Annotated in this window: 102 protein-coding genes, 3 tRNA genes, 3 rRNA genes and 1 riboswitch (2 of these 109 running past the window's edge); of the genes, 60 read left to right on the top strand and 48 right to left on the bottom strand. The window is 41.6% G+C overall.

Annotated features, from left to right (window positions below; translation table 11 throughout):
• The 3 genes from ABZP26_RS00575 to ABZP26_RS00585 form a co-directional block, all read right to left on the bottom strand.
• A protein-coding gene (locus ABZP26_RS00575; RefSeq protein ID WP_024601991.1) for a tetratricopeptide repeat protein crosses the window boundary here: on the bottom strand, positions 1-264 show its beginning. The gene continues 678 nt to the left of window position 1, outside the view; 264 of the gene's 942 nt are visible here — the first part of the coding sequence; it begins with the start codon at positions 262-264; the stop codon falls past the left edge of the window.
• 86 nt (positions 265-350) lie between these two features.
• Positions 351-1754: a M20/M25/M40 family metallo-hydrolase gene (locus tag ABZP26_RS00580; RefSeq protein WP_368485217.1), complete on the bottom strand. Its 1404-nt coding sequence runs from the start codon at positions 1752-1754 to the stop codon at positions 351-353.
• A gap of 157 nt (positions 1755-1911) precedes the next feature.
• Complete coding sequence (locus ABZP26_RS00585) at positions 1912-3987, bottom strand: TonB-dependent siderophore receptor (RefSeq protein ID WP_368485218.1); 2076 nt, start codon at positions 3985-3987, stop codon at positions 1912-1914.
• 194 nt (positions 3988-4181) lie between these two features.
• On the opposite strand from ABZP26_RS00585, the gene dbpA reads away from it, so the two are divergent.
• Positions 4182-5570 (top strand): ATP-dependent RNA helicase DbpA, encoded by a 1389-nt coding sequence (dbpA, locus tag ABZP26_RS00590; protein WP_024601994.1) that lies wholly within the window; start codon positions 4182-4184, stop codon positions 5568-5570.
• 9 nt (positions 5571-5579) lie between these two features.
• Here the strand turns inward: dbpA and ABZP26_RS00595 are convergent, their stop codons facing one another.
• Positions 5580-6161, bottom strand: coding sequence for a DNA-J related domain-containing protein (locus ABZP26_RS00595; RefSeq protein WP_024601995.1), 582 nt, complete (start codon positions 6159-6161; stop codon positions 5580-5582).
• 170 nt (positions 6162-6331) lie between these two features.
• Between ABZP26_RS00595 and ABZP26_RS00600 the strand changes: the two genes are divergently transcribed.
• Positions 6332-9154: a tetratricopeptide repeat protein gene (locus ABZP26_RS00600; protein ID WP_368485219.1), complete on the top strand. Its 2823-nt coding sequence runs from the start codon at positions 6332-6334 to the stop codon at positions 9152-9154.
• 78 nt (positions 9155-9232) lie between these two features.
• On the opposite strand, the gene rho is transcribed toward ABZP26_RS00600, so the two are convergent.
• Together rho and trxA are read right to left on the bottom strand one after the other, a co-directional pair.
• The gene (gene rho, locus ABZP26_RS00605; protein WP_013463749.1) at positions 9233-10492 is read right to left on the bottom strand and encodes a transcription termination factor Rho; all 1260 of its coding nucleotides are present in this window, start codon (positions 10490-10492) and stop codon (positions 9233-9235) included.
• Positions 10493-10680: 188 nt separating this feature from the next.
• Positions 10681-11007 carry a thioredoxin TrxA gene (trxA, locus tag ABZP26_RS00610; RefSeq protein ID WP_013463750.1) on the bottom strand — a complete coding sequence of 109 codons (327 nt, stop codon included), beginning with the start codon at positions 11005-11007 and terminating at the stop codon, positions 10681-10683.
• 91 nt (positions 11008-11098) lie between these two features.
• Here trxA and rhlB point away from each other — a divergent pair, with 91 nt between their 5' ends.
• The 5 genes from rhlB to rrf all read left to right on the top strand — a co-directional run bounded on the left by rhlB (position 11099) and on the right by rrf (position 19402).
• Complete coding sequence (gene rhlB, locus ABZP26_RS00615; RefSeq protein WP_010392673.1) at positions 11099-12376, top strand: ATP-dependent RNA helicase RhlB; 1278 nt, start codon at positions 11099-11101, stop codon at positions 12374-12376.
• Positions 12377-12421: 45 nt separating this feature from the next.
• The gene (gppA, locus tag ABZP26_RS00620) at positions 12422-13915 is read left to right on the top strand and encodes a guanosine-5'-triphosphate,3'-diphosphate diphosphatase (RefSeq protein ID WP_368485220.1); all 1494 of its coding nucleotides are present in this window, start codon (positions 12422-12424) and stop codon (positions 13913-13915) included.
• A gap of 528 nt (positions 13916-14443) precedes the next feature.
• Positions 14444-15977: ribosomal RNA gene (locus tag ABZP26_RS00625) — 16S ribosomal RNA — on the top strand.
• A gap of 292 nt (positions 15978-16269) precedes the next feature.
• Positions 16270-19156 (top strand): 23S ribosomal RNA (locus tag ABZP26_RS00630).
• 131 nt (positions 19157-19287) lie between these two features.
• Positions 19288-19402, top strand: a 5S ribosomal RNA gene (gene rrf / locus ABZP26_RS00635).
• Together the 16S, 23S and 5S rRNA genes form the textbook arrangement of a ribosomal RNA operon.
• 175 nt (positions 19403-19577) lie before the next feature.
• Here the strand turns inward: rrf and ABZP26_RS00640 are convergent.
• The 4 genes from ABZP26_RS00640 to uvrD are packed head-to-tail and all read right to left on the bottom strand — an operon-like array spanning position 19578 to position 25818.
• Entirely contained in the window at positions 19578-20435 is an 858-nt protein-coding gene (locus tag ABZP26_RS00640) for a chemotaxis protein (protein WP_368485221.1), read from the bottom strand.
• Between the two features lie 56 nt (positions 20436-20491).
• Positions 20492-21616, bottom strand: coding sequence for an ABC transporter substrate-binding protein (locus ABZP26_RS00645; protein WP_016899588.1), 1125 nt, complete (start codon positions 21614-21616; stop codon positions 20492-20494).
• Entirely contained in the window at positions 21585-23675 is a 2091-nt protein-coding gene (locus ABZP26_RS00650; protein ID WP_368485222.1) for a GNAT family N-acetyltransferase, read from the bottom strand. Before ABZP26_RS00650 ends, ABZP26_RS00645 begins: the two co-directional genes overlap by 32 nt.
• Positions 23653-25818 (bottom strand): DNA helicase II, encoded by a 2166-nt coding sequence (gene uvrD, locus ABZP26_RS00655; protein WP_008108265.1) that lies wholly within the window; start codon positions 25816-25818, stop codon positions 23653-23655. Before uvrD ends, ABZP26_RS00650 begins: the two co-directional genes overlap by 23 nt.
• A gap of 315 nt (positions 25819-26133) precedes the next feature.
• On the opposite strand from uvrD, the gene ABZP26_RS00660 reads away from it, so the two are divergent.
• The 3 genes from ABZP26_RS00660 (at position 26134) to ABZP26_RS00670 (ending at position 27529) form a co-directional block, all read left to right on the top strand.
• A complete protein-coding gene (locus ABZP26_RS00660; protein WP_036955616.1) occupies positions 26134-26358 on the top strand; it encodes a hypothetical protein in 225 nt (74 codons plus the stop codon).
• A 123-nt stretch (positions 26359-26481) separates the two neighbouring features.
• Positions 26482-26850 (top strand): YacL family protein, encoded by a 369-nt coding sequence (locus tag ABZP26_RS00665; protein ID WP_013463756.1) that lies wholly within the window; start codon positions 26482-26484, stop codon positions 26848-26850.
• A 52-nt stretch (positions 26851-26902) separates the two neighbouring features.
• Positions 26903-27529, top strand: a complete 627-nt coding sequence (locus tag ABZP26_RS00670; protein WP_024601290.1) for a dUTP diphosphatase — start codon at positions 26903-26905, stop codon at positions 27527-27529.
• A gap of 267 nt (positions 27530-27796) precedes the next feature.
• Here ABZP26_RS00670 and yrfG read toward each other — a convergent pair whose 3' ends face one another.
• Positions 27797-28444, bottom strand: coding sequence for a GMP/IMP nucleotidase (gene yrfG / locus ABZP26_RS00675; protein ID WP_024601289.1), 648 nt, complete (start codon positions 28442-28444; stop codon positions 27797-27799).
• Between the two features lie 286 nt (positions 28445-28730).
• On the opposite strand from yrfG, the gene nudE reads away from it, so the two are divergent.
• The 7 genes from nudE (at position 28731) to ABZP26_RS00710 (ending at position 33239) form a co-directional block, all read left to right on the top strand.
• On the top strand, positions 28731-29303 hold the full coding sequence (nudE, locus tag ABZP26_RS00680; protein WP_024601288.1) for an ADP compounds hydrolase NudE: 573 nt from the start codon (positions 28731-28733) through the stop codon (positions 29301-29303).
• The gene (gene cysQ, locus ABZP26_RS00685; protein WP_028835908.1) at positions 29296-30093 is read left to right on the top strand and encodes a 3'(2'),5'-bisphosphate nucleotidase CysQ; all 798 of its coding nucleotides are present in this window, start codon (positions 29296-29298) and stop codon (positions 30091-30093) included. Before nudE ends, cysQ (ABZP26_RS00685) begins: the two co-directional genes overlap by 8 nt.
• A 141-nt stretch (positions 30094-30234) precedes the next feature.
• A tRNA-Met gene (locus ABZP26_RS00690) sits at positions 30235-30311 on the top strand.
• Between the two features lie 82 nt (positions 30312-30393).
• A tRNA-Met gene (locus ABZP26_RS00695) sits at positions 30394-30470 on the top strand.
• 60 nt (positions 30471-30530) lie between these two features.
• Positions 30531-30607, top strand: a tRNA-Met gene (locus tag ABZP26_RS00700).
• Between the two features lie 471 nt (positions 30608-31078).
• The gene (locus tag ABZP26_RS00705) at positions 31079-31693 is read left to right on the top strand and encodes a trimeric intracellular cation channel family protein (RefSeq protein ID WP_024601286.1); all 615 of its coding nucleotides are present in this window, start codon (positions 31079-31081) and stop codon (positions 31691-31693) included.
• A 34-nt stretch (positions 31694-31727) separates the two neighbouring features.
• Positions 31728-33239: a YifB family Mg chelatase-like AAA ATPase gene (locus ABZP26_RS00710; protein ID WP_368485223.1), complete on the top strand. Its 1512-nt coding sequence runs from the start codon at positions 31728-31730 to the stop codon at positions 33237-33239.
• On the opposite strand, the gene ABZP26_RS00715 is transcribed toward ABZP26_RS00710, so the two are convergent.
• Positions 33236-33940 (bottom strand): response regulator transcription factor, encoded by a 705-nt coding sequence (locus ABZP26_RS00715; protein ID WP_013463763.1) that lies wholly within the window; start codon positions 33938-33940, stop codon positions 33236-33238. The genes ABZP26_RS00710 and ABZP26_RS00715 overlap by 4 nt on opposite strands.
• Positions 33941-34105: 165 nt before the next feature.
• Positions 34106-36598, bottom strand: coding sequence for a S9 family peptidase (locus ABZP26_RS00720; protein WP_096038084.1), 2493 nt, complete (start codon positions 36596-36598; stop codon positions 34106-34108).
• A gap of 84 nt (positions 36599-36682) precedes the next feature.
• Between ABZP26_RS00720 and ABZP26_RS00725 the strand changes: the two genes are divergently transcribed.
• The gene (locus ABZP26_RS00725; RefSeq protein WP_028835911.1) at positions 36683-37750 is read left to right on the top strand and encodes a hemolysin family protein; all 1068 of its coding nucleotides are present in this window, start codon (positions 36683-36685) and stop codon (positions 37748-37750) included.
• On the opposite strand, the gene ABZP26_RS00730 is transcribed toward ABZP26_RS00725, so the two are convergent.
• Positions 37747-38964 (bottom strand): EAL domain-containing protein, encoded by a 1218-nt coding sequence (locus ABZP26_RS00730; RefSeq protein WP_033102921.1) that lies wholly within the window; start codon positions 38962-38964, stop codon positions 37747-37749. The two genes, ABZP26_RS00725 and ABZP26_RS00730, sit on opposite strands and share 4 nt — an antisense overlap.
• 357 nt (positions 38965-39321) lie before the next feature.
• Here ABZP26_RS00730 and ABZP26_RS00735 point away from each other — a divergent pair, with 357 nt between their 5' ends.
• A complete protein-coding gene (locus ABZP26_RS00735; RefSeq protein WP_368485224.1) occupies positions 39322-40338 on the top strand; it encodes a metalloprotease in 1017 nt (338 codons plus the stop codon).
• A gap of 39 nt (positions 40339-40377) precedes the next feature.
• Here the strand turns inward: ABZP26_RS00735 and ABZP26_RS00740 are convergent, their stop codons facing one another.
• Entirely contained in the window at positions 40378-41688 is a 1311-nt protein-coding gene (locus ABZP26_RS00740) for a short-chain fatty acid transporter (RefSeq protein ID WP_368485225.1), read from the bottom strand.
• A gap of 170 nt (positions 41689-41858) precedes the next feature.
• Positions 41859-42806, bottom strand: a complete 948-nt coding sequence (locus ABZP26_RS00745) for a chemotaxis protein CheV (RefSeq protein WP_013463773.1) — start codon at positions 42804-42806, stop codon at positions 41859-41861.
• 166 nt (positions 42807-42972) lie between these two features.
• Between ABZP26_RS00745 and ABZP26_RS00750 the strand changes: the two genes are divergently transcribed.
• Both ABZP26_RS00750 and ABZP26_RS00755 read left to right on the top strand, forming a co-directional pair.
• Complete coding sequence (locus ABZP26_RS00750) at positions 42973-44040, top strand: potassium channel family protein (protein ID WP_368485226.1); 1068 nt, start codon at positions 42973-42975, stop codon at positions 44038-44040.
• A complete protein-coding gene (locus ABZP26_RS00755) occupies positions 44040-44231 on the top strand; it encodes a hypothetical protein (RefSeq protein WP_013463775.1) in 192 nt (63 codons plus the stop codon). The genes ABZP26_RS00750 and ABZP26_RS00755 overlap by 1 nt, the downstream gene beginning before the upstream one ends.
• A gap of 21 nt (positions 44232-44252) precedes the next feature.
• On the opposite strand, the gene ABZP26_RS00760 is transcribed toward ABZP26_RS00755, so the two are convergent.
• Positions 44253-45284 carry a cytosolic protein gene (locus ABZP26_RS00760; RefSeq protein ID WP_368485227.1) on the bottom strand — a complete coding sequence of 344 codons (1032 nt, stop codon included), beginning with the start codon at positions 45282-45284 and terminating at the stop codon, positions 44253-44255.
• Between the two features lie 126 nt (positions 45285-45410).
• Positions 45411-45866 carry an EVE domain-containing protein gene (locus ABZP26_RS00765; protein WP_013463777.1) on the bottom strand — a complete coding sequence of 152 codons (456 nt, stop codon included), beginning with the start codon at positions 45864-45866 and terminating at the stop codon, positions 45411-45413.
• Between the two features lie 83 nt (positions 45867-45949).
• Here ABZP26_RS00765 and tesB point away from each other — a divergent pair, with 83 nt between their 5' ends.
• Positions 45950-46807: an acyl-CoA thioesterase II gene (gene tesB, locus ABZP26_RS00770; RefSeq protein WP_013463778.1), complete on the top strand. Its 858-nt coding sequence runs from the start codon at positions 45950-45952 to the stop codon at positions 46805-46807.
• 52 nt (positions 46808-46859) lie between these two features.
• Here tesB and plsB read toward each other — a convergent pair whose 3' ends face one another.
• Positions 46860-49298, bottom strand: coding sequence for a glycerol-3-phosphate 1-O-acyltransferase PlsB (gene plsB, locus ABZP26_RS00775; RefSeq protein ID WP_024601283.1), 2439 nt, complete (start codon positions 49296-49298; stop codon positions 46860-46862).
• Positions 49299-49725: 427 nt separating this feature from the next.
• On the opposite strand from plsB, the gene rpsJ reads away from it, so the two are divergent.
• The 11 genes from rpsJ to rpsQ are packed head-to-tail and all read left to right on the top strand — an operon-like array spanning position 49726 to position 54692.
• A complete protein-coding gene (gene rpsJ / locus ABZP26_RS00780) occupies positions 49726-50037 on the top strand; it encodes a 30S ribosomal protein S10 (RefSeq protein ID WP_002957900.1) in 312 nt (103 codons plus the stop codon).
• A gap of 27 nt (positions 50038-50064) precedes the next feature.
• Positions 50065-50700 (top strand): 50S ribosomal protein L3, encoded by a 636-nt coding sequence (gene rplC, locus ABZP26_RS00785; RefSeq protein ID WP_008108338.1) that lies wholly within the window; start codon positions 50065-50067, stop codon positions 50698-50700.
• A 17-nt stretch (positions 50701-50717) separates the two neighbouring features.
• Positions 50718-51323, top strand: a complete 606-nt coding sequence (gene rplD / locus ABZP26_RS00790) for a 50S ribosomal protein L4 (protein WP_008108340.1) — start codon at positions 50718-50720, stop codon at positions 51321-51323.
• The gene (rplW, locus tag ABZP26_RS00795) at positions 51320-51622 is read left to right on the top strand and encodes a 50S ribosomal protein L23 (protein WP_008108343.1); all 303 of its coding nucleotides are present in this window, start codon (positions 51320-51322) and stop codon (positions 51620-51622) included. The genes rplD and rplW overlap by 4 nt, the downstream gene beginning before the upstream one ends.
• 17 nt (positions 51623-51639) lie before the next feature.
• A complete protein-coding gene (gene rplB, locus ABZP26_RS00800) occupies positions 51640-52464 on the top strand; it encodes a 50S ribosomal protein L2 (protein WP_007376192.1) in 825 nt (274 codons plus the stop codon).
• A 15-nt stretch (positions 52465-52479) separates the two neighbouring features.
• On the top strand, positions 52480-52758 hold the full coding sequence (rpsS, locus tag ABZP26_RS00805) for a 30S ribosomal protein S19 (RefSeq protein WP_004588689.1): 279 nt from the start codon (positions 52480-52482) through the stop codon (positions 52756-52758).
• Positions 52759-52771: 13 nt separating this feature from the next.
• Positions 52772-53104 (top strand): 50S ribosomal protein L22, encoded by a 333-nt coding sequence (gene rplV, locus ABZP26_RS00810; RefSeq protein ID WP_004588690.1) that lies wholly within the window; start codon positions 52772-52774, stop codon positions 53102-53104.
• 12 nt (positions 53105-53116) lie between these two features.
• Complete coding sequence (gene rpsC, locus ABZP26_RS00815) at positions 53117-53818, top strand: 30S ribosomal protein S3 (protein ID WP_008108350.1); 702 nt, start codon at positions 53117-53119, stop codon at positions 53816-53818.
• Between the two features lie 12 nt (positions 53819-53830).
• Positions 53831-54244, top strand: a complete 414-nt coding sequence (gene rplP / locus ABZP26_RS00820) for a 50S ribosomal protein L16 (RefSeq protein WP_008108352.1) — start codon at positions 53831-53833, stop codon at positions 54242-54244.
• Positions 54244-54435, top strand: a complete 192-nt coding sequence (rpmC, locus tag ABZP26_RS00825) for a 50S ribosomal protein L29 (RefSeq protein ID WP_004588692.1) — start codon at positions 54244-54246, stop codon at positions 54433-54435. The genes rplP and rpmC overlap by 1 nt, the downstream gene beginning before the upstream one ends.
• On the top strand, positions 54435-54692 hold the full coding sequence (gene rpsQ / locus ABZP26_RS00830; RefSeq protein WP_013463780.1) for a 30S ribosomal protein S17: 258 nt from the start codon (positions 54435-54437) through the stop codon (positions 54690-54692). The genes rpmC and rpsQ overlap by 1 nt, the downstream gene beginning before the upstream one ends.
• 332 nt (positions 54693-55024) lie before the next feature.
• On the opposite strand, the gene ABZP26_RS00835 is transcribed toward rpsQ, so the two are convergent.
• Positions 55025-56635 (bottom strand): endonuclease, encoded by a 1611-nt coding sequence (locus ABZP26_RS00835; RefSeq protein WP_013463781.1) that lies wholly within the window; start codon positions 56633-56635, stop codon positions 55025-55027.
• A 298-nt stretch (positions 56636-56933) separates the two neighbouring features.
• Between ABZP26_RS00835 and ABZP26_RS00840 the strand changes: the two genes are divergently transcribed.
• The 4 genes from ABZP26_RS00840 to ABZP26_RS00855 all read left to right on the top strand — a co-directional run bounded on the left by ABZP26_RS00840 (position 56934) and on the right by ABZP26_RS00855 (position 61922).
• Entirely contained in the window at positions 56934-58748 is a 1815-nt protein-coding gene (locus ABZP26_RS00840) for an assimilatory sulfite reductase (NADPH) flavoprotein subunit (RefSeq protein ID WP_368485228.1), read from the top strand.
• Between the two features lie 62 nt (positions 58749-58810).
• A complete protein-coding gene (gene cysI, locus ABZP26_RS00845; protein ID WP_036955679.1) occupies positions 58811-60508 on the top strand; it encodes an assimilatory sulfite reductase (NADPH) hemoprotein subunit in 1698 nt (565 codons plus the stop codon).
• Positions 60509-60550: 42 nt separating this feature from the next.
• Positions 60551-61291 carry a phosphoadenylyl-sulfate reductase gene (locus ABZP26_RS00850; RefSeq protein WP_013463784.1) on the top strand — a complete coding sequence of 247 codons (741 nt, stop codon included), beginning with the start codon at positions 60551-60553 and terminating at the stop codon, positions 61289-61291.
• A 136-nt stretch (positions 61292-61427) separates the two neighbouring features.
• Positions 61428-61922, top strand: coding sequence for a DUF4124 domain-containing protein (locus tag ABZP26_RS00855; protein ID WP_368485229.1), 495 nt, complete (start codon positions 61428-61430; stop codon positions 61920-61922).
• 46 nt (positions 61923-61968) lie between these two features.
• On the opposite strand, the gene ABZP26_RS00860 is transcribed toward ABZP26_RS00855, so the two are convergent.
• The 4 genes from ABZP26_RS00860 to ABZP26_RS00875 all read right to left on the bottom strand — a co-directional run bounded on the left by ABZP26_RS00860 (position 61969) and on the right by ABZP26_RS00875 (position 66217).
• Positions 61969-62205: a hypothetical protein gene (locus tag ABZP26_RS00860; RefSeq protein WP_024601183.1), complete on the bottom strand. Its 237-nt coding sequence runs from the start codon at positions 62203-62205 to the stop codon at positions 61969-61971.
• Between the two features lie 158 nt (positions 62206-62363).
• Entirely contained in the window at positions 62364-65108 is a 2745-nt protein-coding gene (acnA, locus tag ABZP26_RS00865) for an aconitate hydratase AcnA (protein ID WP_128583476.1), read from the bottom strand.
• Positions 65109-65308: 200 nt separating this feature from the next.
• Positions 65309-65737, bottom strand: a complete 429-nt coding sequence (locus tag ABZP26_RS00870; RefSeq protein ID WP_368485230.1) for a hypothetical protein — start codon at positions 65735-65737, stop codon at positions 65309-65311.
• 96 nt (positions 65738-65833) lie between these two features.
• A complete protein-coding gene (locus tag ABZP26_RS00875) occupies positions 65834-66217 on the bottom strand; it encodes an RNA-binding S4 domain-containing protein (protein ID WP_013463789.1) in 384 nt (127 codons plus the stop codon).
• Between the two features lie 244 nt (positions 66218-66461).
• Between ABZP26_RS00875 and ABZP26_RS00880 the strand changes: the two genes are divergently transcribed.
• Both ABZP26_RS00880 and ABZP26_RS00885 read left to right on the top strand, forming a co-directional pair.
• A complete protein-coding gene (locus ABZP26_RS00880) occupies positions 66462-66740 on the top strand; it encodes a hypothetical protein (RefSeq protein ID WP_013463790.1) in 279 nt (92 codons plus the stop codon).
• A 56-nt stretch (positions 66741-66796) separates the two neighbouring features.
• Positions 66797-67462: a hypothetical protein gene (locus ABZP26_RS00885; RefSeq protein ID WP_013463791.1), complete on the top strand. Its 666-nt coding sequence runs from the start codon at positions 66797-66799 to the stop codon at positions 67460-67462.
• A 1-nt stretch (position 67463) separates the two neighbouring features.
• On the opposite strand, the gene ABZP26_RS00890 is transcribed toward ABZP26_RS00885, so the two are convergent.
• The 5 genes from ABZP26_RS00890 to glnA all read right to left on the bottom strand — a co-directional run bounded on the left by ABZP26_RS00890 (position 67464) and on the right by glnA (position 72548).
• A complete protein-coding gene (locus ABZP26_RS00890) occupies positions 67464-67922 on the bottom strand; it encodes a Crp/Fnr family transcriptional regulator (RefSeq protein WP_013463792.1) in 459 nt (152 codons plus the stop codon).
• Positions 67923-67953: 31 nt separating this feature from the next.
• Complete coding sequence (gene ntrC, locus ABZP26_RS00895; protein ID WP_010391999.1) at positions 67954-69339, bottom strand: nitrogen regulation protein NR(I); 1386 nt, start codon at positions 69337-69339, stop codon at positions 67954-67956.
• A gap of 15 nt (positions 69340-69354) precedes the next feature.
• A complete protein-coding gene (gene glnL / locus ABZP26_RS00900) occupies positions 69355-70425 on the bottom strand; it encodes a nitrogen regulation protein NR(II) (protein WP_013463793.1) in 1071 nt (356 codons plus the stop codon).
• 80 nt (positions 70426-70505) lie between these two features.
• Entirely contained in the window at positions 70506-71027 is a 522-nt protein-coding gene (locus ABZP26_RS00905) for a DUF4124 domain-containing protein (RefSeq protein WP_368485231.1), read from the bottom strand.
• Positions 71028-71141: 114 nt separating this feature from the next.
• A complete protein-coding gene (gene glnA, locus ABZP26_RS00910; protein ID WP_013463795.1) occupies positions 71142-72548 on the bottom strand; it encodes a glutamate--ammonia ligase in 1407 nt (468 codons plus the stop codon).
• A 508-nt stretch (positions 72549-73056) separates the two neighbouring features.
• On the opposite strand from glnA, the gene typA reads away from it, so the two are divergent.
• Complete coding sequence (gene typA / locus ABZP26_RS00915) at positions 73057-74880, top strand: translational GTPase TypA (protein ID WP_013463797.1); 1824 nt, start codon at positions 73057-73059, stop codon at positions 74878-74880.
• A 210-nt stretch (positions 74881-75090) separates the two neighbouring features.
• Entirely contained in the window at positions 75091-75408 is a 318-nt protein-coding gene (locus ABZP26_RS00920; protein WP_016900062.1) for a hypothetical protein, read from the top strand.
• Between the two features lie 159 nt (positions 75409-75567).
• Here the strand turns inward: ABZP26_RS00920 and ABZP26_RS00925 are convergent, their stop codons facing one another.
• The 4 genes from ABZP26_RS00925 to ABZP26_RS00940 form a co-directional block, all read right to left on the bottom strand.
• Positions 75568-76299, bottom strand: a complete 732-nt coding sequence (locus tag ABZP26_RS00925) for a CBM9 family sugar-binding protein (RefSeq protein WP_368485232.1) — start codon at positions 76297-76299, stop codon at positions 75568-75570.
• 79 nt (positions 76300-76378) lie between these two features.
• Positions 76379-76804 (bottom strand): BLUF domain-containing protein, encoded by a 426-nt coding sequence (locus tag ABZP26_RS00930; RefSeq protein ID WP_028835927.1) that lies wholly within the window; start codon positions 76802-76804, stop codon positions 76379-76381.
• An 88-nt stretch (positions 76805-76892) separates the two neighbouring features.
• Positions 76893-77984, bottom strand: a complete 1092-nt coding sequence (locus ABZP26_RS00935; RefSeq protein ID WP_013463801.1) for an MBL fold metallo-hydrolase — start codon at positions 77982-77984, stop codon at positions 76893-76895.
• 138 nt (positions 77985-78122) lie between these two features.
• Complete coding sequence (locus ABZP26_RS00940; RefSeq protein ID WP_013463802.1) at positions 78123-78776, bottom strand: DUF2959 domain-containing protein; 654 nt, start codon at positions 78774-78776, stop codon at positions 78123-78125.
• A gap of 86 nt (positions 78777-78862) precedes the next feature.
• Here ABZP26_RS00940 and ABZP26_RS00945 point away from each other — a divergent pair, with 86 nt between their 5' ends.
• The gene (locus tag ABZP26_RS00945) at positions 78863-79744 is read left to right on the top strand and encodes a virulence factor BrkB family protein (protein WP_013463803.1); all 882 of its coding nucleotides are present in this window, start codon (positions 78863-78865) and stop codon (positions 79742-79744) included.
• Entirely contained in the window at positions 79745-80182 is a 438-nt protein-coding gene (gene dtd / locus ABZP26_RS00950) for a D-aminoacyl-tRNA deacylase (RefSeq protein WP_013463804.1), read from the top strand. It abuts the gene before it with no gap.
• Here dtd and ABZP26_RS00955 read toward each other — a convergent pair.
• Positions 80179-80925, bottom strand: coding sequence for a spermidine synthase (locus ABZP26_RS00955; RefSeq protein ID WP_042849260.1), 747 nt, complete (start codon positions 80923-80925; stop codon positions 80179-80181). The two genes, dtd and ABZP26_RS00955, sit on opposite strands and share 4 nt — an antisense overlap.
• A 122-nt stretch (positions 80926-81047) precedes the next feature.
• Here ABZP26_RS00955 and ABZP26_RS00960 point away from each other — a divergent pair, with 122 nt between their 5' ends.
• Positions 81048-81941: a bifunctional GNAT family N-acetyltransferase/hotdog fold thioesterase gene (locus tag ABZP26_RS00960; RefSeq protein WP_028835930.1), complete on the top strand. Its 894-nt coding sequence runs from the start codon at positions 81048-81050 to the stop codon at positions 81939-81941.
• A gap of 54 nt (positions 81942-81995) precedes the next feature.
• On the opposite strand, the gene ABZP26_RS00965 is transcribed toward ABZP26_RS00960, so the two are convergent.
• The 5 genes from ABZP26_RS00965 to dapA all read right to left on the bottom strand — a co-directional run bounded on the left by ABZP26_RS00965 (position 81996) and on the right by dapA (position 87177).
• Positions 81996-83027: a phospholipase A gene (locus ABZP26_RS00965; protein WP_024601191.1), complete on the bottom strand. Its 1032-nt coding sequence runs from the start codon at positions 83025-83027 to the stop codon at positions 81996-81998.
• A 177-nt stretch (positions 83028-83204) separates the two neighbouring features.
• Entirely contained in the window at positions 83205-84326 is a 1122-nt protein-coding gene (locus ABZP26_RS00970; protein ID WP_024601192.1) for a succinylglutamate desuccinylase/aspartoacylase family protein, read from the bottom strand.
• A gap of 5 nt (positions 84327-84331) precedes the next feature.
• On the bottom strand, positions 84332-85537 hold the full coding sequence (locus ABZP26_RS00975; protein ID WP_024601193.1) for a PLP-dependent decarboxylase: 1206 nt from the start codon (positions 85535-85537) through the stop codon (positions 84332-84334).
• Positions 85537-86277: a 2,3,4,5-tetrahydropyridine-2,6-dicarboxylate N-succinyltransferase gene (locus ABZP26_RS00980; RefSeq protein WP_013463810.1), complete on the bottom strand. Its 741-nt coding sequence runs from the start codon at positions 86275-86277 to the stop codon at positions 85537-85539. The genes ABZP26_RS00975 and ABZP26_RS00980 overlap by 1 nt, the downstream gene beginning before the upstream one ends.
• Before the next feature lie 15 nt (positions 86278-86292).
• Positions 86293-87177 carry a 4-hydroxy-tetrahydrodipicolinate synthase gene (dapA, locus tag ABZP26_RS00985; protein WP_013463811.1) on the bottom strand — a complete coding sequence of 295 codons (885 nt, stop codon included), beginning with the start codon at positions 87175-87177 and terminating at the stop codon, positions 86293-86295.
• Between the two features lie 127 nt (positions 87178-87304).
• A riboswitch (Lysine riboswitch) is annotated at positions 87305-87484 on the bottom strand.
• 187 nt (positions 87485-87671) lie between these two features.
• Here dapA and ABZP26_RS00990 point away from each other — a divergent pair.
• The 6 genes from ABZP26_RS00990 (at position 87672) to ABZP26_RS01015 (ending at position 96102) form a co-directional block, all read left to right on the top strand.
• Positions 87672-88370, top strand: a complete 699-nt coding sequence (locus ABZP26_RS00990; RefSeq protein ID WP_013463812.1) for a DNA-3-methyladenine glycosylase I — start codon at positions 87672-87674, stop codon at positions 88368-88370.
• An 8-nt stretch (positions 88371-88378) separates the two neighbouring features.
• Positions 88379-89788, top strand: a complete 1410-nt coding sequence (locus ABZP26_RS00995; protein WP_368485233.1) for a YdiU family protein — start codon at positions 88379-88381, stop codon at positions 89786-89788.
• 319 nt (positions 89789-90107) lie between these two features.
• Positions 90108-91172, top strand: coding sequence for an OmpA family protein (locus tag ABZP26_RS01000; protein ID WP_013463815.1), 1065 nt, complete (start codon positions 90108-90110; stop codon positions 91170-91172).
• 255 nt (positions 91173-91427) lie between these two features.
• Positions 91428-94025 (top strand): bifunctional aconitate hydratase 2/2-methylisocitrate dehydratase, encoded by a 2598-nt coding sequence (gene acnB, locus ABZP26_RS01005; RefSeq protein WP_028835937.1) that lies wholly within the window; start codon positions 91428-91430, stop codon positions 94023-94025.
• A 201-nt stretch (positions 94026-94226) separates the two neighbouring features.
• Positions 94227-94859: a 2OG-Fe dioxygenase family protein gene (locus tag ABZP26_RS01010; protein WP_013463817.1), complete on the top strand. Its 633-nt coding sequence runs from the start codon at positions 94227-94229 to the stop codon at positions 94857-94859.
• A 10-nt stretch (positions 94860-94869) separates the two neighbouring features.
• Complete coding sequence (locus ABZP26_RS01015) at positions 94870-96102, top strand: cysteine desulfurase-like protein (protein ID WP_368485234.1); 1233 nt, start codon at positions 94870-94872, stop codon at positions 96100-96102.
• 151 nt (positions 96103-96253) lie between these two features.
• Here the strand turns inward: ABZP26_RS01015 and ABZP26_RS01020 are convergent, their stop codons facing one another.
• Positions 96254-96958 carry a 2OG-Fe(II) oxygenase gene (locus tag ABZP26_RS01020; RefSeq protein ID WP_368485235.1) on the bottom strand — a complete coding sequence of 235 codons (705 nt, stop codon included), beginning with the start codon at positions 96956-96958 and terminating at the stop codon, positions 96254-96256.
• Positions 96959-96989: 31 nt separating this feature from the next.
• Here ABZP26_RS01020 and ABZP26_RS01025 point away from each other — a divergent pair, with 31 nt between their 5' ends.
• Positions 96990-97388, top strand: coding sequence for a thioesterase family protein (locus tag ABZP26_RS01025; protein WP_024602231.1), 399 nt, complete (start codon positions 96990-96992; stop codon positions 97386-97388).
• A 7-nt stretch (positions 97389-97395) separates the two neighbouring features.
• Here ABZP26_RS01025 and glpD read toward each other — a convergent pair whose 3' ends face one another.
• The 3 genes from glpD to ABZP26_RS01040 all read right to left on the bottom strand — a co-directional run bounded on the left by glpD (position 97396) and on the right by ABZP26_RS01040 (position 100820).
• Positions 97396-98898 (bottom strand): glycerol-3-phosphate dehydrogenase, encoded by a 1503-nt coding sequence (gene glpD / locus ABZP26_RS01030; protein WP_024602230.1) that lies wholly within the window; start codon positions 98896-98898, stop codon positions 97396-97398.
• 5 nt (positions 98899-98903) lie between these two features.
• A complete protein-coding gene (gene glpK / locus ABZP26_RS01035; protein WP_368485236.1) occupies positions 98904-100409 on the bottom strand; it encodes a glycerol kinase GlpK in 1506 nt (501 codons plus the stop codon).
• Between the two features lie 168 nt (positions 100410-100577).
• Complete coding sequence (locus tag ABZP26_RS01040; RefSeq protein ID WP_013463823.1) at positions 100578-100820, bottom strand: YdcH family protein; 243 nt, start codon at positions 100818-100820, stop codon at positions 100578-100580.
• Between the two features lie 231 nt (positions 100821-101051).
• On the opposite strand from ABZP26_RS01040, the gene ABZP26_RS01045 reads away from it, so the two are divergent.
• The 8 genes from ABZP26_RS01045 to speD all read left to right on the top strand — a co-directional run bounded on the left by ABZP26_RS01045 (position 101052) and on the right by speD (position 108884).
• Positions 101052-101633 (top strand): aminodeoxychorismate/anthranilate synthase component II, encoded by a 582-nt coding sequence (locus ABZP26_RS01045; protein ID WP_013463824.1) that lies wholly within the window; start codon positions 101052-101054, stop codon positions 101631-101633.
• 45 nt (positions 101634-101678) lie between these two features.
• Complete coding sequence (locus ABZP26_RS01050) at positions 101679-102839, top strand: HDOD domain-containing protein (protein ID WP_368485237.1); 1161 nt, start codon at positions 101679-101681, stop codon at positions 102837-102839.
• A 370-nt stretch (positions 102840-103209) separates the two neighbouring features.
• Positions 103210-104415 (top strand): aspartate aminotransferase family protein, encoded by a 1206-nt coding sequence (locus ABZP26_RS01055; RefSeq protein WP_024602228.1) that lies wholly within the window; start codon positions 103210-103212, stop codon positions 104413-104415.
• Between the two features lie 84 nt (positions 104416-104499).
• Positions 104500-105516 (top strand): arginine N-succinyltransferase, encoded by a 1017-nt coding sequence (astA, locus tag ABZP26_RS01060; RefSeq protein ID WP_013463827.1) that lies wholly within the window; start codon positions 104500-104502, stop codon positions 105514-105516.
• Positions 105517-105531: 15 nt separating this feature from the next.
• Positions 105532-107001, top strand: coding sequence for a succinylglutamate-semialdehyde dehydrogenase (gene astD / locus ABZP26_RS01065; protein WP_368485238.1), 1470 nt, complete (start codon positions 105532-105534; stop codon positions 106999-107001).
• 136 nt (positions 107002-107137) lie between these two features.
• Positions 107138-107476 carry a DUF3802 family protein gene (locus ABZP26_RS01070; protein WP_013463829.1) on the top strand — a complete coding sequence of 113 codons (339 nt, stop codon included), beginning with the start codon at positions 107138-107140 and terminating at the stop codon, positions 107474-107476.
• Positions 107477-107570: 94 nt separating this feature from the next.
• A complete protein-coding gene (locus ABZP26_RS01075; protein ID WP_013463830.1) occupies positions 107571-107984 on the top strand; it encodes an OsmC family protein in 414 nt (137 codons plus the stop codon).
• A gap of 87 nt (positions 107985-108071) precedes the next feature.
• Positions 108072-108884, top strand: a complete 813-nt coding sequence (speD, locus tag ABZP26_RS01080) for an adenosylmethionine decarboxylase (RefSeq protein ID WP_013463831.1) — start codon at positions 108072-108074, stop codon at positions 108882-108884.
• Between the two features lie 63 nt (positions 108885-108947).
• On the opposite strand, the gene ABZP26_RS01085 is transcribed toward speD, so the two are convergent.
• Together ABZP26_RS01085 and ABZP26_RS01090 are read right to left on the bottom strand one after the other, a co-directional pair.
• Positions 108948-110285, bottom strand: a complete 1338-nt coding sequence (locus tag ABZP26_RS01085) for a M24 family metallopeptidase (RefSeq protein ID WP_368485239.1) — start codon at positions 110283-110285, stop codon at positions 108948-108950.
• A 128-nt stretch (positions 110286-110413) separates the two neighbouring features.
• Positions 110414-111685, bottom strand: coding sequence for an aromatic amino acid transport family protein (locus ABZP26_RS01090; RefSeq protein ID WP_028835945.1), 1272 nt, complete (start codon positions 111683-111685; stop codon positions 110414-110416).
• Positions 111686-112162: 477 nt separating this feature from the next.
• Between ABZP26_RS01090 and ABZP26_RS01095 the strand changes: the two genes are divergently transcribed.
• Positions 112163-112960, top strand: a complete 798-nt coding sequence (locus tag ABZP26_RS01095; protein WP_368485240.1) for an alpha/beta fold hydrolase — start codon at positions 112163-112165, stop codon at positions 112958-112960.
• Positions 112961-113053: 93 nt separating this feature from the next.
• On the opposite strand, the gene cysQ (ABZP26_RS01100) is transcribed toward ABZP26_RS01095, so the two are convergent.
• The 3 genes in view from cysQ (ABZP26_RS01100) to ABZP26_RS01110 are tightly spaced (at most 33 nt apart) and all read right to left on the bottom strand, a layout consistent with a single transcriptional unit that may run on beyond the window.
• On the bottom strand, positions 113054-113824 hold the full coding sequence (gene cysQ, locus ABZP26_RS01100; RefSeq protein ID WP_368485241.1) for a 3'(2'),5'-bisphosphate nucleotidase CysQ: 771 nt from the start codon (positions 113822-113824) through the stop codon (positions 113054-113056).
• A gap of 9 nt (positions 113825-113833) precedes the next feature.
• Entirely contained in the window at positions 113834-114427 is a 594-nt protein-coding gene (gene cysC, locus ABZP26_RS01105) for an adenylyl-sulfate kinase (RefSeq protein ID WP_013463834.1), read from the bottom strand.
• A 33-nt stretch (positions 114428-114460) separates the two neighbouring features.
• Positions 114461-115343, bottom strand: partial view of an SLC13 family permease gene (locus tag ABZP26_RS01110; protein WP_368485242.1) — the 3' portion only. It continues 842 nt past the right edge of the window; 883 of the gene's 1725 nt are visible here — the last part of the coding sequence; its start codon lies beyond the right edge, outside the window; the stop codon is at positions 114461-114463.

Here is a 115343-nt window from a genome sequence, read left to right on the forward strand (position 1 = left end):
CCACAGCAATAAAACTAACCCAATACAGTATTTGGGTAGGCTTAGCTTTTCGAACAGGGGTAACTTTTTAATGCTTGTAGGCTCACAATGTCCACATTGATAGCACTCGCGTTTATAGCTCAACTTTATCGGAACTATAGGAAGAATAGTAAAGCGCAAAAAGCGGCTTTGGTTAACTAAGTGATAGCTGTTACTTTTGCAATTAGGGCAGCACTGTACTTGTGTAAAATGAGGAAAAGACTCACTGGTATTGAAAAGCAGCATGAAAATACGCTCCCTGTTTTAATTCTCTTTAAGTTAAAACAATGAGCGTATTAGTTAAAGCAGCAAACTGTAAGTAATTATGTCAGTTACTCTTTAGTGCGTGCTTTTGGTTCAATGGTCGTTTTAGCGTCGGCGGCCATTAACGCAAATACAGCATAAGCAGCGGTGTTTTGACGAAGTTTAGCGGGTGTTACTTTATCAAGGGTGTCATCCGCTGTATGGTGGTAATCAAAGTAGTCAGTACCATCTTGTGCCAGTTCAAAAATAGGTGCAGAAACTGCATTTTTAAATGGGATGAGATCGGGTCCGCCTTTAGCTTCATTTTGGCCAATGTATTCAATATTTAATGGCGCAAGCTCTTTGGCAATCGCGCGCACTACTGGCAGTGAAGCTGCGTTTACATTTGATTCAAAGCCATAAACTACATCAGCACCAAAGTCAGACTCTGCAGCAGCCACAATGTTATTAAGCTCATTTTTATGCTTTGCAAAATACGCTTTTGCGCCCCAAAGGCCGAGTTCTTCAGCTGCAAAAAGCACAACGCGAATACTGCGCTTAGGACGTTTTACATCACTAATATGCTTTGCTGCTGCCATGGTTAAGGCAACGCCAGCGCCATCATCTAGAGCGCCAGTACCTAAATCCCACGAATCTAAGTGCCCACCAATAAGTACATATTGCTCAGGGTTTTCAGTACCATTAAATTGGCCAATGACGTTATAACCAGTGCCCTCGCCTAGGTTTTCGGTTTGTACATTAATATTAACCGACACGTCTTTGTTTAATGCGACTAATCGTGCTATTTGGTCAGCATCAGGATTGGCAATAGTCACGTTAGGTATTTTAGTTACCCCTTCTTTATAATAGCTACCGCCGGTATGTGCAAAGCGATGGTGGCCAGTGCTAACTGAGCGCATCATATAGGCAACGGCGCCTTTTTTAGCTGCTTCAATTGCTCCAGTAGCACGGGCTTTTACCGCGGGGCCATAACCATTGCCGTCAATATCACGGTTCATACGGTAATTAATATAAGCAATTTTACCTTTTAAGCTATTCGCCGGTGCAGCTTTTAATTCGTCAAGGGTTTCGAATAAGACGACAGGTGCACTGATCCCCTCTTTGGGTGTACTAATGCTGTTACCCAGTGCTGTTAAATGCAGAGGTTGCTCGCTTGGAGTGAGTATTTTTCCGCTTTCGCTATAGCGACGCCATTCAGGGAAGGTTGCTTCTTCTAACCAGACTTTATCAAAGCCTAATTCATCAAACTTTGCTTTTGCCCAAGCAACGGCTTTCTTATCGTTTTCGGTGCCTGGTAGGCGCGGGCCTATTTCAGTGGTGAGTGATTCTAGTAATTGATAGCTTAAATCACTTTTAAGGGCGGTGGTGCGCACCTCATCTACTTGTTGTAGCTGTTTTGTAGTGAATTCACTGTTGTTGGCGCTTACCGTCATGCTGGTGGTAAATAGGAGTGCTGTGAGCAATTGTTTCATATTCAGAGAGCCTTTGTAATGATTAACACCATTAAAGCATGTAACAAACAGGATAAAAAATAGATGAGATGAGTAGGCTATTCAGTGGGTTCAAAAGTCAGTTCAAAAAAAAGCCCACCTCAAATTGAGGTGGGCTATGGTTTTTTAAAGTTTGTATTTAAAAGCTAAATTGCGCTGCTAAACGCACGTTTGTGCCTTCACCTACCGTCACGTTATTTAATCCACCACCGGCTAGGTAGTTTTTATCGAATAAGTTTTCAATGTTTAAACGCAGGTTAATATCTGTATTACTTACCTTAAGTGCGTAGGTTGCGCCAACATCAACACGCGTATATCCCTGTTTTGTTACTGTATTGGCATTATCGGCAAAACGTTCACCTTCATAAAAAGCGCCGGCATTAAAAGCAATGGCGTCGTTGAGTTCATAACGGGTCCAAAGTGAGGCGGACCACTTTGGCGCATCGGTTGGGCGCTTACCTTCTAATTCTTCATCTCGTTCATAGTTAGCATCTAAATACATGGTTGATGCCATAACAAATAAACGATCGGTAGCAGCACCTTGTGCAGAAAGTTCAAAGCCTTTATGGCGTTGTTCACCTGCTTGCGTGGTTATGCTGGTTATATCACCAATAGGATTAATCAGATTTTCGCTCACTAAGGTGCCTGTTTTACTAATATCAAATAGGGCGCCGCTGAGCATTAATCGATCATCAAACAGTTGCCATTTAACCCCAACTTCTCGTTGCTCAGAAGTAATGGCATCGAGTTTCATGCCATTATTAACATCATTTTCATTTTCTAATGTTTCGTTTTGCGGCTCAAATCCTTCCGAGTAACTTGCGTATACGGTTGCTGATGCATTTGGATGGTAAAGTACGCCGACCTTAGGTACGAACGATTCGTTATTGCTGTTTTCTTTACTTTGTTTATCGTAACGACCACCCAGTGATAGTTGCCATTTAGGCGAGAACGAAATCAAATCTTGGATATAAATCCCGTAGTAGTCGTAGGCAGATGAGCTAACAGTATCATCTGATTTGTAACTTATATTTGGGCGATTAGGCTCATTTTGACCGGCAGAAAAATTAATCGTATCAGCAGATGTGCGTAATTGGCCATAGTAATAATCCAGTGAGTTAACGCCTACAAGTAATTGATGATGCACACCCACGGTTTCAAATTCGCCAATAAAGTCGATAAAAGCAGTTTTAAACTGCCAATCATCAAAGCGATCGTAAGGGCGTGACTGATAACTATCGCCTTCGATAAAGTCACTTGGCTTACGTGGTGCTGACTCAAAACGCTGGCGTTCAAATGTTTGCTCGTTGTAGCCTAAATTTACGTGCCAGTTGTCGGTTAAAAACATCTTAAAATCAATGCCCATGTTTTCAACGGTGATGTCGGTAAAGGCCCAAGACATGTCACGAATTGTTTTATCGTTACCAATGATATTGGCATCATTATCGATCCAAGCACCCGTATCTAGACCTGCTTCGTCATCGGTACGGTCATAGTGAACACGTACTAAGGCATTATCGCTAATATCGTAATCAACCACTAATGCACCTAAAAAACGATCGCGTTCGCGGTTATCACCGTTTTGATACTCACGCCAATATTCAACATCTTGTTTTACTAATACGCCACGGGCACGTAAATCTTCAGCTTCAGTCAATGCGCCGCCAGCATCAAGCATAAAGCGAGTTGAGCCATGTTGATCGACATCGGCACTGGCATTAAATAACGTTTGTGCGGTTGGCTTTTTGGTCACCATATTTACTAAGCCGCCAGGGCCCGATTGGCCGTACAAAATACTCGATGGTCCTTTAATTACTTCAACTTGCTCTAAAATTTCAATGGGTTGTTGATAGTGCGACCAATGCTGGTGGCCATCACGCAGGTAGCCGGTTGATGAACTTAACTCAAAACCCCGTAAGTTAAATACTTCACGATTACGTTGCTTAGATCCTGGCGTTAAACTCGCATCGTTACTTAGTACTTCACCTAAGGTGGTTGCTAGTTGCTCATTTACAATTGTATCTGTAATAACAGTGACTGATTGTGCGGTATCGAGTAATGAGGTTGAGGTTCTCATTGCCCCACTGGCATTATCTACTTTGTAGTCGTTGAAGTAACTGCCTTTTACTTCAATGCGCTCTATATTTGCGGTGTTAGCAAATACATTTGCAGAGGTACTGGCTAAAAGTGCGATAAAAAGTGGGTTAAGTTTCATTAGTAGCTTCCGGCTTAGAGTTATTAGAATAGTAAAACGTCGCAGATCTTAATGAAAATAACTATCATTTGCAATATCTTTATTTGCACTTTTTATCGTGCGTTGTTAATGGTTGCTAATTGTTAAATCTGCTATTATTAGCCGCATATTTATTGAGACTTTTCTCAAGTTATTTTTTTGCTATGGAATTTACTGTGACTGCAACTGCTTTTTCATCGTTGGCCTTACCTTCTGGGTTAGTTGATAATTTATCAACACTCGGCTACACCCAAATGACTCCTGTACAGGCACAAAGCCTGCCTCCTGTTTTAAGTGGTAAAGATATTATTGCCCAAGCGAAAACAGGCTCAGGTAAAACAGCGGCATTTAGTCTGGGCGTTTTAGCCAAGCTGAATGTTAAACGCTTTCGTATCCAGTCGTTAGTGCTGTGCCCAACCCGTGAGCTTGCAGAGCAGGTGGCTGTTGAAATGCGCAAATTAGCACGCGGTATTCATAATATTAAAATTTTAACTTTGTGTGGCGGGGTATCAATTGGTCCTCAAATTGGCTCACTTGAACATGGTGCGCATATTATTGTAGGTACACCAGGGCGAGTTGACGACCATATTCGTAAAGGTACATTGCGCTTAGATGATGTTGAAACGCTGGTACTTGATGAAGCCGACCAAATGCTTGATATGGGTTTTCAAGACACCCTCGATGCCATAATTGAGTGTATTCCAACAAATCGTCAAACATTGTTATTTAGCGCGACTTTTCCAAAATCAATCGAAGCCATTGCAAAGCGTGTTCTGAGCAACCCTGAAATGATTAAAGTAGAAGAGCAGCAAGAAAAAAGCACTATCAAGCAATACTTCTATAAAATGGATAATAATAAGCAACGTTATCCAACCCTTAAATTACTATTACTTAAATTTACCCCACAAAGTTGTGTGGTGTTTTGTAATACCAAGGTAGAAACACAGCAAGTATGTGATGATTTAGCCGATGAAGGCTTCAGCGCCGTTGCATTGCATGGCGATTTAGAGCAGCGTGACCGTGAGCGTACACTGATTCATTTTGCCAATAAGAGTGCGTCTATTTTAGTGGCAACCGATGTAGCAGCACGCGGCTTAGATATTGATGATATGGACATGGTAATTAACTATCACTTAGCGCATGATCCACAAACGCATGTTCACCGTGTAGGGCGTACCGGGCGAGCGGGCAAAAAAGGCATTGCGTGTTCTATTTACGGTGATGCTGAGCAATTTAAAGTAGCGCAAATTGGTGACCACTATGAGCGTGATTTTACCCCTGAGCCAATGCCATCTTATAACCTATTAGATAAGCCTCCTTACAAGCCAGAAATGGTGACATTGATGATAGATGCGGGTAAAAAGCAAAAAGTGCGCGCGGGTGATATCTTAGGGGCATTAACAGGTAAAGATGGTATAGCAGGGCGCCAAGTGGGTAAAATTAATGTACTTGATAACGTGGCTTTTGTCGCGGTAGAGCGTAACTCATCTAAACCCGCGTTACGTAAATTAACCGAAGGCAATATTAAAGGGCGTAAAATCCGTGCTCGTCGCCTGACGCGCTAGTTTTACGTTTTAAGATGAGCAGCTCGCCTTGAGTTGCTCATATTCCATTTTTAATTGTTTAAACACTTCATTATCACCCCCTTGTTTGTCTGGATGATGCTGAACGGCTAGTTGTCGCCAACGCTTTTGTAATGTTTTTAAGGTAATTGGTTGTACTAATTGCCAGCGAGCGATTAATTGCTGATGTTGCTGAGCACTTAAAGGCGCTTCATGTTGTTTAGGCTTACTGAAACGTTGCCAAAAGCTATCTAATAATGCGTTAATTTCTGCTGTTGATGTTTCAAAGTTTTGCCAGTTTAAGTAGTAGTCACGCAGCGGATCGTTTGGGTGAAGTTGGTTTTGGCGAGGGTCGCTTACCAGCTCAATATGTAAACTTTTAATCAGTAGCTGCTGTTTTGGCATAACTTGCTGCTGTAACTGATAAAGTGCATTCATAATTAAAAAATTACGTTTAAATAAATCACGCCCAGGATCAGCTGCTAAGGTATCAAGTAACCCACGTTCTTTTAGTTCCGATGCTAAAGTATGAACCATCCACACTTTATTATTGATTAATAGTTCAAAAATCTCATCTATCAGTGGGTTAAGCATTGTTTACAATCTATTAATTGGTGTATCTTGAACAAATTATCATACACCTAAGTAATATTAAACCCCAAGGAGTGGGCGTGAATGCCTGTTTTATATTGGTCTAAATTAGATGTTTACATATTGTTTGGGTGTCATTTTATTATGGCTAGCAAGGATTAAAGGATATTTTTATGCTGACTCGGTTAAAGCGCATCTGCTTTATTGGTCTTTTGGTTGTACTGAGTGGTGCATCAAACGACGCTTTATCCAATGAGCAGACAAGTTTGTTTGAGCAGTTCGATCTTGAGCAAACATGGACTAAAAAGCACCGCCTTGCAACAGACATATTAGCTAACCCTGACCTTCCAAATTTACAACGCGTGACCATTTACAGTGACTTAGCGGAGCTGGCGTTTACACAGAGTGATTTAGCTAATGCACTAAAGTATTTTAAATCACTAGAGGCGAATAGCACCCTCAAAGAACAGCCAAAACTTTATTTTCGTGCAATTAAAATGCAAGGCGTGGTGCTTTATTATCAAGGGTTAGTGCAACAAGCGGTCGTTGATTATAATCGCGCGTTAAACATTGCCGTTACCCTTAAAAGCCCGATTAAACAGGCTAACTTACTCAGTAATATTGGGCTCGCTTACTTTGATATGTATAACATGGAGCTAGCCCTCGATTATTATCAGCAAGCCAAAGTCATTTATGAAAAAGAGGGGAGCGCACAAGATAAAGCCGATATATTACATAATATTGCCGGTATTTATATTCGTCTCTCTCGGTATGAGTCCGCGCTTGAGATGTATCGTGAGGTTTTAAAAGTTTTTCAAGAGCTTGGTGATGACGATGGGGTTGCACAGGTATACGGTAACATGGGTGTGGCGTACACTGAATCGAGGCAGTACCAGTTAGCGTTGCATTACAACCAATTAGCTTTGCGCTACTATCAAAGTGTTAATAACGCCTTTCAGCTTTCGACTAAGCACACCAACTTAGCCACAATTAATCTTAAATTAAATAAATTTGATGTCGCGTTATATCATGCTAATGCAGGGCAACAGTTTGCACTTGAGGCTGATAATAAGTCGTTACTAGCGGCTGCCTTACACGTGTTATCGACTGTTCAATTTGTGCAAGGCAATACAGAAAATGCCAAAGAAACCTCAGAGCGTTCAATTACGCTTGCCAAAGAGTATAATAATGGCATGCGCATAAAAGACGGTTTGGGGGTTGAAGCGCTGATCCATGCTAGCTTAGGGGATTATGAAAAAGCGTTAAGTTTGCATCAACAGTATGTTGATTATCAGCGCAGTGTTAATACCGAAGAAGCCTCAAAAGCGGTCAGTCAATTTCAAATTCAGTTTGAATCAAATCAGCTAAACCAAGAAATTAAACAATTAAAACAGCAACAATACTTACAAGAATTACAAATAGCTAAACGTTCACAGCTGACGTTCTTATTGGTGATTGTTGCCATATTGATTTTAATTACAGTAATTGCTGTTTATAAACGCCGAACAGAAAAACAAGCGAAGTTAAAGCTGAGTGAGCAAGTTGAACAGCGCACCAAAGAGCTGCAAAGTGTGGCGCAAGAACTGCGTGAAGCTAACGAGGTTAAAAGCCAGTTTTTAGCGAATATAAGCCATGAAATTAGAACGCCATTAACCGCTATTTTGGCGCAAACTGACGATCTTATTAGTGGTCAGTACAAGGCTGAGCAATTACAAGATGAGCTTAGGGTAATACAACGACAAAGTGAGCATTTAAGAAGCCTGATTAATGATGTGCTTGATTTAAGTAAAATCGAAGCAAACAGGCTAGAACTTAACATTAGCTGTTTTGATATGGTGCGATTGATCAACGATGTTCATGCTATGTTTTCTCCACAAACTAAAGCGAAAGGCTTGTCACTGATATTAGAGAGTCAGTTAGGTGATACCTATTTTACGCGGCTAGATTTAACTCGAGTAAAACAAATACTTATTAATTTATGCGCCAATGCCATTAAGTTTACTCATAAGGGGCACGTAACAATTGCTGTTAGCAAAACGGATCAAGGGCTGATCTTTTGTATTCAAGATACCGGAATTGGCATGAGCTCCTCACAGCTTAAGCTTATTTTTGAATGCTTTAGCCAAGCAGATAACAGCATTAGCCGACGTTTTGGCGGTACTGGTTTGGGCTTGAGTTTGTCGCAGCAGTTAGCAGCTATGATGGGTGGCTATATTAGCGTGCAGAGTGAGTTTAAAAAGGGCAGTGAGTTTTCGTTCTATTTGCCTTGTATACAAGTTGAAGAGCAAGTTTGCCACGATGATATGCAGGCTAAATCGGCTGCAGGGCATAGGTTGTTATCCGGTAAGGTGGTGCTTGCTGAGGATCACAGTGATAACCGCAAACTGATCAGTCGTTATTTACACTCCCTAGGACTTGAAGTGATTGCCGTTGAAAATGGTGAGCAAGCCGTAGAGCAAAGTTTAAAACTGTATCCGGATTTGGTGCTTTTAGATATTCAAATGCCCGTTATGGATGGTATTTCTGCGTTTGAACTACTCAAACAATGTGGCTATGAGCAGCCTATTTTAGCGTTAACGGCCAATGCCATGAGCCACGAGATTGACCACTACTTATCACTTGGTTTTAGCGATTATTTAGCAAAACCAATAGACAAAGAATTTTTTTACACTGTTTTAGCTAAATACTTAAGCTCAGCAAATGAGGATTCATCGACAGAAAGTATCCATGTAGATATGAGTGATTTAGTAGCGAGTTTTAAACAAAGCCTGATTACAGAAAGTGAGCTAATTGAACAGCATTTTAAAGTTGGAGATTATAAATCGCTGCAAAAAGATAGCCACCGAGTTTTAGGTGCGGCACAAATGTTTGAGTTTAAAGAAATAGCATTAGTGGCAAAAGCACTAGATGATGAATTACTTCAGTCACAAATTAACACTCAAAAGTTAACAACATTAGTAAATGACTTGCTGGTACTGCTTAAGCAATACGGATAAGCTGATTTACTCTAAAAATAAAAAAGACACCATCTGGTGTCTTTTTATTTAAAAATGTTTACTTAACCAGCGTTCAGATTACTGACGTTTCATCGAATCAAAAAACTCATCGTTGGTTTTACTCATCGATAGTTTATCGATTAAAAATTCCATGGCATCAATTTCTGACATGTCATGGACTATCTTACGTAAAATCCACAGCTTTTGGAGCTCATCAGGCTTAGTAAGTAATTCTTCACGACGCGTACCAGAACGGTTAAAGTCGATAGCTGGGAATACACGTTTTTCCGCAATTTTACGGTTAAGGTGTAGTTCCATGTTGCCCGTACCCTTAAACTCTTCGTAGATAACTTCATCCATTTTAGAGCCGGTATCAATAAGCGCAGTCGCAATAATTGTTAAGCTACCGCCTTCTTCAACGTTACGTGCAGCACCAAAGAAACGTTTAGGCTTATGTAATGCATTAGCATCTACACCACCGGTCAATACTTTACCTGATGATGGAATAACGGTGTTGTAAGCACGTGCTAAACGTGTGATTGAATCAAGTAAAATCACCACGTCTTTTTTGTGCTCAACTAAGCGCTTTGCTTTTTCGATAACCATTTCAGCAACCTGTACATGGCGAGATGCTGGTTCATCGAATGTTGATGCAATAACTTCACCTTTTACTAGGCGTTGCATCTCAGTCACTTCTTCCGGACGTTCATCAATAAGTAAAACCATTAATGTAACATCAGGGTGGTTATGTGTGATTGATTGCGCAATATTTTGTAGCAACATGGTTTTACCCGCTTTTGGCGGTGCTACTAATAAACCACGTTGGCCGCGGCCAATGGGTGACGCTAAATCAAGAACTCGTGCGGTAATATCTTCTTTACTGCCGTTACCACGTTCCATACGAAAACGTTCGTTTGCATGTAGTGGTGTCAGGTTTTCAAAAAGGATTTTAGTGCGAGAGTTTTCAGGTTTATCAAAATTAACTTCGTTTACTTTAAGTAAAGCAAAGTAACGCTCACCATCTTTTGGCGGACGAATAAGACCTGAAATAGAGTCGCCAGTACGCATACTAAAACGGCGAATTTGGCTTGGAGATACATAAATATCATCTGGGCCAGCTAAGTAAGAAGCTTCTGATGATCTTAAAAAGCCAAAACCATCTTGCAAAATTTCTAATACACCACCGCCGAAGATATTCTCTCCGCCTTTGGCATGGGATTTAAGAATAGCAAAAATAATGTCTTGCTTTCTTAAGCGGGCTACGTTTTCGAGCCCCATGGACTCAGCTAAGTTTACAAGCTCTTTTATAGACTTGTCTTTTAATTCGCGTAAATGCATATTGGTGGGTTCTTTATTACAGTTGTCATACTCAAAATCGCTTTATTAGATCGTTGAGTGAGGTTTGTTGAATATAACTAAGGATTAGTTGGCTTTATAAACTAGCAGGTCATTACTGCAGCGTCCAGTACTTCTGTAAAATAAATAATAAAAAAAGGGCTGAGCGCCCTTTTTTTATAAATTTACACTTAGATGTTGTTTTCTAAAAACTCAACTAATTGTGTTTTTGATAGTGCGCCTACTTTAGTTGCAGCCACTTGACCATCTTTGAAAAGTAGTAGTGTAGGAATACCACGAATACCAAATTTAGGTGGAGTACCTGCGTTTTGGTCAATGTTTAATTTAGTAATCGTTACACGGCCATCAAATTCCTCAGCAACTTCGCTTAGAATTGGGGCGATCATTTTACACGGTCCGCACCATTCAGCCCAAAAGTCTACTAGTACAGGTTTGTCTGATTGTAATACGTCAGCTTCAAAGCTATCGTCGGTAATTTGGATTATTTTCTCGCTCATTGCGCTCTCCGGTTTAGTTAGGCGAAATATTTAGTGCGTATTTAAACACTCTTGTTTCTTATTGCAAGTTTAAACGTTATGCTTAAACGCTATGACTAAGACACATTTGACCGATAAAAAGTTTTCAGACTTTGCTATTGCACCGGAAGTGGTTGCCGGGTTAACCGAAAGTGGGTTTGAATATTGCACACCTATTCAAGCTAAATGCCTACCGTTTATTTGTGAAGGGCGCGATATTGCGGGCCAAGCACAAACAGGTACAGGCAAAACGTTGGCGTTTTTAACCGCCACATGCCACCGGTTATTACAATCTAGCAAAGCACCTAGTAAACATCCAAGAGCCCTGATCATGGCCCCAACTCGGGAGCTTGCGATTCAGATACACAAAGATGCAAAAATTTTAGCGCCGCACTGTAATCTTAACTTAGGTTTAGTATATGGTGGCGAAGATTACGAAAAACAACGTGCACAACTAGAAAAAGGCGTTGATATTTTAATTGGTACTACAGGTCGCCTAATAGATCTGTACAAGCAAGGCTGTTACACCCTTAATGAAATTGAGGTAGTCGTGCTAGATGAAGCCGATCGTATGTTCGATTTAGGCTTTATTAAAGATATCCGTTATATGTTCCGTCGTATGCCGGATACATCAGAACGTTTAAACTTATTATTCTCTGCCACACTGTCGTATCGTGTACAAGAGCTTGCATTTGAACACATGACAAACCCAGAGCATGTGCAAATAGAACCCGATGTAAAAACGGGTAAGCGTATTCAAGAAGAGCTATTTCATCCTTCACAAGAAGATAAAATTAAGCTGTTGTTAACCTTGATTGAAGAAGAATGGCCTGAGAAAGCAATTGTTTTTGCAAATACCAAACACAGCTGTGAAACTGTGTATGCATGGTTAAAAGCAGATGGACATCGAGTGGGTATGCTCACCGGTGATGTAAACCAAAAGAAACGTCAATCAATACTCGCGCAATTTAGTAAAGGCGAGCTAGACTTTTTAGTGGCTACCGATGTTGCTGCGCGTGGTTTACATATTCCAGAAGTAAGTCATGTATTTAACTTTGACTTACCTGATGATTGCGAAGATTACGTTCACCGTATTGGTCGTACAGCTCGTGCAGGCGCTTCGGGTCATGCAATTAGCTTTGCGTGTGAGCAGTATGCTTATAACCTTCATGAAATTGAAGAGTACATCGAGCACAGCATCCCTTTATCGCATTACGATAAAAGTGCATTGCTAGATGATTTGACTAAGCCGACTATTCACAGAAAACGTAATTTTTCTACCGGTCCACGTAATCGTAGTAATAACAACGGACGTCGCCCAAATAATGGTTACCAAAAAGGACGGTCTTAACCGACCGTTAGTTTGATAGTATTCGTAACTAGAGGTTTTTGAACGGTGGGGCAACTTAAACCGCAAAAAAATGTATATGCAGTCATTGATTTGGGCTCAAATAGCTTTCATATGCTTATTGCCAAATCAGTGGCGGGTGGCTTGCAAACAATAGGTCGCGTCAAACGCAAAGTAAGACTCGCCGCTGGGCTTGATGATAATAATCTATTGAGCTTAGAGGCTATGCAACGAGGCTGGGAGTGTTTGGCCTTGTTTGCGGAACGTTTGCAAGATATTCCCAAGAAAAACATCACCATTGTTGCCACTGCAACACTTCGTTTAGCAACCAACGCCGACGACTTTAAATTACGTGCTGAAAAAATATTAGGCCATAAAGTTAATGTTATTAGTGGTGAGCTAGAAGCGCGAACTATTTACAAAGGAGTTGCGCACACTTCTTCATGTGCGGGCAAACAGCTAGTTATTGATATTGGTGGTGCGAGTACTGAAGTGGTGATCGGCCAAGGCTTTGAAGCACGTCACTATAAAAGTCTTAATATAGGGTGTGTTACTTACCTTGAACGCTACTTTAAAGATTGCCAGTTAAATGAAGCAAACTTTAATACTGCTATTAAAGCCGCGCGTAATGTTATTGATGAAATAGCGCCTGAGTATAAAACGGCTGGTTGGCAACTTGCCTCTGGTGCGTCAGGGACCGTACAAGCTATTCAAGAAATCATGGTGGCACAAAATTTAAATGAAATGCTCACCCTTGAAAAGCTATACACCATTAAGCAACAATCTATTGCTTATGAGACTATAGCTGAACTCGACTTGCCAGGGTTAAGTGAAGAGCGACGTTTAGTGTTTGTATCTGGGCTGGCTATCTTAATTGCACTGTTTGAGTCACTAGAAATAGAACAAATGGGATTGGCTGGTGGCGCGCTTCGTGAAGGTGTTTTATATAGCATGCTACCGGAACTGCATAATAACGACATTCGTAAACGTACTATTGATGGTTTTATGAATCGTTATCATGTGGATCAAAAGCAAGCATCGCGAGTATCCGGCTTAGCTTTACAATTAGCTAGCGAGGTTAATCACTATTGGCCGATAGAAGCATTAAGTGGATTACCGCTTTTAAATGCGGTGGCGCAACTTCATGAGATTGGTTTATTAATAGAGTACAAGCAATACCACAAACATACCGCTTACATTTTAGAAAATACCGATATGCCAGGTTTTTCGCAATCAGAACACAAAGTGATCGTTGCGATTGCCAATAGCCATCGTTCAGACCTTCAAAAAGGATGTTTAGATCATTTAGGTGCGCACAGTAACGTTGCAACGTATATCGTTCGACTATTACGTGTTGCCGTTATTTTATCTATGCGCCGCCAAGATGATGTCTTGCCTAACTTTAAGATAACAGCTGAAAATGAAGAGTTAGCTATTCAATTTGAAAACGATTGGTTAAAAAACCACCCATTAATGGCAAGTGAGCTAAATCAAGAGATTAAGTATCAGAAAAAATGTGGTTGGAAACTTAAAGTAAACTAGTTAAACCGCTCTTTACCACAGTTTTTAGTGGTTAAAATGAGCGTTTAGTTGTAATTTTGTTCGAACAGTCATTTATTTCAAGTTTTCTTCAAAAAAGGGTTGATCTGTTTTCGGATCTCCCTATAATGCGACCCCACTGAGACGGCAGACAGCAACGCATAGCGAGGCACGAGCTACTCAGTGAGTCGAGTAAAACTTAGTTTCGAAAACTTTCAAGTTTAACAAAATTAAGTATTGACAAAAAAATAGGAAAGCGTAATATGCGCAGCCCTAGCGAGATAAAGTTAAACGCTTTAATCGCAACGTTCTTTAACAATATAAAGCAATCATCTGTGTGGGCACTCGTACAGATTGAGTTCTAACAGCCAAGCTACTTAGGTAGTGAGGCAAACAAATTTAGAGTCTCAATCGAAACTGAGTGACCAACAGAATAATTACTTAGGTAGTTATTCAGCACAGTCAATTCAATATCGAAAGATATTAAATAAATTCAGAATTCATTGAGCTGTCGAAAGACATAAAACTTTTTAATTGAAGAGTTTGATCATGGCTCAGATTGAACGCTGGCGGCAGGCCTAACACATGCAAGTCGAGCGGTAACATTTCTAGCTTGCTAGAAGATGACGAGCGGCGGACGGGTGAGTAATGCTTGGGAACATGCCTTGAGGTGGGGGACAACAGTTGGAAACGACTGCTAATACCGCATAATGTCTACGGACCAAAGGGGGCTTCGGCTCTCGCCTTTAGATTGGCCCAAGTGGGATTAGCTAGTTGGTGAGGTAATGGCTCACCAAGGCGACGATCCCTAGCTGGTTTGAGAGGATGATCAGCCACACTGGGACTGAGACACGGCCCAGACTCCTACGGGAGGCAGCAGTGGGGAATATTGCACAATGGGCGCAAGCCTGATGCAGCCATGCCGCGTGTGTGAAGAAGGCCTTCGGGTTGTAAAGCACTTTCAGTCAGGAGGAAAGGTTAGTAGTTAATACCTGCTAGCTGTGACGTTACTGACAGAAGAAGCACCGGCTAACTCCGTGCCAGCAGCCGCGGTAATACGGAGGGTGCGAGCGTTAATCGGAATTACTGGGCGTAAAGCGTACGCAGGCGGTTTGTTAAGCGAGATGTGAAAGCCCCGGGCTCAACCTGGGAACTGCATTTCGAACTGGCAAACTAGAGTGTGATAGAGGGTGGTAGAATTTCAGGTGTAGCGGTGAAATGCGTAGAGATCTGAAGGAATACCGATGGCGAAGGCAGCCACCTGGGTCAACACTGACGCTCATGTACGAAAGCGTGGGGAGCAAACAGGATTAGATACCCTGGTAGTCCACGCCGTAAACGATGTCTACTAGAAGCTCGGAACCTCGGTTCTGTTTTTCAAAGCTAACGCATTAAGTAGACCGCCTGGGGAGTACGGCCGCAAGGTTAAAACTCAAATGAATTGACGGGGGCCCGCACAAGCGGTGGAGCATGTGGTTTAATTCGATGCAACGCGAAGAACCTTACCTACACTTGACATACAGAGAACTTACTAGAGATAGTTTGGTGCCTTCGGGAACTCTGATACAGGTGCTGCATGGCTGTCGTCAGCTCGTGTTGTGAGATGTTGGGTTAAGTCCCGCAACGAGCGCAACCCCTATCCTTAGTTGCTAGCAGGTAATGCTGAGAACTCTAAGGAGACTGCCGGTGATAAACCGGAGGAAGGTGGGGACGACGTCAAGTCATCATGGCCCTTACGTGTAGGGCTACACACGTGCTACAATGGCGCATACAGAGTGCTGCGAACTCGCGAGAGTAAGCGAATCACTTAAAGTGCGTCGTAGTCCGGATTGGAGTCTGCAACTCGACTCCATGAAGTCGGAATCGCTAGTAATCGCGTATCAGAATGACGCGGTGAATACGTTCCCGGGCCTTGTACACACCGCCCGTCACACCATGGGAGTGGGTTGCTCCAGAAGTAGATAGTCTAACCCTCGGGAGGACGTTTACCACGGAGTGATTCATGACTGGGGTGAAGTCGTAACAAGGTAGCCCTAGGGGAACCTGGGGCTGGATCACCTCCTTATACGATTTAGAACTTATTTGTTCGTAGTGTCCACACAGATGATTGTTAGTTAGTTTGCTCTTTGAGTTGACTAATTAATATGCTCTTTAAAAATTTGGAAAAGCTGATAATAAAATTCGTATGAATACAGTGTATTTGTACAGAGTTTTCAAAAGTAAAAAAGAATGATAGCAGTATCATTCAGTGCCATTTAATGAACGTTTCGTTTGTTGATTGGTATCTACTTTAGTATTCAATATTAACTTCTGGCGAAGTTAAACTGTCACAAAACAAAGACCCGTTTGGGTTGTATGGTTAAGTGACTAAGCGTACACGGTGGATGCCTTGGCAGTTGGAGGCGATGAAGGACGTATTAACTTGCGATAAGCCTAGTCAAGCTAGTAAAAAGCACTTGAGACTAGGATTTCCGAATGGGGAAACCCACCTGCTTGCAGGTATCGTTAACTGAATACATAGGTTAACGAGGCGAACGCGGAGAACTGAAACATCTAAGTACCCGTAGGAAAAGAAATCAACCGAGATTCCGATAGTAGCGGCGAGCGAAATCGGAACAGCCCTTAAGCTTATTATGTGTTAATGGAAGGCTCTGGAAAGTGCCACGATACAGGGTGATAGTCCCGTACATGAAAACGCATTTTAAGTGAAATCGAGTAGGTCGGAGCACGTGAAACTTTGACTGAATATAGGTGGACCATCATCTAAGGCTAAATACTCCCAACTGACCGATAGTGAACCAGTACCGTGAGGGAAAGGCGAAAAGAACCCCTGTGAGGGGAGTGAAATAGAACCTGAAACCGTGTACGTACAAGCAGTAGGAGCCCACTTGTTGGGTGACTGCGTACCTTTTGTATAATGGGTCAGCGACTTATATTTTGTAGCGAGGTTAACCGATTAGGGTAGCCGTAGGGAAACCGAGTCTTAACTGGGCGAATAGTTGCAAGGTATAGACCCGAAACCCGGTGATCTAGCCATGGGCAGGTTGAAGGTTGAGTAACATCAACTGGAGGACCGAACCCACTAACGTTGAAAAGTTAGGGGATGACCTGTGGTTAGGAGTGAAAGGCTAATCAAACCGGGAGATAGCTGGTTCTCCCCGAAATCTATTTAGGTAGAGCCTCGGACGAATACTTACGGGGGTAGAGCACTGTTAAGGCTAGGGGGTCATCCCGACTTACCAACCCTTTGCAAACTCCGAATACCGTAAAGTAATATCCGGGAGACACACGGCGGGTGCTAACGTCCGTCGTGAAGAGGGAAACAACCCAGACCGCCAGCTAAGGTCCCAAAGTCATAGTTAAGTGGGAAACGATGTGGAAAGGCCCAGACAGCCAGGAGGTTGGCTTAGAAGCAGCCATCCTTTAAAGAAAGCGTAATAGCTCACTGGTCGAGTCGGTCTGCGCGGAAGATGTAACGGGGCTAAACTATGCACCGAAGCTGCGGATTCAAAATTTATTTTGAGTGGTAGGGGAGCGTTCTGTAAGCGGTTGAAGGTGTACCGGGAGGTATGCTGGACGTATCAGAAGTGCGAATGCTGACATGAGTAACGATAATGCGGGTGAAAAACCCGCACGCCGGAAGACCAAGGGTTCCTATCCCATGTTAATCAGGGTAGGGTAAGTCGACCCCTAAGGCGAGGCCGAAAGGCGTAGTCGATGGGAAACGGATTAATATTTCCGTACTTGGTATAATTGCGATGGGGGGACGGAGCAGGCTAAGCAAGCATGGCGATGGTAGTCCATGTGAAAGTGTGTAGGCTAGCGACTTAGGTAAATCCGGGTTGCTGTTAGGCTGAGACACGAGACGAGTCACCAAGGTGATGAAGTTGCTGATGCCATACTTCCAGGAAAAGCCTCTAAGCTTCAGATTATACCGAATCGTACCCCAAACCGACACAGGTGGTCAGGTAGAGAATACTAAGGCGCTTGAGAGAACTCGGGTGAAGGAACTAGGCAAAATCGTACCGTAACTTCGGGAGAAGGTACGCTCCGATTGGTGATGAGACTTGCTCTTTAAGCTGATTGGAGCCGCAGTGACCAGGTGGCTGGGACTGTTTATTAAAAACACAGCACTGTGCAAAATCGCAAGATGACGTATACGGTGTGACACCTGCCCGGTGCCGGAAGGTTAATTGATGGGGTTATCTTCGGAGAAGCTCTTGATCGAAGCCCCGGTAAACGGCGGCCGTAACTATAACGGTCCTAAGGTAGCGAAATTCCTTGTCGGGTAAGTTCCGACCTGCACGAATGGTGTAACCATGGCCACGCTGTCTCCACCCGAGACTCAGTGAAATTGAAATCGCAGTGAAGATGCTGTGTACCCGCGGCTAGACGGAAAGACCCCGTGAACCTTTACTACAGCTTGGCACTGAACATTGAACCTACATGTGTAGGATAGGTGGGAGACTTAGAAGCAGAGACGCTAGTTTTTGTGGAGTCGTCCTTGAAATACCACCCTTGTAGTTTTGATGTTCTAACGTTGGCCCCTGAATCGGGGTTACGGACAGTGCCTGGTGGGTAGTTTGACTGGGGCGGTCTCCTCCCAAAGAGTAACGGAGGAGCACGAAGGTTGGCTAAGTACGGTCGGACATCGTACGGTTAGTGTAATGGTAGAAGCCAGCTTAACTGCGAGACAGACACGTCGAGCAGGTACGAAAGTAGGTCATAGTGATCCGGTGGTTCTGAATGGAAGGGCCATCGCTCAACGGATAAAAGGTACTCCGGGGATAACAGGCTGATACCGCCCAAGAGTTCATATCGACGGCGGTGTTTGGCACCTCGATGTCGGCTCATCACATCCTGGGGCTGAAGTCGGTCCCAAGGGTATGGCTGTTCGCCATTTAAAGTGGTACGCGAGCTGGGTTTAGAACGTCGTGAGACAGTTCGGTCCCTATCTGCCGTGGGCGTTTGAGAATTGAGAGGGGTTGCTCCTAGTACGAGAGGACCGGAGTGAACGAACCGCTGGTGTTCGGGTTGTCATGCCAATGGCATTGCCCGGTAGCTACGTTCGGAACTGATAAGCGCTGAAAGCATCTAAGCGCGAAGCAGGCCTCGAGATGAGTTCTCACTAGACTTTTAAAGTCTCTGAAGGGCCGTTGAAGACTACAACGTTGATAGGCAAGATGTGGAAGTGGTGTGAGCCATTAAGCTAACTTGTACTAATTACCCGTGAGGCTTAACCATACAACGCCAAACGCGTTTTATGCGACAGTTTAAGCAAGAAGTTAATAGACTAAAGTAGATACTTGAAGACTTTTATTATCAGAATTCCAAATTTTAGTAAGCTTGATTAAATCGAACTTACACCAAATTTGCTTGGTGACAATAGCGTTTTGGACCCACCTGACCCCATGCCGAACTCAGTAGTGAAACGAAACAGCGCCGATGATAGTGTAGCATTTGCTATGTGAAAGTAGGACATTACCAGGCTCCAAATTGAGAAAGCCCGACTAGCAATAGTCGGGCTTTTTTACGTCTGTAGGAAAGTGAAAATGCAGGTTCGAGGTGAAAGGTAAAAGGCATCAGGTAAAAGTAAAAGAATAAGCGCCTAAAGCCTACTAACCGAACTTTTGTTATTAAGTGTTGTTTATAACAAATAATTAGCTTAGAACAGTCCATAGGCTTCGGTTTCTTGCTCTTGTGTGTTGTTAGAAGCTTGAAGTTCTCTGGGTTTAAATAAAGCGCTTGGATCAATAAGTACGCTGTGTTTATTGGCTAGCTTAATTAATCCATGCATCATATTTCTTGTTTGTGGATCAATATCAAAGCCTATTTCAGTCAACTTATCGAGAGGTTTTATATCTTCTTGTCTATATTCAATATTATCTTCTACTTTATCAACTAATAAGCCAACATGCGGGGTCATTCCATCTTTTGTTGTAAAAACAATAATCGGTTTATAGTCTAAGGTTATTTGCTCTTTGGCTGATTCAAATAAGCGCTCTAATTGGATCAGCTCATGGCGCTTTACAATTTCAAGCTGTATGAGGACTTGTTTACTATTTTTTTGTTTATGTACTTTAATAGTGTCTTCTACTTTTTGTAAAAGTGATTTAAACGGCTCATTAAAGCGTGACATCGTACTTTTTAATTCGTCGTTATCGGTTTTAAATTCCATATAAAATTGTTCAAAGTCAGCAAGCTCACATTGACTCGTATTTAACGAATTTTGCGAACTTAGTAACGCTTGTTCTAATTGATTAAACCACGTATTGAGTTGTTTTTGCCAAGATTTAAGTTGCTTTAACGCATCTCGGTTACTGTGCTCTGTAGACACGCCATTTAAAATTATTCCTAAGTCAAATACTGGGGTTGGGATCCCCATATAATCTTTAACGCCTAGGAAGCTCTTGTTATCGTTAGGCAGCACCGTGAGGTTATTATGAAATTGTTCCGTTAATAAGATATCAAGAATCTTAAGTGAAATGGTTTTATAACCCACTTTAAAATTAATTAAGTCCATGGCTTCCTCACATACTAAGTTTGTATACTAAGGATAGAACAATATTTGCAAGGTATTTATTTATTCACATAATAAGAGCGATAAACATTACGTTTATTGTTGTTTTCAGTATTTATGAATAACTTTTGGATAAGTGTATCGGTTACTAATAAAGAATTAAGCTCATTCATCAGGCAGGATTGCTGAAGGGGGAATTGACAGTTTTTCGCTGCTTTGCTAAATGCCATAGCGTTAATATAACCCTCAAAATGAAGACGACTCGGTTTTTTAATGTTGCTCGCTTGCATATCGGCTAAAAACTCAGTACAAAAATTATCGTTACAATTTAGTGGGTTTGGAACAATCTCCGTTACCATAATATGTGAGGGTGAGTTTACTTCATCAAATAAGTCAAAGCTGGGTACAAACGAAACGCTAGTATATTCAGGATTAAACCCTTGCTTTTGGGCGCTATTAATAAACTCAGAGAGTGGTTCATAAGTGCCGACTAAACAGATTGCCGTAACTCCGCTTAATTTTAAGGTATTAAGTGCTGACTCCACATCTTGGCTATTGCGTTTGTAGCGAGCAACTATTACCGGTGTAAGGTTATATTTAGCGAGTGCTTCTCTTAGTCCTGATTCTACATATAAGCCAAATTCGTCAGCCTGTATAAACAGCCCTATTTTAGTATGTTTATGCTCTTCAACGAGGTATTTGATTTGTTCTTGTGCTTCGTCGTTATAGCTTGCTCTTAAGTTAAATGCTTTAACTGACGGTTTTTCACGTAGAAAGCTCGCCCCGCTAAAAGGCATTAAGAACGGAATTTTTGATTGTTCTAGTAAAGGTATAATTGCATGGCTGGTTGGGGTACCCATGGCACCAAACAGGGCATCAACTTTATTTGTGTAAATAAACTCACGAGTATTATTAACGGTTTGTTTGGGTTCATAGTGATCGTCAGCAACTAAAAGTAGCACCTTAGCGCCATTAATGCCGCCAGCGTTATTAACTTTGTCAAAATAAACGCTGCTACCTTTATGTAACTGTTGGCCAATATTTTTAGCAGGGCCAGTCAGTGCAGTAGACATGCCCAGTTTAATTACTTTGTTGTTGGTTTGCTCGGCATGCGCGAAAGTTTGCCCAAGCACTAATGCTATAAGGACAATGTTAAGGTTTGCTATTATGCGAAATGCGCTCATACCAATTATTTACAGCCTTTTTAAATAATGTATTAAATGACTTTGTGCCATTCAAACCTAACTGACTTTGGATATTTTTAGGTTTCCAATTTTGTAATACTAGCCTAATAAAAACATATTGGAAATTATCGTCATCGGTTGGCAAGCTATACGGCAATGCCCAAAAACGTCGCCAGAGCAATGGTTTTATATTAAAAAGCTGGTAGTCACTTGTTAACATAGACTTTAATCTTAATTGCTCAGTGATACTGCCGGTATGAGTATTAAAATGAGAGATAATTTTCGCGACCAGTTGATAATCAAGCTGACTATAGTGATCGAGTAGTTGCAAAGGGAAATCGGCTTCAAACTGTGCTACTAATTGCTCTACTAGTTGGTCACTTTTAGTTAAGCTTTTAACAACTAATGCACTGTGCTCGCCCGTTGCCTTATCTTTTTGAAAACCGAGTTTAACTAAATCAAAGCCATTACTTTGCCAAAAACTGAGTAATTGCGCATTGCCACCAAAGCTGGCACCAAACCAATGACACTCGCTCTGCAATTGCTGTTCACAGTATTTAAGTAACTGTGTGCCTATTTTTTTGTTGTGATGCTGTGGATCAATGGCAATACGCACCACGCGGGCGCAGTGTTGTTTTAAAACATCAGCATTAAAACTCAATTGTGCTAACGTTTGTGCCATTAAGTGACCTTGAGGCCTGCGCTTTCCTTGTGCTATTTCATTGCTCATGGCGGCATTAAACCCACCTTCAATCGCAATTAAACAGACACCGAGAATATTATCACCTTGTTGGCAAACAAATACATGTTGTTTAGTGGCGTCTAGTAAGTGGCGTAAATCATTCACACTGGTTTGATAATGTGCCAGCGTTAGCAACCCAATCACTTGATAAAGTAGTGACTCGTTACTAGCAAGTTGATGTGCCTGTAACTGCTTAAATTGCAGAGGGGTAGAGTGTAAGGTGAGGCTGTGATGTTCAGCATCTAAGGCTAATAACGTGCGAATGTGCTGCTCTAATGGGTCCTGCTTTGCAAAGCGAATAGGCTGCTCAAGAGTCATACTGCGCATATTTTTAAAATGCGTTTTAATGTAGCGAGTAAACTTTAGAATATAGCCGCGACCATTGCCTTCATAGCCAACCATGGTGCTTGAAAATACCACGCGAGGATAAAGGTGGAGTAGTTTTATGAGCATTGGAACAGGGATTGCTGCCGCTTCATCAATTAATAGCAAGTCACACTCAGGCTGTTCGTTAAGTAGCTGATCAGGTGCAATATATTGCATGTTTGCAATACATTTATTGCCTGCTTGATACTCCAAATTAAGTGCGTTTGCTAAATGTTTAAAGCTGCTGTGCAATGCGCGAAATTGCATAGAGCTGATGAGAATTTTTTTATCGCTGAGCTCGCTTGCGGCAATCCCTAATGCCGCTGATTTCCCCCGTCCTCGATCAGCATTAATCAATAATGGTCTATTTGCCCGTCCGTGCGCGGTTTTTTTTATTAATTCAACACATTGTTGTTGCTCGGTAAAATCTATTGTACCTGCTGATGAATCAATGTCGGCAAGAGTAACCCAGCCATCTTGTTGATTAAAATGTAACAAAGAGGCGCTGCTCAGTAAGTGCTTTAAACGTTGATTAAAAAAGCTGTATTGATGCGCTTGTCCAAATGATTGAAATAATGGCAGCGCAGGATCGCACCAATGTTCAAGTGATTCGAGTGGTGGAAGTAATACAATTAAAAAGCCACCCGCTTGAACTACGCCCGCTAAGGCTGCTAGTTTATCTGGCACCAGTCCACTGTAGCCATCATAAACAGAATGGGCGCACTCTTGCCCTAAAATTTGATGGGTATGCTCTGGCCAATGTGCATTAACTAAATTTGTGTTTTTAGAAAGAACAAAAGAGGGTTGCTGTAATTGAGCAAGTAGCTGAGTGCATTGCTCATAACACCAATTTTTATCGCCTGTAAGCAACAGTAACTGACGATGTTTAGCATTCGTTAGCTGCTGTTGCAGATGCTCTATAACGCGGTTAAACGGCTTGTAGTCTTGCATAAGCTGTTACTAACCACTTACTACCTAAGTCGTCAAAGTTAACTTGTACTCGCGATTGTGCGCCACTGCCTTCGTAATTAAGCACCGTACCAATGCCAAATTTTGCATGTAGCACCCGTTGACCTAAATTAAACCCGCTTTCTTCAAAGGCGGCATGGCTAACCGATGCACTAAAGCGACCAGCTGCTGGCGGGCGAGAAACCTGGGTTTTAATGCGAATTTCTTCTACGCAGTCTTCGGGTATTTCACGTAAAAAACGCGATGGGCTGTGGTATTTTTCTTGACCATATAAACGGCGGCTTTCTGCGTGGCTTATATACAGTTTATCCATAGCACGGGTCATACCTACATAACAAAGGCGGCGTTCTTCTTCTAAACGGCCCGTTTCTTCATTACTTTGTTGTGATGGGAACATGCCCTCTTCAACACCGACCATAAATACCAGCGGAAACTCTAAGCCTTTAGCTGAGTGAAGCGTCATCATTTGTACCGCATCTTCATGTTCATCAGCTTGCCCTTCACCTGATTCAAGCGAGGTGTAGGCTAAAAAGCCTTGTAGTGGTGAACTGAATTCTTCCTCTTCAGGGAGTTCATATTGATCGCAGGCGCTAATTAATTCTTCTAAGTTTTCAACCCGAGCACGGCCTTTTTCACCTTTTTCAGCCTGATACATTGCCATTAACCCTGAGGTTTGAATGGCATATTTAGCCTGCTCGTGCAGCGTTAAGTCACTAATCTTATCTTCAATATGTTCAATTAACTCAACAAACTTGGCAACAGCTCCAGAAGCGCGACCCGATAAATGCTGTTGCTCTACAATGGCTTTAGCAGCATACCAAAGCGGCAAAGATTCAGCGCGAGCGCAGTCACGTATATGGCTTAATGTTTTATCGCCAATGCCGCGGGCGGGCGTATTAATAACACGCTCAAATGCCGCATCATCTTGGCGGTTACCCACTAAGCGTAAGTATGAAAGAGCATCTTTAATTTCTTGCCGTTCGAAGAATCGCATACCGCCATAAATTCGGTATTTTAAACCTTCTTGTAGCATTGCTTCTTCAAGTACCCGCGATTGCGCATTACTACGATATAAAATAGCCGCATCTTGAAGTGCATTACCCGCATTAAGCCAGCTACGTAATTTGCTACTCACAAAGCGCGCTTCATCTAGCTCATTAAAAGCAGCATAAATAGAAATAGGTTCACCGTCGTTACCGTCGGTCCATAAACTTTTACCCATTCGCTCGGAGTTATTTTGAATTAACGCGTTTGAGGCTTTAAGAATAGTGGCAGTCGAGCGGTAATTTTGCTCAAGGCGAATCGTCTCTGCGTCGAAATCGGTTAAAAAGCGTTTAATGTTTTCTATTTTTGCGCCGCGCCAACCATAAATACTTTGGTCATCATCGCCTACAATCATGATGCTGCTGGTATCGCCCGCAAGTAGTTTTAACCACGCATACTGAATAGTATTGGTATCTTGAAACTCGTCTACAAGCATGTGCGCAAAGCGCTGCTGATAATGACGCAGCAAGGTTGGGTTATTTTTAAGAACCTCATAGCTACGTAGTAATATTTCTGCAAAATCAACTAGGCCCGCTCTATCACAAGCTTCTTGATAGGCCGCGTAAACACGCAGCATCATTTGCTCGTTAATATCGTATGCCTGAATATCTTTAGGGCGCAGAGCTTCATCTTTTTTAGCGCTTATGTACCAACCAAACTGCTTTGCCGGCCATTTTTTATCATCAATATTCATCGATTTTAATAAGCGCTTGATCATACGAAGCTGATCGTCAGAGTCTAAAATTTGAAAGGCTTCTGGTAAGTTTGCTTCACGATGATGTGCACGCAAAATTCGGTGCGATAAACCATGGAAAGTACCAATCCACATGCCGCCTACAGGTGCTTTTAATGTCTCTTCAACTCGTGAGCGCATTTCTTTAGCGGCTTTATTAGTAAAGGTTACCGCAAAAATACTATAGGCAGAGGCTTGTTCTACTTGCATTAACCAGGCAATACGATGAACCAATACTCGAGTTTTACCTGAACCTGCTCCTGCTAATACCAGCATGTTTTGTAATGGCGCTGCAACGGCATCGCGTTGTTTATCATTTAAGCCATCGAGTAATTCTGAAACGTCCATCGTTACGCCTTTTTAATCAATAATGAGAGCAGTATAACAGGTGTTTTTGTTAGGCTAAATAAAATACTGTTTTTATAAACAGCTATTTATAAAATACGTATTTAAGTTGTTGAATAGTTAACAGTATAAACTGAGCAAGTAACTAAAATAGCTATTTAAAATTGCTAATTTGACTTATTTTTGGCAAAAAATACTAAACTGATAAATTCGTAATAATTTAACTGTATGATTTGTAAGCCTTAATAAATTGGCATAAAGTGTGTAAGTATAAATAATAAGTACAAATACAAAATTAATTAAACTACAGAGGTTAGTATGTCTCAACAAGGTTCTGGCGGAAATGTAATCGCCGCTCTATGTAATATTTTTTTCCCAGGTTTAGGGCAGTTGGTTCAGGGTCGTATTTTAGCGGCGCTGGTGTTTGCCATTTTGGTTTTTGGCGGCTACGCGTTATGGTTTTTAGTTGTTCCAGCCATTGTTGGAGCCGTATTCCATTTATGGGCAATTATTGATGCTGCCCGCTATCGCTCAGGCGGTTAGCTATAGTTAGCTATAGTGAGCATACTTTAATAGCGCCTTATGGCGCTATTTTTGTATCTGGCTTTCATTATTCATAGCTGATTAGGTTATAATCTGTTGTATTAGCAGTACTGGAATAAAGTTATGGAATACCAATTCATTCGCGATCCTATTAGTGGGTTAAGAATTAAAATTAGCAGCGAGCACGCGATTATAGGCCGCTGGTTAAATGAAGAAATAGGCAAAGATAAAGTGGCGATGGTGCAGGCACTTATTAGCTCGGTGAGTTCAAGCTTTGAGCCGGTAACACTTAAAGGCCAAGAAATTGATCTGATCCTTTCTAAAGATGAAGCATTATTCGAAGCACATGCGCTGCATCAAGATAACGAAGATATATTAGCCTACCAAGATGACGAACTCATGCTGGAAGAGAATGATTTAAGCAGTGGTTGTGGTTTTGAAGACTTTGTTGATCTGATCAACTCGTGGCATGAGTTTTCGGCTGGTCGTTAAGTTATATTATCTGTATTATTACCCTAATTATAAATCCAACAGTGGAACCAATATGTCTGCGAATTTAAACAAACTAGTTGTTATGCTAGAAATGCAAAATGCCATGAATACCAAAGTACATGAGCAATGGTTTAGTCAAGGCTTTGAATGGTATAGAGCTATTTGGGTTGAATGTGCAGAAATGCTGGATCATTACGGTTGGAAATGGTGGAAAAAACAAACGCCAGATACTGAACAAGTAATTTTAGAGCTGGTTGATATTTTTCATTTTGGTTTATCGCTACGTATCGACGGTGAGACCAGCTACGAGCAAATAGCAACACAGCTACAAACTCAAATGAGCGCCCCACAGCAAGGTGATGATTTTAAACAAACGCTTGAATTATTAGCAGCCAGTGCGGTTGCCAATAAAACCTTTAACGCGGCTGCTTTTGCCGGTTGTATGGCACAAATCGGTATGGATATTGATGATTTATATCGTGGCTATGTGGGTAAAAATACGCTGAACTTCTTCCGTCAGGATCATGGTTACAAAGAGGGTAGCTACATTAAAGTGTGGCATGGCAAAGAAGATAACGAACACTTAGTTGAAGTAGTTAAAAGCCTTGATACTGAGCATGTAGATTTTGCAAAACAGGTATATCAAGGCTTAGTAGCGCGTTACCCTCAGGGCGAATAAGCCAGGGTCTGTTGACCTTTGCGGATTACAATTTGTTCAAATTAGGGGCGGTTTAATCGCGACGCGAGGTTTGTAACCTAGTGGGCTAAGTAAAAACCGAGCAACAAAGAGTAAATCGCCCCTAGGCAGAACCCTTCGGGCAGCGCCTGTTTGGCATTGATGCTGCGTTATCGCCTATTTATGGGGAATAACCACACCACATAGGCTCTGCCTTGCCTAAATACCAAACAGACTGCTGCAAATTTAACCTTGAAAGATCAACAGACCCTAAATAAGCTTACGGTAATCGGTGACACTTAAGTAATCGGTTATATCGTTATGTGGTTGCTGGCTATTCGGGTTAGCAACCGCAAGTAAATGCTCAATGCCGTATTCTCGTGCGGCATTTAATACCGGTAAGCTGTCATCTACAAATAATGTGCGGCGTTTATCAAACCCTAAATCCCCTTGAACCTTGTGCCATAAACTTTGTTGCTCTTTACTTACCCCATATTCATGCGTTGATACCACCCCGTCTAAGTAGTTATCAATGGCGGTATGTTCAAATTTAAGCATTACGCATTCTGGATGAGCATTGGTAAGTAAAATGAGTTCTTTACCTGCACGTCGAAGTTCAGTTAAAAAATGCGGAACGTCTTCACGAATTTTGATTAAGTGAGCAGACTGGCGCTTTAGTTCGAGAATAGGTAAGTTTAGCTGTGCTTCCCAATAGTCAGAGCAGTACCACTGAATTTTGCCACTCACAGCCTGATAGCGTTTTAAGATATCTGCGCGGGCTGCCTCAAAACTGATATTTTGAGCCAGAGCATGTTGTTGTGGAACAACATTGAGCCAAAAGTCAGTGTCGTAATGTAAATCAAGTAAAGTCCCGTCCATGTCGAGTAATACAGTATCGATTTTTGACCAATTGAGCATGATATATCCTTGTGGAAATTGAGGCGTTAAATGACTACGTTGCGATGAAATGCTTGCAAGCGAAATATAATGGGCTCTGTTAATTGAACTTTAAAAACATATACCCAATGATGAAATATTAAGGGCGAATTCAATAACGCCAGATAAATATTTAACCTTAACTACGGGTAAGATATTTTATGATTAATTCTGCATTTAAATTGCTTTTAATTCAAACTGAAACTCGCATCTTATACTCATTTGGGTATATGATTAGTATAACTGCAATGATAGCAAATTGATGCCCATGACACAGAAAAAGCACCCAACACCACCACAAATTCTCAGTAATAATGTTGTCGCTAAAAGTCGCTTATTTACTGTGGAGTCTTTAGAACTAAAATTTTCAAATGACGAAGAGCGTCAGTATGAACGAATTCGCGGCGGTGGCCGTGGAGCCGTTATGATTGTACCCATCACAGCTGAAAACGAACTACTACTCGTTCGAGAGTATTGCGCCGGCACCAATGATTATCAGTTAGGTTTCCCTAAAGGATTAATTGACCCCGGTGAAACACCTGAGCAAGCGGCAAACCGAGAGCTCAAAGAAGAAATTGGCTTTGGTGCTGAATACTTTGAAGCACTTAAAACGGTCACTATGGCGCCTAGTTATTTCAATGCCACTATGCATATTCTCTTTGCTAAAGATTTATACCCTGAAACCCTATTAGGTGATGAGCCAGAGCCATTAGTGCTTGTTAAATGGCCACTTGCGCAGTGGCAGTCGCTATTAGAACAACCTGACTTTACTGAAGCACGTAGTGTTGCCGCTCTGCTATTATTAGATAAGTACTTAGCCTCAGGAGCGACTAATGGATAAATTACTTGAACCATGCATAACACTTGCCCAAAGTGCAGGTGATGCAATTATGGCTATTTATAAAAAAGATGATATTGGTCAACAAGAAAAATCAGACAATACGCCAGTTACTAAAGCAGATTTAGCCGCAAACGATGTACTTGTTGCTGGCTTAAAAGCGCTAGCTCCCGATATTCCTATTATGTCCGAAGAGACGCCGATCCCAGCATTGGAAGACAGGCAGCACTGGCAACGCTATTGGCTGCTTGATCCGATGGATGGCACCGGTGAATTTATATTAGAAAGCGGCGACTTTGCCGTTAATATTGCGCTGATAGAAAATAATCATCCTGTATTGGGAGTGATTCATTGGCCAGCAAAAGGCGTGACCTATTTTGCTACCGCTAATAATGGGGCGTTTAAGCGTAAAGGCGAGCATGATAAACAAATATTTGTAGCGCCTCCCGAAAGTTTAACTTTGGCTGTAAGTCGCCGCCAAAAAATAGAAGCCGTGAGTCAGTATTTAAATGCGCAATTTGCAACGGTGGCTTTAGGCTCATGTTCGCTTAAAGCTTGTATTGTTGCTGAAGGTAAAGCTGACTGCTTTTTAAGAATTGGTCCCACTGGTGAATGGGACACTGGCGCATCACAAGTAATAGTTGAAGAGGCGGGGGGGTGTATTACCGATGCTGAGTTTAACCCTCTGACCTATAACCAAAGGGAAAGCACAGAAAACCCAGACTTTATTGTTATGGGTCATCCCGATTGGGAGTGGCAAAAAATGATAAACCCACATCAGCGATTAGTGTAATAATAGCCGTTTGATGGGTTTTTGTTCACTTAAACGTTTTTAATTAGTAAAACCTTGCATTATAGGTTTATTCCTATATTATAGCGCTCTCTTCGAAACAGGCTTGTGAATAACACGATACTGTTACAAAGAAATTACAGGCGCGGGATGGAGCAGCCTGGTAGCTCGTCGGGCTCATAACCCGAAGGTCGTCGGTTCAAATCCGGCTCCCGCAACCAATTTCCTTTAGAGGTTTTAGGTTACTGTAAACTCTAACTTAAGAGATTAAATTAAGTAGTCGATAGACTTAAAATATACAGGCGCGGGATGGAGCAGCCTGGTAGCTCGTCGGGCTCATAACCCGAAGGTCGTCGGTTCAAATCCGGCTCCCGCAACCAATTTTTCATTGCAAGCCAAGTTGTAATGTAAGCAACTATAAATAAATCTGCAATTTCAGGCGCGGGATGGAGCAGTCTGGTAGCTCGTCGGGCTCATAACCCGAAGGTCGTCGGTTCAAATCCGGCTCCCGCAACCACTGAAATAAACAGTTATAGTAAAGCAACACGCCTAAAGCGTGTTTTTTTATGCCTAAAATTCAGTGAAATGGGTAGCTCGTCGGTCTCAGCTCTCCATTAGCCAGCAAAGGTTGTCGGTTCAAATCCGGCTCCCGCAACCACTGAAATAACATGTTTTATTAAATCGACACGCTAAAGCGTGTTTTTTTATGCCTGAAATTCAGTGCGCCTAAAAGCGCGTCGGACCCAGCTCTCCATTAGCCAGCAAAGGTCGTTGGTTCAAATCCGGCTCCCGCAACCACTGAAATAACATGTTTTATTAAATCGACACGCTAAAGCGTGTTTTTTTATGCCTAAAATTCATATTCCCTCATGCTATTTTTAACACGTATTTCTGCTGTTCTTTTCTAATTCTACTTTTTGAAAGTGTTATTGCTGAATATTTAGTATGCTATGCGTTAAACTCTTTAAAACTTTTTGTAATCAAAATTATGACTGAACTCTATCACTGGTTTGATTTAATTGGCGTAGCGGTATTTGCTATATCGGGCACCTTGGTTGCCTATGAAAAGAAAATGGATGGCTTTGGTGTGGTTGTGCTTGCAACCGTTACGGCTATTGGTGGCGGTACTGTTCGCGATGTGATACTCGATCAACCCGTATTTTGGTTACACGACCAAAGCTACTTCTATGCTATTTTAGCCGCAGTGCTTGTTACAACACGACTGATCAATAAACAAAAATCGATTCCTTATTATGTTTTACAAACAGCCGATGCATTTGGTTTAGCCTTTTTTGCGGTAATGGGAGCACAAAAAGCGCAATTGGCCGGTATGCCTGATATGACGGTTATTATTATGGCGGTGATCACCCCCTGTTTTGGTGGATTGATTCGCGATGTGCTTGCCCGCGATATTCCTATGCTCCTCAAAGGTGAGCTCTATGCTATTACCTGTATTGCTGGTGGTATTGTATATACCTTAGCTATAAACCTATCTTTAACGGTGGAAGTGGCGATGATCTTGAGTATGTTAATGACCTTATTGCTGCGCTTTTCGGCCATTAAATGGAAGATTATATTACATGTTTTTAAATATCCTGACTAAACTGGTTTAATACAGCAGTTAACTAGGATAAGGAATGTCGTTAGCCCGTATATTTTCTCGCGCACAAGTAGGAATTAATGCCCCCGAGGTTATGGTTGAAGTGCATTTAGGGAATGGTTTACCTGCATTTCATATTGTCGGCTTACCCGAAGCATCGGTTAAAGAGGCCAAGGATAGAGTACGCAGCGCTCTTGAAAACTCTCAATTTGGATTTCCCGATCAACGTATTACCGTTAATTTAGCACCTGCCGATTTACCAAAAGACGGCGGGCGGTTTGACCTTGCGATTGCGGTAGGCATTTTGGTCGCATCGGGGCAAATAGTCTGCCCTGATATTCATAAGTATGAGTTTTATGGTGAGCTTGCACTTAATGGTGAAATACGTGCAGTGAATGCTATTTTACCCTCAGTGCTCGGTGCTAAAGAGCAAAACCGTTGTTGCTTTCTTCCTCTTGAAAACGATAGTTTGGCCAGCCTTGTCAGCGGTGTAAAACGAAAAGCGGTAAGCTCTATACAAGAGGTGTGGGGAGACTTACTCAACCAACAACCTTTACCATTGAATATTGCCTACCCTGACTGTACCCAAGCGCCAGACTTTTTACTCGATTTAAGTGATGTAAAAGGCCAACCCGGTGCTAAACGAGTACTAGAAATTGCTGCCGCAGGTGGACATAACCTACTATTTTTAGGGCCACCAGGAACCGGCAAATCAATGCTTGCGCAACGAATGTCTACAATAATGCCAACCATGTCAGATGATGAAGCCATTGATACCGCTGCTTTGTATTCCATTATTGGCCACTCAATCGATTTAACCAACTGGCGTCAGCGACCATTTCGAAATCCTCATCACACTTGCTCTGCAGTTGCGCTGGTAGGCGGTTCGTCTAACCCTAAACCCGGTGAAATATCGTTAGCGCACAATGGCGTATTATTTTTAGATGAGCTGCCTGAATTTGAGCGCAAAGTACTGGACTCGTTACGAGAACCAATGGAAACCGGAACCGTGACGATTTCGCGCGCGGCAAGACAAATGGAATTTCCGGCACAGTTTCAGCTTATTGCAGCACTTAATCCCAGCCCGACAGGGTGCCATCATGATAAACGGGCGACCCCTGATCAAGTGATGCGTTATTTATCGCGGGTATCAGGACCGTTTATCGATAGAATTGATTTGCAAATTGAGCTCCCTAGACTAAGCAGCGTGGAGCTACAAAGTACGACTGCAGAAGAAACCAGTGCTGAAGTGAGAGCGCGAGTAGAAGCGGCTTATGCAATACAATTAAAACGCCAAGATAAAGTGAATGCGCGGCTAAATAACAAAGAAATGAGCTTATACTGTGAGTTACCCGCTGCGGAGCTACAGTTTTTAGCTAGAGCCAGTGAAAAGCTGGCGTTATCGCCGCGCTCTTATCATAGAGTGATAAAAGTAGCGCGTACCATTAGTGATTTAAAAGGCGCGCCACAAATTAGTTTAAATGAACTTAAAGAAGCGCTTAATTATCGGGCATTTGAGCGTTTATTATCGCAGTTAACCCAATACTAAATAGATAGCATATAGCCTTTACCACGCACGGTGACGATGCGTTTTTGATCTTTCTCATCGTTCAGCTTTTTACGTAAACGACCCACTAACACGTCTACGGTACGATCGTTGGGGCTCCAATCAGGCTGGCCAATTTCTTCTGATATTTTTTCACGTGAAGTGGCTTTACCGGCATTGCCGATTAAACAAATAAGCACTTTATGCTCTGCTTCGGTGAGCCGTGATTCAATCCCACTGGCTGTAATGAGTGTGCGGTTATCTGGATGGAGTTTAAAATCAGCGTATTCGATAAACTCTTCACTGTCATCGTCGTGTTGATTGTTTGCAATACGTTTGTATAAAGCGCGCATTCTCAACTCAAGCTCGAGTAAATCGACAGGCTTGCAAATATAGTCATCGGCACCTTGAGCAAGACCAGCAATACGATCAGCTTGTGAGTCACGGCTCGATAACAAAATAACACCAATATCGGTGAGCGTATTTAACTCTTTGGCAAGTTGTAAACCATTGCGCTTTGGCAGCACAATATCAATAATTGCCAAGGAAATAGCACTGCGCTGATTTACACGGCTTTTGACCATGCTTAAAGCATCGGCACCCGTTGCGTCAACGTCAATAGAGAACTCGGTATTTATAAAATGATTTTGGATGCGCTTTACTAGCAGCTCGTCATCTTCAACCAATAAAACATTAATTGCCATAGTCTGTTATTTTTTTAATAGTAGCCTTGCATGTTAGCATTATTCGTTACATGCATAACACAGAGTTTAATTTTTTTCGGTAACTTTATATTACAAAAAAGAATAATGAAATTACCTTTGTATTGCGCACTTTTTATAAATTATTTTAAGTGCGCATTTAAATGACTACTGGCCGTACATTGAATCCCACCATTGTGGTTCATTTTTTAACTTTTTATCAAAGTAAGCCAACATAGTGTTCCACCAATTAAAGCGCTTATCGCGAGCAAATATTTGATGATCGGCTCCTTTGTACTCAATCATTTCAACATCTTTATTTAGCAGTTTTAGCGCGGTGTACATAGTTAAGCTTTCACCTACTGGCACATTCGTATCGCTGTCACCATGAATAAGCAGTAATGGCGTGGTCACTTTATCGGCATGAAACACTGGGCTATGTTGGCTATAAAGTTCAGAGTTATTCCACGGGAAACTATTTTTAGAGGCTTCGCCTGAGTATAAATATCCCCACCATCCTTCACCCCAGTAAGAAGTTAAGTTTGAAATTCCCGCATGAGCAATAGACGCGCTGAACATATCGGTTTTAGTAGCAAGCAGCATCGTCATAAACCCACCGTAAGATGCCCCTAAATTACCGACTTTACTTCTGTCTACAAAATCATATTTAGCTAAAAATGCCTCTGTGCCTTGCATAATGTCATCGGCGGTATAATCGCCCCACGCATTGACATGTTGCGCTGAAAAAGTTTGTCCAAAGCCCGTTGCACCAGTTGGCTGTACCACATAAACCACATAGCCGTTTGCTGCCCATAAATTAAAAGGGTAACGCCCTGTAAATCCACGAGTCACAGGTGAGGTGCCACCATAGTAATAGACCAGAGCAGGGTGCTTTTTAGTTTTATCAATATTACTTGGCAAGTAAACACGACCAGATATTTCTACGCCACGCTTATTGGTAAAGCTAAATTCTTCAAGCTTAGGAATCGTGGTATTGGCATATGCAATCGGGTTTGAATCCCAGATTAACTCCACCTTATTTTTGCTTACGTCAAAGCGCTTGAGTTGTTGGGCGCTTGAAGCATTACTGCCAGAGAGCAGTAGCTGGGTATTGCGAGTATTTGAAAAACTAAACTGTTCTACAATATCAAACCCTGTATCTAACTTTTTAAAGCGTTGTTTACTCAGATCATATAAATACAGTGGTTGGGTGTCTTTTTCTGTCACTTTGATTAACGCATCGCCATTGCTTAGTACTTCCAATGTGCCAATCGCAGGGTCAAACTGTTTACTTAACGCCGTTACTTTTTTAGCGTTATCGGTTAGTAAATACAGCTGGCCATCATAATTATTCGCCAGCATGGTTTGCGGTAGTACTCTGCCTGCGCCATTTTTAAAATCAGGGCCTGCAACAACATAAATATTGTTTGCGGTATATTTCGCTTGATTAAAGGTTTTAAACTTACCTAACGATTTTATGCTGTTGGATTTTAATGTAAGTTCAACCAGCTCAGTCTCTGGATGGGTTGAGGCTTGCATGGCCATTACTGGACGACTTATTAATAGTTTTCCACGGTTGCTATTAGCATCTTCAAGTTGATGGCTTAATACGCCTTCGGTCAGGGCTTTGGTTAAACCACTGTGGGTATCGAGTAAATATAATTGGCTAACCGTACGGGCGTAAGACCAACGGTCTTGCAAGCCTTTATGATGTTTAGTGAGGCTATTGGTTTCTTCAGGTGATTTGGACCAGCTAAAAAGAATACTATTATCGTTGTAATAGCTAAAGTTGCTTGCCCCCTCAAGGCCTGAGGCTAAGGTTTTTATAGCGAAAGTTTTACGGTTTAACTGCTTTAATTCGCCGTTGAGTAAATAGACTAAAAATTGATTATCAGGACTCCAAGTGAATTGGCTAGGCTGCGCTTCTTCAAATCGGTATACCGTTTGGTTATTAGTATTTTTAAGCTCGGTTGTGGTAATGGCGTCGTTGCCTGTTTTATCGCTGTAACGCTTTGTTGTACTTAAGTAATGCTTAGCATCAGGTGACAAAGACAAGCCGCTAATAGTTGGGGCGTCAAACAATTGCTTAGCCGATAAGCGCTTGGTCTTATTTGTCGTTAGGGTCACGGCGTCAGTTTCTGCTTTTGGCACAAACTCTAAGGTGACATCATTCCAATTAGCAACCTGTTGAGCAATGACAATAACGGTGTGTGAGCCGTTATTTAAAGCAAGCTGATAGCGTTGGTTTTCACCACTTTGTTTCTCACCGTTAATAAAAACCTGGCCTTGCTCTATTCCTTTAATGTTTAAGGAGCCTTGAGTAAATCGGTTAGTTTCAATATTAAATTTAAGTGCTTGTAAACCGCCTAAAGTAAGCGCGTTAATTTTATCAAGTGGTTGCCACTTATGCTTTTTACCAAACACAACAAAGCTTTCTTTATTTGATTCAAGTTGTGCAAGCAGATTATTGATAATCACGTCGCCATGCGGTGTTTGAAATGGCTTTGCTTGCATGTCTTCTGCAAGAGGCCCGATAAACTGAATTTTTGATTGATCGAGTGGGGCAGCTAATGCCGTTAAACTCAAACTACTTAATGTGAGTAGGGCTGCCAAGTGAGTAAAACGTTTTGCGTAACGATGCCAAGGTGCGCTTAAATTCATTACTATGCCTATTATTATTGGAGATTTGGCCAAATATAGCATGTATTGTTATGATGCTCATATATCCAATTTAGAGGAAAAAAAGTGACACTATTAATCGTTTACATGGTTACAGCGATTGTGATTTCGTTTCTATGTTCTGTCATGGAAGCGGTGCTATTGAGCATTTCACCTAGTTATGTTGCGCTGCTTCGTAAAGAGCGGCCAGTACTGGCTAAGCAACTAGAGAAGCTAAAAAGTAATATCGATCAGCCATTAGCGGCTATTTTAACACTTAATACTGTTGCACATACTGCTGGTGCTGCGGGCGTGGGCGCACAGGCTGCCGTGGTGTTTTCAGATGCGGCTGTGGGGATTGCGTCTGCGATTATGACTTTATTGGTACTGGTGTTATCTGAAATTATTCCTAAAACGCTGGGGGCTAATTATTGGCGTGCTTTAACGCCTAGTGTGACTTATGGTTTACGTATTTTGGTACTAGTCCTTAAGCCTTTTGTTTGGGCAGCACAAAAGCTAACTAATTTGATGGGTCAAAAGCATAATGAGGCCTATTATATTCGCCAAGAAATAGAAGCAATGGCCGACATTGGTAGTGAGTCTGGGGCGCTTCATGCTGATGAATCAGAAATCATTCGTAACTTGCTGCACTTTAGGCATGCAAAACTAACCGATTTAATGACACCGCGTACGGTCATTTTTAAAATCCATAAAGATCTTACCGTTAATCAATACTTGAGTGAACACGGTTCGTCGTCATTCTCTCGAGTGCTAATTTATGACAAAGACGCTGACGATATCATAGGCTTTGTACATAAAAACGATATTATGTTGGCATATCATCGGTTAGGCACAGATTACAAAATTAGTAAGTTAGTTAAACCTATCTATACGGTACCGAGCACCCAAAATGTATCGTCGCTATTACAAACATTGCTCACCCAACGTACCCACATTTGCTTAGTGATTGACGAATACGGTGATGTGCAAGGAATTGTAACGCTCGAGGATATGATAGAAGCGTTAATGGGCTTAGAAATTGTGGATGAGCGAGATCAATCAACCAATATGCGCGCCGTAGCAAAGCAGCGTTGGCACCAGCGTTTAGCTGATAGTGAGCATATCGTCAGCGCCGACGATAATGAATCTCGTTAGCTGTTTTTTGTTTTAGCAGCTGTTTTTATCCAGTGTTGGGCCCACGAGATAAATTCAGCTTTTGCTTTTGGGCAACTAAATAAAAAGCCCTGTATAGCTAAATTTGTTTGATAATGCTTGAGGTAGGCCAGCTCTTCGGGGCGCTCAACCCCTTCGGCCACTAATTCAAGCTGCTCTTGGGTTGTCATATTAATTAGTGAACTGACTACCACTTGAGAAAACTTATCGGTTTCTATGTGGCTAATAAAAGAGCGATCTATTTTTACTTCTGTAAATGGCAGCTGTTTCAGTTGGTTAATATTAGTAAAACCAGTGCCAAAGTCATCGAGTGAAATACCAAAGCCGAATATTCTTAATCTATTTAAGGTTTCGAGTTGAGTGTAGCTTGAAAGGGCATGCTGCTCGGTTATTTCAAGCACCACATCACTAGGTAAAACATCATGTTTTTGTAGAAGCTGTAATAACTTATTGGGGCTGTTTAAATCATCTAACTGACACGGCGATAAGTTAAATGACAATTTCAAATTTGTACCCAGCTGCTCTTTTAGTTGCTTGATGTCACCACAGGCTTTTTCAAATAGCGTAAACGTAATGTCATTGATTAAATCGCATTGCTCAGCCAGGCTGATAAAACGGCTTGGTAAAATAACTCGCTCGTCTTTACTTGATACAATGCGAGCCAGCACTTCAACACTTTGTATTTGATTGGTGTTTATATTTATTTTAGGTTGATAGTAAGGTGTTATTTCATTATTTTTTAATGCGTTAATTAGTTTTTCTTTAGTGATTGGGCGCTCTTTTACAAGTGTGTGGCTGTTTAACTGCGCTATTTTGGTAAGTAACGTATTTACCTGATTGAGTTGCACAGGCTTAGATAGGTTGCCAATTAAATGCACATTGTGCTGTTTAGCGAGGTCAGCGGCTAGGCTGATTATTTTAGGGTCCATTTCAGAAATAATAACAATTGCACCGCAATAGCCTATTTCACCTAAATTACGGATCAGCTCCATGCCATCCATTTCTGGCATATTAAGATCGGTAAATATGGCATCAAAATAGTTTATATCAGCTTTTACTTTTTCAAGTGCTTTAACAGGGTTTAAACAGGTGGTTGTGGATTGCGACATTTCGAGTTCATTAAAAATAGCTTTCATGACAATCAAAATGGCTTTTGAGTCATCGACAACGAGTATGTTTGGTAATTTTGTGTGCATTGTTGTCCTTAACTTAACGGTCGTAATTTATATCCCTCTGTTTTAAAAATAGTCGCTTGAATTGTTTTTGTCAGTATTTATTGCTGTTTTAAATTTTAAATATCAGCAAAATCCAATCGACAAATTATTCTATCTTGCTCGTGTTTTTTAGGTGGGTAGGTATACTAGCGCCATAATTTATAATGGTTATAATACCAATCCGCAATAATACTTAATCATTTTGAGGGGGCAAGTCAGACGCGAGCTGCGTTAAAAAATTCTCCTTTAGAGCAACTAAATAACGAAGTTTTTGCCTTGCTATCGACAGGATTTTTCTGCCTCAAAATAGCGCCCCTAATTAAGCGAACTGATATAACAATGATAAAAATCGATCTGAATCTAGCCGAACAACCGTTTACGCTTATGCTAGATAAGCAACAAATTGTAAAAATACTTCATGATCAGCAAGCGATTGCATTTGAAAATCCACGTGAAAACTATGTTGAGTTTATGCTTGATGAGCAGCTAATTGGTATTGATAGCAGTGACGTTAACCAACAGAGTATTGCGCTATTTGTAGATAATCAGTTTGCCACTCAGTTAGCTTTGCCTGTGGCGGCGCAAGGCGAATCTAAAAAAGGGTTTTTGGGACTTGCGGCGCTAGGTTTTAAGTTATTTAAAAGCGCTAAGGTGGTTAAAGTGGCGCTAGCGAGCGCATCGGTGGCCGGTTATGCTTGGCTGTTTACCATTGAATTTGCGTTAATGCTGATTGCTTGCCTGGTGGTACATGAATATGGCCACGTACGAGCTATGAAGTATTTTGGGATAAAAACCAAAGGCATTTATTTAATTCCTTTTGTAGGCGGGTTAGCCGTTAGCGACGATAAAATAACTACGCGCTGGCAAGATGTGGTGATCTCACTAATGGGCCCTGCCTTTGGTTTGTTTACCTCAGTGTTAGGCGTGGTGCTTTATTACGCCACAGAAATGGAAATATTTGCAGGCGTTGCGGTACTTAGTGCACTGCTTAACTTATTTAACTTACTGCCTATTTTACCGCTTGATGGCGGACATGTTTTAAAAAGTATTAGCTTTTCAATGCGTTCATGGGTGGGGCTGAGTGTATGTTTATTGGGTGTGTTATTTGGCTTATGGCTTAGCTATACGTTTGGCTTAATGTTGCTGGTGTTCTTTTTGTTTGTTGGCGCACTGGAAATTGTATTTGAATGGCGCGGCCGTCATTACTCGCATTTATTGCCGCTTGATAAATATGGCCAAGGCTTTTCAGCGGTCATGTATGCGCTGGTGGTTGCTGGCCATGTAGCAGTGATGATGCACTTTGCTGACTCTGAAAACGCGATATTAAGCTTGCCAATGAAGATTTTATCGAGCTAAATAAGTGCGGGCTGTAATATGAGTTACAGCCCGATTATATTAGTAAAAGCTTAATACCAACGAAATAAACACCCCAGTAATAATCAGCTGTACCACGCAAAAGCCCATAATGTCTTTAGCTTTTAATCCTGCAATGGCTAATACCGGTAATGCCCAAAAGGGTTGAATTAAATTAGTCCACGCATCTCCCCACGCCACAGCCATAGCAACCCGCGCCATATCTGCACCAAGCTCTTGTGCTGCCGGGATAACAATTGGCGCTTGTACCGCCCATTGTCCGCCACCTGAGGGTACAAACATATTAACGAGTCCTGCACTAATAAAGCTGTAAAATGGCAAGCTATCGGCATCCGCTATGGCAATAAAGCCCTGTGATATTTGTTGCGCCAGTCCAGTATCTACCATGACCGCCATAATGCCAGCATAAAAAGGGAACTGAATTACAATTCCTGCGCCACTTGGAATCGCTTGTTGTAGGCTATTTAGTAAATTGTGGGGGGTCTGATGTAGTGTGATAGCTAAAAATAAGAAAAGCGCTATCACACTGTTGAGATTTAAGCCGCCACCTGCGATAAAAAAGTAATAGCCTAAGTAGGCAAGTCCGAGTAAGCCAATGCCCATACTTAGCAGTTTGCTTTGTTCTAAATGTTGAGCAGGGCGTGTTATTGCGACTTTATCAGGTGGTGTGTTTTCAAGCAGTGATGGGTCAACATAAACACTGTCTTTTTCACTCGGTAGCATGTAGCGGTTAACCAGTGGCATAATGATAAATAAGCCAATCAGAATTGCAACATTAAAGCCTGCGAATAAGGTTTGCTGTGTGCCAATAATACCCATAGTCGCCTGTGAAAAATGCCCTTCGCTGGCAATGGTGAGTGGTACGGAGCCTGCCAATCCGCCGTGCCATACTACAAAACCTGAATAGGCACTTGCCACTAATAGCCGATAATCCACTCGAGTCTGTTTAGCAATGGCTTTAGCAAATAAAGCACCAATCACTAAGCCAAACCCCCAATTAAGCCAGCTTGCTAAAAGCGAAATAAATGTCACTAAAATAATGGCTTTTGGGGCCGTATTAGCAAGCGTTGCTAATTTTGTTAGTAACTTACTTATTAAAGAGGTACTGGCAAGCATATAGCCTGTTACTAATACCAACAGCATTTGCATGGCAAAGCTTAGTAAGTTCCAAAACCCGCTCCCCCATGATGTTATTACCTCAAGTGTGGTTGCAGGGGTCGCTAAATTCGCAATGACTAAAGTAATAATGGTGAGCAAAATAACAAATATAAATGGGTCGGGTAAGTAGCGCTCGACGAGCTTGGTAAATGGACTGGCAACTTTATTAAGCATAATTAATAACGAGTTAGTGAAAACTTATTTGTTAATTAATCATGAAATCTTAGGATTAGCAAACACCGCTTTGAATAAATGCTCAGCAAGGCAGACTTTTTAAAGGTTGTTGATGAGGGGGTGTCGCTAGCAAATACTTACCTTGGTCGGTATTTGCTAGTTATGCTCAATTAAGAATCACCAAGCACTTGCTTTAAGCGATTTTGTACTTCTTGAACGAGTAAGTCGGGCTGAAATTTTGATAAAAATGCATTACAGCCTACTTTTTCCACCATGGCTTGGTTGAAGCTACCACTCAGGGACGTGTTAAGCACCACATGTAAGTTTTTTAAACGGTTGTCGTTACGTATTTCATAGGTTAAGCGATAGCCATCCATCGAAGGCATTTCGGCATCGGTAATCACCATTAGCAGCTCTTTTTCAACATCGCGTCCTTCATCAGCCCAGCTTTTGAGCATTTGTAGGGCTTCTAGACCGTTACTGGCAGGAATAATTTCGATACCAAGCTGCGATAACGTATCGCTAACTTGTTTACGTGCTGTTGGCGAATCATCGGCGTGCAATATTTTGCGTCCTGCAAATTCGTTTACGATGGTTTCATCCAACACCCCATCAGTAATATTGACCTCGTACTCAACTATTTCAGCGAGTACTTTTTCTACATCAATAATTTCAACTAATTGCTCTTGGCCATCACGCTGTACTTTAGTTAGTGCCGTAATATAATGATTTTTACCCACAGAGCTGGGGGGCGGCATAATGTCAGACCAGGTCATATTCATGATTTGATCAACCTTGCCAATTAAAAAACCTTGTGTGGTACGGTTATATTCAGTTATGACCAGATTACAATCTTCACCATATTCTTTTTTAGCCATAGAAATGGCTTGGCGAAGGTCAATCACTGGGATAGATTCACCGCGTATATTGGCTACACCGGTTACCTTAGGGTGAGAGTGCGGTATTTTGCTTAAACGGGGAAGCTTTACCACTTCTTTTATTTTAAATACATTGAGTGCAAATAAATGGCGGCTATGCAAATAAAAAAGTAGCAACTCTAAACGATTTTCGCCTACAAGCTGAGTACGCTGATCAACTGACGCTAAAACACCTGACATAATAGACCCATATTTTTCCTCATAACTTAATAACTATAGTTTACTCTTATTTTTCTTCATAACGAACCGTGAATATTTCGATTACAGTAAAACGTTGCTTAAGTGTTATCATGTGCAGTATCGTGTTACTAAATGATTTAAATAATCAATCGATTAACAAAAAATTATGCATCATATTTTTAAACGTATTGTTGTGCTGTTGCGCAGCCATATTGATCAGGTAAGTTGGCAGTCTGTTGTAATAGCAACATCCTTACATATGCTGCTTACTTGGTGCTTATTGTTAGTGGCAAATGAGCAGGTACTGCTTTCACCGGGTACTTTTTTTTACTACTACACGGTAACCACTTCAACGGTAGGGTATGGGGATTTAAGTCCATCAACTGACTTAGGTCGATGGATTGTCGCATTAATACAAATACCTTTTGGTTTGGCTTTATTTGGTGTCTTGTTGGGTAAAACAGGACAAACAGTAACTTACTTAATTAGGCGCGCTATGACTGGTGATAAAAACTTTGCTCACAGTAGCAATCATATTATTATTTTTGGTTGGCATAATGCTCGTACCAAAAAAATGATCGACTACATTTTGGCTGATACTAAGCGGACAGATCGCCGTATCTTATTAGCGGTTACTGAACAAATAGAGCATCCGTTTTTAAGTAATGAGAATGTTGATTTTGCTCGCCTAACCAGTTTCACCGATTTGGATGAATTAGAACGCGTTGCCATTCGCCACGCCGATAAAGTGATTATTGATGGCCAAGATGACGACCAAACATTTACCACCGCACTGCGTATTAGCCGTTTAGTCAAAGAAGATTGTCACATAAGTGCGCACTTTTTTGATGAAACGAAAGTGGAAATGTTATTAGAGCATTGCCACAACGTAGAGTGTAGCAGTACTAAATCGGCAGAGATTTTAGTGCGCTCAATGCAAGACCCAGGCTCAAGTCGTGTACAAGAGGAACTATTATCAACCTTGCATGGTGATACGCAGTTTAGTTTACAAATCCCTAGTAATGTAAAAACCATGGAGTTTGGCAAATTATTTCATCACTTTAAGTACGATCATGATGCAATATTGTTAGGTGTGGCTCATAATTTAAGTGCAAAAAATATGGATTTAAATCCGCCTTTAGATTATGCAGTAAACGCCGGAGATATTTTGCATTACATTGCGCAAGAGCGAGTATTGAGTAATGAAGTTGACTGGCCTAGCTTGGAAAAATAATGACTGAAATTGCGTTTTTAATTATCGTTTTATGTGCTTACATTTTCCCTATTATGATAATTCTTAACAGTAAGCGTAGCCAAGGCCATGAAAAAAATGGCTGGCTAGTCGGCGCTATCTTCTTTTCGTGGATAGCGCTGATTCTTTACTTTTCGATTGTGCCCAAGCAAGGGCACGCCAAGAAAAAGTAATGAATGAGTACCTTTTGTTACTTATTCTAATTGTCTCAGCTTATGCTCAACCAGCGGGTCGTCTGGCGCTAGCTGTTGAGCCACTTCTAATAGTTTAATGGCATCATTTGGATTTTCATCTTGATGCTTAATGGCTACGTCTATTAAAGGTTGAATATCAATTTTTTCTTGGTGTTCTTGCACGTGCGCTGCTTTTTCGTCGATTAAAATAGTGTGAGCGGTACTTAATAACGCTTGACGATGCGGCGAATTAGCATTGACTTTATTAAGTTTTTTATAATAATCCTCTTTTAAACGCAGTGTTTTTGTTTGTAGCCTAAATTGTGCAATGTCGATTTGTTGATTAGCAATAAAATCAACAGCCACTTGTTTATAAAAGCCAAACTTATTTAAATAAGTGGCATGAGTGCCGTGCCCCATCCCAAATACGCGTAAGTGAGTGAGCTGCTGGTAGCGTTTAGCGTGTTGGCGGTCAATGCGGTTGGTTGGGTCGTAAATAATGTAGCCCTCTGCATCCCCTAAATCTAAATCATGGTAGTCACCTTGCCAGTCATATTGTTGGGCAATGTCGGTACTTGAGCGGTCATCCCAAGGGGCGATAAGTTTGTTTTTAGTGCTAACAGGATGGAAAAGCAGTACTTTGTCGAGTTTGAGTAATTTAGCAAATGCACCCACAGCAAAGCCGCCACGACTAAGTCCATAACCTAGCTTGGTTTCAAAAGGAGAGAGTAGGGTTGATAGTTGCTCAATAAAAAAGATTAAATTGCGGTTACGAAACCAATTACTTTTACCCAAATGCTGAAACGCAATAATATTAACGTTTTGCTTTTGTGCTAAATGATAGCCCCAAGGTGCAAAGTCTTCGTTCAAATCACGCTCTTGTACATCAGTACCGGCAGGTGAAAAAGTAAAAAGTAAGGGTTTGTTGAGATCAACAAAGTGATATTTTACATACACATCACCGAGTAAATCCCCACCAGAGGTAGGTAGTTTTGCTTGCTTCTTATTATCGCTGAGAGTTAACCATTCATCTAACCAGTATAGTAATTTCATTTTTCCTCCAGTGCGCACAAGCCGCAGATCATAGCAAATCTGAGGGCATAAGAGAAATTGAGCCAAGCTATACTGCGCTGGTGGACTGGCTTTTTAATGGCAAAATGTATGTTACCTTTGCGACTATTAAGCCATGTTCAAAATTTCATTCCAGTCATTTTCGGTCACTGGCATGACCGATAAACGTCCCCCTTTTTTAAGTGCAATGTCTGTCACTGACTCATTTGCCTTAATTGCTTGCAAGCTCACTATGCTACTGAGATGAGAATGGTAGGTTACTTCCACCACAAACCAACGGGGGGTCTCAACGGTTGCTTTGGCATCATAATAATCGCTACTTAAGTCAAACTGAGTCGGATCAGGGTAAGCGGCTTTAGTGACAATTCCTATTCCCGCAACGCCAACCTGTTTACAGCTAGAATGATAAATCATCACTAAATCACCTTGTTTAACATCATCGCGGATAAAGTTACGCGCTTGGTAGTTTCGCACGCCTTCCCATAACGTGGTTTGTTCAGGGGCATACTTTAAGTCATCAATTGAAAAGGCGTCGGGTTCGGTTTTAAATAGCCAAAAAGCCATATTAGTTTTCCTCACTCAGTGTGTTGGTATTTTTCCAGTATTGTATAGTATCATTTAGAAATTAGGGGATTGAGGAAGAAATAATGAGCCAAGTATTAGATGATTTATTGTCGTTGTTATCACTTGAAGAAATTGAACAAGGTTTATACCGAGGACAAAGCCAAGACTTAGGTTTTAGAGCGGTGTTTGGCGGTCAAGTTATGGGGCAAGCGCTTTCAGCAGCCAAAGAAACACTGCCAGCGGGGCGAATTGTTCACTCATTACATTCTTACTTTTTACGCCCAGGCGATGCTGCAAAGCCGATAGTGTATGACGTTGAAACGATTCGCGATGGTAAAAGTTTTAGTACGCGTCGTGTTAGCGCGATTCAGTACGGTAAGCCTATTTTTTACATGACGGCGTCGTTTCAAGGTGATGAACAAGGGTTATCGCATCAAGCGACCATGCCAGATGTTCCTGCCCCTGAAGAGCTACGTTCTTCATTAGAGTTTTATCAAGAAAATGCACAGCATATTCCAGAAGCTATCCGTAATAAATTTATTCGTGAAATGCCGATTGAAATGCGCCCAGTGAATTTTCATAACCCCTTTAAACCAGAAGCCATCGAACCAGTAAAACATATTTGGTTTAAAGCCAATGGCGATATGCCTGACGATCAACGTATTCATAACTATTTATTAGCGTATGCGTCCGACTTTGAATTTTTACCAACCGCATTACAACCACATGGCGTGTCGTTTATGCAGCCGAATATGCAAGTGGCGACGATTGACCATGCTATGTGGTTTCATCGTCCGTTTAGAATGGATGATTGGATTTTATATACTATTGATAGCCCAAGCGCGAGCTCAGGAAGAGGGCTGGTACGTGGGCAGTTTTTTGACCGCCAAGGAAACTTGGTAGCCTCTACTATTCAAGAAGGGGTAATGCGTCAGCGCTAATCCTAATACCCACTATATTGAATATCTTCAATATAGTGGGTATGGCTTTATTTTACTTGCATTGAGCGTGCACAATATCTGTTATTGACTGCCAAATACGTGCCGGTAATAGCGTTTGTAGTTGTTTGTAAGTCTCGCACAACGCTGGACTGCCTTGTAAGCCATTATCTGACTCACTAATTAGCTTTTGTTCGCGTAGGTTTGAAATAAAGCTACTGAGTACCTTTTTGTCAAAAAACTCCGGCGTTTTAATGCCATGTAACGTACCCAAGCGCTGCGCCAGCACATAGCTTTCACGTTCAAGCTCTGCTTTTTCAATCCCTTGGCTGGTTTGAATAAAGCCAATCACAATCGCATAACGTTGCAAAGTAAAGCTCAATGCACGACCGAGCATTTCGAGTTTGGCAAAGCTATCGTTATTTTGAGTCACTTTAATGTTATCACCATCAAGCGCAATTAAGCCTTGATCACTAAAGTTAGTTAAAATACGAGTAACGTAGCTCTCATCTAACTCTTGCAAGTACCACTCTTTAGCAAACAATGGATAAAAAGATTTCACCAGCTGATGGCACTGAGTTACGGTGCTTTGATGTTGCTTAAATAAATGCAGCGCCACTAAACTAGGCACCGCAAAAATATGTAAAATGTTATTACGGTAGTAGTTGAATAAGGTTTTTTCTTTATCGCTTATCGCAATTATTTCGCCAAACTCATCACTGATCACATCAAACTTATTAAGCTTTAAGGCATGTTCAAGTAGCTGCTCTGGTGTTTCATCGGGTGCGGTTATTTTACTGCTATAGCTGGCTTCACGTTGCAATCGTAAGTAAAACTCAAGCTGAGCTAACAGCTTTGGCTTACTCAATGCCTGCTTATCGTTTACCAGCAGTATCATCGCCAGTAAGTTAACTGAGTTAAGTGCGGCGGCATTGTTAATTTTAACCATAACCTGATCAGCAAGGTTAGCCACCTGCGGCCCTAACCATTGTGGTTTTTGCACATCGGTTGCATGAATTGATTCACGCCAGTCAGGCTGGTTATCATTTAAATACTGATTGATAGAAATAGGGTCGCCAAAGTTTAAATAACCACGACCATAGTTTTTTAAATTCTTAATCGCTTTAAAAATACCTAATATCGACTCGCCTTTTTTATCATTACCCGCAAGTTCTTTTAAGTAGGTATTGATTTCCATGACGTGCTCGTAACCAATATATACCGGCACAATAGATATAGGTCTGTCTATACCGCGCAACATGGCTTGCATTGTCATTGCGAGCATGCCGGTTTTAGGGGGTAGTAAACGTCCCGTTCTGCTGCGCCCACCCTCGGTATAAAACTTTACCGAGTAACCTTTGATAAATAACTGGCTTAAGTATTCTTTAAATACCGCTGAGTAAAGTTTGTTACCAGCAAACGAGCGGCGAATAAAAAACGCGCCACTGCGGCGGAATATGCCACCGGCTGGGAAAAAGTTTAAGTTAATACCCGCTGCAATATGCGGTGGAACAAGCCCTTGATGGTAAATAGAGTAGGTCAGTAGCAAGTAATCCATATGGCTACGATGACACGGCATGTAGATTATTTCATGGCCCTTGTTGGTTAGGTCATGGATTTGCTCGGTGTACTTTATATCAATCCCATTATACAGCTTGTTCCAAAGCCAGGTTAATATGCGATCGGCAACGCGAATGGTGGCGTCGCTGTAATTAGCAGCAATTTCATCAAGAAGCTTTAATGCGTTTTGTCGCGCTTGGGCTTGGCTAATATTTTTTTCAGACGCTTCAGTTTGAATCGCTTTTTTTATCGTTGGGGATGCCAGTAGTGAGCTAAATAACTGATCACGAGATGGGATTTTAGGCCCTGTGGCAGCCAGCTTCTGGCGCTTAAAGTGTACTCTAGCTACGCGAAGTAGTTTATGAGGAAGTTCATTTACATCGGCTTTTTCGTTCACCAGTAGTGATAAATCAAGTGGTTGGCTAAAACGAATAAAGTTGTCTCTACCTGAAAAAAGTACAACAAATATTTTTCTAAACCAGCTGGGCGTAAGTGAGTGCGAAAGTAAAGTACTCAGTCCTGGCTTCTCTTTACCCGGCGCTCTGCCCCATAAAATAGTCACAGGCACAACCTGCACATTTTTTTGGCCACTATTTAATAAGTGTTCAATGATTTGCTTGCCCTGATCTAATGCGTTGGTAGGCTTTTCTTTATTACCAAATAACGGTGGTGGGTTTTTAATGCCAATAAAACGATCTAACGCTTGGTCACCTAACACTTGCTGCTCGGTAGGGTCGGGCAAGCCATTTCGTTTACATACGCGCGCGAGTGCCGCTAAATCAAAGCGTGAATTTAAACGCACTATATAAAAGGTCGGGTTTTTAGGGTTTAACTCAAATTGCTCTAACGGCTTCTCAGGCAGTACTTTGCTTTTAACAAACAAGCGGCTAATACCACCAGAGATAAGATTTAAACCATAATTTAAAATACGCATTGACTCACCATAAGAGAGTAGTTACCCAAATCAATATGGGTATATAACAGCAAAATTAGCGCATAGGATAACATATTATCTAAAAAATCCTCTGCAGATTAATCGACAAGCTATGACATTATAGTGACATCATCACTTCCATTACGTTCACTATTAATAAACTTAGCTATTTTTTAAACGACAATTGCAAAGCAATTATGTCTAAATAGTTGTTGCATTTATCACCAGTATCATTATAATACGCAGGCTTTCAAAATTCCCTCGGGAACAAGAAAGAATAAATTAAGCTTGGATTTCAAGCTAATAAACAGGAGTTCCGATTTGGAACTCAACGTAGATATAATCTAACAACCGGCATCTTAATTATTAAGATTGTTTCGGTCGTTTTTTTATGCTCTTTAAATGCTCTTTATATTGAGGTTTAAGAATGTCAAATCAACGCATTCGTATTCGCCTAAAAGCTTTTGACCACCGTTTGATTGACCAATCAACGGCGGAAATCGTGGAAACTGCGAAACGCACTGGCGCACAAGTACGTGGTCCAATTCCACTACCTACACGCTTTGAACGTTTTACTGTACTTACATCACCGCACGTTAATAAAGACGCGCGTGATCAGTACGAGATCCGCACCCATAAACGTCTGATCGACATCGTAGAACCAACTGACAAGACTGTAGACGCACTTATGCGTTTAGACCTTGCTGCTGGTGTTGATGTTCAAATCAGCCTGGGTTAATCGGAAGATTAGAGAGGTTTTAGGAAAATGGCATTAGGTCTAGTCGGTCGTAAAGTGGGTATGACACGTATCTTCACTGAAGATGGTGTATCTATCCCTGTGACAGTTATTGAAGCGACTCCTAACCGCATTGCTCAGATCAAATCTGACGCAACAGACGGTTATAACGCGCTTCAAGTAACCGCAGGCACTAAAAAAGCAAGCCGTGTAAACAAAGCAACAGCGGGTCACTTCGCTAAAGCTGGTGTTGAAGCGGGTCGCGGTCTGTGGGAATTCCGCCTAAATGGTGGTGAAGGCGATTTTGAAGTAGGCGCAGAGCTTACGGTTGAATTATTCAACGAAATCAACAAAGTTGACGTAACCGGTACTTCTAAAGGTAAAGGTTTCCAAGGTGGTGTTAAGCGCTGGAATTTCAGCATGCAAGACGCTACACATGGTAACTCTCTATCTCACCGTGCTCCTGGTTCAATCGGTCAAAACCAATCACCTGGTAAGGTGTTTAAAGGTAAGAAAATGGCCGGTCAAATGGGTAATGAGCAAGTAACAACTCAGAACCTTGAACTAGTTCGCGTTGACGCTGAGCGTAACCTGCTTTTAGTTAAAGGTGCAGTACCTGGCGCTATCGGCGGTGACGTTATCGTTAAACCAGCTGTTAAAGCATAAGTCCTGGAGATTTAGTGATGGAATTAGCAATTAAAGACGCTTCTGGCGCTCTTGAAGTTTCTGAAGCTACTTTTGGACGTGAGTTTAACGAAGCATTAGTACACCAAGTAGTTGTTGCATACGCAGCAGGTGCTCGTCAAGGTACTCGTGCTCAGAAGACACGTTCTGAAGTAAGCGGTGGTGGTAAAAAACCATGGGCTCAAAAAGGTACTGGCCGTGCACGTGCTGGTACAATCCGTAGTCCAATTTGGCGTTCAGGTGGCGTTAGCTTCGCAGCTAAACCACAAGACCACAGCCAAAAAGTAAACCGTAAAATGTACCGCGGTGCGATCAAAAGCATCTTATCTGAATTAGTTCGTCAAGAGCGTTTAATCGTTGTTGAGAGTTTTGGTCTTGAAGCACCAAAAACTAAAGAACTAGTTGCTAAGCTTAAAGAACTTGAGCTTAAAGATGTTCTTATCGTGACTGAAGAAGTAGATGAAAATCTTTTCTTATCGGCACGTAACCTGTACAAGGTTGACACACGTGATGTAGCTGGTATCGATCCTGTAAGCTTAATTGCTTTCGACAAGGTACTAATTACAGCTGCTGCTGTTAAGCAACTTGAGGAGGCGCTAGCATGATCCGTGAAGAACGTCTTTTAAAAGTGATCCTTGCTCCACACATCTCTGAAAAAAGCACAATCGCTGCTGAAGAAAACAACACGATTGTTTTCAAAGTAGCAAATGACGCAACTAAAGCTGAAGTTAAAGCGGCAGTTGAGAAGCTTTTTGAAGTAGAAGTAACTGGTGTTCGCACACTTAACGTTAAGGGTAAAACAAAACGTACTGGCATGCGTTTCGGTCGTCGTAGCGACTGGAAGAAAGCTTACGTTACTCTTAAAGAAGGTAGCGAGCTGGACTTTGTCGGCGGCGCCGAGTAATAAGGGGAGTTAGAATTATGGCACTTCAAAAGTGTAAGCCAACTTCTGCGGGTCGTCGTCACCTAGTTAAAGTGGTTAACCCAGATTTACATAAGGGTAAACCTTACGCACCACTATTAGAGAAAAACTCTAAATCAGGTGGTCGTAATAACAATGGTCGTATTACGGTTCGTCATATCGGTGGTGGTCATAAGCAGCATTACCGTTTAATCGATTTTAAACGTACTAAAGATGGCATTCCAGCCACTGTTGAGCGTTTAGAATATGATCCAAATCGTAGCGCAAACATCGCTCTTGTATTATATGCAGACGGTGAGCGTCGTTACATTATCGCACCAAAAGGCTTAAAAGCTGGCGATGCAATCCAGTCTGGTGTTGATGCACCAATCAAACCTGGTAATGCATTACCAATGCGTAATATGCCTGTAGGTTCGACTGTTCACAACGTAGAACTTAAACCAGGTAAAGGTGCTCAAATTGCACGTTCTGCTGGTGCATACGTTCAAATCCTTGCACGTGATGGTCAATATGTAACATTACGTCTTCGTTCAGGCGAAGTTCGTAAAGTTGAATCTGATTGTCGTGCGACACTAGGTGAAGTAGGCAATGCTGAGCATATGCTTCGTTCACTTGGTAAAGCAGGTGCAAATCGCTGGCGTGGTATTCGTCCGACAGTTCGTGGTGTTGCCATGAACCCGGTTGATCACCCACACGGTGGTGGTGAAGGTCGTACATCTGGTGGTCGTCATCCTGTGTCTCCATGGGGTAAGCCGACTAAAGGTGCTAAGACGCGTAAGAACAAGCGTACGGATAAATTTATAGTACGTCGTCGTACTAAGTAATATTGAGGAATAGCCATGCCACGCTCTCTCAAGAAGGGTCCTTTTATAGACCTACACTTGCTGAAGAAGGTAGAGAAAGCTTTGGAAAGCGGTGAAAAGAAGCCAATTAAAACTTGGAGCCGTCGTTCAATGATCATACCTAACATGATCGGATTGACCATTGCTGTCCATAATGGTCGCCAGCATGTACCAGTTTTCGTTTCTGACGAAATGATCGGTCACAAACTAGGTGAATTTGCACCAACTCGCACTTACCGTGGCCATGCTGCGGATAAGAAAGCGAAGAAACGTTAAGAGGGGAAGATAAATGCAAGCATTAGCTAAACATAAATTCGCCTCTGGTTCGGCGCAAAAAGCACGTCTAGTTGCAGATCAGATCCGCGGGTTACCTGTCGATCGCGCACTAGAAATCCTGGCGTACAGCCCGAAAAAAGCGGCTGTATTAGTTAAGAAAGTACTTGAGTCTGCTATTGCTAACGCAGAGCATAACGAAGGTGCTGACATTGATGAGCTACGTGTAACAACGATTTTTGTGGACGATGGTCCAACAATGAAACGTATTATGCCACGTGCTAAAGGACGCGCAGACCGCATCCTTAAGCGTACAAGCCACATCACTGTTGTGGTTTCAGATAGCTAGGAGATATAAGTAATGGGACAAAAAGTTCATCCTACTGGTATTCGCCTAGGTATATCTAAACCTTGGGTTTCTACCTGGTACGCGAATTCAAAAGATTTCTCTGCACAGCTTTTTGGCGATCACAAAGTACGTACATTCCTTACTAAGGAATTAAAAGCGGCTTCTGTGTCTAAAATCGTTATTGAGCGTCCAGCAAAATCTATCCGAGTAACTATTCACACGGCTCGTCCGGGTGTTGTTATCGGTAAAAAAGGCGAAGACGTAGAAAAATTACGTCAAGCGGTAACTAAAATCGCTGGTGTACCTGCTCAGATTAATATTTCTGAAGTACGTAAACCAGAACTAGATGCACAACTAGTAGCAGACGGCATTGCCTCTCAGCTAGAGCGTCGTGTTATGTTCCGTCGCGCTATGAAGCGTTCGGTACAAAATGCAATGCGCATCGGTTCTAAAGGGATTAAAGTTGAAGTTAGCGGTCGTCTTGGCGGCGCAGAAATCGCACGTTCAGAATGGTATCGTGAAGGTCGTGTACCTCTACATACTCTTCGTGCTGATATCGACTACGCAACTTCTGAAGCCTTAACCACTTACGGTATCATTGGTGTTAAAGTTTGGATCTTCAAAGGCGAAGTTATTGGTGGTTTACCACTAGTACAAGAGCAAGAGAAGCCAGCTAAACGCGCACCAAAGAAAGCCAAAAAAAGTGCTAAGTAGAGGTAGCGAGTAATGTTACAGCCAAAACGTACAAAATTCCGTAAAATGCATAAAGGCCGCAACCGTGGTCTAGCGCAAAACGGTAACAAAGTAAGCTTCGGTACTTTCGGTTTGAAAGCTACTGGTCGTGGCCGCATGACTGCTCGTCAAATCGAAGCAGCTCGTCGTGCTATGACGCGTCACGTGAAACGTCAAGGTAAAATCTGGATCCGTGTCTTCCCTGACAAGCCGATCACAGAAAAACCTCTTGAAGTTCGTATGGGTAAAGGTAAAGGTTCTGTTGAATATTGGGTTGCTGAAATTCAGCCTGGTAAAGTACTTTACGAAATGGAAGGTGTTTCAGAAGAGCTTGCTCGTGAAGCGTTTAACCTTGCTGCTCGTAAACTGCCATTCAAAACAACTTTCGTAACTCGGACGGTAATGTGATGAAAGCAAGCGAACTAAAAGATAAAAGCGTAGAAGAGCTAAATGCTGAACTTCTAGGTCTTCTTCGTGAGCAGTTTAACCTGCGCATGCAAGCAAGCACTGGTCAGTTAGCTCAGACACACACGCTAAGAACAGTACGTCGCGATATCGCGCGTGTAAAAACAATTATTAACCAGAAGGCAGGTCAATAATGAGCGATAAAATTCGTACTCTTCAAGGCCGTGTAATCAGCGACAAGATGGAAAAATCTTTCACTGTTGCTATCGCACGTTACGTGAAGCACCCAATCTATGGGAAATTCATCAAACGTACGACTAAGTTACACGTACATGACGAAAATAACACTGCAAAAGCGGGTGACGTAGTTACTATCCGTGAATGCGCTCCAATCTCTAAGAACAAATCTTGGACTTTGGTAGATGTTGTTGAACGTCCAAAACAAGCTTAATTTTTAATTAAGTCTGTTTTATGAAAAGCCCCGGCATTAGCTGGGGCTTTTTACGTTTAGAGCAGTTTTTAGCGGTAAGCTTTCAGCCTTTAGCTGGCAGAAGTAAATTATAGCGCCGTAGTTTGGGTTGAGTGTTACGAACCTAAGTGCAATAAAATATTATTATAAAATAGGCGTAAGAAAAGCCTTTGCAAGTGCAAAGGCATATGCTTTTCTGCGAAGCCCGAAGCCCGAAGCCCGAAGCCCGAAGCCCGAAGCCCGAAGCCCGAAGCCCGAAGCCCGAAGCCCGAAGCCCGAAGCCCGAAGCCCGAAGCCCGAAGCCCGGAGCCCTTTTACCAAATCATTTCTACAAATTCAGGGTGGTCGATATACGGGTTACGATTTCCCTGAAATTCAAACGCTGCTTGATTGCGGTCTAATTCCATTTGGCTAACGGGGTCGTTGTTATGCCATTTTAATAACATAGCCACGACCCAATTTTCAAATACTTGGTTACTAGAGCCGTTAAGTACGGCATTACTAGCCGTGGTGTTATTTTGCCAAGAGCCGATTACGTTTTGGTAGCGTGTAGCCATGTAAAAATAAGCACGAGCAAAGTCACCTTTAAATTCATCAATAGGCTCAAATACAGTACCAGTATAATTAATCGCACTACTTGCAGAACCTAATTGACTGCCATTGGTTGAAGTAAACGTAGCGCTGGCCACTTCACCGAACGGGAAGTTGCTACGCTTTGAATTTACATAGCCGTCAGTGGCGTAAATATGATGAACATCAGAGTTCATTGGTTCTATGGTGCCGCCAAACCAGCTTTTAGGAAATGAATGTTCACGGTTATAACAATCGGCTTCGCTATTGTAGGTACCGCACTGATCGCTTACAGCAGTATAAGTGTAGCTATCAACTCCATTTGGCTTTTCACTGTACATATCTAAAATACTATTATCATTTTCAAAGTATTTATCGCGTGCTGATGCGTCGTAAAAACTCCAAATAGCAGAATACCCTTGAGCGTTATGGTTATTAATAATGTTATAAAGCTCAGTTTTTAGCGTGTAGCCAGTTAAGCCTTGAGTTGTAACATAGTAGCCTGTTGGCGTCGGTGTTGGCTGGGTAGCACCTAATGAGAATGCGGTAGACTCACTTGCTTGAAAGCTTGATCCACTGGCAAGCAAATTGGCTTCATTATTCAAGGCGTAGCTGCCACTGCCAAATGAGCAACAAATACCATCGCCGTAGCTGTCGTTAATAGTAAATGTATAGTCGCCATTGGTTAAACATAATTGTTCGGTGTATTGAGTATTTGCGGCATAACCACTGCCGCTTGCAACCATACCAGCTTGGTTGTGTGTTATTTGCCAACTGGTTTCTTCGCCGTAGTTATCTGTAGTTAGGTTAAAAGTAAGGCTGTTATCTGCGCAGCTTGGAGAATCACTGCTGTCATTATTAGGTAAGAAGTTATCAACATAAACTAACTCACTACCATCAAAGCCGCTTGTATCGTAAAAGCGTAAACCGACATCAATCGTTTTACTACTATCAGCGGTATAGCTGTAAGTTATGGTTTGCCATTGATTGGTTTGTGCTGGATTTGAATAGCCTTTATAACCATCTATGAACAAACGGGCCTTAAGATGACCTTCGGTATGATACACATCCACTGAAAATTCATAAGTTTCACCCATTTCCACCGCGACTTGCTGTAAAAAGTCAGTGTTACTTTGTGTGCCAGTATTTACGCTAATCGCTGCTGCTTGTAAGCCTGTACTCACGACTGCGCTGTTGGCAGATACGTTAATACCGCTATCAATCACCGTCCATGCTTGTGGGGTGTTGCCTGTCCATTGTTCAAAGTTGCCATTAACCACATTAGCCATCGCAGGCAAAGAGCTCAATAACAACGCGCTCAAAAGTAATTTGTTTTTATATATGCCGTGTAACATAGGTGTTCCTATTTTATAGTTTTAAGCAATATACATTAGATCATAAAGGTTACAAAACTGTTAAATTAGAATTTCATAAAAGGCAATAAAAACCCTTTAGGTTAATTTCACTGGTTTTTAACTAGATTAATAACTAAATGGAATATCAAAGCAGATTCTATTCTTTTTTTATCTATGCTTAGACGGCTATCCTGCATACTCAATTAACCTCAACAGAACCTTCTGAATGAGGTGGCACTCATTTTAAACAATGTGAACAAGCATTGTGTTTAACGTTCAGGGTTATGAGGAAAAATTCATGTTGTTAGGTCAACTCAATGCGCTAGCAAGTCCGCTTTCGCAAGAGCAAGTACAAAAGCTACAAGGTTTAGTGGCTGAGCTTAATCCAATTCAGCAAGCGTGGGTTAGCGGCTATTTGGCTGCTAATGCTAATTCAGCAGCGCTAGGTGCGCCAATTGCAGGTACACCAGCAACCTCTGAGGCAGCAGTACTTACTATTTTGTATGGTTCACAAACAGGTAACGCTAAAGCGGTGGCGACTAAGCTTAAAGAGCAAGCTGAATCTCGTGGGTTAGCTGCAAAGCTGGTTAGCATGTCAGATTACAAGCCAACCGCATTGAAAAAAGAAAAGTTTTTAACCGTTGTTGTATCAACTTATGGTGAAGGTGAGCCACCTGAAGATGCCGAAACACTGTACGAATTTTTAATTACCAAAAAAGCGCCAAAGCTTGATGGCGTTAAAGTCGCGGTATTAGGTTTAGGTGATTCTAGCTATGAATTTTTCTGTCAAACCGCTAAAGACTTTGAAGAGCGTTTAACTAAACTCGGTGCAGAGGTTATTTATCAACGTGCCGACCTAGACGTTGATTACGATGATGAAGCCGCCACTTGGATTGAGGGCGCGTTAAATGCGTTTGAACCAGATTTAAAAGCTCAGCAAGATGCCACAGGCGGCCAAGTTGTATCAATGCCATTTGGCACGCCCACGACAGCGGCTAGCCAATACACTAAGCAAAACCCGTTTGCGGCAGAGCTAAGCTTAGTGCAAAAAATTACCGGTCGTGACTCAACCAAAGATGTACGCCATGTTGAAATTTCACTTGAAGGCTCTGACATTACCTATACGCCGGGTGACTCGTTAGGCATTTACTTTTTAAATGATGAAGCCCGTGTAGATGAGCTACTAGCGCAAACGCAAATTGATCCAACTAGCCGCGTTAAACTTGGCGATGAAGAACTTAGCGTGCGTGATGCCTTAATTGAAAAACTAGAGCTGACACAATCGTACCCTGGTTTTGTCGAAAAATATGCCACGGCTACAGGCACGCCTGAACTTCTTAAGCTTGTGGAAGATAAAGCCGCAATGCGTGAATATATTGAGCCTCGCCAAATTTTTGATGTGGTTGCACAAAACCCAGCTAAATTAGAAGCACAAACACTGGTTGATTGCCTACGTAAATTGCAAGCGCGTTTATATTCAATTGCTTCTAGCCAAAGCGAGGTTGAGGACGAAGTGCATTTAACTATTGCATTGGTTGAGTTTGAAGTGTTTGGCACAGAGCATTTAGGTGGCTGTTCAGGCTATTTAGCACGCCGTGCGCAAGAAGGCTGTAAAGTAAAAGTATTTACTGAACATAACGACAACTTCCGCTTACCAGTAAATGATGACACACCGATCATCATGGTAGGGCCAGGTACAGGTATTGCACCGTTCCGTGCCTTTTTACAAGAGCGTGATACGCGAGAGGCTACGGGTAAAAACTGGTTATTCTTTGGTAACCCACACTTTACCCAAGACTTTTTATACCAAGTAGAAATTCAAGGTTACTTAAAATCAGGCTTATTGAGTAAAGTAGATGTGGCGTTTAGCCGTGACCAAGCAGAAAAAGTTTACGTGCAAGACAAGTTACGTAAAAACTCAAAAGAAGTGTTTGACTGGCTAGAAGCGGGTGCTCATTTTTATGTGTGTGGCGATGCAAACCGTATGGCCAAAGATGTACACAATGCCTTAATTGATATCATCACAGAAAATACCGGCAAAAGTAATGAAGAGGCCGATCAATACTTAAAAGATTTGCGTAGCGCAAATCGCTATCAGAAAGACGTGTATTAAGTGCACGTTGTTTATTTTATTAAAAGCTAACAGCCGTCACTGTAACAAATTTAGGATTTAAAATGAGCGAACAAGATAAAACCGTAAAGCTTTCTGATAACGAACGTTTAAAAAGAGAAAGTAACTTTTTACGCGGCACTATAGCGCAAGATTTAAAAGATGAAATTACCGGTGGTTTTACTGCCGATAATTTCCAGTTAATTCGTTTTCATGGCATGTACCAGCAAGATGACCGCGATATTCGTCCCGAGCGTGCTAAGCAAAAGCTAGAACCACTACATAATGTCATGCTGCGTGCACGTATGCCTGGCGGTATTATTAAGCCCGAGCAATGGTTAGCAATTGATAAGTTTGCTGGGGAGAAAACCAGCTATGGCAGTATTCGTTTAACTACGCGCCAAACATTTCAGTTCCATGGTGTATTAAAACCTGAAATTAAAGGTATGCACCAGCTACTTAATAGCGTGGGTATTGATTCTATTGCAACCGCCGGTGATGTTAACCGTAATGTGTTATGTACTACCAATCCGGTTGAGTCTGAGTTACATCAAGAGGCCTACGAGTGGGCAGCAAAAATTTCTGAACACTTATTACCTAAAACGAAGGCATACGCTGAAATTTGGCTCAATGGTGAAAAATCTGAAACTACAGAAGAGCCAATTTTAGGCTCAACTTATTTACCGCGTAAGTTTAAAACCACAGTGACGATACCACCTAATAATGAGGTGGACGTACATGCTAACGATTTAAACTTTGTGGCGATTGCTGATAACGGTAAATTAGTTGGTTTTAACGTGCTAGTAGGGGGTGGCCTTGCCATGACCCATGGCGATACAGCAACCTACCCGCGTAAAGCGGACGACTTTGGCTTTATTAGCCTAGAAGATACGTTAAAAATTGCTGAGCACGTGGTATCTGTTCAGCGTGATTGGGGTAACCGCTCAAATCGTAAAAATGCAAAAACTAAATACACACTTGACCGTGTTGGGTCTGATGTATTTAAAGCAGAAGTTGAAAAACGTGCAGGCGTGAGCTTTGCACCAAGCCGCCCTTATGAGTTTACTCATCGAGGGGATCGTATTGGTTGGGTTGAAGGCATTGACGGTAAACATCACTTAACGCTCTTTATCCAAAGTGGTCGTATTTTAGATTACCCCAATAAGCCACTGAAAACAGGGTGTCGTAAGATTGCAGAAATTCATCAAGGTGATTTTCGCATGACCGCCAATCAAAACTTAATTATTGCCGGTGTACCTGCAGGTCAAAAAGCAATCATTGAAAAAATAGCGCGTGAACACGGTTTGATTGATGACAAAGACACTGAGCAACGTAAAAACTCAATGGCGTGTGTATCACTGCCGACTTGTCCTTTAGCGATGGCCGAAGCCGAGCGTTACTTACCGAGTTTAATTGAAAAAATAGAAGGCTTATTGGCCAAGCATGGAGTACCTAATGACAGCATTATTATGCGTGTGGTTGGTTGCCCTAACGGCTGTGGTCGTGCCATGCTAGCTGAAGCTGGATTAGTAGGTAAAGGCCCAGGTAAGTACAACGTTTACCTTGGCGGGAATACGGAGGGTACGCGTATCCCTAAGCTTTATCTTGAAAATGTGGGCGAAGAAGTTTACCTAGAGGCATTTGATAAGCTGATTGGGCAATGGGTTAGTGAGCGCAATGAAGGCGAATGCTTTGGTGATTTTGTTATTCGCAAGGGTATTGTTGCAGAAGTAAAAGTATCTGTTACCGATTTTTACGCATAATTTAAAAGCAGCGCACCGCGCTGGTGAGGTTTAAAATTGACCATGAGTGAATTTAAAAACATATTACAGCTAGATAAGCAAAGCCAACAGGCTATGTTAGCTGATGCGAACGGTTTGCTGGCTAACATGAGTGCTGAGCAGCGCGTTGCATGGGCGCTAGAGCACTTGCCTGACACCGCGTTTTTATCATCGAGTTTTGGTATTCAAGCAGCGGTAATGTTGCATTTAATGACATCACAGCGCCCCGATATACCAGTTGTACTAACAGACACGGGTTATCTATTTCCAGAGACCTATCAGTTTATCGATCAGATGAGCGAGCGTTTATCACTTAATTTAAAAGTGTATAAAGCGCAGTTGAGCCCTGCTTGGCAAGAGGCTAAATTTGGAAAACTATGGGAGCTTGGTGAAGAAGGTATTAAGCAATACAACCAGCTCAATAAAGTAGAGCCAATGACGCGTGCTTTAAAAGAGCTTAACGCGAGCACTTGGTTTAGTGGCTTGCGTCGAGATCAATCGTCGAGCCGTGCTGAAAAACAAGTTTTAGAAATAAGCCGGGGTACAGTAAAAGTGTACCCTATTATTGAGTGGAATAATCGTGATGTGTACCAATACCTCACTAAACATGATCTGCCATACCACCCATTATGGGAGCAAGGTTATGTGTCTATGGGTGATGTACACACTACGCGTAAATTAGAGCCAGGAATGAGCGAAGAAGAAACCCGCTTTTTTGGGCTGAACCGTGAGTGTGGCTTGCATATTGATGGTGATGGAATTTAATTACCTTATTATTCAAAGCTATAAATTTAAAAACGCAGCTAAAGCTGCGTTTTTATTTTGTGGAAAATAATTGCCTGACTGCTGTTTTTTTATTATATTAATGATAATAAAGGATTAAATTTACAGCAGGAACGCTATGAAATACTTTACCTACTTAGCAATATCAGTAATGGTCATTGCTCTTATCTCTTTGTTTTATCTTAAAAAGCCAAATGGGCAACCTTGGCTAACCAGCTCATTGATTAAAAATGAATCTTTTTCTATTAAAGATAAAGTGGTAGCGCTTTCATCTAATACATTCGAACAGCTCACACTTGAGCTTAAAAAAGTAGGAGATAAAATCACATCGTCACCGTTAGCATCTGACTCTCAAAGTAAAATTTATAAGTGGCAAGATGAGCAAGGGCAGTGGCATTTCTCCGATGTGCCAAATAAAAATGGCAAGAGTATTGAAGTGCACCTTGACCCTGCAGATATTAATGTTGTGGTAGCCGAAGATACAGCTATATTAAGTGGCAGTGCTAAATCTGCTGCAAAACCTTTTCCTCAGCGAGCGCCTGAAATATACAACAGTGAGTCAATTAATAAGTTGTTTGAAGATGCTGAAAAAGCCAAAAAGAGAATTGAGTAACGCAGTAAAGAAGTCGAAAGTTTCAGCGGCTTTTAGCCCTAGGTGGTTACTGCGATTTCAAGTAGCGCTTTTCTGCTTCCATTAATAATATGGTTAAATAAATTTTAGTTGGCAGTGATAAAAACACACCAATTGCAATGCACGCTGCTGCAGTAATAATGCCTTTAATACCGTACTGGCTGGTAAAGTAGCTCGATACAATTAATACATGGCCTGTCACAATCAGGCATAACCCAAGCAAAATAGATGTTTTAAGTAGTCTTATCATTACTATTGAAGACATGGCGACCTCTGCGCAGCGTGTCTTCTTAGTGTATGGTATCTTGATAGAGCAACATTGATTTAGCGCAAGGGTGTATCAATATTTACTTCTATAGCGAATGTAAAAAAGCCCAGCTCATTGCTGAGCTAGGCTTTTAAGCTACCTTGTTTAATGCCTAGTTAGTCGAGCATATTGCGTAATACGTACTGCAAAATCCCGCCATGTTTGTAGTAATCCCACTCTTTAGGGGTATCAATACGCACATCGGCACTAAAACTAACTTGTTTACCTTCACTGTTGGTGGCAATGACACTGACTTCGTCGGTTTTGTCGTATAAACCTTGAATATCAAATTGTTCTTGCCCCGTTAAGCCCAATGACTCATGGCTTTCACCCTCTTTAAATTGTAAAGGTAATACGCCCATACCAATCAGGTTCGAGCGGTGAATACGCTCATAGCTTTGTGCTATCACAGCTTTAATACCGAGTAGTAATGAGCCTTTTGCAGCCCAATCTCGTGAGGAGCCGGTACCATATTCTTTACCTGCTAGAACCACTAATGGTGTTCCACTCTCTTGATATGCCATTGCCGCATCATAAATACTCTCTAGCTTATCGTCAGGTTGAGTGCGAGTGACACCGCCCTCAGTACCGGGGGCGAGTAAGTTTTTAAGGCGCACATTAGCAAATGTACCACGCATCATCACTTCGTGATTACCACGGCGAGAACCATAAGAATTAAACTGTGCTTTTTCTACCCCATTTTCTTGTAGATAAAGTCCTGCGGGTGCCTCCGCTTTAATCGCACCTGCTGGTGAAATATGATCGGTAGTCACTGAATCGCCTAGTTTAGCTAGACAGCGCGCACCTTCTATTTTTGGGATCCCCGGCGGTTCAACACTCATACCATCAAAGAATGGCGCTTTTTTGATATAAGTCGAGGCAGCATCCCAATCGTAAAGCTTACCATCAGGTATTTGAATTTTTTGCCAGCGACTGTCGCCATCGTAAACATTGGCGTAGCTTTTTTCGAACATTTCTTTAGTTACCGTATTTTTTACAAGCTCACTCACTTCTTTAACGCTTGGCCAAATATTTTTAAGGTATATATCGTTACCATGCTTATCTTGCGCAAGTGGTTCGTTGTATACATCAATATCGGTTCTACCTGCTATAGCATAAGCTACTACAAGTGGTGGCGACGCGAGGAAGTTCATTTTAACGTCTTGGTGAATACGCCCTTCAAAGTTACGGTTACCCGACAAAACAGAGCTTACAATTAGTTTATGTTTTTGAATAGCTTCTGAAATTTCATCCGCTAATGGGCCTGAGTTACCGATACAGGTGGTACAGCCATAACCAACTAAGTTAAAACCAAGCGCATCAAGATCATCCATTAACCCTGCTTTTTCAAGGTAATCGGTAACCACCTGCGAACCTGGTGCTAAAGACGTTTTAACCCAAGGTTTTACATTAATACCTAATTGACGTGCTTTTTGAGCCACCAATCCTGCCGCTAAAATTACGCTTGGATTAGAGGTATTAGTACAGCTTGTGATTGCAGCAATGACGCAGGCGCCATCGTTTAATTCAAACTCTTGGCCATTAAAGTTAACTTTTGCTGCGCCCATAAACTGCGCTTCATCAGTGGGTTCGTCAGGATTGGTAGTAGGGCCTTCACTTTCAATACGCGCTTGCTCTTCATCGCTTTTATCTCGACGTGCCATACGTTCGTCTTGGAAGTCTTTTAAGTGTTGACCAATAACATCACCGGCTTTATCCAGTGTGATTCTGTCTTGTGGACGTTTCGGGCCAGCAAGACTTGGTACTACATCATCTAAAGTTAGTTCTAGCTTATCGGTATAATGTGCTTCATCGCCATCATTACGCCATAAACCTTGATGTTTTGCGTAATCTTCAATCAGTTTAAGCTGCTTTTCATCGCGATTAGTTAAGCGTAAGTAATTAATCGTTTCATCATCAATAGGGAAAATACCACAGGTTGCGCCATACTCTGGTGCCATGTTGGCAATAGTCGCTCTGTCGGCCAGTGGTAAGTCGGCAAGCCCGTCACCATAAAACTCAACAAACTTACCTACCACACCATGATTTCGTAGCATTTCAGTAACAGTTAATACTAAATCTGTTGCTGTAGTGCCCTCAGGTAAGCGGCCATTTAATTTAACGCCAACGACCTGAGGAATAAGTAGGCTAATAGGTTGGCCAAGCATGGCGGCTTCGGCTTCAATACCGCCTACACCCCAACCGAGTACGCCTAGGCCGTTGATCATGGTTGTGTGAGAATCAGTACCAACCAGTGTATCTGGATAGGCTAACGATTTACCGTTTTTTGTATCATTGAACACTACACGTGCTAAGTATTCTAAATTTACTTGATGGACAATACCTGTGGCTGGTGGCACCACTTTTAAATTATCAAATGCGGTTTGACCCCAACGTAAAAACTCGTAGCGCTCTTTATTACGTTCATATTCTAGTTTTGAATTTAAGTCGAATGAGCCATCTTTACCGTAACCATCCACTTGTACTGAGTGATCTATCACCAGTTCAGCCGGAGAAAGCGGATTTATTTTTGCAGGATCGCCACCAAGCTTTTCCATCGCATCACGCATGGCGGCTAAGTCAACAATAGCAGGGACACCGGTAAAATCTTGCATTACTACGCGGGCAGGGGTGAAGGCTACTTCGGCCGAGGGCTTAGCCTTTGGATCCCAATCTAGTAGTGCCTGAATATCTTGCTCTTTAATATTCACACCATCTTCATTACGCAATAAATTTTCTAGTAATATTTTTAACGAAAAAGGCAGGCGTTTGGCTTTATCGCCAAGTCCCATGAGCGAGTTAATATGGTATTGCTCGCCATTGATAGTAAGCTGTTGTTGGGTGTCGAAACTATTTTTCATTATTTGTCCCTTCAATAAATTAGATTGATATTCTTGAAAAAGTGACCTCTGTAGTAGTTTGCAAACTGTGTACCATGATAAAAAAATACCATGCAGTGTAATTTTTTTGACTGTTATATAAATAGAGATGAAGGCCAAAAGTTAAAATTCAAGGGATGCTCTGAGTAATAATTGACCACAAAACTAAACTCAAAAAAGTGTTATTTAAAGTAGTCCTGTTGTTTTAAGTGGAAACTTAAATACACCAATGCAATCGCAATTAAGGTCACTGCAATAGGCATAAAAATAGCGCTAACGCCAAACAAGCTAATGCTATTAATAATTATAAAATTATAGTATTGCTGAGCTAAAACCGCTGCCAAAGAGATTATTAATGTTAATGCGGCTAGTGACTTTTTGAATAATAAAAGTACGCACCCTAATGCGCCGCCAAATACTGCAATAGCAAACGCTAAAGTAGCCCATAGAGGTTGGCTGTTATAAGCAAGTTGTTGTTCTTGTGGGAGTTTACTTACCATTTCGGGTGTTAATAATAGCTGCATGATAAATGCAAAAACACCTAATATATTCCATAACAGGGCGGTGATGAGTACGGGTTTTATCCAGCGGTTTGTAGTGTTTTCTGACATGTAAGCATCGATTTTTTATTATTGGTATTCTATTAAAGAATAAAAAAGCCAGTGATGCAAACTGGCTTTTAATAATACATATGACGTAAGCGAATGTTAGCCAAACGAAATAGGACGACGACCCGTTTTTTCATCCACTTTAGGTTTTTTAGTACGTTTGCGCTTATTTTTAGCCGGCTCTGTTGTTGCTACTGGCGCGGCTTTTTCTGCTGTAACTGTTTCATCAATAACAGGACGCTCTGCAGGAGTTGCATCTTCACTTAGCGTCAGTTGGAACAACTCGCCATCAAATGTAAGAACATCGCCACTGTATAATTTTTTCCGTTTAATTGTACAAATTTCATGGTTAACACCTACATAGCCACCGCTAATTAGATTTTTTGCTTGGCCACCACCTTCAACTAGATCTAATACTTTTAATAATTTACAAAGCTCTATAGGCTCTTCTTCTAATTCAATTTCTATATATTCTTCGTTCATCATGTTTCTCTGTGGGGGTGGCATTAGCTGTAGTATAAAGGCTAGCTGGTTATTTTGCACCAAAGTGCGTTTGTTAGATGCGATGATTGTGCATTTTTTATGAAACTTTTTACCTCTTTCATTTGTCTTTAAAAAAACTGAAGTAATTCAAGACTACACTTCGCGTGAAAAAAATTACACATTGGCGCGCTTATTGCCAATATCTGTCGTAAAAAGAGATTGAATATAAACAGTGGAGTAAAACATGGGCATAAGATTAGCGATGAAAAAAGAGCTAATGGGCTTAGACAATTCAGATATGTTAACTGCTGATGATGTTAGAAAGCATTTGGCTCAGCAGGTACAAGAAGACACTGAACGTGGTTTTTCAGTTATCTCCAAGTTTAATGACACCCATAGTCAGTTAGTCAGCGGGCTTAAAACCAAACAAAGCGAGCTGGTATTTGAACGACATCGTTTATTTAATGAAGTACTTTATAATCGCCAGAGTGTTGATGCATGGTTAAATAACCAAATAAATTAAATTGCCATTTTAAATCACCCCTTATAGACTACACTTGTAATCGATTGGGGGTGATAATGAAAAATGGAATTTTAATATGTGTATTGGTGTTTTTATTAGCTGCGTGCCAGCGACCTACTGTTTATGTTTTTATTGAAAACTTGCAAGGTGAACAGCGCAACCAGCTAGATGCTGCACTAAATGCACAAACTCTTCCCTATGAATATGTAGAACTAGCAATCCCATCAGATTTTGGTGAGGCCACATTACTACTCTCAAGCGATAAAATTTACCCCAAAGAGACGGAGCAACTTGCAGCTATAATGCAAGAGCTAGGGTACGCGCCACAAGTTAATTATACAAGTCGTTCAAATCATTTTTATGGTGATGGCAATATAGGCTTTTATTTAAAAAATGCTGATGCCAATAGAAATTTTGTTATGCCTAAACAGCTGAGAACAACTCATTGCAGCGAAGATAAATACAATGATTTAGCAGTCAAATTTGCAAATGAAGCTGTTGAGTTTACATTACCAAGTGGCGCAATCGTGAGGCTAAACTGGGAATATTTATATGGTTATGTTGTTGTTTATTTTAAAGACTATTCGCAAACATACAGTCATTCGCAGCCGCTTGTAAATACCCCCTTTGGCGCCAAGCCGTCAGATACCTACACATATACCGCAAGCGTTAACACCCCTGGTTGGCTTGATTGCTCACTACAAATTGTTTATATGGACTGATTTAACCGTGGGTTTCTATATGTTCGCTTAGTTTAGCTATGCGCAGGCTCATTCCTTCAATAATACGGTCTTTAATTTTTTCGCGTATAACATTAGGTAGGCGGGTAAGGGCATCGGCAGTAATAGCCAGTACGATGGCATTTTCTTTGGCGCGTGCATTAATGCTGCGCTCTCGGTTATTAATAAACGCGCCTTCACCAATAAATTCACCAGGCTCTATACTACCCAGTTCCAGTAGGTGACTATGCTTAAACACCATCAAAGAGCCACTGAGGACAATAAAAAGTCGCTTGTCATTATCAAACTCTTTAAATAAAAACTGATTTTTACTTACTAAGTATAATAATCCAAACGACTCTAAAAGAATTTGACGTTCATTAAGCGTGAACTCTTTAAAGAATTCTAAGCGATTTATAATTTCCATTTGCTTAAACAAAGGGATGTTTTCAATTAACTTCATCAATAACCTAGGGCGCTAGCCTTATAAAATATCAGCTAATATTGCGCTCTTTTAATTTACGGGTCAACGTATTGCGACCCCAACCAATTTTTACCGCGGCTTCTTGCTTATGGCCTGAACAATTAGCGAGTGCTGTTTTTATTAAGCGGGTTTCCAGCTGGGCTTGAATATCCGGCCAAATATTTTCTTTACCTTGTTTAAACTCTTGATTAAGCCATTGCTGAAATGAATCTAGCCAATCGCCTTCTTGAGTTGCGGCTGCATTATCAATAATTTCAGGGGGTAAATCTTGCTCACCAATCAGCTCCCCAGGTGCCATTACGGTTAACCATCGACAGGTGTTTTCAAGCTGGCGAACATTTCCTGGCCAATTAAATAAACACAGTTGTTTAATCGCTTTAGGGCTAAGTACTTTACTATCTACTTGCAGGTCTTTTGCACTTTTATGTAAAAAGTGTAGCGCTAAGCGTTCTATGTCTTCGGGGCGCTCGCGTAGAGCCGGCAAGCGTAAGCGAACCACGTTTAAACGATGAAATAAGTCATCTCTAAACTTACCTTGTTTTACCAGCTCTTCTAAATTTTGGTGAGTGGCAGCAATAATGCGCACATCCACCTTTATACTTTGATGGCCGCCAACGCGGTAAAACTCGCCATCGGCTAATACGCGTAACAAGCGGGTTTGTACATCAAGTGGCATATCACCTATTTCATCCAAAAATAAGGTACCGCCATTGGCTTGTTCAAAGCGCCCTTTACGCACGCTATCGGCCCCCGTAAAAGCGCCTTTTTCATGGCCAAATAATTCAGACTCAACTAACTCTTTAGGAATAGCGGCCATATTAAGAGCAATAAATTGGTTTTCTTTACGCGGGCTGTGATTGTGCAAGGCGCTGGCAACCAACTCTTTACCGGTACCTGATTCACCATTGATGAGTACGCTCATACTGGATGCTGAGAGTTTGCCTATAGCACGAAACACTTCCTGCATAGCAGGGGCTTCGCCAATAATATGAGCGCTTTTGGGTGGCGCGCTTTTTCGTTTGGTTTTTTTGGTCGAATTAGCACGATAGGCGCTTTCCACTAGCGCAACGGCTTCATTTAAATCAAACGGTTTAGCTAAGTACTCAAACGCACCTTTTTGAAAAGCATTAACCGCTGAGTCTAAATCAGAGTGTGCGGTCATAATAATAACGGGTAGGCCAGGGGTTTGCTCAGCTATCAGCTCAAGTAACGCCATCCCGTCCATCCCCGGCATTCTTACATCTGAAATTAACACACTGGGTTGACTAAATTTTAGTGCATTAAGAACGTTTTGCGCATCTGCAAAGCTTTCTACTTCAAACCCTGCGCGAGTCAGTGCTTTTTCTAGTACAAAGCGAATTGAGGCATCATCATCTACAAGCCAAGCTGTTTTCATGCAAACTCCAAAGTATTAATCTGTAAATGGCAGATAAATATTAAATTCAGTATGTCCTGGCCAACTATCGCATTCGATATAGCCATCATGTTGATCAATCAAGGTTTGCGCTATAGATAATCCAAGTCCCGAGCCACCTTCTTTATTAGTGGTCATAGGGTAAAATAAGGTGTCGCGTAAATTAGCATCAATACCTGGGCCGTTATCCATTACTTGAATAAGCAATGCCTTTTTAGGGGCTTTTCCCGGACGACGATGCTGATAATTAATCCGTGTTTTTATTTTTATTTCGCCACCATCCACCAATGCCTGTTGCGCATTACGCACAATATTAAGCACCACTTGTTGAACTTTGCTCTGATCAATATAAACATCAGGAATACTCGGGTCGTAGTCTTTAACTAACCGAATATCGCGGTTGTTATCTAACGTACTGAGTTTAACAACCGACTCTAATGTTTGATGTATATTGCCATACGATTTTTGCGGTAGTTGGTTAGGCCCAAGGAGTCTATCAACTAATTCACGCAACCGATCGGCTTGTTCAATTATCAGTTCTGCACATTGATCTCTTTCTTGTTGATCACCCTCATACTGCAATAATTGCGCCGCCCCGCGAATTCCACCCAGCGGGTTTTTAATTTCATGGGCTAAACCGCGAATTAAGTTACGTGCAGCTTGGTATTGATGCATTTGATTTGAGACCTGATCGTGCTTTATTTCGTCATCGGTTTGTCGACATTCAAATAAAATATAATAGGTGTCGTTATGTTTTATTCGCCGAGTACTTACCGCTAATTTTGCATGGCGAGAATCGATAAACACCACGTCAGCTCTGTGCTGGTGGCAGTCTACACCATCAACTAACGAGTACTGTGCAATGCGTTTTAAGTCGATAGAATGGTAGTTAAATAAATCGTCGAATGCTTGTCCTAGCAAACGTTTTTCGCCTAAGCCAAGTAATTCACTGGCACTGGTGTTAGCGTAAATAAGCTGAAAGCTTTCATCAAGTAACATCAGGGCGGTGGTTTGGTTTTGCCAAATTATATTCAGTAGCTCTGGGCTAAAATGTGTTTTATTAATCATCATTGCACCATTTTAGTGCGCCTGGGAAGGTAGGCAAGGTTTTTAGAAAATATACGCTAAACACGCGTACTTAATTGTAATTATCGACCTATGTTAAGGCCTTTACGGTGCATAAAAAATACACTTTCAGGACTGGTTGCAATTACCTGATTTTGTTTATTATAAAGTTTAACTTGCAGTGTGTGTTGGCCTCGCTCCACATCTCTTAACGCCAGTGTTGTCGTATCGCTCGGTGCACCAATGGCAAAGCCATCTAAAAATAAACCAATGGTAAATCCAGCTTCAAATCGAGGGGCAATACGGGTAGAGACATACACAGAGCCCGTGTTTTCCCTGATAGTTTGGTGTGGTTCAGGCGATGAAATACTAATACTAAACTTTACTGCTGTTTTAGTAGGAGCAGTATCAAGAATATCGGTGTTTGTAGCGGGCATGCTGAGATGTTGGCTCGTGAGTTTAACCTCTTTAGCGCCTGGCTGAGGAGTATCTGAAAAAACCAGCACCCCATTTTTGTCTTTCCATGCGTAAATTTTTTTATCGCTCGCATGGCTATTAAGGCTTAACATTAAAGCTATTAATAGCAACAAAATCTTACCTACCATCCAGCTATCCTGCATTGTTTAAACTAACTTCACTTTAGTGTAGAACCGTTAAATTTACCATAAAAAAAGCCCGCAAAGCGGGCTTAAAACACACATTATTTATCGGTTAATAAATTAACAGCTGTAGTACATTTCAAACTCAACTGGGTGAGTTGTCATGTTAAGTTTTTCAACTTCTTTTGACTTAAGTGCGATGTAAGCATCGATTAAGTCATTGGTGAATACACCACCTTGGTTTAAGAATTCACGGTCTGAATCAAGCGCAGCTAATGCTTCATCTAATGAAGAAGCAACTGTTGGAATTTCTGCCGCTTCTTCAGCTGGTAAGTCGTATAAGTCCTTGTCCATAGCATCGCCAGGGTGGATCTTGTTTTTAATTCCGTCAAGGCCAGCCATAAGCATTGCAGAGAAAGCAAGGTATGGGTTAGCTGTTGGATCTGGGAAGCGTACTTCGATACGACGACCTTTTGCAGATGGAACCACTGGAATACGGATTGACGCAGAACGGTTACGAGCCGAGTATGCAAGCATTACCGGTGCTTCAAAACCAGGTACTAAACGTTTGTACGAGTTAGTTGACGCGTTAGCAAAAGCGTTGATCGCTTTAGCATGTTTGATAATACCGCCAATGTAGTAAAGTGCATCTTCAGAAAGGCCGCCGTATTTATCACCTGCGAATAAGTTTACGCCATCTTTTGCTAAAGACTGGTGACAGTGCATACCAGAACCGTTATCACCAACAACCGGCTTAGGCATAAACGTTGCCGTTTTACCGTAAAGGTGAGCCATGTTGTGGATAACATATTTCATTTCTTGGATTTCATCGGCTTTTAACACCATAGTGTTAAAGCGCGTTGCAATTTCGTTTTGACCGGCAGTCGCCACTTCGTGGTGATGCGCTTCAACAACTTGACCCATTTCTTCTAAAACTAGGCACGTTGCAGAACGCCAATCTTGGAAATCATCAACAGGTGCAACTGGGAAGTAACCGCCTTTAACACCTGGGCGATGGCCTGTATTGCCATCTGCATATTCTTTATCTGAGTTCCAAGCTGCTTGCTTAGAATCAATTTTGTACATTGAACCTGACATGTCAGATTTGTATTTAACGTCGTCAAATACGAAAAACTCTGGTTCTGGGCCAAATAAAACAGTGTCAGCAATACCCGTAGAGCGCATGTACTCTTCAGCGCGCTTAGCAACTGAGCGAGGGTCGCGTTCGTAACCTTGTAATGTAGAAGGTTCAACCACGTCACAACGAACGATTAGTGTTGTTTCTTCTGTGAAAGGGTCAAGTTTAATTGAATCTGCATCTGGTAGTAACACCATGTCTGATTCGTTGATGCCTTTCCAGCCAGCAATTGAAGAACCGTCAAACATCTTTCCATCTTCAAAAAAGTCTTCATCAACTTGATGATGAGGAATAGAAACATGTTGCTCTTTACCTTTTGTGTCAGTAAAGCGTAAATCAATGAACTTAACGTCATTTTCTTTAATAAAATCTAAAACCGATTGTGACATGTGTCCTCCAACTATTGGGTTTTATTATTGCTGCTTAGATACGTTGAATACTTACAAGCTGATTTTGTGCCACTATTATAATTATTTGTTTTTTATGTAAAAAAATATAAATAAAATAAAGGTGATATAGATTAAGCACCATCTTAGTGCGTAATTTTTCCAAAGTGGTGCAATATTTACAAAGCAATAATTGCTTGTAAATTAATCACCTTAGACTAGCACAAAGAAAATGCAAAATACGCAGTAAAGTCGCTTTAAATTAACCCAAAACCATCTTTTTATATAAATATCTAAAAATTAATTATCATAATTAATTATTTTAAAACAATGGGTTAATTATTTTATTGAGAAAGTTTGAAATTTTATTTTGGATAAACTTTCATCCATTCCATTTATAGGGGATAATATGCGCCCTTTTAAATCCTATGCTGGGACATCTCGTGAAAGCGCAGGTGAGAACGTATAGCCCCTGCAGGATCAATGAGATTCAATTTCTCTGAGTGAATATATGAGCATCGAAAAGTTAAGAAATATAGCAATTATCGCCCACGTTGACCACGGTAAAACAACACTGGTTGATAAACTACTTGAGCAATCAGGTACATTAGAAACACGCGGCGGTAATGAAGAGCGCGTGATGGATTCAAACGACATTGAAAAAGAACGTGGTATTACCATTTTAGCGAAAAACACCGCTATCTCTTGGAATGATTACCATATCAATATCGTAGATACTCCTGGACACGCCGACTTCGGTGGTGAAGTTGAACGCGTACTTTCGATGGCTGACTCAGTATTACTACTTGTTGATGCTCAGGAAGGTCCAATGCCACAAACGCGTTTCGTAACGCAAAAGGCATTCGCGCAAGGCTTAAAGCCAATCGTTGTTATCAATAAAATTGATAAGCCAGGTGCTCGCCCTGATTGGGTTATGGATCAAATCTTTGATTTATTCGATAACCTAGGCGCAACTGATGAACAGTTAGACTTTAAAGTAATCTACGCATCAGCAATCAATGGTTGGGCTACATTAGATTTAGACGAAGCATCTGATAACATGGAACCTATGTTCAAGATGATCGTTGACGAAGTATCACCACCGGATGCAGATCCTGAAGGTGACTTCCAAATGCAGATTTCACAGCTTGATTACAACTCTTATAAAGGTGTAATTGGCATTGGTCGTATCAAACGCGGTTCAGTTGTACCTAACCAACAAGTTACGGTTATTAGCGCTGACGGGTCTAAACGTAACGGTAAAATTGGTTCAGTACAAAGCTACTTAGGTCTTGAGCGTATTGACACTGACAAAGCTTACGCTGGTAACATCGTAACGGTAACGGGTCTTGGCGAGCTTAAGATTTCAGATACGCTTTGTTGTCCTAACAACGTTGAAGCATTACCTCCACTAAGTGTTGATGAGCCAACAGTAACGATGACGTTCTCTGTAAATAACTCACCTTTCTGTGGTAAAGAAGGTAAGTTTGTAACATCACGTAATATCCGTGAGCGTTTAGACAAAGAATTAGTACACAACGTTGCACTTCGCGTTGCAGACACTGATAACCCAGATAGCTTCCGTGTATCGGGTCGTGGTGAATTACACTTAGGTATCTTAATCGAGAACATGCGTCGTGAAGGTTACGAGTTAGCTGTATCTCGTCCAGAAGTTATCTTACGTACTGTTGATGGTGTGTTAGAAGAACCGTATGAAACACTAACAATTGACTGTCAAGAAGAGCACCAGGGTTCTATCATGGAACAAATTGGTCTTCGTAAGGGTGAGCTTACTGATATGGCCCCAGATGGTAAAGGCCGTATGCGTTTGGACTTTATGATCCCAAGCCGTGGTTTAATCGGTTTCCAAACTGAGTTCATGACGTTAACATCGGGTTCTGGTTTACTTTACCATACGTTCGATCACTACGGTCCGCACAAAGGTGGCGAGCTAGGTGTTCGTAAGAACGGTGTAATGATTGCAAATGCAACAGGTAAAGCACTAACTAACGCATTATTTAACTTACAAGAGCGCGGCCGTTTATTCATCGGTCACGGTGTTGAAGTATACGAAGGTATGGTTATCGGTATTCATAGCCGTGATAACGACCTTACAGTTAATGCGCTTAAAGGTAAGCAACTTACTAACGTTCGTGCATCTGGTACCGATGAAGCACAAACACTAACACCAGCTCTTAACTATTCACTTGAGCAAGCGCTTGAGTTTATTGCTGATGATGAGTTAGTAGAAGTTACACCTGAGAACATTCGTATTCGTAAACGTCATTTAACTGAAAATGAGCGTAAACGTGCGGGTCGTGCGCCAAAGTCATAATCTATTAATTTAGAATCATGATTTTAAAAGCCGCTGTATTGCAAAATACAGCGGCTTTTTTGTGGATAATAGTTAGCCAGAGAAGAGCGTAAGTCCACAGGTTAAAGCATCGCAGTTGGTTCGATACTGTTAAACAGTTTTTAATATTGAACCTAAAAGAGGTATTAAGTTATTATCAAAGCTATATTTACTATGTGCGTGTGAGCTAGTGTGAATACCGAAAATGAAATTATGGCAAAACTAGAGATAGAACATATTGCTGAACTGCAAAAATATAAAGATGAATTTGAAACGTTAGGAAAAAATGATTGGGGCTTGAAAGATCTCATATCAATTTTTTTACCCTTTATTTTGTTATCAATTGCTAATAGCTTCTATGATATTGAAACTGAAATATTTCAAATAATATGTTTTATTTTCCTTGCTTCAGCTGTGGTGCAGGGAATGATTAGGGAGCAGACCAAAAAAACAAATCGCAGAATTGATTTGCTTCTTAAAATTATTAATCATGAGCAAAAGGGTGGCTGAAATTAGCTTTATTAGGGCGCAGCGCTCTTTATATAAGGAAAAACGTGCTTGAGAATTAAATAATCTATATTGCAAAGTCTCTGTTTTTGTTAATAGGGTATTTTTGTTGGGTTTCGCTTAGCTCAACCCAACCTTCGTTATCAATTATTTAGTTAGTGATTACTTACTTTTCGGTAGCAAAGTGATTTTCCCAAATACATCTGCATCTATAAATCCACGGTTTCTGTCACCGTTCACTGGCTGTACTTCGTGTGAGCCCATAAAGTGCTCACGAACTTTACTGCCGTCGTTATCGCAATATGCGAGCATAAAGCCAATAACGTGTTTTTCAGTTAATTTAAGCGGCGTATTTTTTGCGCCTTGTTGATAATCATTCGGGTAGAGTTTTATCGCCACTTCCCACGTGATGTTATAGGGCGCAGTGGTATTACGCTTCCAGTTACTAACTAAGTGGTCGGTATATAAATGCGCTTTTTTATCAGGGCCATAATCGGCTGCTTGGTTATCAAGACCAATGTGATAAGCAAACGCGGTATGATTAAACTGATGATTCCCACCCGATGCGTCACTATCTATAAACACTTCTAAGGCATCATCATCCCAGTATTTATCAGTTGGATTTGGGTGAGTATCAATCAGCACATCGTCACTAATATCTGCTTGTAAATACAAGTAGTTTTCATCCCATAGAAGACGGTATCGGCCTTTAAAATCGGCCTCTGATGAGGGAAGTGCGCCATCCATTAGGTGCGGCATAGGATGCCATGTGGCGCTATCCCATGTACTTTCAGAGACACCATCAATAATAATAGCTGTTGATGTATGACTAACTTCAATAGCCATAAGTGGTTGGGTGAAAAGTAAACTAAAAGCGAGTAGTGTTTTTTTCATTAATAAGCTCATCAATTAAAGATGATTTAGCTTGGCTTAAATAGCAATTAAAAACAATCTCATAGTTGTATTTATTATATTAACTTATTGCCCCAGTTATGCTTGTTTTTAATGCCAGCATTAATAAATGCGCGCTTTCACCCGACATTTTAAAAGGGTTAAAGTCAATGTTACCCGAGTATTTTAGATTAAGTAACTCGGTTAGCTGTGATTGCGGCACATAGCCCATTGACCATGTTTCAAACTCTCTTTCGGGAATTTGGATATAGTTGAGCATAATTACATTGTGGTGGCGTTTGTCATTTAATATTTGTTGATAGGTATTATTAACAGCGGTTCTGGAGCCTTCAAGGCATTGTAAAAAGTATTCATTACTAAAACATAACATGCCGGTGACATTTGTTTTTACATTGTAGGTTCGCGCACTTTGTAAAATATTTTCTATATCTTCAGGCCCAAAACCACTACTTATTTTACTGGCGTAAATGAGTCGCACAAGAAACATAAAACCCCCTGACTGTTTAGTTAATTAAAGATAGTTCAGTGAGGGGGTTATTACTAATTATGTAAACGCATTTTGTGTAAATGACTAATTAAAGCTGGATGCTTTCACCTTCATTTAAAATATACAGGGGTATCTTCGAGTTCATTTTTTTATGCATATGCAATAAGCGCAGTAGTGCTGAATGGCTGCTGTGATCGCCCATCTTCCAACTTGAGTTACCATAGCCCCACGGTATCATTACTTTACAGTTAAGCGCTTGTGCTGCGGTTAATGCATCCTCAGGAGTGGTATGTACATAACGGTACCAGTTGCCGTTCTCTTTATGGTAATAAGAGGCAATAGGCATTAAGCACACATCGATATCGCCATATTTTTGCTGTATATCGTTAAAGTGTTTTGAATAACCAGTGTCGCCTGCAAAAAATAAAGTGCTGCCACTTTGCTCAAGTAACCAGCCATTCCATAGGTCTTTATTGTTATCTTCATAAATAAAAGGCACTAACACACGGCTACTAAAATGATGCGCAGGTAGCGCATGAATGGTTAAATCATCAATTTTAGTTTTTGCATACCATGCCATTTCACTAATGTTAAAGCCACCTGTTGGAAAGTTATCAGCCATGCCAAGGGGGGTTAGGTAGCGAGGCTGATTACCAATTTCTTCAATATCGGCTTTATTGAAATGATCGTAGTGAATGTGAGAATACATAACGGCGACTAAGTTTTTCAATTCATTGTCTGTGAGCCAGTCGCCAGGCTTGCGATAAAATCCTGAAGTAAGGCGAAAAGCTAAATCAATAGGCGAGTCAAATTGCTCTTTTACGGGATCAAACACAACTTGTTGGCCATTCGGGGTTTTGATCACAAAGCCTGCGTGTCCGAGCCAACGAATAGTAAAGCCCGCATTAACCTGCGGATTTTTTTGCTGACCTTGATATTGGCAGTTTTCAGCCTCTGTTTCACAAACTAAGTTATTGTTTTTTGGGTAGCAATCAGTTTCACAGCTAACAGGATAACTTTTTTTGCCTGGGTAGAGGTTGTGGTAGCGCCCAGCTTGCTCACCTTGTTGATGAAGTGGAATAACGGTATTAGGGCCAGCAATAACCTCAATATTATTCGCAGTGCTGCATGCAACGAGCACACTGGAGGCGATGATTAAGCTAAGTGTATGTATTTTCATAATTCATTTTTAGTTGTTATTTTTATCTTACTGAAAGTGTAACAAAAGCAGTTTGCTAAAAAAGGACAAAAAAGTAACAAAAAGTGTGTATAAAAAAGCCCGCTATTTTTAGCGGGCTCAGTTTAATAGGTTAAATATTTAGGATTTATTCATTTGCTCAATAAATTTATTTGAGTCTTCAATCGATTTGTTCATATCATTCATTAATAACTGAATATCGCGCTTTAAGTTAGTAAATTCACCTTTGATAGCCGCTACCGCTTGCGCATTTAAGTTATGCTTTAAGTACAATACGTTGTCTTTTAAAGATGATAATACCGGCTCCATTTTACTCTCGGCGCTGCGCATTGAGCGAAGTAACTGGTCGAATTGACGTTGTGTTGCTGCTAACTTTTTGCTGCTTTCACGCTTAAGTGAGGCACTTTTGTATTGCTCTAACTCATCATTCCACTCATCAAATAAAGCTTCTGCTACGTCTTCAACTTTATTAATATTACTTGATACTTCGTTTGCCGCTTGAAGGCTTGACTCGTAATCGTCATTAAGTTGATTGTAAGCATCTTGCAACTCACCGCCATCAAAATTAATGAGTGTAGTTAAACGCTCAAGTGCTGATTGAAATTCTTGTTGAGACTCTTGTTGTGAGTCTTTTGTTTCTTCAACGCGGTCAATCAAAATATCACGCTTATGAACACCTACTTTTTCCATTGCCGAATAATAAGCAGACTGACAACCAGAGAGCATCAGCATTAACGCAAGTATGGTTGTCCCTAAAAATGTTTGTTTTTTCATCTGAATTCCTATTTACGAGTGTTAATGCTGTAAATTATGGCCTTGATTGTTATTATAATCAAAAGCTCACCAACAAAGTTAATTGTATGAATGATAAGCTCTCCCATTATAAACAGCAAGTTAAGGCGTTTTTAAAACTGCAACCAGGCTGGTGGATGCAATATTTTAATCGCTGTATTGACGATCAAATAACCATTAATGCAGGGTATTTAGCGTACGTTACTTTACTTTCGTTAGTCCCACTTATTGCTGTAGGTGTGGCAATATTTTCTGCTTTTCCAGGATTTGAGTCGACCCGTTTAGCCATTGAGAGCTTTTTGTTTACTAACTTTGTGCCGACCTCTTCTGGTGTTATTAAAGAGCATATTAGCTCGTTTGCTAGTAATGCCAATCAAATGACGGCAGTAGGTATTGGCTTTTTAGCAGCCATTGCCTTGCTACTTATTCGTAATGTAGATGCCACGCTAAACCGTATTTGGCGAGTAAAGAAAAAACGCCCGATGATGATATCGTTTGCCGTATATTGGATGGTACTCAGCTTAGGGCCCGTATTACTGGGCGCCAGTATCGGTGTCACCTCATATATTGTGTCGTTGGTATCGTTTGCCGATCAGGGGATCCCAGGGTTTAGTGGCTTCTTGTTAAAGCTACTCCCTTATGCGATTTCTATGGCTGGTTTTATTATGCTTTACACCTTAGTGCCCAATACTCGCGTTTCGTTTAAGGCGGCCGTTCCCGGTGCGCTATTTGCTGCCATGTTATTTGAGCTAACCAAAAAAGGCTTTGCTTTGTACATTAGCCATTTTCCATCATACGAAGTGATTTATGGTGCGGTAGCAACCATTCCCATTTTGTTTGTATGGGTTTACTTGTCGTGGGTCGTGGTGCTACTAGGCGCTGAATTCACTGTGTGTATTAACATGCAGCATTACAATAAAAAAGATCAACAAGCAGAGGATACAGAGTAAATGCAGGGATTAATTCAACGAGTAACACATGCTAATGTGGTGATAGACCAACAGCTTGTCGGTGAAATTAAACAAGGCATTTTATTATTGCTGGGGGTGGAAAAAGAAGATGATGAAAGCAGCGCTGATAAACTATTACACAAAGTCACCAATTACCGTATTTTTAATGACGAAAACGATAAAATGAATCTCAGCCTTAAAGACATACAAGGCGAACTGTTAGTCGTATCGCAATTTACGCTCGCAGCCAATACAAAAAAAGGCATGCGGCCTAGCTTTTCATCGGCAGCTACACCAGACCAAGCGCAAGCGCTATATAATTACTTTGTAGAGCAGGCTAAATTACTCGGTATTAAGGTCGCGACCGGTGAATTTGCAGCCGATATGCAGGTGAGTTTATGTAACGATGGGCCGGTTACCTTTAATTTAACCGCTTAACGTGCTTTTTCTACAATCACAATATGATTAACAAAGCCGGTAATTTTTTGAATACTAATAGCCTTCCCAAATACAGTCAGTAGTACATGTTGTAACTGAGTGAGTTGTGATGAGTGCTGCGATAAAAAGTTAATAAATAAGATGCCCTGTTGATCAAGTGCATCATAAATTGTTTGATAAAAGCATGAATCAAATAAAAATCGCGGGGCGTCTAATTCACTAAATAAATCTAAAATGACCCAGTCCATATGCTCTGCTGATTTTAAAATTGTTTGCGCATCCTCGCAATGAATCTGTTGTTGTTCACTGGGGGCAAAAAATTGTTGATAACAGTCAATAATATGGGGGCTTTTCTCTACTGAAGTAACCTGCACTTGAGGATACTGTTCTAATAAGTAATTACGAATGGCACCGCCACCTAACCCCAGTTCGAGTACTTTTTTAGGCGCAGGTAGCTGTTGCCAAGCCGTTGCTAAATAAGCAAGGTGTGGAAACAGTAATGCATGTGGATGCGCTGTTAAAATAACAGACTGCAACGTGTTATTAATGAGTAGCCAGCGAAGTTGTTGATACTCTCTTACTTGTATGTGCTCACCATGCTGATTATGCCAATAAAGTAACTGGCCTAGCGATGAACTATGCTCAATAAAATGTTGGCTGATCAGGCCACTACTGCAATGGATATATTTATTCATGCTATTGAGCATAAACCAGCAGAGGTAAATCGCAACGGCTTTTGTCATTAATTTTTTACAGCTGTTTTCTCAGCACCAAAGTCTTATTTGCAGTTTTATCCAGATCGAGTATGGTGTTTTTCACAAAATGCACAGCGTAATATTTTACATTTTTAATTTATGGAGTATGTATGTTTCAAGTGAGCACCCCACAAAGTAGTGAAGACTGGCAAGCCTATTACCAATTACGCTGGCAGGTTTTACGTGCCCCATGGGGCGAACCTCGGGGCTCTGAGCAAGACGATTTAGAGCAAGAGGCTGAGCATCGCTTCATTAAAAATAAAGCGGGTGAAGTATTGGGTGTGGCTCGTTTGCACTTTAATAATCAGCAACAAGCTCAAGTACGTTATATGGCGGTTGCAGAGGGTAATCGTAATCAACATATTGGTAGCCGCTTGTTACATGAACTCGAAAAAATAGCGTGGAATCAAGATGCTGATGAGTTAGTGTTGTTTGCTCGCGAACGTGCACTGGAATTTTATCAGCGCCATGGCTATGAAAATAAAGAAAAAGCACATTTGGCTTATGGTGATGTACAGCATTATAAAATGGTTAAGCTCAAACCGAGTGAACCAGGTTGGTTTCGCCACCCAAATTGGACTCAAGTACTGCAAAACACATGGCGTGAATCAATCCCCATTAGTGATGCAATGGGAATAAAAGTTGAAAGTTACACAGATTGGCAATTTACTACTCGTGCAGATTTAAATGCTAACTTAAATTTACACAACACTATGTTTGCAGGCTCTATTTATAGCCTAGCTACATTAACGGGTTGGGGTGCAACGTATTTAGCATTAAAAGAAGCCGGGCTTGAAGGGAATATCGTGTTAGCAGATGCCAACATTAAGTATTTAAAGCCACTGAATACTGACCCTAAGGGCTGTGTGAATATTCAAACCTGTAAAGGGAACTTAAATGAGTTACAAGATGCGGGTAAAGCAAGTTACCTAGTGCCGGTAACCATTTTTGATGGTGACGAGGTGGTTGCTCAATTTGAAGGGCAGTTTGTGGTTAAAAAATAATAAGAATAAACGAAAAAGCCAAGCGAGTTGCTTGGCTTTTTTTTATAAGCATTTTTACAGTAAATCTGTCAGTAATATACCCACACCAAAGCGTTCAATATCGGTGTTATAGTCTATCAAGCTCTCGCCATAGCCATTAAAATATTGTGCGTAGCCGCGAACTCTTCCCCATAATGGGAATGACCAATCAAGCTGAATTGCCCCGCGGTTATCTGAATTTAAATTATTGCGAGTCATAAAACTAAATTCATGATCGTGAAAGCGATACGCGCCACCAAATTCAAAGTAACCCATGTATTTATAGATATCAGGGTTATCGTCACCTCGTGCATCTAACGGCGCAGGCTTTTTGTTTTCAGGAATGCGATACCAAGGTTTAAAGCTAAATACAAAGCCGTCTTTTTCCCAAATGAAATCGGCATAAATGCGATTCCAAGAACGCGAGTTTGGCTGACTACGACCATTAGATTGGTGCGAAATACCAATGGCTATTGCCATTTCATCGCCCCATAAAACGTTTTCAGGATCTAAGTAATTAATCCAAAATACTTCTGGCTCGTAGTTGGTTTCACGAAAAGGGGAAGAAATATCGTCGTTATATACTTGCCAGTATGACTGCAAAGTAAAGCCAAAAAATATCGCCTGGTCTGAGTCAGCAAACTCATCATACAAAGGCACTTTAATTGATAGCTGATATTTAGCTTCTAGGTTATCAAGTGGGTCGCCATCTTTTTTATCGGTTAACTCTGCAAATCCATCAAACGGGCGAGTGTTTGGGTTCGACATATAAGAAACAGGTAAAATATAATTACGTTTATGCGGGGTAATTACATTACGATTTTTTTTACCAACCGCCTCACGGGCTTGGCGTTTGTCGATAGCCGTTAGCTGCTTGCTTTCTTCAACGGCAGAACACTTTTTACGTAATTGATCGAGGGTTTGCTTACCGTCTCCACCGATCACTTCATTTAAAATACATTGCTTTACCAGCTCAAGTTCATTGTTTTGCTCGTTATTCGCTGTTTCTTCAGCGACAACGGTTGTGCTGAGTAATGTAGAAAGTAGTATCCAATGGCGCCAACTCATTATAATTCCTTTGTAAGTGAGGGAAGTCAGTATTTTGCTAATTATAGCGCCTTTTTAACACATAAACGGTGAATTTTTCCTGAATTTTAATACTTTAAAAAGAAAAGCGACCTAAGTCGCTTTTACTGTGTAACTAGTTGTTTACTAGCTAACTCTCACGCAATGAGAAGGGGTGAGCTAAAGCTCAAAGACGTTAGTAAAAAATTTATACAGCTCGGTACCTTGATTCACACTCGCTGAGGCAAAATGCAATATCGCAATTGCATCGAGATCAAAGCTTAGAGTTTGCAGCGGTTGTTCGCTTAAATAGCGCTCCATGCGCAGTATTTTAGCAATGGGTTCTCCAGCTTTAACATGCCCGCCAAGAGGTGCTAGGTATTCGACCATGCCACCCATGGGGGCGTAATAAGCAATATAATCATTTAGTTGGCAGCCATATCTTGTCATCAATTTTGGCTTGTAGGGGGCATCAACAAATACTTGCTTATGATTTAAATAACTTAAAATACTATTGGCATCGTCTAGTGCCGCGCTTAAATCGATTTTTTCTTGGCTGCCAAGCTCTACCGTAAAGGCTTCAACTTGCACGTTAAATTCACGCCCTTGCTGAGCAAGTTGCTCACTAAGCTGCCACCATGGACAAAAGCTTGCTTCATCCATTGCGCCATCAAAGGCATTAGGAATAACCAGCACATGGGGAATATTAAAGTAACGCGCGCTATCGGTCGCATACTCAGGGCAATATAAGTGCTGACTAGAAATAGGGCCGGTGTGTAAATCTAAAACTATATCTGCTTGATGCGCCAATTTTTGTAAGTTTAGCGCAATCCGTTTCCCCGTTGTTAAACGATAATCAGGGCCGTTGAGTTGTTGCTCAACGTCATTAATTAACGCGGCTTTAAAGGCTGTTTTCAGAATCTTATCATCGGCATCGCTGAACTGCTGTGCAAACTGGGTCGCCAGTTTATTATTGCAGTGATACATGCGATTCCAATTAGTCCCCGTAATGGGATCGAATCGGCCAAGGGTAAATTCCCCCGACTTTTGATTACAGCCAATGGGGTTAGCGTAAGGAACTAAGGTAATATCACCTTTTAAATTAAGTGTTTTTAGTTGCTCAAGTAATTGGTAAATTACCGCGTTGCCTTGCACTTCTGCGCCATGCATATTTGCTTGTACATACACACTTGGGCCGGTGCCATCGCCTTTTAAACGATACACAGGAATAGTCAGTGGTAGTCCGTTTGCGACTTCGCCAACTACAATGTTTTCTTGGCTTATAGCTATGGTGTTATTCATCTTTTTTATCTCAAGTAGTGGCTTGCATCTTCTGCTTGTCGCACGCAACTCAATACGCCATTGTGGATAACATATTCACCGGCCAGCTCATGGCATAAAAAGTACGGCATACTTTCGGTAAAACCGTAGGCACCGCATTGACTAAATACTAGCCAGTCTTGCTCATTTAAATCACTGGGTAATTGGTGCTCTCCTAAGCAATCAAGTGCAGTACATAAGGGGCCGTATAGGCTCATTGCTTGATTTGCTGCGTTTGAATCTCGTAATAAACGCGCAGGGAAATCTTGACTGGTGACCGCAGGGCGCAATAAATGATTAATGCCGCCGCTCATAATCACCTGTTGTTGGCCGTAATTTAGTTTACGCTCAACAACAGGTGTGGCGTAGTGGCCGCATTCGCCTACAGCGTAGCGACCTAGTTCCATCCATAGCTCAGTAACCCCCGCATCGCATTTAATTTTTGCAAGCGCCTCTATGAGTGCATCCCAACTTAGAGTGGGCGTATCAAGCGTATAGGGAATACCTAAACCACCACCTAAATCCAGCACCTTGAGGTTAATATTTAAATCCTCAGCAAGTTGCCTTAACGGCGTAATCATTTGTGTCCACAGCTCAGCGAGTTTGTCGCTGCTAAGCATGTTGCCCCACTGAAAAATATGCAGACCGTCAAAATTAAGTGCACAGTAGTCACTGGTATTTAGCGCCTGCCACTCGTCGCACCCTAAGCCAAATGGAGTAAGACTATCGCCCCCTAGCGGGTTTTTATCACCCTCGGGCCAGCGTAATTGTACCCTTAATAAAACCTGCAACTGGCACTGCTGAGCAATCGCTTGTTCGTTGAGCCAACGTACCTGATTGAGACTTTCGGCCACAAAGGTACGCACGCCACGCGCAATAAAGTGCTTAATTTGTTTAGGGCTTTTTGCAGGCCCCGTGTTGAGCACGCGTTCACTGTTAATTCCTTGAGCAAGGACTTGCTCAAGCTCGCCTTTACTGGCGACATCAAAGTTAAAACCAGCGTTATTTAAGCGTTGGATCACGCTAGATAACGGGTTCGCTTTAACTGCATACCAGAGTTTTACCTCGGTTTGTGCCACTAAACGCGTTAAATGTGTGTTTAGTGAATCAAGATCATAAACAAAAAAGGGCGTATCAAGCTCAGTTGCTAGCTTATCAATAGCGGTTTTAACGGGCGTGCTCAAAAAGGTCATTAACGTAAAACCTCTTCAAGCAATAATGACGCATCACTTTGCTCGTCACGGTATTTAACAATTAACGCACACGACATGCTTAAGCCTTGCTCGCGCGCCCAATCGTTTGACGCAGGGCGAGATCCAGGGATCACAATCGCGTATTCAGGGATTGCTTCGCCTTTATCAAGCTGGCGCTCATTTACGCAGTCATAAACAGGGATGGTTGCAGATAAGCGAACACCTGGGGCAAGTACCGCGCCTTTTTTAACTACCACGCCTTCAACAATCACACAGCCTGCACCAATGAATGCATCGTCTTCTATGACCACAGGGCTGGCACCAATGGGCTCAAGTACTCCGCCTAATTGTACCGCTGCGCTTAAATGCACATTTTTACCTACTTGAGCACACGACCCTACGAGCGCGTGGCTATCTACCATAGTGCCCTCGTCAATAAATGCACCAATATTTACGTACGCAGGTGGCATAATAATAGTGCCTTTGGCAACATGTGCACCACGGCGCACACTTGAACCACCGGGTACCATGCGAACGCCTGCTGTGGCTTCAAAGCTTTGCGGCGCTAAGTTATGTTTATCAACAAAACCGCCAGCAAACTCGGTGTTTTGACCGTTTTTAAAGGCTTCTAAAATGCCTTGCTTTACTTCTACGTTAGCGTGCCATTGGCCGTTTTCGTCTTGTGTTGCTGCGCGAACCGCGCCCGTTTCTAAATTATTTAATAGTTCTAACCAGTTCATTATAAAAACCTGTATTTAATGCCAAGATAAAATGGTGTTGTTTGCCGATGAAATGTCATCTGTGTGTGTCAGCTCAAGGTGTGTTAAAGGTGGGCGTAAATACGGACTGCCAATACGCCCTTGTAAATGCATTAACACTTTGACTGGGATAGGGTTGGCTACTGAAAATAAGCTATTGATAGCACTAGACCACTGGACAAAAAGATTAGGGTGTTGGCCGCTTAAACTGCGCTTTACAAACTCATGGGTTTGCACTGGCCATGCATTGGCTGCAACCGACACTAAACCTTTTGCACCTGCTTGGGCAAAATAAGGCATGAGGGCATCGTCACCACTAAAAATGGCTAGTTCAGGCGCTGCTTGTCGATAGGCTTCAAATTGAGAGATAGAGCCACTGGCTTCTTTCAGTGCCCATAAATTTTTATGTTGTTTGAGGTTTTCAATGGTTGCAATGGGAATGCTAACCGCACTACGTCCTGGTACGTTATAAAGCATACAAGGATGAGAACTGGCATTGAGTAAGCTTTCAAACCAATGCGTTTGCCCCACTGCACCGGGTTTGGCATACAAAGGCGAGCCGAGTAAAAAACCATGGATAGGCAGCTGGTTGCAGTAATTAACCCATTCAAGCTGTTGCTTTAAGTTACTACCGCCTACCGCAACCATAAGGGGGACGCTCGGCTGTAATTGGCAGACATGCTCTACGATGGCTTGCTGTTCTTTGAGGGTAAGGGCTAACCCTTCGCCGGTGCTACCTAGCAGTAAAATGCCATTGTTAGCGGCTTCTTGTTCGGCCACCAAGGTGTCTAAGGTTGCGTAATCAACTAGGCCATTTTGATCAAATGGGGTGATCAGCGCAGTCCATAAATGGAAATTGTTAATATTGAAGTTGTTGATCATCTCTCACGAACTTATAGGGCATTCGTCGAGTTTTTGGCGGGTATTTAGGATGCCTGACTCTTTGAATGTGTTTATAATTCGAAGAGCGAATGGGCTTAAATAATAGGGCGCACGGCCTTATTATACTAAGACCAGAAGCTCTCCACCAAATATGTTATTGGTGACAGTCGCTAGGATTCAGCCTAGTCGCCCGAAGCAACCTTTCACAAAAAAGTGTTACCTCTCGGCGTTAATTCCCCTCACGTATGCTCAATGGAGTTTGCGCTCCTAACATACGCTACCTGAATAACGCACCTCTTCCAGCCCTTTGCACTTGCTATTGAAAAATCAATCAGCAAATACAATGTAATAGGGTAAGTGTGGCGATTAAACCACTTTAGCCGTCTAGGTGTCAAGTGACTAAATATAGATAGATTCATCCTGATTGACAGTTATTACGTATTAGCTGCTTTTCTCGTACACTAGTACTATTGTCGAAGTAAGGTATTAAGCAGATGGAAAAATTTAGTGATATTTATAAGCGAGCGGTAGAGCGAAAGGGCTCTGAAAAAATGCTTAAGTTGTTACTCGCAAAACCTTTATCAACAAAGCAACTCGTCACATTAAGTGATGATGATTGGCTAGAAGAATTTACTCGGAAAGTTTTTCAAAGTGGTTTTTATTGGTCGGTGATCAACAGTAAGTGGGCCGGATTTAGAGAGGTTTTCTGGGATTTCAATGTTGAAAAACTATTGATGATGCCACCGGATATGCTTGAGCAAAAAGCCAGTGATGAGCGGATTGTACGCAACTATAAAAAAGTAAAAACTATTACTGAAAATGCGTATATGATCCACGAAGTTGCAGAGCAATACGGCAGCTTTAGTGAGTTTATTGCTAACTGGCCAAGTGAAGATATTATTGGCTTGTGGGCGTATTTAAAAAAGCATGGTGCAAGGCTTGGTGGTAATACCGGCCCTTATGCGCTGCGCGCCTTAGGAAAAGATACTTTTTTACTTTCAAGAGACGTAGAAAGCTATTTGCGTGCCCATAAAATTATAGATGGCGGATTACAAACTAAAAAGTCACTAAGTGCGGCGCAGGCATTCTTTAATGAACTGCAGCAGCAAAGCGGCTTAAGCATGCAAGAGCTAAGCTTAATTGTCGCTTATGGTGTAGGTGACAATCGCGTAGGTATCAGCCAAAAACAATAGGATTAAACATGAAATTAGTGCCAAGGTATACCGACATTGGTGAGGGGTTTGCAATTAGCGATCATCCAGCCAAGGTGACAGCGCCACAGTTATTGTTATGGAATGAGCCCCTAGCTAAGCAATTTAATATACAGGTGAGTGCCGATTCTCGAGCAAATATATTTAGCGGTAATGAACCCCAAGCGATTTCTGCGGTGGCACTGGGATATTCTGGTCATCAGTTTGGTCACTTTTCACCGCGACTAGGGGATGGTAGGGCACATTTGCTCGGTGCGATTAGCGATGATAAAAATCAGCTTTGGGATCTGCAATTAAAAGGCGCTGGTGCTACGCCATTTTCGCGCGGAGGCGATGGCCGCTGTGCATTAGGTCCAGCTATTCGTGAGTACGTAATGAGCGAAGCTATGCACGCGCTTGGCATTCCAACAACGCGTTGTTTAGCCGTGGTTGGCAGTGGCGAAACCGTTTATCGCAACCCACCTCAACCAGGTGCTATTGTAACCCGACTCGCCAGCAGTCATATTCGGGTGGGCTCGTTTCAATATTTAGCCACTCAAGGTGACGTTACTAGCCTAAAAAACTTAGCCGACTTAGCCATTCAAAGACACTATCCCGAGATTAACAGCACTGGCGCTCAGCGTTATTTAGATTTTTTAGCCGCAGTGATAACCAATCAAGTTAACTTAGTCGTAAGTTGGATGAGGGTGGGGTTTATTCATGGGGTAATGAATACCGACAACACCTTAATTAGTGGTGAAACCATAGATTACGGTCCATGTGCCATGATGAACCAGTTTGATTTTGATACCGTGTTTAGCTCTATTGATAAACAAGGGCGTTATGCGTTTGGTAATCAGCCAAACATGGCAAGTTGGAACTGTGCCCGCTTAGCAGAGAGTCTAATAGCGCTGATCAGTGACGATGACGAGCAAGCGGTGGCAATGATGACGCCTTTAATTGAGGGCTTTTCAACGCAATTTAATCAGCAATTTAGCGCTATGTGGGCACAAAAGTTAGGGCTAACAATAGCTGATGATAAAGATAATGAGCTGGTGGGGGAGTTACTAGGGTTATTAAAACAACACCAGCTTGATTATACCAATACTTTTAATGCACTCACTGAGTCGTTAAATGGGCAAGCTGAAATACCATTAGCACTTACCTCTTGGGCACAGCAATGGCAAACACGAACTAATGAGCATAGTTATAATATAATGCGACAGGCAAACCCAAGTGTGATTCCGCGTAATCATATTATTGAAGATATTATTACGCAGTACACTACGCATGGGGATAGTGAGCTACTCAGTCGTTTTAGCCAAGTGATGGCGAGCCCTTACACAAACCATGTGCAGGCCACAGAGTTTCAAACGCCGCCCGAAGATGATAAGAATTATCGTACTTTTTGTGGTACTTAAGTATGATTTTTGTATTTTAAAATGATTATAAAAGGTCATTTTTTACCCCGGCGACGTTCATTCATAGAGCAAACTATGAACGGGTGATACCATCACTCCATAAAAGCCAGTGATCGTGTGGGGTTTAAAGCGATTGTTTGCTTTTTGAGCTAGCCTGTGTTCATCGACATTTTTTATGAGCTAGTTTTATTATCCTAGATATTGAAAAAATATATTTGCGTTAAGTATTGATTAACAAAGACTCAGTTACTGTATAGGTAAGTTAGAAGAGCTAGCAATGCTTAGCTACATTTTTAGTTGTTAAAATGGGAAGAAAACAATGAAATTAAAATCACTTACAATGGCTATTGCGTTAGCTGCAACTAGCGCATCTACTTTCGCAGCCGAGCAAGAAGGCTTTTACATCGGTGCATTCGGCGATTATTACGATGCTTCGTGGAAAAACATGCGTGAGCAAGCTGGCCTTGACGTTAATGAGTCAACAGGCTGGGGTGCTGAATTAGGCTACCGCTTTAATGATTACTGGAGTGCGCGTTTAGAGTACGCAGACCTAGACTTTAATGCTCACGACAAAGTATTGAACAACCGCAACGATATTGACGGCGAACGTTACGGTATCGATGCACTTTACCACTTTGGTGGCGGTCCTTTCTACGGTTTATTTGGTCTGAAAGATATTGATGTTGTTGATGACAACACGTTTGTAAACGCAGGTGTAGGTTACCGACACTTTGTTACAGACAACTTTTTTGTTAATGCTGAAACCAGTGTTTACCAAGGTTTAGACAAAGGCTACACAGATGTTGGCGCTAAATTAGGTATAAACTACTTCTTTGGTCAAAAATCGGCGCCAGTAGCACCGGTTGAGCCTGCACCACAGCCAGAGCCAGAAATTGTTCCTGTGCCGGTAGCACTTGCTGATACAGATAAAGACAGCATTCCTGATGTAGATGATAAATGTGCCAATACGCCTATGACAGATGCTGTTGGTAGCGATGGTTGTACACTTTATGAAGATACTGAAGTAACAGTAAGCTTGTTAGTAACATTTCCTAACAATGATTCTTCAGTTTCGCAGCAGTACTTAAATGATATTGATGAAGTAGCGACTTTCTTAAAAGAGTACCCAGATACAACAGTGCTTCTTGAAGGTCATACGTCTGCAGTAGGTAAAGCGTCTTACAATAAATGGTTATCTAAAAAACGTGCTGATGCAGTAGCTAAAAAGCTAATTGCTGATGGTATTGCAGAAGATCGCATTACAACGGCAGGTTTAGGTGAAGAACGCCTTAAAAATGAAGCGAATACGGCAAAAGCGCATGCTGAAAACCGCCGCGTTGAAGCACACGTAAAATCTATTAAACGTGTAAAAGTATTACGTTAATAGTCTCATTATTGAGTAAAAACCCAGCTTAGGCTGGGTTTTTTTATGGCTGCTTAATAGGTATTCATGGGAGTTGGTTTTACTTTGTTAACTATTCATATTATTAATAATCGGTATAACTAGTTGCCTAACTGGATGGATTTTAATCTATGCACAAAAGCTTTATAATCGGCAGATAGAATACTATAAGTATTGGGTTATGGTGTGTTTAGTAAACACCACCGAATACTTTAACGTCACCAAGAGGGCAATACTGTGCTACAAGAATATCGTAAACACGTAGAAGAACGTGCCGCGTTAGGTATCGTACCAGCGCCATTAGATGCTCAGCAGACGGCTGATCTTATTGAGCTAATTAAAACGCCACCGGCAGGTGAAGAAGAGTTCATCCTAGAACTACTGATCAACCGCGTACCACCAGGTGTTGATGATGCAGCCTACATTAAAGCAGGATTTTTAGCGGCTGTTGCTAAAGGTGAAGCTGTTTCTCCGTTGATTTCTAAAGAAAAAGCAGCTGAGTTACTAGGTACTATGCTCGGTGGCTACAATATTGCGCCAATGGTTGAACTACTTGATGACGAAGCGTTAGCGCCAATTGTAGTAAAAGGCCTTTCGAACACATTATTAATGTTTGATGCGTTCTACGATGTAGAAGAAAAAGCAAAAGCAGGTAATGCATACGCCAAGCAAATTATAGAGTCTTGGGCTGCGGCAGAATGGTTTATCAATAAGCCAGCCGTTGCTGAAAAAATCTCTGTTACGGTATTTAAAGTCACTGGCGAGACAAACACCGATGATTTATCACCAGCACCAGATGCATGGTCACGTCCTGATATTCCGCTTCATGCATTAGCCATGCTTAAAAATGAGCGTGATGGTATTAACCCTGACAAAGACGGTGAAGTAGGTCCAATCACTCAGCTTGAAGAATTAAAAACTAAAGGCTTACCACTTGCTTACGTAGGTGACGTTGTTGGTACAGGCTCTTCGCGTAAGTCTGCAACAAACTCTGTGCTTTGGTTTATGGGGGATGATATCCCATTCGTACCAAACAAGCGCGTGGGTGGTGTATGTTTAGGTAACAAGATTGCGCCTATCTTCTTCAACACAATGGAAGACTCGGGTGCGTTACCAATCGAATTAAATGTTGATGAATTCAACATGGGTGACCAAATCGACATCTATCCTTATGAAGGTGTTGTGAAACGTCATGGTACTGATGATGTGATCTCTACATTTGAACTTAAATCAGAGGTAATTTTAGACGAAGTTCGTGCTGGTGGTCGTATTCCATTGATCATTGGTCGTGGTCTTACAGACAAAGCACGTACATCATTAGGTTTAGGCGCAACTGACGTATTTAAAGTACCAGCAGTGACTGAAGTATCAGACAAAGGCTTTACGCTTGCGCAAAAAATGGTTGGTAAAGCATGTAACGTTGCCGGTATTCGCCCTGGCCAATACTGTGAACCTAAAATGACCACGGTTGGCTCGCAAGATACAACAGGTCCTATGACGCGTGATGAGCTTAAAGACTTAGCCTGTTTAGGTTTCTCTGCAGATTTAACAATGCAGTCTTTTTGTCATACATCCGCTTACCCTAAGCCAATCGATGTAAACACGCACCATACGCTTCCTGATTTTATTATGAATCGTGGCGGTGTATCGCTTCGCCCTGGTGATGGTGTAATTCACTCATGGTTAAACCGTATGTTATTACCAGATACCGTAGGTACGGGTGGTGATTCACATACACGTTTCCCATTAGGTATTTCATTCCCAGCAGGTTCGGGGGCGGTAGCGTTCGCAGCTGCAACGGGTGTAATGCCACTAGATATGCCTGAATCAATTTTGGTTCGTTTTAAAGGTGAAATGCAACCGGGTATCACTTTACGTGATCTTGTACATGCTATCCCTTATTTCGGTATCAAAGAAGGCCTATTAACGGTTGAGAAGAAAGGTAAAATCAACGAATTCTCTGGTCGCATACTAGAAATTGAAGGGGTTGAGCACTTAACGGTTGAGCAAGCGTTTGAGCTATCCGATGCATCTGCAGAGCGTTCAGCTGCTGGCTGTACTGTTAAGCTTTCTAAAGAGTCTATCAGCGAATACCTTGAGTCTAATATTGTTATGCTTAAGTGGATGATTTCTGAAGGTTACGGCGATGTACGTACGATTGAACGTCGTGTTACTGCAATGCAAGACTGGTTAGCAAACCCAGAACTAATGGAAGCTGATAAAGACGCAGAGTACAAACACGTACTTGAAATCGACCTTGCTGAGATTAAAGAGCCAGTACTGTGTGCGCCAAATGATCCTGATGATGCACGCCTACTTTCTGATGTGACAGGCGAGAAAATCGATGAAGTATTTATCGGTTCTTGTATGACTAATATTGGTCACTTCCGTGCTGCAGGTAAATTACTCGATGGCTTTAAAGGGCGTATTCCAACACAGCTTTGGGTTGCTCCACCAACGAAAATGGATAAAGACCAACTTACAGACGAAGGTTACTACGGTATTTTTGGTCGTGTTGGTGCACGTATTGAAACGCCAGGGTGTTCACTGTGTATGGGTAACCAAGCACGTGTTGCGGACAAAGCAACGGTTGTGTCTACTTCTACACGTAACTTCCCTAACCGTTTAGGTACAGGGGCAAACGTATTCTTAGCATCAGCAGAGCTGGCAGCAGTAGCAGCAATTTTAGGTAAATTACCTACACCCGCTGAGTACCAAGAATACGCAGCGAAGATCAATGCAACGGCAGCAGATACCTACCGTTACTTGAACTTCCACCGTATGCCTCAGTACACTAAAAAGGCAGACAACGTAATTATTCAGCAAGCTGTATAATTTATAGAGTGTGTTTAAAAAACTCGCTTCGGCGGGTTTTTTATTGTCCAAATAAAATATTAGATAGATAATGCTTAATTCGTTACATGATTGTATTAACTTTCGTTAAATGTCGTCATTGATATGGTTAATAAAGCAAAAAATCCTCTCTATATGCATTAAAATCCTCGACAATATTATCATTATTATAAGCAGGATTTTATGACCGCATTAAACAACCAGAATTTACTGCAACTTCGTTTTATTAACCAAGCCAATATTGATTTGGTTAAGCCTTCTTTTGATAACTTACCTGCAAATCCTTATGCAGATGGTGCGTTTCGTAAACGCCGTTATTCAGTGGTTAAATTACAAAATGGTGAGCTTAATCTTCAAGCGACCAAAGCGTTTGTGCAAGACGATTCAATTAATACCTTTCAAGGTAATGTTGAGCGTACTTACGAAAACTTAGAGCAAAGCTTGCTTGAGTCTGAGGGTATGAAAAGCATTGTTAGCGAATTTGCAGCGATCACCGGCATTGACGCAGAGCGTGATATTGAAATTCACCAATTTAGAATGCTTGCCATTGATAGCGATACGCCAGCAGCTCCAGAAGGTGTGCATCAAGATGGGTTTGACCATGTGTGTGTATGTGGTGTTTCTCATGAAAATTTAGAAGGTGGTGAGCTATTGGTTTATGAAAACCAACAAGCTGAACCGTGTTTTAAAATGGAAATAAAAGACGGCATGTTTGCACTAATTAATGACCGTCAGGTATGGCATAACGCCACGCCAATGAACAAAATTGATGCTAACAAACCAGGTTACCTGGATTGCTTTGTACTAACTGCTTAAGAGAAATAAAATGAATTTAATGCAATTGCGCGCGCAATTTCCTGCTTTAATGCAAACTGTTGATGGCAAGTCACCGGTGTTTTTAGATGGGCCAGGTGGCTCACAAGTACCCCAGTCGGTACTCAGTGCCATGACCGCTTATTTAGGGCATTACAATTCAAACTTGGGCGGTGCGTTTTTCTCAAGTGACAAAACGGTTGAGCTGATGGCGAATGCGCGTCAAGCGGCGGCTGATTTGTTAAATGCGCCCAGTGCACAAAATATTGTGTTTGGCCCTAATATGACTAGCCTAACATTTAGCTTTAGCCGAGCAATTTCACGCAATTGGCAAGCAGATGATGAAATTATAGTGACCAATGCTGATCATTTTTCAAATGTATCGTCTTGGCAGCAAGCCGCTGAAGATAAGGGCGTTGTGGTTAATACTGCACTGGTTAATGAAGCCGACTGCAGTTTAGATATGGCGCATTTTGAAAGCCTATTAAACAGTAATACTAAATTAGTTGCCGTTACGTATGCCTCAAACACCACGGGATCAATTAACGACATTAAACGTATTATAGAGCTTGCTCATAATGTGGGTGCGTTGGTGTATGTTGATGCGGTGCATTATGCGCCACATGAACTGATTGATGTACAAGCGTTAGATTGCGACTTTTTAGCTTGTTCTGCATATAAGTTTTTTGGCCCGCACTTAGGCATGGTTTATGGTAAAACTGAGCACTTAGAAGGGTTTACACCTTATAAAGTAGAGCCTGCAAAAGATGTTGCACCAGGTCGCTGGGAAACCGGCACACAAAGTTTTGAGGCACTTGCAGGCTTTATTGCGGCGGTTGATTACATAGCGGCGATTAGCGAACTTGATGACAGTCACTCACGCCGAGAAAAATTACGTGTTGCGTTTGCTAAAACAAAACAACATGAAATGGCATTGAGTGAATACTTTTTAACGCGTCTAGTTAACTACCCAAAAATTAAGTTGTTTGGTATAGACGATTTAGAGCGTTTGAGTGAGCGTACCCCTACGTTCGCACTGACCTTTGAAGGGTTAGAGCCTCGCCAAGTGTCTGAATTTTTGGGTAAACACCACGTGTGTGTCTGGGATGGTAATTTTTACGCCCAAGGTTTATGCAAACAACTGGGTGTGCTTGATAAGGGCGGCGTAGTTCGCATTGGTTGTATGCACTACAACACCCTAGAAGAAATGGACACTTTGTTTGACTTGTTTGATGAGCTGATTTGAAGCTGTCAGCTATAAGCCGTCAGCTTTCAGTTTAATGCAAATACTTGACAGTAGTCAGCAGTTAGTTAATTTCTGACCGCTGACCGCTGACCGCTGACCGCTGACCGCTGACCGCTGACCGCTGACCGCTGACCGCTGACCGCTGACCGCTTTAGCTTTGTGGCGTTCCATAAATTTGCTCTGCTCGATTAAACAATACCCATGAGGTTAAAATATACTTATCGTTTGATACTGGCTTATTGCCTCTATGTGTATGCGTGAAATACCCTGGGGCAACCACCATGGAGCCTTTTTTAGGGGCTATTTTTTTATTTTGATAATAAAACTCGGTTTCTCCGCCTTCTTCAACATCATTTAAATAAAACATAAATAACAACACCCGATGCAGTGCTTCATTATGCTGTAGCTGCGGATACACCTCACTGTGCCAATACGGATAACCGCCTTTATTTACTTCGTATTTTTGCGCTTGAATATTACCGAGTCTAAAAATTTGCTGTACCAATAAGGGGAGTTGTGGTTTACCTACCTCGTCATAGTTGGCGTGAGTTAAATCAACCGGTTGTCCTGTTTTTGGGTGATATACCTTTAAACCAAATGCCCCAATCATCATAAAAATATGTTCTTCAATGTAGTTGAAAACATACTGTGCAGTGGTTTGTTGAATATGTTTTAATTGTTCTGCGTATTCAGGATGATTGTTTAAGTATAAGTCGTGGCTATCTTTTTTATTAAGATCAACACCGCCCGATGTCATCCCTTGTTTAATATGCGGGCTTTGAGAAAAGGTAGTGATAAAGTTATCGCAAAATTCATTACTGAGCGCGTTGTCATACACGCGGATAAAGTCCGTCATGAGTTACCTGTTTAATTATTATTGGATTATTATGTTTACTGAAAAAGTGATGCCGCGTTTTAGCGAAACGGATGCACTCGGACACATCAACAATACCGTACTCCCCGTATGGTTTGAAGCGGCCCGAGTACCTATTTTTAAATTTTTTACGCCAGATCTAAATCCACACAACTGGAAGTTAATCATTGCTAAAGTTGAAGTGTCGTTTGTTGGCGAACTATTTTATGCCCATGAGGTGACAATTAACACCAGCATAGAGCAAATTGGCAATAGTTCATTTGTGATCCGCCAAGAAGCATGGCAGCAAGATAAGTGCTGCGCCATTGGTAAAACGGTGATGGTACGTTATGACTTTGTTAGTAAAACAAAGCAACCACTTTCGACTGATGAAAAAGCCGCATTAACACAGCACCTTGTAGCAGTTAGTTAATCGCAGCTTAACTATGACAAGCTGGATGTTTAGTTAAATATTGCCCCAAGGCAATGACTTGTTTTTCTGAAAAGCGCAGCCCAAGCTTTGTTCGTCGCCAAAGTATATCTGCGCTGGTTCTTGCCCATTCATGGTTTACTAAGTAATCAACTTCTTGCGCATACAGACCATGACCAAAGTGATAACCTAAATCGCCGATTGCTTGGCTGTTCCCCAGTAATTGATAACTAAGCGTGCCATAGCTGCGAACCATACGTTTTAAGGTGTCGATTGCCAGCCAAGGGTAGCTACTTTCTAACTGAGCGATAAGGTATGTTTGGTTACTAAAGTCGCCGCCTGGTAAAGGGGCATCTTTCGTCCACGAGCCACTCATCTTTGGGTAAAAAGGCACTAATTTATTGACGGCATTTTCTGCAAGCTTTCGATAGGTAGTAATTTTACCGCCAAACACACTTAATAAAGCGGCATGATCGGTGTCGTTGCTTAATATCAGCTTGTAATCACGGGTCACCGCTTGAGCATCTGTTGATTTGTCATCTAATAGTGGCCGCACCCCACTAAAGCTGTGCACAATATCGGCCGCGCTTATTGTGTTTTTAAAGTAATGGTTAGTGATACTGATAAGATACTGTATTTCTTGCTCACTAATTTTTACATCAGCAATATCGCCGGTGTACTCTTCATCAGTGGTGCCAATCAGTGAGTAATCTTGCTCATAAGGAATGACAAATACAATGCGGTTATCTTCATTTTGTAAAATATAGGCAACTGGCTCATCGTGGAGTCGGGGCACTACAATATGACTGCCTTTCACAAGGCGAATAGTGTGCGGTGTGGGCTGGGTAAATACATCTTCAAATAATGACGCGACCCATGGGCCTGCGGCATTTACAACACTTTTTGCCTTTATATTTAGGTGCTGCTTGCTGGCTTGTTGCTCTAAAATCACATCCCAATAATCTGCGTTACGCGTTGCTTTAATGCAGCGCGTGCGTGTTGCAATGGTAGCGCCTAAATTATGAGCCGCTTGGGCGTTTAAAATCACTAAACGTGCGTCATCAACCCAGCCGTCTGCGTATTCAAAGCCTTGGGTAATGCTGCTGTTAAGAACGCTATCGCTGTTAAACTCAATCGCCTTTGAAGCGGGTAAAGTATTACGCTTGGCTAGGTGGTCGTAAATAAATAACCCCACACGAATCATCCATGGCGAACGTAAATGTGCTTGGTGCGGCAGTCGAAAAGACAGTGGCCACATAATATGCGGCGCTTTTTTTAATAGCACTTCACGTTCACGTAATGCCTCTCTTACCAATCTAAATTGATAATTCTCTAAATAGCGTAGCCCGCCATGAATAAGCTTGCTGCTATTAGAGGAGGTGGCTGAGGCTAAATCGTTTTGCTCACACAATAATACTTTTAAACCGCGACCACTGGCATCGGCAGCAATGCCAGCGCCGTTAATACCGCCGCCAATAATGAGTAAGTCATATTCGTTGTCGTGTGCGCTCATAGATTTTACTCACTCTCGCCGTCATTGCTATTAGAAAGTCTAACTTGTGCAATGCAATGTAGCCACTTTGCGTATAAATCGTTGCGCTCTTCACTGCTCATGGTTGGTTCAAAGCGACGATCGCTTTTCCACATGCTGGCAAGCTGCGCAGTTGATTCATACACCCCAGTTTGCAAACCGGCTAAGTAAGCAACCCCTAACGAAGTGGTTTCGGTTAGAGTGGGGCGCTCAACGCTTGCGCCTAAAATATTGGCTAAAAACGCCATTGCCCAATTATTGTTTGCCATGCCGCCATCAACTCTTAGAATACTAGGTCGGAGTCCGTCACCTTCCATAGCTTTTTGTAAATCTTTGGTTTGATAACCCACCGACTGCAAGGCAGCTGCAACAATAGTGCTAATGCCTGAGTCTCGGGTTAGGCCCAAAATTGCGCCTCGGGCATTTGCATCCCAATAGGGCGCACCTAAGCCTGTAAACGAGGGAACCAAGAATACCCCATGATCCAAGGGAACATCTTTGACGAGGGCTTCACTTTCACCTGCGTTTTCTAATAACTTTAAGCCCTCTACTATCCACTGCATGGTGGCACCAGCCATAAAAATACTGCCTTCAATCGCATAGGTGGGTTTGCCGTTGAGCCGATACGCAAGAGTGGTTAATAAACGATTATTTGATTTTAGTGCTTTATCACCAGTGTTAAGCATTAAAAAGCAGCCCGTTCCGTAAGTACTTTTTGCCATTCCTTCTTCAAAACAAGCTTGACCAATTAAGGCGGCTTGTTGATCGCCTGCTATACCGCAAATTGGAATTTCACCACCAAATAGCTCGCTTGCAGTCACCCCAAAGTCAGCCGCTGAGTCCATTACCTCAGGTAGCATCGACGCTGGAATATTAAATAAAGCCAGTAACTCTTCATCCCAGCATTGCTGATGAATGTTAAACAGTAATGTACGAGAGGCATTGGTAGCATCGGTTTTGTGAGCTTTACCGTTAGTGAGTTGCCATAGCAAGTAGGTATCTATCGTACCAAATGCTAGTTCACCTGCGTGTGCTTGCTCTTTAGCGCCTTTGACGTTATCTAAAATCCAACGAATTTTGGTTGCAGAAAAGTAAGGATCGAGTACTAAACCGGTTTTATCATTCACCATTTGTGTATGCCCAGCATGACGTAAATTATCGCAATAGTCACTGGTACGTCGGTCTTGCCACACAATCGCATTGTAGATAGGTTGCCCGGTTTTTTTATTCCACACTAAGGTGGTTTCTCGTTGGTTAGCAATGCCAATGGCAATAATGTCGGCGGCAGTGACTTGTTGCTGCGATAATACGTTTTTAACGCTGCTTAATACGGTTTGCCAAATATCTACAGGGTCATGTTCAACCCAACCATTTTTCACAAAGTGTTGAGGGAAGGTTTGTTGAGCCGTGTCAAAAACCTCGGCATCTTTAGTGTATAAAATAGCTCGAGAGCTTGTCGTTCCTTGGTCAATCGAGAGTATGTATTTAGACATAAAAAATAGTGTTGTTTAATTTAGATAAAGACAGCTTGTCTTTAAGCTAAACGAATAGCAATGCTTTTGCACCATAATGGTTAAAATTATAGATGAGCGAAAGGTAGGAGAGGGAGGTGAACACTCAATTCTGGCGCCTACAATTTAATAGGCGCCAAATAACAACAATTAATTAGCATCCGTTAATTGTTGATGTAGCCAATCTTTTAATACCATTCGGTCGTGTTTTAACTGCTGCATGGCTTCATCATCGATAGGTGAGTCTTGTAACTCAAGCACTCGAATTTCTTTATCGATTTCATTATATTGTTTTGCTTTGGTTGCAAAGTTTTCATCGTTTGCATTAAGTTTTGCAATAGTTTGCGTGTAATCAGGAAAGTCTTTAGTTAATGAATGGTCTTCGCCTAACATAGGTTACTCCTTAAATGGCTGTTGCATAATGCACGTCACGTTATATAAAAATGATCAGTGACTTGGGGTGTCCCCATACAACAGAGCTTGGGCTGATCTAAAATAAATCAACCGTTGTTGGTTGTTAGTGTGTCTATTTATGTTTGCTAGGCTGCAAAACACTGACACCTGCAAAGGCTTCAGTTAGAATATGCCTGCGACAGGCCCTAATTACTTTGAGTACTTTATTACATGCTTTTAATGATCGATAACTACGACTCGTTCACCTATAACTTGGTACAGTATTTTCAGCGCTTAGATCAAGACGTGTTGGTAAAACGTAACGACCAAATAACGCTGAGTGAGATCAAACAGTTAAACCCAGATCATATTGTGATTTCTCCAGGGCCTAAAAACCCGACTGAAGCGGGAGTGTCGTTATCTGTGGTAGAGCAGTTTAAAGGAGTTTATCCTATATTAGGTATTTGTTTGGGGCACCAAACCATTGCTCAAGTGCTAGGTGGTAAAGTAGTGCGAGCTAAACAGGTTATGCATGGAAAAACATCGCCTATTTATCATCAGCACCAAGGCATGTTTAAGGGCCTACCTAATCCACTTACGGTGTGCCGCTACCATTCATTAATTGTTGAAGCGCATTCATTGCCAAAGGAGTTAGAAGTAACAGCATGGACTCAAAGCATCGCTGGGCAGCGTGATGAAATTATGGGATTATTACATAACGAGCTCGCACTTGAAGGTGTGCAATTTCACCCTGAAGCGATTTTGACCGAGCAGGGCTTAGCTTTACTTGATAACTTTTTAACGCGCTTCTAGGCTTATACCTGCAAGCTATTTACTTTTTGCCCTAAGATAGAGCTTATGACCGACATATTGCAGCAACAGCGTATTGTTAATGTGCTAAACCAACGAGCGCATGATTTGCTACTGGGTCATAGTTTTGCCAATCAGCAAATTGGCTTTATTCATACCTTAGATCTTAATGACGGCAAACCCGTTAAAAAACGCACATTATTAGAAGTAGAAGTAGCTGCGCAGCAAAAGCGCCAACAAAAAAGCTCTTCATATCAAAAGTTACAGGCTAAAACCAGTCAAAAACTCCATACCGTTATTGAAAGCGTGATTGCTAAACGTCTTGAAGACATCGATTTTGTGATTAAAGACACCATTGGCATAGAAGATAACGTGTGCGCCATACTCGATATACTGGCTACTCGCGCCGCCTCGGTTGGCCGTTTAGAGCCACTAATTAACGATTTAAGTTGGTTGGGGCGAGAACTAGTTACCTTAGTTAATTTACCCTTTTATCGTAAGCAGCGCAGTAAAACCACCTCAGTAAAAGTAGACTCGCCTGCATTAGCATTGCGTTATGTAGGCTTAGATAATTTACAGCTGGTAGTACCTACTTTTGCAGTGCGTCATTGGATGCCACATAGCACAGAACCATTCACGTTATTAAAGCGCAGGTTAAAAGACAACACCATGTCGTGTGCCATTGCAGCGCAAACGCTTGCCCAGCTTAACGGGGTAAACCCAATGCATGCGTTTACATTGGGCATGTTACTTAATGTAGGGCAAATTGCTTTAGTGCGCTTATACCTAAAAGTGTTTGATCAGGTATGGCAGCGCAAAGTACTGCGTGCTCGTGAAGAAGGTGATAAAAACCTACACACCGCGCTATTAGAGCTAAAACCAGATCCGTTATTTTTAACAACACTGCTACACGAAAAATCACTGCTTGTCAGCGCCAAGGTCATAGAAACCATGTCGTTCAAATATTTGCCCTTTAACAGTGTTATGCAGCAGTTAGTGAATGGGGTTGAAAAGGGCGATAGTTTATTGCCATTATCGCAAGTGATTTTAAAGGCTCGCTGTTATTCTCAATATTTAAATTTAAAAGAGCACCAGCTGATTGAAGACGATGAATTACAAAGCTGGTTTAGCTATTATCAGTTCACTAAAAAAGAGTTAGATACCCTAAAAACAGGTAATTTTACTAATTTGGCACTTCAAATTGATTAAACCTGTTAATTTTTTTGCGACTATTCATTCACTTTAATTCTACTTATTCATGTGCAGTTGATTTATAAGCGCCATGCTTTTTTCGTTGTAGAGGCGCTCACTAAGGTAAATGCACATCATAATTAGCTCTCAAATAGTTATTCACTATCTATGAAATAATATCTTAAGCCCTTTATTTTAAAGGGGTACATGAAAGTTTTTGAAGAGACATCCCCCTAAATTTCTGAAATAATGAGCGCCTGAAAATTGAACCACAACGTAGTTTCAGGCAAATATACAGTTATTAATTTTTGCCGGCACATTTGGTTATTAACAATAATCACACCCCTATTCTACTGCTTTGTGATGCACACAATTAAGAGGAAATAAAATGACAGTCAATCGCGAATTATTTGATCACGTAATGGTTCCTAACTACGCACCTTCAAGCGTAATTCCTGTTCGAGGCGAAGGCTCTCGTGTATGGGATCAACAAGGACGAGAGTTTATCGACTTTGCTGGTGGTATTGCCGTTAACTGTCTTGGCCATTGCCATCCTGCATTAGTGGGCGCATTAAAAGAGCAAGGCGAAAAAATTTGGCATTTATCAAATGTAATGACCAACGAGCCGGCACTTCGCTTAGCTAAAAAAATGGTTGATGCGACATTTGCTGAAAAAGTTTACTTTGCAAACTCAGGCGCAGAAGCAAACGAAGCGGCACTTAAGTTAGCGCGCCGTTTTGCGCTTGATAAATTTGGCGCAGAAAAATCGCAAATCATCGCCTTTAATAAAGGTTTCCATGGCCGTACATTCTTCACCGTTACTGTAGGCGGTCAAGCAGCCTATTCAGATGGTTTTGGTCCTAAGCCAGGCGACATTGTTCATTGTGATTACAATGACCTTGCCGCATTTGAAGCACTGATCAGCGATAACACCTGTGCGGTAATGATGGAGCCAATTCAAGGTGAAGGCGGTATCATTTCGCCAACTGACGAATTTGCACAGGGCGTTCGCGATTTATGTACTAAACACAACGCACTGCTTATTTTTGATGAAGTACAATCAGGTGTTGGCCGTACAGGTGAGCTATACGCATACCAAGGTTTAAACGTAGTGCCTGATATTTTAACCTCAGCAAAAGCTCTCGGTGGCGGTTTCCCAATTGGCGCTATGCTAACAACCACTGATATTGCACAGCATCTTAAAGTGGGTACACATGGTTCTACTTACGGTGGTAACCCATTAGCGTGTGCAGTTGCAGAAGCTGCATTTGATACTGTAAATAACCCAGAAGTTTTAGCGGGCGTTAAAGCAAAGTCGGCGTTATTTACTGAGCTATTAAATGCCATTAACGACAAGTACAACGTATTTAGTGAAATTCGTGGCCAAGGTTTATTAATTGGTGCTGTGGTAAACGAGCAATACAAAGGCCGTGCAAAAGAGTTTTTAGTTGCCGGTACTGAGCATGGCTTAATGTCATTGGTTGCTGGTGCTGATGTGGTTCGTTTCACACCTTCTTTAGTAATACCAGAAGCGGATATTCGCGAAGGTATGGCACGCTTTGAAAAAGCAGTAGCCCACGTTGTAAATGCGTAATTGCTAATTCAACTTCTTTAGGGGCAAACGTAGTTTGCCTTGCAGTTCCTATTTACCGTTATATATAAGGGAGTAAGCGGATTCATGATGATCCTTCGCCCAATCCAAAAAAGTGATTATGCAGCTTTAGTAACCATCGCCGACGAGTCGGGACATGGCTTTACTTCTTTGCCTAATAATGAAGAGTTATTACAAAAGAAGATAGCGCATTCAGTTAACTCATTTACAAAAACGACATCACAACCAGGTGATGAGGGTTACTTATTTGTTCTTGAAGATACTGAAACTGGTGAAGTAGTCGGTACTTCAGGTATTGAAGCCGCAGTTGGCTTAGATGACGCATTTTATCATTATCATTTGAGTAAAGTGATTCACTCTTCGCGCACGCTAGATGTGTATAAAGCGGTAGATATTCTCACCCTTTGTAATGACTACACTGGGGCGACAGAGCTGTGCACACTGTTTTTAAAAAACGGCTATCGTAAAAATTGTAACGGTAAGCTGCTTTCAAAAGCACGTTTTATGTTTATAAAACAGCATCAACAACGCTTTGCACAAACCGTTATTGCAGAAATGCGCGGTGTATCTGACGAAAACGGTAGTAGCCCATTTTGGCAGTGGCTTGAAGAGCACTTTTTCTCTATGGACTTCCCAACGGCAGATTATCTGACGGGAATAGGGCAAAAAGTATTTATTGCTGAGCTTATGCCTAAATACCCAATTTACGTCAACTTATTGAGTAAAGACGCGCAAGCGGTTATAGGTCAAGTGCATGACAATACGCGCCCTGCAATTCAACTATTAAAAAGTGAAGGCTTTACTTTTAATGGTTACGTTGACATTTTTGATGCGGGCCCAACCGTTGAAGCAAAAGTAGATAACATTGCGACAATTCGTAATGCACAAAACTTTAGTGTTGAAATTGGCGAAATGACAGGCGATACCATGGTGTTGTTAGCCAATGACAAGCTTGAAGACTTTAGAGCAACCGTTGTTCCTATGACATTTGATTCGCGATCAAACAGCCTAGTGCTTACGCAAGAACTTGCTGATGCATTACATTTGAAATCGGGCGATTTTGTTACGGCTACCCCAGTTTAATTTAGGAGAAAGTATATGACTCATCCTGCACAATTTATTAATGGTCAATGGTCACCAGGCCAAGGCACCGAATTTAACTCAGTTAACCCTGCAAATAACGATGTTATATGGCAGGCATCAGCTGCAAGCGCTGAGCAAGTAGATAGCGCCGTAGCCTCTGCGCGTGAAGCATTTTATAGCTGGGCTGATAAAAGCTTTGCGCAGCGCTTAGAAATTGTAAAAACCTTTGCTGCAACGTTAAAAGAGCATAGCGAAGAGTTGGCTGTGGCAATAGCTCAAGAAACAGGTAAGCCACTTTGGGAAACGCGTACTGAAGCGGGTGCCATGGTCGGAAAAATTGCCATTGCTGAAAAAGCATTTTTAGAGCGTACCGGCGACGTTGAAAACGCGATGCCGCAAGGCCGTGCGATGATCCGCCATAAGCCACACGGTGTTGTTGCTGTATTTGGTCCTTATAACTTCCCTGGGCATTTACCAAATGGCCACATTGTACCTGCACTTTTAGCTGGTAATACCGTGGTATTTAAACCCTCTGAACTAACACCTATGGTGGCTGAGCTAACCCTTAAACTATGGGAAAAAGCCGGTTTACCAGCAGGGGTTATTAACCTTGTACAAGGTGAAGTTGAAACAGGTAAAGCACTGGCGTCACACAAAGGCATTGATGGTTTATTCTTTACTGGGTCTTCTCGTACGGGTCATATTTTACATGAGCAGTTCGCAGGTCAACCAGATAAGATTTTAGCGCTTGAAATGGGTGGTAATAATCCGCTAATCGTTAAAGATGCAGAAGATACGCTTGCTGTTGTGCACGATATTGTGCAATCTGCGTTTATCTCAAGCGGCCAACGCTGTACGTGTGCGCGTAAATTGTTTTTACCAACAGGTGCTAAAGGCGATGAAATTTTAGCACGCCTAATTACAGCCACTAAAGCAATCAAAGTTGGTAATTATGGCGATGCTGACCAACCATTTATGGGCTCTATGATTTCAACGGCCGCTGCCGCTGGAATGGTTAAAGCACAAGATGAGTTAAAGGCCATGGGTGGCGAAGTGCTGGTTGAACTTGAGCACACAGCAAACACTGGTTTTGTTACACCGGGTATTATTGAGTGTACAAATATCAATGACTTCCCAGATGAAGAGCATTTTGGTCCGCTTCTAAAAGTATTCCGTTTTGATGACTTTGACCAAGCAATTGATAAAGCAAACGACACGAGCTTTGGTTTATCAGCAGGCTTACTCAGTGATAACCAAGCTGACTACGATCATTTCTTACGTCGTATCCGTGCGGGTATTGTTAACTGGAACCGTCCTATTACCGGTGCATCAAGTGCAGCGCCGTTTGGCGGTATTGGTGCCTCAGGTAACCACAGAGCAAGCGCTTATTATGCCGCTGACTACTGTGCATACCCTGTTGCGTCTGTGGAACTTGAAAAAGTAACCATGCCAGCAACACTAAGCCCAGGTTTAAAAATCGATTAACTGATTTTTAAACTAGTAATAAATCACTAAAAAAGCAGCTTCGGCTGCTTTTTTTGTACTGCAATCTCACAAAGCTAGCAATTATCAGTGCTTTCTGCTTAAATTAAGCAACCAGTATTTTTGAGGTAAGTAGACAATGGTTTTAAACAGGCAAGGGTACGATGACTTAATAATGTACCTAACTCAGAACTTAGCGTTGTTTGAAAAACCAGGTGAAATAAAGCCAGGTGCACCAACGGTTATTGAGTTAATTGAAGATGTAATTGCCGAAAATGTCATACGCATTTGTCAACAACACCCCGATCTATCTACAGAGCAGCGTAGTCAAATTGTACGCGAAGTTGATGGCATTGTTTACGACTTACAAGAAGTACTCAGCAGTGTGACTTCTCACACCGTCACAGTCGAACAGCATGCTTTTATTGATGAGTTTGCTGGGCTAGTCAAAAACTTATTTGATAACGCTATTAGTTAATATTTCCCCCTTTAAACCACGCTTTATTCGCTATTTAATTTTAAATGCGCGCGAGTGTCTGCGTGTAATGAATATAAATTATTGAGATAAAACAATGCAAGCAAATGTAAAATGGGTTGAAGGTAATACTTACATCGGTCGCTCTAACAGCAATCATAATGTCGTGTTTGATGCGGGCAGTGACGGAGCCGCACCTAGCCCAATGGAAATGGTATTGATGTCGGTTGGTGGTTGTTCATCGGTTGATGTGGTGAGTATTTTAAAAAAAACTAAGCAAGAGTTCTCATCAGTAGATGTGCAGTTAACCGCTGAACGAGCAGAAACAGCCCCGCGCGTGTTCACCAAAATTAATTTACACTTTGTTGTAACCGGTAATAATGTGTCTGAAAAGCACCTAGAAAGAGCGGTTTCGCTTTCGGCAGAAAAGTATTGTTCAGTTGCATTAATGCTTGATAAAACAGTAGAAATTACCCACAGCCATGAAGTTGTTCAAGATCAGGGAAAATAACGCTTTTTCCGTGAGTAAAATTCGTATAAAATCCGCGAACTTTTCATTCTGCAGGTGCAGATTTCACTAATTTATAGGTTGGTTTATATGAACAAACCCTTCGATAAACTTAAACTTCATGGCTTTAATAATTTAACTAAAAGCCTAAGCTTTAGTATTTACGATATTTGCTATGCAAAAACAGAGCAACAACGTAAAGAATATATAGAATATATCGATGAGCAGTATAGTGCAGATAGACTAACCGACATTTTAGGTGATGTGGTTGATATTATTGGTGCCAATATTTTAAATATTGCACGTCAAGATTACGAGCCACAAGGTGCCAGCGTAACTATTTTGGTTTCAGAAGAGCCGGTAGAAGAGCAGCAAAATTATGATGCTGACGAAGCACCAGGGCCGTTACCTGACTCAGTGGTTGCACACCTTGATAAAAGCCACATTTGTGTTCACACGTACCCTGAAGCACACCCTGATGATGGTATTTGTACTTTCCGTGCTGATATTGAAGTATCAACCTGTGGCATTATTTCGCCACTTAAAGCGTTAAACTTCTTAATCCATAGCCTTGAGTCTGATGTGGTTACAATTGACTACCGTGTACGTGGCTTTACCCGTGATATTAACGGCGTTAAACATTACATTGACCATGCAATTAACTCGATTCAAAACTTCATGACAGAAGATACTAAAGAAGCGTACCAAATGATGGACGTGAACGTGTATCAAGAAAACCTGTTTCATACCAAAATGATGTTAAAAGAAACCGATTTAAATACGTATTTATTTGGTTTATCTACTGATGATTTGTCAGATGACGAAGAAGAAGAGATTCGCTCAAAACTAACACGTGAAATGCAAGAAATATTCTATGGTCGTAATCTGCCAGATACAGAATAATAGCAACGCATTAAATAAAAAATGGCGCTCACTGAGCGCCATTTTTGTATGTGTTGTTTAATGCTACTTAACCAGTAATAACTCGGTTTGTCGGCCATTTAGATACCACACACCGGTTTTATCAAACAGGGCGTCTTCTTCTAGCATTATTCTTATTTCTTTATTCCACGGCTTTATAAACACCGCATTGTTAAGCTCAATAGAATAAGCGGTATTTAAATGCAGTGGGTAATCGCCATCACCCGGCACACCTTGCTGTGAATCCCACATGCCTAATGTCGTGCCAGCTGCATGGCCATGATAGCCAAGCGGGTGCGTATAAATAGTGGGTTTTAAACCTTGTGCAATGGCTTTTTCGCGGGCGGCTTTTAATACCTGATTACCCGTTTTACCAGCTGTAAATTCAGCCGTAAAAATGTCCTGTAGCTTATTCCCCTTTTTTAACGCATCAACAAGGTAATCTGGGGCTTTTGTCTCGCCTGGTTTTAAAACATACGCATGTTGTTGAGTGTCGGTATTTAGGCGTAAATACGTAATACCAAAATCAACATGCAGTAAATCGCCAGCTTGAATAACATTGTCGGCATAGCCATTGGTAAAACTGTCTTCGTGGTCGAACGATTTACTGTCGGCGCGTTGTATTGCAATACTTGGGTGAAACCACGTTTGCAGTTTAAGCTCCCTTACGCGCTCTCTAAACCACCATACTAAGTCGTCGCTGGTTGTTTTGCCCACCGTAATTACTTTATTTGAAAAGCCCTCAGCAATAATAGAATGAGCAATAGCAACAATGTGTTTGTACATGTCCACTTCTTCTGGAATGCGTTGCTCTAACCATGCAACAGCCAGCGGCTCGGCTGAGGTTATTTTATTTTTATATGTCGCAGGTAAGTTGGCCATTAAAGTGGTGTAATCGCCATGCACTAAGCCATCAGCGTGTGCCCAGTCTGTAGATGTATTGAGAGCAATATTTCGCGGTTGGTATTGCTCAATAAGCTCATTAAGAGCAAGCCACTGATTGGGCTGGGCTTGCTTGTCCCATGCCTTTTTAAACACATTCCCTATTTTATAAGGCGCAATAGCAAAAGCATCCACAGCCCCTGAGGCATTGCGTGCTAGCACTAAAATGGTGGTGCGTCTTGCCGACAACCACGTTGCTGGCAGCATGGTTTTTAATATCGGATCTTCATTATATTCGCGGCTTACCATTAGCCACATATCTATATTGTGTTGCTGCATTAATGTGGGTAATAACGTATTGATGCGTTTTTCGGTAATGCTATCGATAAACGCGGCCCTGTCTTTCATTGATAAAATAGTCGGGGACTCAGCGGCTTTAATTACAGGGCTAAGAAGTATGAGTATAAAGGCTAATAAAAAAACGCATTTATTGTTTTGCATAGTTGGCTTATTTTTAGGCGAATATATAAGCTAACATCTCACAAGCAATACGATAAAAAAATCATTTGCGATAAACCGCAGGCACAAAAAAGCCCAGCAAAATACTGGGCTTTTTAGAGTCAAAACGTTTAGCTAAGCATGCTGTACAGTAACGCACACACGGCTAACGAACCGACCGCCAGTACAAATAAGGTACTTAAACGGTTACGGTATTTTTGTAAGCTAGGTACTTTGTAAACCGCAATCATTGGCATAATGAATAAAATCATCGCAATGATTGGGCCCGATAACTGATCCATCATATCTAGTATGCTTGGGTTTTTAACCGCGCAGAACCAAATAGCGAAAAACATCAGTACCGCACCCACTTTGTCAGCCACTTTAGGGCTCATGCTTGAGTGTTTAGTCACTAACCCAGTAAAGCTTTCGCGCGCCCCTAAAAAGTGACCTAAAAACGACGACATAATAGCAATAAAGGCAACCAAAGGTCCCAGCGTTGCAATGAATGAGTTTTCTGTAATATTAGCTAAGTAAGACAAAACAGAAACGTTTGCCGCTTTAGCTTCTGCCATTTGTTCACCAGTAAGTGATAGCACACATGAGAACACAAATAACAAAACAAAGGTGATCAATAATAAGCTAGTACGTTTTAGAATCGCTTCTGACTTAGACGTTGCTAGTTCACCGTAGTGGCTGCGTTGTTTATTAACAAAGCTTGAAATAGCCGCTGCATGGCTAAACGAAAATACAATAATAGGAATTGATAACCAAAGTGTTTTACTAAAGCTGCCTAGCTCAGGCAAACTTGTATCCGGCATTTGCCAGCTTGGGATTAAATACAGCGATAAAAAGAATAATATACCCACTAACGGATACACTAAAATAGCAAAGGCGCGCAGCATTAAGCGCTCACCGCCCATCATTAAGCCAATCATCAGCGCAACTAAGATACCCGATAAGGCAACGCGTGACGGCGACTCCATCCCTAGCTGATTGACCATAAAGCTGTCTACCGTATTGGTTAAACCCACACCGTAAATAAGCAAAATAGGAAAAATTGATAAAAAGTATAACAAGGAGATCAGTCGACCCGCATTTACGCCAAAGTGCTCTTCTACCACATCGGTAAAATCAGCCTCTTTATTTTTTGACGATAATACAAAACGCGCCAAGCCACGGTGGGCTAAAAAGGTCATCGGAAAGGCTAAACACGCCATAATAATCAGCGGCCAAAAACCACCAATACCAATGTTAATCGGTAAAAATAAAATACCTGCACCTACTGCGGTGCCAAAAAGACTAAGTGTCCACTGCGTATCATGCAGATTCCATTTTGATTTAGACGTGTGTGCGTCTTGTGCTGGTGCATTTGAAAGCGTTGCACCTTGAGATGTTGTCATGTGTGTGTATCCATTATTTATCATAATAATTGCGCCGAAGAATATAGTTTTTAGGCACTCATTTCATGTGTTTTTATGTCTTGGATATAAATTTGTTGTAGCGTATTAGTTACTGACTGTCACGAATATGAAACAGTGTTTAAAAGCTGCGCAATTAGTGCAGGAATATGCCGCGAAATGAGTGAATAATCAGCATGATTGGTGTGAAAGGCGGGACATACAATCTGAAAAGTTATTTTCAAGTCAATGTTTACTTGGTATAGATTAACTCAGTGAATGATTGATAAGTGTACTTATGAGAATTGAGAATACTTGGCCACTTTCTTGCTCAGTTAATTTATAGCTAAAAACTCAAAACGGGTTTTATCCTGTAATATTGAAGCCATTAATCGGAACTTCATAAGAGATTTTTTCTAAACTCGGTTATACTTTCAACAATTCAATAAGCCAAATGAAGTAAATAGGCCGCTAATTGCAATGAGCAAAGACATTCTTTTCCATACTATTTTTGTGCACGAAACCAGTAAAACATGGGTAGTATTTGTCCATGGCGCAGGGGGTAGTTCGGCAATCTGGTTTCGTCAGCTTAAAGCTTATAAAAAAGAATATAATGTGTTGTTGCTTGATCTTCGTGGTCACGGTAAATCTAATAACCTACTACAAAACTTTGTTAATAATAACTATTCATTTAATAATGTCTCTAAAGACATTATCGATGTGTTAGATCATAACAATATCACCAGCGCACACTTTGTTGGTATTTCATTGGGCACAATTCTTATTCGAAATATTGCAGAAATTGCCCCGCAATATGTTTCTAGCATGGTGCTAGGTGGAGCGGTTACTCGTTTTAATACTCGTAGTAATACATTGGTTTATTTAGGCAATACCTTTAAACACTTGTTGCCTTACATGTGGCTGTATCGTTTATTTGCTTTTATTATGATGCCGAAAAAGCGTCATAAAGAGTCTCGACTTTTGTTTGTTCGTGAAGCAAAGCGCTTGTGCCAAAAAGAGTTTATAAAATGGTTTAAATTGGCTATGGACGTAAATCCTTTAATGCAATATTTCAAAGAAAAAGACATTGATATACCCATTCTTTACATTATGGGTAAGGAAGATCATATGTTCCTTGGCCCTGTTAAAGAAACGATTAAACGCCATAAAAATAGCGTACTGCAAACCATTCACCATTGCGGCCATGTCTGTAATGTAGAACGTCCTGACTTATTTAATAAGCACTCGCTGGCTTTTATCGCCCAGCAAAATCGTTAAGGTTTGTAGAAAGAATAAACCCAACGGGATATAGAGCTGCTCGCGACTCTAAGCCCGTAGCCCGCAGCTCGTAGGTATATATTGAAACAGTTCTTATTCTTCGAGTGCTGAAACCACAAAATACGGATTCAAATACTCATCTTTGGTGTTGTACAAAAGCGGGCTGCCATCAAGTTGAGTGACTTTTGCACCGGCTATTTCGGCGATGGCATGGCCAGCTCCGGTATCCCATTCACAAGTTGGGCCTAAGCGCGGATATATGTCGGCGCTGCCTTCGGCGACTAAACACAGTTTCAGTGAGCTGCCTTTTGACACCATTTCAACCTCATCAAAGCGTTTTACAAATTCAGCTAAATCAGGGGAAGGGTGCGAGCGGCTACCTACAACACGAATAAGGCCTTTGTTAGGCTTGGTGGTGACTTTAAGCTCGATGCGCTCATCGCCTTTATCTTTAAAAGCACCAATGGCTTCGGCGGCTAAATAAGATACACCCAGTGCAGGGGCATCAACCACGGCTAAAACCGGTTTGCCGTTTTCGATTAGGGCAATATTAACGCTAAACTCGCCGTTCTTTTTTATAAATTCTTTGGTGCCATCGATTGGGTCAACCAGCCAGTAGCTTTTCCATGTTTGGCGTACATCCCAACCAATATCGGCACTTTCTTCACTAAGCACAGGAATATCGGGGGTGAGCTCTTTTAGTCCTGCACTAATGATTTTATGAGCTGCTAAGTCGGCGTCGGTTACAGGGCTTTCATCGGCTTTGTACTCAACGTTAAAGTCTTTATTGTAAATACCCATAATCGCGCTTCCCGCTTTGCGGGCGAGAATAAGGGTTTCTTCTAGCAGTTCAGTTTGGTTCATTACATGGGCCTATAGTATATGCTGATGTTTTAGATACGTTATCAGCTGAGCTACCGATTGGTCTAGGGTGTTTTTACTGGTATCTAAAATTATTTCAGGATTAACCGGCGGCTGGTAAGTTGAATCAATCCCAGTAAAGTGTTTAATTTCACCGGCGCGCGCCTTTTTATATAAGCCTTTTGGATCGCGGCTTTCGCACACCTCAAGAGGGGTGTCGATAAAAACTTCGATAAATTCACCCTCATCTACTAATTCACGAACCATGTCGCGCTCAGCTTTAAAAGGAGATATAAACGCAGTAAGGACTAACAAACCAGCGTCAACCATTAGCTTGGCGGTTTCGCCTACGCGGCGGATATTTTCAACGCGATCGGCATCGCTAAAGCCTAAATCTTTACATAAACCATGGCGTACATTGTCGCCATCAAGTAGGTACGTGTGCGCGCCTTGCTGATTGAGTGCCGCTTCTAAAGCATTCGCAACGGTGCTTTTACCTGAGCCAGAAAAACCAGTAAACCATATAATAGCGCTCTTATGCTTTTTTTGTTCGCTGCGCTGTACTTTAGTGGTGGCGTAATTATGCCAAACAATATTGTTATCCATTTGCTGTGTCTCTTTATGCTATAAGCGCGGGCATTAAAACGGAAATACCAGCGGGATCAAAGTTAGTACGGTAATTGAATAAATAATAGAAAGGGGTAGCCCCATCATTACATAGTCTTTTAGTCGGTAGTTACCCGCGCTATAAACCATTAAGTTAGTTTGATAACCAAAAGGTGAAATAAAGCTGGCTGAGGCGCCAAATGCAACCGCCATAATAAACGGTAAAGGTTCTACGTTAAAGCCAATAGCCAATGAGTAGGCAACCGGAAACGACAGTGCCGCTGCGGCGTTATTAGTGATCAATTCGGTAAATAACACCGTCATTAAAAAGATTGCGATAAACGCGCCATAAGGGCCAAAGTCGCCTAGCACTACAAACATGGCGTCTGATATTTGCCCAGCAAGGCCGGTGCCTATCATCAGCTTAGCTAAACCTATGGCACTGCCTACTACGGCAAGTAACTCAATAGGAAAGCGGCGTTTTATTTCGCTCAGCTTAATCGTGCCACACAACATCAGCCCAATAAGTAACACTAATAAGCCTTTAACCAGCGGTACGGTGCCTAAAATACTTAATCCCAGCACACCTGCAAAACTTAACAATACAATGTTTGATTGTTTTGCACCGAGGTGGGTTTGTAAATCAAGACCTGAAATATACACAAATTCGCGCTTTAAGTTAGTTAAGTCATAAAAGCTTTTACCAGGGGCGAGGATTAATGAATCACCCGCTTGTAAGCGCACTTGTCCAAGCCCGCCTTGTAAGCGGTCATGTCCACGGCGAATAGCAATAACGGCCGCATGAAATTGTTCTCTAAAGCGGGCTTCTTTTACTGTTTTGCCAATTAACTTAGACGACTGACTAACGACAACTTCAACGAGGTGTTCTATGTCTTTTTCGTGTTTGTCATGCACC

Origin of the sequence: Pseudoalteromonas sp. SD03 (assembly GCF_040937955.1) — a bacterium.
In the GTDB taxonomy this organism is placed as follows: domain Bacteria; phylum Pseudomonadota; class Gammaproteobacteria; order Enterobacterales; family Alteromonadaceae; genus Pseudoalteromonas; species Pseudoalteromonas tetraodonis.

Excerpts from the sequence above, each read along its gene's own strand:
- ABZP26_RS00580 (WP_368485217.1), bottom strand. The coding sequence starts at position 1,754 with ATGAAACAATTGCTCACAGCACTCCTATTTACCACCAGCATGACGGTA.
- ABZP26_RS00585 (WP_368485218.1), bottom strand. The coding sequence starts at position 3,987 with ATGAAACTTAACCCACTTTTTATCGCACTTTTAGCCAGTACCTCTGCA.
- ABZP26_RS00595 (WP_024601995.1), bottom strand. The coding sequence starts at position 6,161 with ATGCTTAACCCACTGATAGATGAGATTTTTGAACTATTAATCAATAAT.
- ABZP26_RS00600 (WP_368485219.1), top strand. The coding sequence starts at position 6,332 with ATGCTGACTCGGTTAAAGCGCATCTGCTTTATTGGTCTTTTGGTTGTA.
- rho (WP_013463749.1), bottom strand. The coding sequence starts at position 10,492 with ATGCATTTACGCGAATTAAAAGACAAGTCTATAAAAGAGCTTGTAAAC.
- trxA (WP_013463750.1), bottom strand. The coding sequence starts at position 11,007 with ATGAGCGAGAAAATAATCCAAATTACCGACGATAGCTTTGAAGCTGAC.
- rhlB (WP_010392673.1), top strand. The coding sequence starts at position 11,099 with ATGACTAAGACACATTTGACCGATAAAAAGTTTTCAGACTTTGCTATT.
- ABZP26_RS00640 (WP_368485221.1), bottom strand. The coding sequence starts at position 20,435 with ATGGACTTAATTAATTTTAAAGTGGGTTATAAAACCATTTCACTTAAG.
- ABZP26_RS00645 (WP_016899588.1), bottom strand. The coding sequence starts at position 21,616 with ATGAGCGCATTTCGCATAATAGCAAACCTTAACATTGTCCTTATAGCA.
- ABZP26_RS00650 (WP_368485222.1), bottom strand. The coding sequence starts at position 23,675 with ATGCAAGACTACAAGCCGTTTAACCGCGTTATAGAGCATCTGCAACAG.
- uvrD (WP_008108265.1), bottom strand. The coding sequence starts at position 25,818 with ATGGACGTTTCAGAATTACTCGATGGCTTAAATGATAAACAACGCGAT.
- ABZP26_RS00660 (WP_036955616.1), top strand. The coding sequence starts at position 26,134 with ATGTCTCAACAAGGTTCTGGCGGAAATGTAATCGCCGCTCTATGTAAT.
- ABZP26_RS00665 (WP_013463756.1), top strand. The coding sequence starts at position 26,482 with ATGGAATACCAATTCATTCGCGATCCTATTAGTGGGTTAAGAATTAAA.
- ABZP26_RS00670 (WP_024601290.1), top strand. The coding sequence starts at position 26,903 with ATGTCTGCGAATTTAAACAAACTAGTTGTTATGCTAGAAATGCAAAAT.
- yrfG (WP_024601289.1), bottom strand. The coding sequence starts at position 28,444 with ATGCTCAATTGGTCAAAAATCGATACTGTATTACTCGACATGGACGGG.
- nudE (WP_024601288.1), top strand. The coding sequence starts at position 28,731 with ATGACACAGAAAAAGCACCCAACACCACCACAAATTCTCAGTAATAAT.
- cysQ (WP_028835908.1), top strand. The coding sequence starts at position 29,296 with ATGGATAAATTACTTGAACCATGCATAACACTTGCCCAAAGTGCAGGT.
- ABZP26_RS00705 (WP_024601286.1), top strand. The coding sequence starts at position 31,079 with ATGACTGAACTCTATCACTGGTTTGATTTAATTGGCGTAGCGGTATTT.
- ABZP26_RS00710 (WP_368485223.1), top strand. The coding sequence starts at position 31,728 with ATGTCGTTAGCCCGTATATTTTCTCGCGCACAAGTAGGAATTAATGCC.
- ABZP26_RS00715 (WP_013463763.1), bottom strand. The coding sequence starts at position 33,940 with ATGGCAATTAATGTTTTATTGGTTGAAGATGACGAGCTGCTAGTAAAG.
- ABZP26_RS00720 (WP_096038084.1), bottom strand. The coding sequence starts at position 36,598 with ATGAATTTAAGCGCACCTTGGCATCGTTACGCAAAACGTTTTACTCAC.
- ABZP26_RS00730 (WP_033102921.1), bottom strand. The coding sequence starts at position 38,964 with ATGCACACAAAATTACCAAACATACTCGTTGTCGATGACTCAAAAGCC.
- ABZP26_RS00735 (WP_368485224.1), top strand. The coding sequence starts at position 39,322 with ATGATAAAAATCGATCTGAATCTAGCCGAACAACCGTTTACGCTTATG.
- ABZP26_RS00740 (WP_368485225.1), bottom strand. The coding sequence starts at position 41,688 with ATGCTTAATAAAGTTGCCAGTCCATTTACCAAGCTCGTCGAGCGCTAC.
- ABZP26_RS00745 (WP_013463773.1), bottom strand. The coding sequence starts at position 42,806 with ATGTCAGGTGTTTTAGCGTCAGTTGATCAGCGTACTCAGCTTGTAGGC.
- ABZP26_RS00750 (WP_368485226.1), top strand. The coding sequence starts at position 42,973 with ATGCATCATATTTTTAAACGTATTGTTGTGCTGTTGCGCAGCCATATT.
- ABZP26_RS00755 (WP_013463775.1), top strand. The coding sequence starts at position 44,040 with ATGACTGAAATTGCGTTTTTAATTATCGTTTTATGTGCTTACATTTTC.
- ABZP26_RS00760 (WP_368485227.1), bottom strand. The coding sequence starts at position 45,284 with ATGAAATTACTATACTGGTTAGATGAATGGTTAACTCTCAGCGATAAT.
- ABZP26_RS00765 (WP_013463777.1), bottom strand. The coding sequence starts at position 45,866 with ATGGCTTTTTGGCTATTTAAAACCGAACCCGACGCCTTTTCAATTGAT.
- tesB (WP_013463778.1), top strand. The coding sequence starts at position 45,950 with ATGAGCCAAGTATTAGATGATTTATTGTCGTTGTTATCACTTGAAGAA.
- plsB (WP_024601283.1), bottom strand. The coding sequence starts at position 49,298 with ATGCGTATTTTAAATTATGGTTTAAATCTTATCTCTGGTGGTATTAGC.
- rpsJ (WP_002957900.1), top strand. The coding sequence starts at position 49,726 with ATGTCAAATCAACGCATTCGTATTCGCCTAAAAGCTTTTGACCACCGT.
- rplC (WP_008108338.1), top strand. The coding sequence starts at position 50,065 with ATGGCATTAGGTCTAGTCGGTCGTAAAGTGGGTATGACACGTATCTTC.
- rplD (WP_008108340.1), top strand. The coding sequence starts at position 50,718 with ATGGAATTAGCAATTAAAGACGCTTCTGGCGCTCTTGAAGTTTCTGAA.
- rplW (WP_008108343.1), top strand. The coding sequence starts at position 51,320 with ATGATCCGTGAAGAACGTCTTTTAAAAGTGATCCTTGCTCCACACATC.
- rplB (WP_007376192.1), top strand. The coding sequence starts at position 51,640 with ATGGCACTTCAAAAGTGTAAGCCAACTTCTGCGGGTCGTCGTCACCTA.
- rpsS (WP_004588689.1), top strand. The coding sequence starts at position 52,480 with ATGCCACGCTCTCTCAAGAAGGGTCCTTTTATAGACCTACACTTGCTG.
- rplV (WP_004588690.1), top strand. The coding sequence starts at position 52,772 with ATGCAAGCATTAGCTAAACATAAATTCGCCTCTGGTTCGGCGCAAAAA.
- rpsC (WP_008108350.1), top strand. The coding sequence starts at position 53,117 with ATGGGACAAAAAGTTCATCCTACTGGTATTCGCCTAGGTATATCTAAA.
- rplP (WP_008108352.1), top strand. The coding sequence starts at position 53,831 with ATGTTACAGCCAAAACGTACAAAATTCCGTAAAATGCATAAAGGCCGC.
- rpmC (WP_004588692.1), top strand. The coding sequence starts at position 54,244 with ATGAAAGCAAGCGAACTAAAAGATAAAAGCGTAGAAGAGCTAAATGCT.
- rpsQ (WP_013463780.1), top strand. The coding sequence starts at position 54,435 with ATGAGCGATAAAATTCGTACTCTTCAAGGCCGTGTAATCAGCGACAAG.
- ABZP26_RS00835 (WP_013463781.1), bottom strand. The coding sequence starts at position 56,635 with ATGTTACACGGCATATATAAAAACAAATTACTTTTGAGCGCGTTGTTA.
- ABZP26_RS00840 (WP_368485228.1), top strand. The coding sequence starts at position 56,934 with ATGTTGTTAGGTCAACTCAATGCGCTAGCAAGTCCGCTTTCGCAAGAG.
- cysI (WP_036955679.1), top strand. The coding sequence starts at position 58,811 with ATGAGCGAACAAGATAAAACCGTAAAGCTTTCTGATAACGAACGTTTA.
- ABZP26_RS00850 (WP_013463784.1), top strand. The coding sequence starts at position 60,551 with ATGAGTGAATTTAAAAACATATTACAGCTAGATAAGCAAAGCCAACAG.
- ABZP26_RS00855 (WP_368485229.1), top strand. The coding sequence starts at position 61,428 with ATGAAATACTTTACCTACTTAGCAATATCAGTAATGGTCATTGCTCTT.
- ABZP26_RS00860 (WP_024601183.1), bottom strand. The coding sequence starts at position 62,205 with ATGTCTTCAATAGTAATGATAAGACTACTTAAAACATCTATTTTGCTT.
- acnA (WP_128583476.1), bottom strand. The coding sequence starts at position 65,108 with ATGAAAAATAGTTTCGACACCCAACAACAGCTTACTATCAATGGCGAG.
- ABZP26_RS00870 (WP_368485230.1), bottom strand. The coding sequence starts at position 65,737 with ATGTCAGAAAACACTACAAACCGCTGGATAAAACCCGTACTCATCACC.
- ABZP26_RS00875 (WP_013463789.1), bottom strand. The coding sequence starts at position 66,217 with ATGAACGAAGAATATATAGAAATTGAATTAGAAGAAGAGCCTATAGAG.
- ABZP26_RS00880 (WP_013463790.1), top strand. The coding sequence starts at position 66,462 with ATGGGCATAAGATTAGCGATGAAAAAAGAGCTAATGGGCTTAGACAAT.
- ABZP26_RS00885 (WP_013463791.1), top strand. The coding sequence starts at position 66,797 with ATGAAAAATGGAATTTTAATATGTGTATTGGTGTTTTTATTAGCTGCG.
- ABZP26_RS00890 (WP_013463792.1), bottom strand. The coding sequence starts at position 67,922 with ATGAAGTTAATTGAAAACATCCCTTTGTTTAAGCAAATGGAAATTATA.
- ntrC (WP_010391999.1), bottom strand. The coding sequence starts at position 69,339 with ATGAAAACAGCTTGGCTTGTAGATGATGATGCCTCAATTCGCTTTGTA.
- glnL (WP_013463793.1), bottom strand. The coding sequence starts at position 70,425 with ATGATTAATAAAACACATTTTAGCCCAGAGCTACTGAATATAATTTGG.
- ABZP26_RS00905 (WP_368485231.1), bottom strand. The coding sequence starts at position 71,027 with ATGGTAGGTAAGATTTTGTTGCTATTAATAGCTTTAATGTTAAGCCTT.
- glnA (WP_013463795.1), bottom strand. The coding sequence starts at position 72,548 with ATGTCACAATCGGTTTTAGATTTTATTAAAGAAAATGACGTTAAGTTC.
- typA (WP_013463797.1), top strand. The coding sequence starts at position 73,057 with ATGAGCATCGAAAAGTTAAGAAATATAGCAATTATCGCCCACGTTGAC.
- ABZP26_RS00925 (WP_368485232.1), bottom strand. The coding sequence starts at position 76,299 with ATGAAAAAAACACTACTCGCTTTTAGTTTACTTTTCACCCAACCACTT.
- ABZP26_RS00930 (WP_028835927.1), bottom strand. The coding sequence starts at position 76,804 with ATGTTTCTTGTGCGACTCATTTACGCCAGTAAAATAAGTAGTGGTTTT.
- ABZP26_RS00935 (WP_013463801.1), bottom strand. The coding sequence starts at position 77,984 with ATGAAAATACATACACTTAGCTTAATCATCGCCTCCAGTGTGCTCGTT.
- ABZP26_RS00940 (WP_013463802.1), bottom strand. The coding sequence starts at position 78,776 with ATGAAAAAACAAACATTTTTAGGGACAACCATACTTGCGTTAATGCTG.
- ABZP26_RS00945 (WP_013463803.1), top strand. The coding sequence starts at position 78,863 with ATGAATGATAAGCTCTCCCATTATAAACAGCAAGTTAAGGCGTTTTTA.
- dtd (WP_013463804.1), top strand. The coding sequence starts at position 79,745 with ATGCAGGGATTAATTCAACGAGTAACACATGCTAATGTGGTGATAGAC.
- ABZP26_RS00955 (WP_042849260.1), bottom strand. The coding sequence starts at position 80,925 with ATGACAAAAGCCGTTGCGATTTACCTCTGCTGGTTTATGCTCAATAGC.
- ABZP26_RS00960 (WP_028835930.1), top strand. The coding sequence starts at position 81,048 with ATGTTTCAAGTGAGCACCCCACAAAGTAGTGAAGACTGGCAAGCCTAT.
- ABZP26_RS00965 (WP_024601191.1), bottom strand. The coding sequence starts at position 83,027 with ATGAGTTGGCGCCATTGGATACTACTTTCTACATTACTCAGCACAACC.
- ABZP26_RS00970 (WP_024601192.1), bottom strand. The coding sequence starts at position 84,326 with ATGAATAACACCATAGCTATAAGCCAAGAAAACATTGTAGTTGGCGAA.
- ABZP26_RS00975 (WP_024601193.1), bottom strand. The coding sequence starts at position 85,537 with ATGACCTTTTTGAGCACGCCCGTTAAAACCGCTATTGATAAGCTAGCA.
- ABZP26_RS00980 (WP_013463810.1), bottom strand. The coding sequence starts at position 86,277 with ATGAACTGGTTAGAACTATTAAATAATTTAGAAACGGGCGCGGTTCGC.
- dapA (WP_013463811.1), bottom strand. The coding sequence starts at position 87,177 with ATGATCAACAACTTCAATATTAACAATTTCCATTTATGGACTGCGCTG.
- ABZP26_RS00990 (WP_013463812.1), top strand. The coding sequence starts at position 87,672 with ATGGAAAAATTTAGTGATATTTATAAGCGAGCGGTAGAGCGAAAGGGC.
- ABZP26_RS00995 (WP_368485233.1), top strand. The coding sequence starts at position 88,379 with ATGAAATTAGTGCCAAGGTATACCGACATTGGTGAGGGGTTTGCAATT.
- ABZP26_RS01000 (WP_013463815.1), top strand. The coding sequence starts at position 90,108 with ATGAAATTAAAATCACTTACAATGGCTATTGCGTTAGCTGCAACTAGC.
- ABZP26_RS01010 (WP_013463817.1), top strand. The coding sequence starts at position 94,227 with ATGACCGCATTAAACAACCAGAATTTACTGCAACTTCGTTTTATTAAC.
- ABZP26_RS01015 (WP_368485234.1), top strand. The coding sequence starts at position 94,870 with ATGAATTTAATGCAATTGCGCGCGCAATTTCCTGCTTTAATGCAAACT.
- ABZP26_RS01020 (WP_368485235.1), bottom strand. The coding sequence starts at position 96,958 with ATGACGGACTTTATCCGCGTGTATGACAACGCGCTCAGTAATGAATTT.
- ABZP26_RS01025 (WP_024602231.1), top strand. The coding sequence starts at position 96,990 with ATGTTTACTGAAAAAGTGATGCCGCGTTTTAGCGAAACGGATGCACTC.
- glpD (WP_024602230.1), bottom strand. The coding sequence starts at position 98,898 with ATGAGCGCACACGACAACGAATATGACTTACTCATTATTGGCGGCGGT.
- glpK (WP_368485236.1), bottom strand. The coding sequence starts at position 100,409 with ATGTCTAAATACATACTCTCGATTGACCAAGGAACGACAAGCTCTCGA.
- ABZP26_RS01040 (WP_013463823.1), bottom strand. The coding sequence starts at position 100,820 with ATGTTAGGCGAAGACCATTCATTAACTAAAGACTTTCCTGATTACACG.
- ABZP26_RS01045 (WP_013463824.1), top strand. The coding sequence starts at position 101,052 with ATGCTTTTAATGATCGATAACTACGACTCGTTCACCTATAACTTGGTA.
- ABZP26_RS01050 (WP_368485237.1), top strand. The coding sequence starts at position 101,679 with ATGACCGACATATTGCAGCAACAGCGTATTGTTAATGTGCTAAACCAA.
- ABZP26_RS01055 (WP_024602228.1), top strand. The coding sequence starts at position 103,210 with ATGACAGTCAATCGCGAATTATTTGATCACGTAATGGTTCCTAACTAC.
- astA (WP_013463827.1), top strand. The coding sequence starts at position 104,500 with ATGATGATCCTTCGCCCAATCCAAAAAAGTGATTATGCAGCTTTAGTA.
- astD (WP_368485238.1), top strand. The coding sequence starts at position 105,532 with ATGACTCATCCTGCACAATTTATTAATGGTCAATGGTCACCAGGCCAA.
- ABZP26_RS01070 (WP_013463829.1), top strand. The coding sequence starts at position 107,138 with ATGGTTTTAAACAGGCAAGGGTACGATGACTTAATAATGTACCTAACT.
- ABZP26_RS01075 (WP_013463830.1), top strand. The coding sequence starts at position 107,571 with ATGCAAGCAAATGTAAAATGGGTTGAAGGTAATACTTACATCGGTCGC.
- speD (WP_013463831.1), top strand. The coding sequence starts at position 108,072 with ATGAACAAACCCTTCGATAAACTTAAACTTCATGGCTTTAATAATTTA.
- ABZP26_RS01085 (WP_368485239.1), bottom strand. The coding sequence starts at position 110,285 with ATGCAAAACAATAAATGCGTTTTTTTATTAGCCTTTATACTCATACTT.
- ABZP26_RS01090 (WP_028835945.1), bottom strand. The coding sequence starts at position 111,685 with ATGACAACATCTCAAGGTGCAACGCTTTCAAATGCACCAGCACAAGAC.
- ABZP26_RS01095 (WP_368485240.1), top strand. The coding sequence starts at position 112,163 with ATGAGCAAAGACATTCTTTTCCATACTATTTTTGTGCACGAAACCAGT.
- cysQ (WP_368485241.1), bottom strand. The coding sequence starts at position 113,824 with ATGAACCAAACTGAACTGCTAGAAGAAACCCTTATTCTCGCCCGCAAA.
- cysC (WP_013463834.1), bottom strand. The coding sequence starts at position 114,427 with ATGGATAACAATATTGTTTGGCATAATTACGCCACCACTAAAGTACAG.